Source organism: Sneathiella chungangensis (assembly GCF_009882935.1).
Lineage (GTDB): Bacteria > Pseudomonadota > Alphaproteobacteria > Sneathiellales > Sneathiellaceae > Sneathiella > Sneathiella chungangensis.
Window position 1 is genome coordinate 280404 of the sequence record NZ_WTVA01000003.1, and the last position, 114224, is coordinate 394627.

The window sequence follows — 114224 nt, forward strand, 5'->3', positions numbered from 1 at the left end:
TCGAAGTCGAGTTCCCGAATATCCAGGGCGCCGGCGGTCTCGGCGAACAGCGATTCGCGGAGGTTGCGGCCTTCCTGCAGGATCGCGGCTTTTCCGTCGCCCCGCGTCTGACCGCGGAAAGCACGACCGATTCGCTGCGGGTCTTCTTCGTCAAATATGTCGCGACGGTCGATCCCAACTGCGAGAAGGGCTGGTACAAGCCGAAGGGACTCGGATACGAAAACCTGCCGCTTCCCTATATGGGCTGCGCTAATGCCAACGCGCTGGCCAACATGGTCGCCAATCCGCGCGATCTGGTCGATCCGTCCAGCGAGGATAACGCCCTGGGCGAACGGGCGGCAAAAGCCGTTCAGAAATATCGCGGCGGATCATCTGGCGGGGCCGCTGCCGCTGCATCGAATTAAGGGAGTCACAGGAAATGGCTAAATCATCATCTCTTAGTACGCTATTCGGTAATGCGGTCTGCGAAGACTATATGGCCTTCGTCGAGGATGATAAATCCCTGGAAGTCAGCCGCGAAGTCTGCTCGGCGCTCGAGTATTCCGCCGATGCGACGCAGGACGGCGGCATCGCCGCCGCGCTCAACCGGATCGAGCCGGGGCATTCGCCGAAGGTCGTTTTGGCCGATATCACCAAGAGCATCGATCCCGATGGAGACATTACCCGGCTGATCCGCAAGATGGGCCCGGAAAACACGCTGATCGTCGTCGGCGCGAACAATGATGTCGGCGAGTTCCGCAAGATGATGGCGCTTGGCGCCCGGGATTACCTGGTCAAGCCGTTGACAGTTGAGGTGCTGAAAGATGCGGTCGAGAATATCGATCGCCAGTCCCTTGCGCTGCAGGCCGCCCAGAGTGGCCGTCTCACCGTCCTTGTCGGTGTGCGCGGCGGTGTCGGCGCAACGACGATCGCGACCAATCTCGCCTGGATCATGGCGAATGAGGAAAAGCTGCCGACGGCGCTTCTCGACATGGATCTGCATTTCGGCACGACGACCCTGTCGCTTGATATCGAAACGGGCGGGGGCTTCCGCGAAGCGCTGGAAAATCCGCATCGTCTCGACAAGCTGTTCCTTGACAGCGCCATCGTGAAAGACGGCGACCGTCTTGCGGTGCTTGGCACCGAGGAGCCGATCGACGAGCTGGTCGATGTCAGCGAGGAATCCATCGATGCCCTGATCGGCGAGATCAGCCAGGATTACAACCAGGTGATTGTCGATCTGCCGCGGCATCTTCTGCCGACGCAGGGCGCGTTGCTCGGCTCGGCGGACACGGTCATTCTGGTTTCCGACCAGTCGCTGGCCGGTATCCGCGATATCAACCGCATCACCCAGGCGATGACCTCGCTGCAGACCAAGGGGCGGATCCTCAAGGTCGTTAGCCGTGTCGGTTCTGAACGGGCGGCGCAGGTGTCCAAGGCGGATTTCGAGCGCGGGCTGAACGAGGCCGTGGATTATGTCATTCCGGAAGATGCGAAAACGCTCACCGTTTGCGCTAATGCCGGCAAGGCCATTGGCGAGGTTGCCGCGAAATCGGCTATCGCCAAGGTGTTGCAGGATCTGGCAGCGGATGTTTCCGGATATGAAAAGCCGAAGAAGAAGGGTCTGTTTACACTGGTCCCGGGCGGCAAGAAAAAGAAAGAAGAGGGACCTAAAGCGTGAGTTTATGGCGTTCATCTTCATCGGACAGTAAGGATAAGGCCAAGCCGGTAGCCCCGAGCTCGGCCGGACCGCAGGCTGCTGACCTCGTGGCGAAATTCTCGCCGGAAGTCAGGGAAAAGCTGCTGCCGGAAATCGATGTCAATGAAAACCGGTCTGCTGTCGCGCAGATGGTCAAGACATATCTGCGCGATGCGATGAAACGCGAAAAGCTCGACCTGAACGTCCTCGAACAACGCACATTGGTCAACGACCTGACCCAGTCGCTCTGGTCCGAGGTGGACAAGAAGAAACAGGCCAATGGGGCTGCCGCCGGGCCGCAGGCGCCATCCGCCGCTGAGGCGAATGGCACCGCCGTCGACGGGTCGTCCGAATCGTCCTATACCCAGATCGTCGAAGAGGGCGTGACAGTCTTCGGCGCCGATCCGGAAGCCCCGGTCGAGGTCCGTGCGGAAATCGATCGTCCGACGGAACTGGGAGGTTCGATCTCCGATTCCGATGACGATGAGGAAGAAATCGTGCCCGTCGTCCCGCTCGCCAAGACTGAACCGGAGGAAGAAGAGGAAGAGGAGGAGGACGACAGAGCCGCCTCGCTCCTGAATCTTTCCATGGCGCCCGAAACCACGGGCAAGCCGATGAACAAGCACCTTGAAAGCGTCAAGGAAACCGTTCAGCCGCTGCTGATGGAGCGAATCGATATCAGCGCCGCCGTGACGATGGACCGTCTGGATCTCGCGCGCGATATTTCCGACATTATTTCCGACATCCTGATTGAAGAGCGTATTCAGCTCAACCAGCGCGAACAGCGGGAACTCTCCGAAAGCCTGATGCATGACATGCTCGGCCTCGGGCCGCTGGAACCGCTGCTGGCCGATGAATCGATCACAGACATCATGGTCAATGGGCCGAAACAGGTCTATGTCGAACAGAAGGGCAAGCTGGTGCTGTCCGACTGCCAGTTCCGCGACAATGCGCATGTGATGCAGGTTGCGGGCCGCATCGTCAGCCATGTCGGCCGCCGCGTCGACGAATCCAATCCGCTGGTCGACGCCCGTCTCGCCGACGGCAGCCGCGTGAACATCATCATTCCGCCGCTCGCCATCGACGGCCCGTCCATCTCCATTCGTAAGTTCGCCAAGCAGAAGATCACCCTCGACGTGATGGAGCGGACGCAGAACCTGTCCCCGGCAATGGCGACCGTATTGCGCGTCGCCGGCCGCAGCCGCCTCAACATCCTGATCTCCGGCGGTACCGGTTCCGGTAAGACGACGATGCTGAACGCCATTTCGCAGCTTATCGACCCGGGCGAACGTATCGTCACCATCGAGGACGCGGCCGAGCTGCAATTGCAGCAGCCCCATGTGGTGCGCCTGGAAACGCGGTCCGCCAACCTTGAGGGCGGCGGCGAGATTTCCATGCGCGATCTTTTGAAGAACGCCCTGCGTATGCGCCCTGACCGCATCATCCTCGGTGAAATTCGTGGCAGTGAGGCGATCGACATGCTTCAGGCCATGAACACGGGCCATGACGGCTCGCTCTCGACGATCCATGCCAACCGCCCGCGGGAGGCGCTGACCCGGCTTGAAAATATGGTCGGAATGTCGAGCGTCAATCTGCCGGCGAAGGCGGTGCGCACGCAGATCGCCTCGGCCATCGACCTGATCGTGCAGATCAGTCGCATGCGCGACGGTGTGCGGCGCGTGACCTATATTTCGGAAGTTGTCGGCATGGAAGAGGACGTGATCACCATGCAGGATCTTTTCTGGTACGAATTCCAAGGCGAGGACAAGGGTGGCCGTCTGCTTGGTGATTTCAAATCGACCGGGCTGCGCCCGCATTTTGCGCCGCGCGCCTCCTATTTCGGCCTGGAGAAAATGCTATTGGGAGCCATGTGATGTTAGATGCGGGATCTGGTGATGTGATGACCATGATGCTGGTGGTCGGCGGGGCGACGCTCCTTATTTCGTTGCTTCTGGTGTTTGCTTTCGCCGGTGGCGACAGCCACTCGCGCGAAGCCCGGCGCCGCCTCACGGAAATCAGCCAGGGCCAGAAAACGGTCAACAAGGCGAAATCGCGGAGTTCCGCCCGCCGCGCCCAGGATACCAGCGGGATCAAGATTATCGACAGCCTGATCAAAACACTGGTTCCGAAGCCCGAACAGCTGAAGATCCGGCTGGAAAAGACCGGTTTCAAGATTTCCATGTTGCGCTATGCGACGGTAACCGCGATCACCATCCTGCTGATCATCGGCGTCTGTCATCTTATCTATAATCTTTCGCTGTTCCTGGCCATTCCGGTCGGGATCGCGTCCGGTCTGTTCCTGCCGCATGCCGTCGTCGGGTATCTTGGCAAGCGGCGGATTAACAAATTCATGAAGACCTTCCCCGAGGCGATCGAGCTTCTGTGCCGGGGCCTGCGCGCCGGCCTGCCGATCAGCGAGGCGATCGTCACCGTCGGTAACGACGCGCCCGATCCGGTAGGCAAGGAATTCCGCGGCGTCGCCGATGCGATGCGCGTCGGTCAAAGCCTCGAGCAGGGCCTGTGGGATGTCGCCCGGCGAATCGATCTGCCGGACTTCAAGTTCCTGATCATCGCCATCTCCATTCAGCGCGAGACGGGCGGTAACCTTGCCGAGACCCTCGGCGGTCTCGCCAATACGCTGCGCAAGCGCCGCCAGATCAAGCTCAAGATCAAGGCGATGTCCTCGGAAGCGCGGGCCAGCGCCTGGATTATCGGCTCGCTCCCGTTCATCATGTTCTTCCTCCTCTGGCTGGCGAATGACGCCTATGTGATGACCCTCGTCGAGGATCCGCGCGGCATGTACATGATCGGCGCCGGTCTCGCGATGATCGGTTCCGGTGTGGGCGTCATGGCCAAGATGGTCCGCTTCGAGATTTAGGAGAGAGATATGGTCGATATCGCCACGCTGCTACCCGACTGGCTACGCTCCGAGAACATGCTGGCGCTTATTGCCGGCGCGGCCTCCTTCATGGTCGTCCTGATGATGTGGAACGCCTTCCTCGTCAAGGACAACCTGCCGGGCCGGATCAAGAGTCTCGAAAAACGGCGGACCACGCTGAAAACCGACATCGCCAACCAGACGAAACAGCGCAGCAAGCTGGTGGTTCGCGAGAATTTCATGCATCGCGTCGTCAAGAAGCTGCAGCTGATGCGCGGCGAGCGGGCGCGGGTAATGGCGGCGAAGCTCGCCAAGGGCGGCTGGCGCTCCAAGGATGCGCTGGTGGCTTATCTGTTCGCGAAAATCTCGCTGCCGCTTCTCTTTACCGTGCTGACGGCCGTCTATCTGTTTGGTACTCATGCGGTGGAGTGGGGCGTCGCGGTCAAGCTGTTGGTTTCCGCCTTCGCCGGTTTTATCGGCTATCTGCTCCCCGATACGCTGGTCAAGAACAAGGTCTCGAAGCGCTACCAGGCGATTCGCAAATCCCTGCCCGATGCGCTCGACCTGCTCGTCATCTGTACGGAGGCGGGCCTCAATCTCGACAGCGGTCTCGACCGCGTCTGCCGGGAAATTTCCAACTCGGCGCCCGAGCTATCGGACGAACTCGGCCTCACCTCGATCGAGATCGGCTTCCTGCCCGACCGGAAGTTGGCGCTCGCCAACCTGGCGGCCCGCGTCGATTTCCAGGCCATGAACACGCTGGTCAACACCCTGATCCAGACCGAGAAATACGGCACGCCTCTGGCGGTTGCGCTCCGCGTCCTTGCCGCCGAAATGCGCGAGGAACGCCTGATGAAGGCGGAAGAAAAGGCGGCGCGCCTGCCAGCCATCATGACCGTGCCGATGATCGTCTTCATCCTGCCGGCCCTCTTTATCGTGCTGATCGGTCCCGCTGTCCTCAAGGCCATCGACGCCTTTTCGGGTGGCGGCTGACGCTGCACCCCTTACCAAAAGATCCAGGCCGTCAGGCCTGCAGAAACGGTGCCCAACGGGCGCCGTTTTTTTTATGTGGTGAGGCAGCCGCAGCAGGAACGGACGCTGGCGGGGAGGGGTTCGATAGGGACGACATCGTCGAGGGCGATGTCCTTCAGTCCTGCAGGCTAGGCAGGCTCCGCCGTCGCCGCCCGTCGCAACGCCCGCGCCACCAGGTACAGCGGAAGGCTCGTTGTCCCCCATGGACGTCCGTCCGGCAGCTTACGCCGGGCTCGAGGGTCGTTTGTCAAAAGAGAAGGAGCGTGGGCTCCATCGCGGGGGCATCGCGCCTGACGGCCGGGCGTCCGCCTTGTCGGGTACGGACATAAAAAACGGGCCGGTGGTGAACCGGCCCGCTTTGTCGCATATGGACGGACGCTTAGAGGGCGCCGAGATCTTCCTTGAAGTCGGCGATCAGGTCGCTGTCATTCTGCGTCTTGGGATCGCCGCCATCGACCATCCGCTGGTTCGGGGCGAGGGTGGGCGCATCCTTCTTGACCGGCGTCGCCGATTTCGGCGTCATCGGCATGAAGCAATCGAAGCTGCGGTCGCGCAGGCTGCCGCAGAGCTGCATGGTCCGGGTCTTGTCGGTAAAGCCGCCGATCTGCAGGCGGTAGTAAAGGCCGCCGTTGTCATCGCCAAGATCGATTTCCTGGATGACCGGCTCGATGCCGCCGAGAAGGTCGACATTCTGGCTCTGGACGATCCGCCAGCCTTTTTCAGCCGCGGCCTTTTCCTTGTAGGAGCCGATCTGCAGGAAGTAATCGCCGCCATCCGGACGGTAGGCCTCAACAAGGCTGGCCGTGACGATCGGGGTTTCTTCCTTTTTCTCGCTGACGTCGCCGTTGATTGGCATATCGCCCGGAATCAGCCCGATCTTCTTGGCCACCGGTTCATCATCCGGCGTCTCGGCGATCATGGGCGCGGGCTTCGCGGCGGGAGCTGGCTTTTCTTCCATCTTCCATTCGCGGGCGGGCGCCGGAGCTTCTTCGGTCTTGGCGACGCTCACCGGTTTTTCTTCCGGCGCGCTTTCCTTCTTCACGGCAACAGCCGGATTTTCAAGCGGCTGGCCGCTGTCTTTCTTGACAAAGGTGACCGGCTTGTCGCCGCCATCCTCATCCGCCTTGGCGACAGGTGCCGGGGCTTCAACTTCCTTCTTGGCGACCGTTACCGGCGCGTCAATTTCCGTGGGCGCGTCCTTCTTGGCAACGACCACCGGGGCGACGGATTTCACCGGCGCGGATTTCGGCTCGGCCGGTTCCGCTTTCGCCATCATCATCGGCGCGGTCGGCGTCGGGACCAGGCGTTTAGGCTCGGTCGGGGCCGGCGCGGCCTTCTTGTTCGCTTCGGCATTCGTGCTCAGATATTCCGTTTCCGTGCGGGCCATCAGCACATCCGGATTTGCCGGTTCGCGCGGCGCGTCGGCAACGACGCGGCTTTCGCTGATGACGTCATCCTTGGATGCCTTCATCAGCTTGATCTGATCATCGAGCGAGGCAACCTGCTCATCGACCTTGCTGTTCAATGCCTCGAAATAGAGGGCATTGTTGCGGGCTTCCTTCTCGGAAAGGTCCATGCGCGAATATTTCATCGCTTCGCCCGACTGTCCGGCAAGTCCGTAGGCCAGCGCCAGGGTCTGGCGGTGCTTCGCGGTCGCGCGCGGATCATTCGTGACGACTTTCAACAGCGCGATTGCCTGCTCCGTCTCGCCGCTGAGGGCGAGGGAGAGGGCAAGATTGCTCTTGTAGTTCAGATTTTCCGGGTCGGCCTTGATGGCGGCCTTGTAGTAGCCCTGGGCCTTGTCATGCTCGCCGGCCTTGTCATAGGCAACCGCGAGGCCGCCGAGCGACTTGGCGTCGTTATTGTCAAGTTCCAGCGCGCGGGCAAAGGCCTGGGAGGCCATGTAGGGCTTCTCCATCTGCAGGTAGCTGTAGCCCTTGCCGTGATGTGCCTCGAGATTTGTGGCATCGATCGAGAGAACGCGGTCATAAATGCCCACGGCATCACCCGGACGGCCGGTTTTCCGGAGAATTTCGCCAATGATGATCAGCGGCGCCGGATTTTCGGGCTGTTGCCGGGCGGCGGTCGCGTACAGACGGAGGGCCGTCGGTGCGTCATTTTTCTGCCAGGCCCGATCGGCCACCCGCATCATCGACTCAAAGGTCAGACCCTTGGTGGACTGCGTCTCGGTGGACTTGCTTGCGACGGCGACCGGCTTGCTATCCGACGGATCAGCCGTCGCGGATTGATCAGAGATGGTGTTACACCCCGCGGCGACCAGGCCGGTCGTGGCGAGAAGAACTGTCCGAAGACGGGCGGCAAATGGTGTATGTTGCGGCACAGCTTTAGGCCTCTCTATTAAAAAATAAATCGAATCTAAGCTACACCCTACGGCCATCTTCCTTAAAAACGGTTAATGGTTACGGAAAATTGTCGTAAAATTCGCGAAACAGCCGGATTTTCCGCCTTTCTCCGTCAGAACAAGGCCTTAGAGGCGCCGCCGCTTGACCGACGGGGCCGGCGCGGGCTGCGGCGCGGCGGTTTCCGGGGCCGCCCCGTAGCGATTGAGGTCGAGAGGCTGCTGCTGCGTCACGCTGACCGGCTCGCGGTAAGGCGGGGTGGCGGGGGCCGTTTGCGGGCGGTTGGGATCGACGAAACGGTCGAACATACCGGCGCGGATCTGCTGCGGCAGCACCTCGAACAGCGCCACGGTATTCTCAAGCCCGATGCCGTTCACGAAATTGGCGATGGCGATGGTGAGCAGCCCGGTGCGGACGGTGCCCGCATCGATGCCCTGCTGGTTGCAGCGGGCGAGGGCATCGGAAAATTCCTTGGCAACGATATGGTTCATGTTGGTCCTTTGCATCTTTTACTCCTTGAGGCGCGCCGGCCCGGCGCTGTTTGACATGTACAGATAACGGTCCGCGAGGAGGCTTTGTGAACGGCAAAAGCCGGATTTTTTGCGATGGGTGTCTTTGCCGGAAATTCGCCTATAATGGGGATAAGACACAAAGGGCGCGGACCCCGCGCCGATCAGGGGAGAGAGGAATGTCAGCGGATCTCGAGGGTTTTGCAAAGCTGGTTCAGGACAGCCAGTCGATCGTCATCTTCACCGGCGCCGGGATCAGCACCGAATCGGGCATCCCCGATTTTCGCAGCCCCGGCGGCCTCTGGGAGAAGAACCGGCCCATCGATTTCTCCGAATTCCTGCAATCGGAGGAAGCCCGGCGCGAGAGCTGGCGGCGCAAGTTCGCGATGGAACCGGTTTTATCGAAAGCCGTTCCGAATAAAGGACATATGGCGATTTCCTCACTCTATGATCAAGGAAAAATCAGCGCCGTCGTAACCCAGAATATCGACGGGCTGCACCAGGCGTCGGGGATCGACGATAAGGATGTGATCGAGGTGCATGGCAATACCACCTACGCCAAATGCCTCGATTGCGAGGCGCGCATGGGGCTCGACCGGGTGCGGGAGATATTCTTGCCCGATGAAATCCTCCCGACCTGCGAGAGCTGCGGCGGGATTATCAAGACGGCGACAATATCCTTCGGCCAGCCGATGCCGGTGACTGAGATGCGGCGTGCCTCGGCGGCGGCGCTCACCTGCGATCTGTTGATCGCCATCGGCTCGTCCCTCGTTGTCTATCCGGCGGCGGAGATCCCGCTGATGGCGAAGCAGGGCGGGGCAAATCTCGTCATTCTCAACCGCGAACCGACGCCGCTCGACCCCCATGCCGATCTCGTGCTGCACCGGGAAATCGGCGAAACGCTTGCATATGTCACGAAAATGTAAAACAACGCTTCCATAAGGAATGGTCGATTCCTCCTCCTTTTTCCGTGCGGCCGCCAGTGAGTTACGAGAATGTATAACGGTAACAGATACTTATGGAAAATGCTGGTGTTCGTTTTCGCGATGGCGGCGCCCGTAACCCTTGTTACGTTTTTTTTAAACTCCGATGACGGCTTCGATTTCAACGACTATCTGCTGATCGTCGCCGCGGCGGCCCTGCCGGCGATTATCCTCTATGTCCGGCTGGTGCGCGAGATGCAGGTGGTGGCGGCCCGGATCGAGCGGGCGGCGGTGTTATCGCCGCTTGACGGGGATGGGCGCGCCGGCGGGCGTCCCGGACTGCTGCCGCTCGATAATCTCCTGCTCACCATGCAGCAGTACCGCCGGGTGTTGCAGCATATGCTGCGCGAGGCGCAGTCCCGCCAGGACGAGGCGTCGCGATTGTTCGACATGCTGCCCGATCCGGTGCTGGTGCTCGGCAGCAAGCGGCGCATCCGCCGCTCCAACGAGGCGGCGAATCGGTTCTTCAATGTCACCGAGATGGACGGGGACATGACCCGCTTCATCCGCCATCCGGCGCTTTTGAAGGCGATCGATGCCGCCTATGAGGGCGCGGATCAGAGCGCCCGGATCGAATTTACCATCTCCGATGTGGTGCCGCGCAATGTCGCCGCCTATATCGTCAATCTGGACGGGGAGAGCAGCGAGGGGCTGCATTTGATCGTCACCCTGCATGACCTCACCGAATCGCGCCGGATGCAGCAGATGCGGGTCGATTTCGTCGCCAACGCGAGCCATGAGCTGCGCACGCCGCTGGCCATTCTCATCGGCGCGCTGGAAACCCTGATGGGACCGGCGCGCAACGACCCGGAGGCGCATCAGCGGTTTTTTACCATGATGCAGGCGCAGTCGCTTCGCATGTCGCAGCTGATTGACGATCTTCTGTCGCTCTCGCAGATCGAGATTAACGAACATAGCCGCCCTGCGGACCGGGTCGATATCGGCAAGGTGCTGAACGGGGTTGGCGGCCTGATCCGGGCGAAATCCGTGGAAATGGACAAGACCATCGCCATGACGCTGCCCGAAACGCCCGTCTTCGTGACCGGTGATTTCGACCAACTCACCCAGGTTTTCACGAATCTCGTCGATAACGCCCTTAAATACAGCCGCGAGAAGAGCGAGATTCGCGTCGAGATCGAGGTTGCGCGCCGTGAAGCGCGGATTTCGGTGATCGACGAGGGGGAGGGCATCCCGGAGGAGCATATCGCCCGCCTGACCGAGCGCTTTTACCGCGTCGACAGCGACCGCAGCCGCAAACTCGGCGGCACCGGCCTCGGACTCGCCATCGTCAAGCATATCGTGAGTCGCCACCGCGGCCATCTGGAGATCGAGTCGGAAGTCGGAAAGGGCTCCAGATTTACCATCCGCCTGCCGCTGGCGGCCGAATAAGCCGCAGATTTCCGGGATTTTCGGGCTGTAACATTACTGTCATGAAACTGTAGTAATTCTGACGCCAATGAAGCGCATGTTCCGCCCAACGACAGATAACGCTGTCGTATGCAATGAACGGAGAATGTATCGTGCTAAACAAAACTTTCGGTCTGGCAATCGCCGCAACGGTCGCCACTGTTGCCTTCTCAGGACAGGCTCTCGCCCGCGATCAGATCAGGATCGTCGGGTCTTCCACCGTATTCCCTTTCTCGACGGCAGTCGCCGAAGCCTTTGGCAGCAACGGAAGCTTCAAAACCCCCGTCGTTGAGAGCACCGGTTCGGGCGGCGGCCTGAAGCTGTTCTGTGCGGGCGACGATATGAATACGCCTGATATTACGAACTCATCACGCCGCATCAAGAAATCTGAAGTTGAAACCTGCGCCAAGAATGGCGTCACCGAAATCACCGAAGTGAAAATCGGCTATGATGGCATCGTGCTCGCCAATTCCAAGGACACGAAGCCGCTGGAACTCACCAAGAAGCAGATTTTCATGGCTCTGGCCAAGCAAGTGCCGATTGACGGCAAGCTGGTCGATAATCCCTACAAGACCTGGAGCGATATTGATCCGTCGCTTCCGAATGTCAAAATTGAGGTTCTCGGCCCGCCCCCGACCAGCGGCACGCGTGACGCCTTTGTCGAGCTCGCCATGGAAGGTGGCGCGAAGGAGTTCGATCTTCTGACCGAGTTGAAAAAATCCGACAAGAAGGCTTTCAAGTCGGCTGCCCATTCCATCCGGGAAGACGGCGCCTATATCGAAGCCGGTGAGAATGACAACCTGATCGTTCAGAAGCTTGAGGCCAACAAGGATGCCGTCGGTATCTTCGGTTTCAGCTTCCTTGACCAGAATTCCGACAAGCTGCAGGGCAGCCTGGTTGGTGGTGTCGAGCCGACGTTCGAAAACATCGCCGATGGCCAGTACGGTATTTCCCGCTCGCTGTTCTTTTATGTGAAAGACACGCATGTCGGCCAGGTGCCGGGTATCCAGGAATTCATCGCCGAGTTCACCAGCGAGAAAGCCTTTGGTGAATTTGGTTACCTGACGGAAAAGGGTCTGATCCCGCTGACCGATGCGGAACGCGAGAAGGTCCGCACTGATGCGCTTGCCCTTGCGCCGCTGAAACTGATGTAATTATCGCCCGAAGAGGCGGGTGGCCTTCGGGCCGTCCGCCTTTTCGCTTTTTTGTTTGTCCCTTTACCACGTGCTGCACCGGAAAAAGAAACCGATATGAGCTTTTACCCCCTTCTGATCGTGCTGCTGCTGATGTCCGCCGTCGGCTATTGGTTCGGATCGAAAAAGGCCCTCGGCGCAGTTCGCAAATCGACGAATTTCATTACGCCGCGCCCGCACCAGTTCGGGCTTTATGTGGTCATCTGGGCGCTGGTCCCGCCGATCCTTCTGGGCGCGATCTGGATCCTGATGCAAGTAACACCCCTGCAGATGGAAGTCGGTCTCTCGCAACAGGTCAACCGGGTATTGTTTCCCGTGATCGTGCTCTTGGCCGCGGGCGGCGGGCTTTATTTCTCGCTTCAAAAAATCGGTCCCGATCTCAAGGTGCGCAAGACGATCGAGGGGCTGGTCTATATTGTGCTGATCCTCGCCTCGATCATTTCCATCCTGACGACCATCGGCATCGTCCTCTCGCTGCTCTTCGAGACGATCCAGTTCTTCAAGAAAGTGCCGATGTCGGAGTTTTTCTTCGGCCTCACCTGGAGCCCGCAGACCGCGCTTCGCGCCGACCAGGTCGGATCGAGTGGCGCCTTCGGCTCGATCCCGCTGTTTACCGGAACCCTGCTGATCACCTGTATCGCCATGTGCGTCGCCGTGCCGCTCGGGCTGCTGAGCGCCATCTATATGACCGAATATGCCTCGCAGCGCTTCCGGTCGGTGGTCAAGCCGATGCTGGAAATCCTCGCCGGTATTCCGACGGTGGTCTATGGCTTCTTCGCGGCGCTGACCGTCGGTGTCTTCTTCCGCGACATCGGCGATGCCATCGGCATCGATATCGTCTCGGAAAGCGCGCTCGCCGCCGGTGTCGTCATGGGGATGATGATCATTCCCTTCGTCTCCTCGCTCAGCGATGATATCATCATGGCGGTGCCGCAGTCGCTTCGCGATGGCTCCTACGGGCTTGGCGCGACGAAATCGGAAACCGTGCGCAATGTCATCCTGCCGGCGGCGCTGCCCGGCATCGTCGGCGCCGTGCTGCTGGCCGTTAGCCGGGCGATCGGGGAGACGATGATCGTGGTGATGGCCGCCGGTTTCGCCGCCAACCTGACCGCCAATCCGCTGGAGGCCGTGACGACCGTGACCGTGCAGATCGTCGGCCTGCTCGTCGGCGACCAGGAATTCGACAGCGCCAAGACGCTGGCCGCCTTCGCGCTCGCGCTGGTGCTCTTTATCGTCACCCTCTGCCTCAATGTGATCGCGCTGCTGGTGGTTCGCAAGTATCGGGAAAAATATGACTGAACAAACCCAAGACACCGCCGGGTCGAACTGGAATTCCGAAAAGTTCACCAAAGGGCTGGCAAAACGCAAGCGGGCTGAGGTGCGGTTCCGCCGCATTGGCCTGCTGGCGATCCTGACCGCGCTGACGCTGCTGGCGATCCTCCTGTTCAGCATTTTCAGCAAGGGTTATACCGCCTTCGTGCAGACTTACGTCACCCTCGACATCACCTTTTCCGAAGAGGTGATCGACAGGAACGGCACGCGCGATCCGGAAGAGCTCCGCCTTGCCAATTATGCGAAGCTGGTGCAGAACGCGCTCCGGGCGAAGTTTCCCGAGGTGACGAGCCGGCGTGACCTGCGGGCCCTGTTCTCTCTGGTCAGCAATGATGCGGCCGATACCCTCCGCGACATGGTTGCGGACGACCCCGATCTGATCGGCAGAACCGTCCCGGTGTCGCTGCTGGCGGGGGACGATGTCGATATGGTCACTAAGGGCTATATTGATCGCGCGGCGGTGGAGGATGACCGGCGCGTCAAGGACCGCGAGCTTGCCTGGCTCGATATACTCGAGGCGGACGGCGATATCTCGCTGCGGTTCAACCGGGGCTTCTTTACCAATGGCGACAGCCGGGAGCCGGAGAAGGCGGGCATCGCCGGGGCCATGGTGGGGTCGCTCTATACGCTCGTGATCACCATGCTGATCGCCTTTCCTATCGGGGTGATGACCGCGATCTATCTGGAGGAATTCGCGCCGCGCAACAGGTTCAACGACCTGATCGAAGTGAATATCAACAATCTCGCAGCGGTGCCGTCGATCGTGTTCGGTCTTCTCGGCCTCGCGATTTTCCTCAACGTCGCGCATCTGCCGAGATCGGCGCCGCTGGTCGGCGGCCTGACACTCGCGCTGATGACCCTGCCGACGATCATCATCGCCGCCCGCGCCGCGATCCGCGCCGTGCCCGACAGCATCCGCCATGCGGCGCTCGGCCTCGGCGCCTCAAAACAGCAGGCCGCCTTCCATCATATCCTGCCGCTGTCGATGCCGGGGATCCTGACGGGAACGATCATCGGCCTGTCGCAGGCCCTTGGCGAAACGGCGCCGCTTCTGATGATCGGCATGGTTGCCTTCATCGCCGATATCCCGGGAAGTATCAACGATCCGGCGACGGTCATGCCGGTGCAGATTTTTCTCTGGGCCGACAGCCCGGAGCGGGCTTTTGTCGAGAAAACCTCGGGCGCCATCATGGTGTTGCTCGGTTTTCTCATCCTGATGAACGCGCTGGCGATCTTCCTGCGCCGGAAATTCGAGCGCCGCTGGTAAAGGTATAAGGAAATGAATGTGCAAATACAGGCAGAAAAATCGGCGAACGCCGGCATGGACGTGGCGGAGGAATTCGTCATCGAGACGCGCAATGTCGATGTCTTCTATGGCGACAACCATGCCATCAAGGGGGTCTCGCTGAACATCCCGAAACATCAGGTGACCGCCCTGATCGGCCCGTCCGGCTGCGGCAAGTCGACCTATCTGCGGTGTCTCAACCGGATGAACGACACGATCGAGGGCTGCCGGGTGGAAGGGGAAATCCTGCTCGACGGTCTTGATATCTACGCCTCGGGTGTTGACGAGGTCCTGCTGCGCGCCCGCGTCGGAATGGTGTTCCAGAAACCCAATCCCTTCCCGAAGTCGATCTATGACAATGTCGCCTATGGTCCGCGCATCCATGGCTTGGCCGCCAACAAGGACGAGCTTGACGATATTGTCCTCACCAGCCTTGAACGGGCCGGCCTTCTGAAGGAGGTGCAGGACCGCCTGCATTCCATGGGCACGGGCCTTTCAGGCGGCCAGCAGCAGCGCCTCTGCATTGCCCGCGCGCTCGCCGTCCGTCCGGAGATCATTTTGATGGACGAGCCTTGCTCGGCGCTTGATCCGATCGCCACGGCGAAGGTCGAGGAACTGATCGACGAGCTCAAGGAAAACTATACGATCATCATCGTCACCCATTCCATGCAGCAGGCGGCCCGCGTGTCGCAAAAGACGGCGTTCTTCCATCTGGGCGATGTCGTCGAGTCGGGGCCGACGGAAAAGGTCTTCACCAGCCCCGAGGACGAACGGACGCAGGGCTATATCACCGGCCGGTTCGGTTGATCAATACAGTGACAGGAGAGTCCCACCATGAGTAGCGGCCATATAGTCAAATCCTTTGATGAGGAACTTGAGGGGGTGCGCAACACCATCGTCGAGATGGGCGGGCTTGCCGAGAGCCAGCTTGAGGCGGCGGTCCGCTCGCTGAGCGAGCGCAACACCGAGCTTGCCCTCAAGACGATCGAGGCCGACAAGGCGGTCGATGAGTTGGAGCATAAGGTCGACAATATGGCGATCCGGCTGCTCGCCCTTCGCAGCCCGGTGGCGGACGATCTGCGCCTCGTCATCTCGGCGCTGAAGATCGCCTCGCTTCTCGAACGCGTTGCCGATTATGCGACGAATATCTCGAAGCGGGTGATCGCCCTCAATCTCGCGCCGAGCATCGCGCCGATTTCCTCGATCCCGCGCATGGGCGAGATGGTCCGGCGAATGATCGATGATACGCTCACCGCCTATTCGACGGGCGATGCCGATCTCGCCTTAGACGTCTGGACGCGCGACCAGGAGGTCGACCAGCTATACAACAGCATGTTCCGCGAGCTGCTTACCTTCATGATGGAGGATCCGCGCAGCATCACGAGCTGCACCCATCTCATTTTCATGGCGAAGAATATCGAGCGCATCGGCGATCATATGACGAATATCGCCGAGATTATTATCTATCAGGTATCGGGCGAAATGCCGAAGGATCCGCGCCCGAAGGGCGACAAGACCAGCATGACCATGATTGAGCCCAAAGATTCGTGAGTGTATGAGTGAAGATATGAAAATTCTTATTGTTGAAGACGAGCCGGCGATGGTCGAGCTCCTGCGCTATAATCTGGAGAGCGAGGGCTTTGACGTTGCTTCCGCCCATGACGGCGACGAGGCGCTGCTCGCCATCGAGGAGGAGGCCCCGGACATGCTGCTGCTCGACTGGATGCTGCCGAAGGTGTCGGGGATCGAGATCTGCCGCCGCCTTCGCCGCGACCAGAAACACGGCAACCTGCCGGTCATCATGATCACCGCGCGCGGGGAGGAGGCGGACCGGGTGAGGGGGCTTGATGTCGGCGCCGACGACTATGTCGCGAAACCCTTCTCGCCGGCCGAGCTCATGGCCCGCATCCGCGCGGTTCTCCGCCGTCGCAACCCGGAGGCCGGCAGCGAAAAGCTGACCGTCGCCGATGTCATTATCGATCTCGTGGCCTATAAGGTCAGTCGCGGCGGACGTGACCTGCGCCTCGGGCCGACCGAATTCAAGCTCCTTCGCTATTTCATGGAGAGAGCAGGGCGGGTGCTGACCCGCGAACAGCTTCTCGACGGGGTCTGGGGCCAGAATGTCTATGTCGAGGACCGCACGGTCGATGTGCATATCCGCCGCCTGCGCAAGGCGCTGAATGAGGCTGGGGAGCCCGATCTTATCCGCACCGTGCGGGCCGTCGGCTATTGTTTCGAGAAGGCATGAAAAATGCCGCCTGACGGATCAGGCGGCATTATGTCGGAAAATCCCTGACCGTCAGTTCGACGCGGTCTTGATCTGTTCCTTCAGCTTGTTGATCAGCCCGTCGACGCCCATGCCGGGCTGGCTGATCACGGAAGCAAACTCCGAGCGGTGGGTCTGCGCCATGCTGATCCCTTCGATGATCACATCGACGATTTTCTCGCCGTTCCCGGTGTCGCGAACGCGCCAGTCAAGCTTGATGGGCGGGCCGTTCGGGCGGGTGATTACGGAATGAACCAGCGATTCCTTGTCGTTCAGCGACGTTGCATCCTTGATTTCCAGATTCTCGCCGGAATAGGAGCCGATCTTCTCACTGTAGCTGGCGACCATGAAATCACGGAAGACCTTGAGGAATTCCGTTTGCTGTTCGGATGACGCGTCGCGCCAGTACTGGCCGAGAACGAACCGGCCGATGCGCGGCATATCGAAGCTGTTGTCGAGAAACTTCTCGAAATGTTCCTGTTTCTGTTTTTCGCTCAGGGAAGTGTCCGCGAGCGTTTTAACCGCCTCGTCGCCGATATTCTTGACCAGCGCGAGTGCCGCCTGTTCTTTGGATTCCGCGGCGATTGCCGGGGCCTGGACGAATGCCGTCATTGCCATCGCGGCAATCAGCAGTCCATGGAAAAACCTTCTATTCATTACCATTACAATACCCCCAACGGGAATGAGCCGATTAAATAAAAATAGCTATTTAAATGAAAAATGGATTAGCGACGCTAATTTTTCTTTACCGGTTTATCATCATCGTCAAAGGACATATCCGGCAATTGTGTCGAATTGCTGGCGCCATTGAGGATTAAATTGTTGCGGTTCTGCCGGTAAAGGCTGCGGACCGTCGCGTAAAAATCGATGGAATTCTTCTCGATCTCGTCAAGCGCGTCGATGGAGCGGGAACGCTCGTCGATCCCGCTTGCGCCGGCACGGATGAGGCCGACATGATCCATGTCGTTTTCTTTCGCCGCGTAATTGATCGGGTCAAGATAGTAATCGGCAACGCCGCCGACAGCGGCGCGCGTCGTCCTTGGCCCGAAGACCGGCACGACCAGATAGGGTCCTTCCGGAACGCCCCAGGTGGCAAAGGTCTGGCCCATGTCTTCCTGCTGGTTATTCAGCTTGGCGACGTCGAATAGACCGCCGAGGCCGAGGAAAGTGTTGGTCACGAACGAGCCCATATTATGCCCGGCGCGGTCAATCTCGCCCTGCAGCACATTGTTGATCAGGTAGATCGGCTGCTTCAGGTTGGTGAGGAAGTTGGTCACGCTGTCCCGGACGGGAAGCGGCACGACCCCGCGATACATCTCGGCGACCGGCTTGAGGAACAGCGCATCCAGTGCATAGTTCACATCGAAGAAATACCGGTTCATCGGTTCCAGCGGATCGTAAACCTCGTTATACATCACGGCGACGGCCTTGCCCTCTTTTTGCTCAGGCGTCGCGCAGCCGCTCACTGCGATGAGGAGGGCGGTGGCCATCAGGCCGACTTTTAAGGAAGATGATGTCGAACGCAAACCCATTTTTATCTTTTCCAACTCTGTACCCAGTTATCCGGAATTGAGGCCTAATCTATCCGGCAACCGTTACCAAAGTCTTTAACCTTAATGACCTAACCCTGTTTAACCGTTTTCAGCAATAAATCAATCGCCTAGACAGTCCATATTCAGTGTTCGTTCGTATCATAACCCCCATATCATGGCGAGTCGCCGTCTTTTAACGTTAACAGAATCCTTTCGTGGTGTGGCGAAAAAGTCGCTCTTGTACGGACATTTTCTCTGTACAAAGATATAAGGATATGTTTATATCATTTAACTTTATGGGATTATTGGGGTTGCTGTGGAGAATTTGCTTCAGGGATTACGCGCTGCGGGTGAGGAGACCCGGCTCCGGTTGCTGGTTCTCTGCGCGCATTCGGAATTGACCGTGAGCGAGCTTACACAGATTCTCGGTCAGAGCCAGCCGCGCGTCTCCCGTCATCTGAAGCTTCTCTGCGAGGCCGGCCTGCTCGATCGCTATCAGGAGGGGAGCTGGGTTTTCTATCGTCTGTCCGCGAAAAACAGCGCCTCGCTGCTGGGCCGGACCCTTGTCGACCTGGTGCCGGAGACGGATCCGGTGGTGTCCCGTGATCTCGAGCGGCTCGAGACGGTGAAAAAGGCGCGCAATGTCGCGGCGGAGGAATATTTCCGCGAGAATGCCGCCCATTGGCGCGAGATCCGCTCCCTCCATGTCCCCGAAGAGGCGGTGGAGGAAGCGCTGCTCGAGTTGACCGGCGGCGTCGAGATCATCGATTTTCTCGATATCGGAACTGGAACCGGGCGGATGCTGGAGCTGTTCGGGCCCCGGGTGACGCATGCGATCGGTGTCGATACCAGCCGCGAGATGCTCTCCTTCGCCCGCTCGGCGATCGAGGATGCGGGCCTGCGCAATTGCCAGGTCCGGCTCGCCGATATGTATAACCTGCCGTTCGGCAATCACTCCCAGGACGCCGTCGTCATCCATCAGGTGCTCCATTATGCCGAGGATCCGGCGGTTGCCATCCGCGAGGCGGCGCGGGTCCTGCGCGGCGGCGGCATTCTCGCCATCGTCGATTTCGCACCGCATGATCTTGAAAGCCTGCGCGCCGAGCATGCGCACCGCCATATGGGCTTCGATGAGGAGGCCGTTTGGGCCTATTGCGCCGAGGCCGGTCTCGAGCCTCGGGACCTCAAGGTGCTGAAAGGCGATCCATTAACCGTCAATATCTGGACGGCGGTCCCGGCGGCCGCCCGTAAATCCAAAGGAGCCGTCGCGTCATGATCATGTCAGGAATACCGCAAAGCAACGAAATATCGAGTGGGTTGCTCGTCGGCTCCGCCCGTAACCGGGTCGAGGTGTCCTTCGAATTTTTCCCTCCGACCTCCGATGCGCTGGCGGACAAGCACTGGCAGGCGCTGATGCGCCTCGCGCCCTTGGGGCCGAAGTTCGTCTCCGTCACCTATGGGGCGGGGGGATCAACGCGCGAGCGCACCCATGCGCTGGTGAGTAGGATCCGCCAGGAAACGACGCTGGAACCGGCGGCCCATCTGACCTGTGTCGGCGCGAGCAAGGGCGAGATCGAGGAGATTGCCGAACGCTACTGGCAGAGCGGCATCCGGCATCTGGTGGCGCTGCGCGGCGATCCGCCGGAGGGGTTCGACGCCTTCAAACCGCATCCGGGCGGTTTCGCGGGCTCGGTCGAGCTGATCGACTTCCTCAAGAAAAAACATGATTTCGAGATTTCCGTCGGCTGTTATCCGGAAATCCACCCGGAAGCCAAATCCAGCCTCGCCGATATCGATTACCTGAAGCGCAAGATGGACGCGGGCGCCACGCGGGCGATCACGCAGTTCTTCTTCGATCCGGAGGTGTATCTCCGCTTCGTCGACCGTGCCCGGGCCCATGGCATCACCATTCCGATCGTGCCGGGTATCCTGCCGGTCACCAGCTATTCGAAAATCCATCAGTTCAGCCGCCAGTGCGGCGCGCAGGTCCCGGCCTGGCTCACCCATCTGTTCGAGGATCTGGACGAGGATCCGGCGACGCGCAATCTGGTCGCGGCGATGGTCGCGTCCGAGCAATGCCTGCAGTTGCAGCGGGCCGGGGTCACGGATTTCCATTTCTATACGCTGAACCGGGCGGACCTGGTATATTCGGTCTGCCATACACTTGGGTTGCGACCTGAAAAAAATCAGATAACCTGTTAATTCATCTATTATTTCTTAAAAAGGTCTTTCCATGAACAAGGCACCGGCGTTCGCCGAACTTGACGCTATTCTGAAGAAACGGATCATGGTGCTCGACGGGGCCATGGGCACGATGATTCAGGGCTACGGCCTGACGGAGGAAGACTACCGCGGCAGTCTCTATGCGGATTTCGCTTCGGATTTGAAGGGCAACAACGATCTTCTCACCCTGACCAAGCCGGACGTGATCGAGAGCATTCACGATGCCTTCCTGGCGGCAGGCGCGGATATCCTTGAGACCAATACCTTCAACTCCACCTCGATCGCGCAGGCGGATTACCATCTTGAAAGCGCGGTCTATGAGCTGAACAGGCAGGGCGCAGCGCTTGCCCGCAAGGTTGCCGATCGCTGGACGGAAAAGACACCGGACAAGCCGCGGTTTGTGGCCGGGGTACTGGGGCCGACCAACCGCACGGCCTCCATCTCGCCGGATGTGAATGATCCGGGCTATCGCAATGTGTCCTTTGATGAACTGGTCGCGGCCTATGACGAGGCCCTGCGCGGTCTGATCGACGGCGGCGCGCAGATCATCCTGATCGAAACCGTGTTCGATAGCCTCAACTGCAAGGCGGCGATCTATGCGGTGCTCCGCTATTTCGACGAGACGGGCGTTCGCCACCCGGTGATGGTTTCCGGCACGATTACGGACGCCTCCGGCCGCACGCTCTCGGGTCAGACGGCGGAGGCCTTCTGGACCTCCATGGCGCATGTGGACCCGATCAGTATCGGGTTTAATTGTGCATTGGGCGCCAAGGACTTGCGACCGCATATTCAGGCAGTTTCTCATATCGCGACGACGCGCGTCAGCGTGCATCCGAATGCTGGCCTTCCCAATGAGCTGGGCGATTATGACGATACTCCTGCCTATATGGCCGAACAGCTTGGCGAGTTTGCGAAAAGCGGCCTTGTCAATATCGTCGGTGGCTGTTGCGGCACGCGCCCGGAACATATCGCGGCGATTGCCGGGGCGGTTGCGGAAATCAGCCCGCGCAAGATCCCCGATCTTGAACCCGTCTGCCGCCTGAGCGGGCTGGAGCCGCTCTATCTCGACGATGTCGCCGGTTTCATCAATGTCGGGGAGCGGACGAATGTCGCCGGCTCCGCCAAGTTCAAGAAGCTGGTGATGGAGGGGGATTATGACACCGCCCTCGATATCGCGCGCGAACAGGTAATCAACGGCGCGCAGATCGTCGATGTGAATATGGATGACGCCATGCTGGACGCGAAATCCGCCATGACGACCTTCCTCAACCTCATCGCCTCCGAGCCGGATATCAGCCGCGTGCCGATCATGATCGACAGCTCCAAATGGGAGGTGCTGGAAGCAGGACTCAAGACTGTGCAGGGCAAGGGCGTCGTCAATTCCATCAGCCTCAAGGAAGGCGAGGAGGAATTCATCGCCCATGCGCGCGAGCTGCGCCGCTATGGCGCGGCGGCCGTGGTCATGGCCTTCGATGAGGACGGGCAGGCGGACAGCAAGGAGCGGATGGTCGAAATCTGCACGCGCTGCTATAAGATTCTGACGGAAGTCGTTGATTTTCCTCCGCAAGATATCATTTTCGATCCGAATATCTTCCCCATCGCGACCGGCATTGACGAGCATCGCAACTTCTCCCGCGACTATATCGAGGCGACGCGCGAGCTGAAGGCGACACTGCCGCATATCCAGATCAGCGGCGGCGTCAGCAATATGTCTTTTTCCTTGCGCGGCAACAACGCGATGCGCGAGGCGATGCATTCGGTCTTCCTCTATCACGCGATCCAGGCGGGCATGGATATGGGCATCGTCAATGCGGGCCAGCTTGCCGTCTATTCCGATATTCCCGAAGACCTGCGCGACAGGATCGAGGATGTGGTCTTCAACAAGCGCGAGGATGCGACGGAACGCCTGCTGGAGGTGGCGGAGCAGGCCATTGGCCAGAAGAAAAGCAATGTCATCGATCTTTCCTGGCGCGAAGGGACGGTCGGCGAACGGCTGACCCATGCGCTGGTGAAAGGCATTTCCGATTATATTATCGAGGATACGGAAGAGGCGCGCCTCCAATTTCCGCGCCCCATCCAGGTGATCGAGGGGCCGCTGATGGACGGCATGAATGTGGTTGGCGACCTGTTCGGGTCGGGCAAGATGTTCCTGCCGCAGGTGGTGAAAAGCGCCCGCGTGATGAAGCAGGCGGTGGCTCATCTGCTCCCCTTTATCGAGGCGGAGAAGGACAAGAGCGGCGAATCCCAGACGAAGGGCAAGGTGCTGTTGGCGACCGTCAAGGGCGACGTTCATGACATCGGCAAGAATATCGTCGGCGTGGTCCTGCAATGCAATAATTTCGAGGTGATCGATCTTGGCGTGATGGTGCCGTACCCGAAAATTCTCGAAACGGCGATTGCCGAGAAAGTGGATATTATCGGGCTTTCCGGGCTGATCACGCCCTCGCTCGAGGAGATGGCGACGGTCGCCGCGGAGATGCAGCGTCAGGATTTCCATCTTCCGCTGCTGATCGGCGGGGCGACGACATCGAAGGTGCATACGGCGCTCAAAATCGCGCCGCAATATGACGGCACGACGATCTATGTCACCGACGCCTCCCGCGCCGTCGGCATCGCCACCAAGCTGACCAGCAAGGAAAACAACCGCGAACTCATCGACAGCATCAAGGCGGAATATGAGGTGGTGCGCGAGAATTACCTCAAGAAATCACGGAGCGATACGCTGGCGACGCTGGAGGAGGCGCGCGCCAATGCCGTCGCCATCGACTGGACCGGCTATCAGCCGCCGGAGCCGAGCTTTACCGGGCTGAAGGAGTTCAACGATATCGATCTTGCCGATCTTTGCGACTATATCGACTGGTCGCCTTTCTTCCGCACTTGGGAACTTGCCGGGCATTATCCGAAAATCCTCGACGATGCGGTCGTCGGCGAGACGGCGACGGAGCTTTATAATGACGCGCGGGCCATGCTGAACCGGATTATTTCGGAAAAATGGCTGCAGGCCAAGGCGGTTGTCGGTTTCTTCCCGGCGGCGCGCGAGGGCGACGATGTGATTATCTATACGGACGAGGGGCGGACGGCAGAGAAGCACCGGTTCCATTTCCTCCGTCAGCAGATGCGGCGAAGCAATGGCCGCGCCAATCACAGCCTCGCCGATTTCATCGCGCCCGTTGAGAGTGGCCTTAAGGATTACCTCGGCGGATTTGCCGTGACGGCGGGCCTTGGAATTGAGAAACAACTTGAGGAATTCAAGAGAACTCACGATGATTACAGCAGTATCATGCTGAAGGCGCTCGCCGATCGGCTGGCCGAGGCCTGCGCTGAATATATGCATGAGCGGGTCCGCCGGGAGCTCTGGGGGTACGAGACGGAGGCGAAACTCAGCAACGAGCAACTGATCCGCGAGGAATATCGCGGCATCCGCCCCGCGCCGGGCTATCCCGCCTGCCCGGAGCATTCGGAGAAGATCGACCTGTTCCGGCTTTTGGAGGCGGACAGCCGCGCCGGGATCGAACTGACCGAGAGTTTTGCCATGCTGCCGGCATCTTCGGTTTCCGGTTTCTACTTCTCGCATCCCGAGGCGCGCTATTTCGGCGTCGGCAATATCGGTCGTGACCAGGTCGAGGATTATGCCAAGCGCAAGGATATCTCGCCCGATGCGGCGGAACGGCTGCTCGCTTCGAACCTCGCCTATGAACGGGTGCGCCGCGCCGGTTGATGACATTTATTTGATTTTCACAGGCCCCGGATCGCGGTGATAATGGCGTCAGGTCGAGGGAAAGGAAATTCATGTACCGCCGTATTGCGCTTGTCGTTTTGATCCTGCTCTTTATCGGGGCCGCGAAGGCCTTCGCCTTTGAGGAGGTGAACCGGACCTATCTCGGCGGCCTCGCGGTCGAGGGATATGACAGCACCGCCTATTTCACGAAGGCCGCACCTGCGCAAGGGGACGGGGATTTTTCCGTCGAGTACAAGGGCGCCAAATGGCGATTTGCGGACGCGAAAAGCCGTGATTTATTCGCCGCCAACCCCGAAGGCTACGCCCCGCAGTATGGCGGCTATTGCTCCAACCAGATGAGCCTTGGCAATCTCGCCGATATCGATCCCGGCGTCTGGCTGATCTTTGACGGCAAGCTCTATCTGTTCGGCCATGACGCGGGGAAGGACCGCTGGGAGGCCACCGGCATCGCCGCGCGCATCAAGGACGCCGACAAAAACTGGCAAGCCTTTCTCAGCAATAAATAATTACTTCCCGTAGCCGCCACCGGTCGGGGTCTGGATGACGAAGATGTCGCCCGCGCCCATGTCGGTCTTGTCGCGTCCCTCGAGATAGTCGATCTCGCCGCTTGCGCGGATCACCCATTGATTGCCGACCTCGCCATTTTCCCCGCCGTTGAGGCCGAAGGGGGGCACCACGCGGTGGCTGGAAAGCAGCGCCGCCGTCATCGGCTCGTGAAAGCGGATTTTGCGAAGCGTCCCGTCGCCGCCCTTATGCTTGCCCTTGCCGCCCGAGCCCCGCCGAATCTCGAAGCTTTCCAGGGTCACCGGGAAACGCCATTCGAGGACTTCCGGATCCGTCAGGCGGGCGTTGGTCATATGGGTATGAACAGCGCTGGTGCCGTCGAAATCCGGGCCCGCGCCCGACCCGCCGCAGATCGTCTCGTAATATTGATAGGTATTGTTGCCGAAGGTGAAATTGTTCATCGTCCCTTGCGCCGCCGCCATCACGCCGAGCGCGCCGAACAGGCAGTCGGTGATGCATTGCGACGTCTCGACATTGCCCGCGACCACGGCCGCCGGATATTCCGGCGAGAGCATGGATTTTTCCGGCACGATGATCTCGAGCGGTTTGAGACATCCCGCATTCAGCGGAATATCGCTATCCACCAGGCAGCGGAAGACATAGAGCACCGCCGCCGTCGTCACCGCGCGCGGCGCGTTATAGTTGGTCGGATGCTCCCCGCTGGTGCCGGTGAAATCGATGGTGGCCGTGCGATCCTTCTTGTTGATCGAGATCTTGACCTTGATCTCATAGCCGTCATCCATGGGATATGTGAAGGAGCCGTCTTTGAGCACATCCAGCACCCGGCGGACGGATTCTTCCGCATTGTCCTGCACATGGCCCATATAGGCATGGACCACCTCGAGGGAGAAGTGATCGACCATCTTGCGGAGTTCCTGAATGCCCTTTTCGCAGGCAGCGATCTGCGCTTTCAGATCGGCCATGTTCTGGTCGGTGTTACGGGACGGGTAGGGGCCGGATTTCAGGATCTCGACAATCTCCTCCTCCAGCAGCCGGCCGCCATCGACGAGCAGGATATTGTCGAGAATGACGCCTTCATCCTCGACTATGCGGCTGTCTGGCGGCATGGAGCCCGGCGTAAGCCCGCCGATATCCGCATGATGGCCGCGGCTCGCGACATAGAAAAGGATGTCCTCGCCTTTAAGATCGAAAACCGGCGTAATAACGGTGACGTCCGGCAGATGCGTGCCGCCGTTATAGGGGGCGTTCAGCACGAAGACGTCGCCCGCCTTCATCACCGCGCCATGCTTGCGGATCACCGCTTTGATGCTTTCGGACATGGAGCCCAGATGCACCGGCATATGCGGCGCGTTGGCGATCAGATCGCCGTAGAGGTCAAACACCGCGCAGGAGAAATCGAGCCGTTCCTTGATATTCACCGAATAGGCGGTCTTTTCCAGCACCGTGCCCATCTGCTCGGCGACATTCATGAAGAGATTGTTGAAAATCTCCAGCATCACCGGATCGACTTCCGTGCCGATCGCCGTGTCGCGTTTGAGGGCCTCGACGCGGGTGAGGACAAGATGGCCGCGCGGCGTCATTTCGGCCTGCCAGCCAAGCTCGATCACCGTTGTGCCGGTCGCTTCGACGATCACCGCCGGGCCGTCGATCTTCGCGCCCGAGGGCAGCTTGTCGCGATCGAAGAAGGGGCAGTCGCGCCAGGCGTCCGCCATATAGACCTGTTCCGTCGCGACGGAGGTGATTGCCGCCTCGGTATCGGGGCGGAGCGGATCGTCGATCTTGTCGCCCGCGCCGACGACTTCCACGGCCGCCGCCTCGACGATCATCGTCTTTTCCGGCGTGTTGAAGCCGAAGCGCTGGCGGTGCGCCGCCTCGAACGCCTTGATAACCTCCGCCAGCGGGCCGTCATCGACGACCATGGAGGTATCGGAGCCCTGATATTTGATATGCAGCTTGCGCTCGATAGAGATGCGTTTCTCCTCGACCCCCTGGGCGCGCATCTCACCATGGCCTTCCGTGGCCAGCGCATCAAGGGTGGCGGCAATCTCCGGCAGGGCCGTCTCATTCAGCGGCACTTCCATCGCCTTTTCCTTGAGCACCCGCAAATCCGCGAGGCCCATGCCAAAAGCGGACAGGACGCCTGCGTAAGGGTGCAGCATGATCTTCGTCATGCCGAGGCTGTCGGCGACCATGCAGGCATGCTGCCCGCCCGCACCGCCAAAGGAGGTGAGCACATATTCGGAGACGTCATAGCCGCGCTGGACGGAGATTTTCTTGATGGCATTGGCCATATTCTCAACCGCGATGAAGAGAAAGCCGCGCGCGACTTCTTCCGGGCTGCGGTTATCGCCGGTCGCCGCGTTGATCCGGTCCGCCAGCGCCTCGAATTTTTCCCGGACTATCTCGGCATCGAGGGCTTCATCCGCGTTGGGTCCGAAGACCTTGGGGAAGAATTCCGGCGACAGCTTGCCGAGCATGACGTTGCAGTCGGTCACGGTGAGCGGACCGCCTTTACGGTAGCAGGCCGGGCCGGGGTTGGCCCCGGCGCTGTCGGGCCCGACCTTATAGCGGGCGCCATCGAAATGCAGGATCGAGCCGCCGCCCGCCGCCACCGTATGGATCAGCATCATCGGCGCGCGCATGCGCACTCCGGCAACCTCGGTCTCGAAGGTGCGCTCATATTCGCCGCCGTAATGGGAGACATCGGTCGAGGTGCCGCCCATATCGAAGCCGATCACCTTCTCGAACCCGGCCATGGCGCTCGTCTGCACCATGCCGACGACGCCGCCGGCGGGGCCAGAGAGGATGGCGTCTTTCCCTTGAAAAAATCTCGCGTCCGTGAGGCCGCCGTTCGATTGCATGAACATCAGGCGGGTATCGCCCAGCTCGGACGCCACCCGGTCGACATACCGCCGGAGAATTGGGGAGAGATAGGCATCGACGACGGTCGTATCGCCGCGGCTCACCAGCTTCATCAGCGGGCTCGTCTCATGGCTGGTGGAGACCTGGCGGAAGCCAATGTCGCGGGCGATATCCGCCACCGCTTTTTCATGATCAGAGAAGCGGTAGCCATGCATGAAGACAATGGCGCAGGCGCGCAGCCCCTCGTCATAGGCCGCCTGGAGCTTCGCGCGGGCGTCCGAGACGTCGAGCGGGCGGATCATCTCGCCATTCGCGCCGACGCGCTCCGCGATCTCGATCACTTTCTGATAGAGCATTTCCGGAAGCTCGATATTGAGCGCGAAGAGTTTCGGCCGCGTCTGGTAGCCGATGCGGAGGGCATCGCGGAACCCTTCCGTCGTCACCAGCACCAGCGGTTCGCCCTTGCGCTCCAGCAGCGCGTTGGTGGCAACGGTCGTGCCCATCTTCACGGCGCCGACTTTCTCGGCCGGAATATCGTCTGTCCGCGCGAGCCCGAGCAGGTCGCGGATGCCTTGCAGCGCCGCATCCTCATATTGCTCGGGGTTTTCGCTCAGCAACTTGTGGGTGACGATGCTGCCGTCGGGCCGCCGCGCGACGAGGTCGGTGAAGGTGCCGCCGCGGTCAACCCAGAATTGCCATTCGCCCATCGCCGCACCGTTGGTCATCTCTGTCATTCGTCTCTCGTTTCGTGCTGTGAAAGAGCGGCGATCCATCGCCTGCCATCCGCTTTGCATATCATTCCTGACGGTCGGAGGTAAAGCCGTATCGCGGATAGTTTTTTCCGCGGCCTGTTCACGAACCGCCGCCGCCATGCGTTCTGCTGGCAGAGGATTTAGACAAGGCGGTTCATGATGACAACTGATGACAGAGAAGAAAATTTCCTGCCCCTCTCGCGCTCGCCGATCTGGGAGTTGCAGCGGAGCTACTACGAGAATCTCGGGATTGACGCCTGGCAGCCCAACATGGTGCCCAATTACGTGACGACCAATCCCTTTATCGCGCGGGCCTACGGCAAGGTGATCGAGGGATTTTTAGAGGATTTCGCGGCAGGCGCGCGGGCGAAGGGCAGCGATGAGCCGCATTATATTCTTGAGCTCGGCGCCGGGTCGGGCCGCTTCGCCTACAGCTTTCTCCGGCATTTCTTCTCGCCGGAGGCAACGGAGCTGCGCAGGAAGCGGAATATCGTCTATGTGATGACGGATATCAGTCGCGCCAATATCGGATTTTGGGAGCGGCACCCGCAGCTGAGGCCATTTGTCGACGCAGGGGTCCTCGATTTCGCCCATCTCGATGTGGTGAAGGAGCATCCCATCCGCCTGCTGATTTCGGACCGGATCATCACGCCGGGATCGCTCGCAACGCCGCTCTCCGTCATCGCCAATTATGTCATCGACAGCATTCCGCACGATCTTTACAGCGTTCGCGACGGCGTCCTGATGGCGCGAAAGGTCTGCCACCGCATCGACACCGCCGGCGACAATATCGACGATATCGTCCGCAATACGGAATTCGACTATGTTGAGGAGCCTACTGGCGCGGACATTTACGAGAATGCCGACTGGAACCGCATCGTTGAGTCCTATCGCCAGGTGAAGGGCGGGATCAATTTCTCGCTGCCCGTCGGCGGGCTGACGGCGATCGACCGGCTGTCGGCGCTGACCAGTGGTCCGATGTTCTGGCTGGCCGGGGATTTCGGCGCCATGGACTTGTCCGTCCTCAAGGAGATGGGGCCGCGCAAGGTGGCACGGAACGGCACCTATTCGCTGCATGTCAATTTTCACGCGATGGCGGCCTATGTAACGCATCGGAAAGGCCGGGTCTTCACGCCCGGTCATGCCAAATCCTCGCTGGAAATGGCTGGGTTTCTCATGAACCCGGGCCGGAAGAAGGTCCTGCATCTCGCCCATCGCTTCAAGGCGCATATCCGCGACAATGGCCCGGACGAATATTTCATGCTCAAGAAAATCGCCGAGGTGAATTTTTCCGGCCATAGTCTTGGGCATATTCTGGCGCTGCTCCGTATGGGGCATGGCGATATCAAGATGTTCCGCGGCTGCCTGGACGCGCTGACAGATGCCCTCCGCGGCGCCGGCGCTTTCGAGAAAAAATCGGTGGCGGAAGAGTTGGTGAAGGTGGATGAGGCGCATTTCCGCTGCGACCGGACGACGGATCCGGCGCTGGTCATCCTGCCGATTCTGATGCATCTTGAGGCGATGAAGGAAGCCCAGTTGGTTCTTGAACGCAACCGGGCAACCTTGGAGGCGACGCCGGAGGGGACAACGATCATGTCGGAGGTGCTGATCAAGGCCGGGCGGCGCCATGAAGCGGCGGCAATTCTCAACCGCCTGATACAACGCGAGCCGGGCTATCCGCCGGCGCAGGCGCTTCTTGAGCGGCTCAAAACCGGCGAACGTGCGGCGAAGTCTGCCTGACCTTCCGCACCGTGACCGCACGCGGCGGCGGGGGTAATAAAATTTAAACTCTATGCCGCTAATGTTATGCTATATCCCTGAACAGTATGTATTAACGGTGTAGAGACAAAATTCATGGCGCATAAAGGCATTATTCTCGCGGGCGGCACGGGCAGCCGGCTTCATCCCCTGACACTCGGGGTCAGCAAGCAGCTGATGCCGATCTATGACAAGCCGATGATCTATTACCCGCTGACGACCCTGATGCTGGCGGATATCCGGGATATCCTGATCATCACGACGCCGGAGGAACAGGCGGTATTCCAGCGCGTGCTGGGCGATGGGGCGCGTTGGGGGTTGAATCTTACCTATGCGGCACAGCCGTCGCCCGATGGCCTCGCGCAGGCCTTCATCATCGGTGCGGAGCATATCGGCGACGATCACTCTGCACTGATCCTCGGCGATAATATCTTCTATGCCAACCGGTTCAGCCTGCTGCTACAAAACGCCAAGGCGCGGGAGGTCGGCGCGACAATTTTCGGCTACCATGTTTCCGACCCGGAAAATTACGGCGTTGCTGAATTTGATGAGGCAGGTAAAGTCATCGGGGTTGAGGAAAAACCCAAAAACCCGAAATCGAATTTCGCCCTTACAGGGCTGTATTTCTACGACAATCAGGTAGTGGAATTTGCAAAGCAGCTGAAGCCAAGCGCGCGCGGGGAACTGGAGATTACCGACCTCAACCGTCTCTATCTTGAACGGGGCCAGCTCAGCGTGGAGTTGCTGGGCCGCGGCAGCGCCTGGCTTGATACCGGAACCCACGACAACCTGCTGGAAGCGTCCCATTTCGTGCAGACGATCGAGAAGCGGCAGGGCCTTAAAATCGCCTGTCCCGAGGAAATCGCCTATCAGAAGAAATTCATCACGGCCGACGAACTGGCCGCCCTCGCCGAACCGCTCCGCAAGAGCGGCTATGGCGAGTATCTGCTTAATCTTCTAAAATAGACCCTAGATAAATCCGCGCTGTTCGAGAACCGCAATGATCTGATCGGCGGCGTCTTCCGGACTTGTCCTGCCGCCGTCGATGATGATCTCGGCATTCTCCGGCCGTTCGTAATCAGACGAGATGCCGGTGAAATTCTTGATTTCCCCGGCGCGCGCCTTTTTATACAAGCCCTTGATATCGCGGGCCTCGCAAATCTCGAGCGGGGTATCGACGAAGACTTCCAGAAACTCGCCATCCTCCAGCAGGCCACGGGCCATCTGGCGCTCGCTCCGGAAGGGGGAGATGAAGGAGACGAGGGTGATCAGCCCCGCATCCACCATCAGCTTCGCGGTCTCGCCGACGCGGCGGATATTCTCCACCCGGTCGGCATCGGTAAAGCCGAGATCCTTGTTCAGCCCGTGCCGCACGTTATCGCCATCGAGCAGATAGGTATGCTTGTTCAGGGCATGGAGTTTTTTCTCGACCAGGTTGGCGATCGTCGACTTGCCCGAGCCCGAAAGCCCGGTGAACCAGAGGACGGAGGCTTTCTGTCCCTTCTGCTCGGCCCGGGCCTCCTTATGGATATCGACCGACTGCCAATGGATATTTTCGGCGCGGCGGAGGGCAAAATCGATCATCCCCGCGGCCACCGTCGCATTGGTGAAGCGGTCGATCAGGATGAAGGCGCCGGTCGCCGGTATCTTCGTGTAGGGATCGAAGGAAATCGCCTTGTCGAGCGACAGGTTACAAACGCCGATCTCGTTAAGCTCCAGCGTTTTCGAGGCCATATGCTCCATGGTATTGACATTGACCTTGTATTTCAGATCGCTGATCCGCGCCGCCGTCGTCCCGGTGCCGAGTTTCAGCAGATAGGTCCGGCTCGGCAGCATCGGCTCCGCGCTCATCCAGACGACTTTCGCCTCGAACTGATCAGCGGTCGCCGGGCGGTCGTTCGCGGCGCAGAGGATATTGCCGCGGCTGATGTCGATCTCATCCTCGAGCGTGAGCGTCACGGCCTGGCCGGCAATCGCCACTTCAAGGTCGCCATCGAAGGTGACGATGCGCGCAACCCGGCTGCTGCGGCCCGAGGCGGGCTCGACGATGGCGTCGCCGACACGGAGGGTACCGCTCGCGATGGTTCCGGAAAAACCCCGGAAATCGAGGTTCGGCCGGTTCACCCACTGCACGGGCATGCGGAAGGGGCGGGAGAGATCCTCCGCGCCGATCTCGACGGTCTCGAGATAGTCGAGCACGCTCGGCCCATCGTACCAGGGCATGGCCTCGCTCGCGCCGATCATATTGTCGCCCTTGAGGGCCGAGACCGGAATGGAGGTGACGTCGTCGAAGCCGAGCTGCGCCGCAAATTTCGCGTAATCTGCCTTGATCCGCTCGAACACTGCCGCGTCATAGCCGACAAGGTCCATCTTGTTGACGGCCAGCACGACTTTCTTGATCCCGAGAAGCGAGACGAGATAGCTGTGCCGCATGGTCTGGATCAGCACTCCTTTTCGCGCATCGATCAGGATGACCGCGAGATCGGCGGTCGAGGCGCCGGTCACCATGTTGCGGGTATATTGCTCATGCCCGGGGGTGTCGGCGACGATGAATTTGCGCTTGTCGGTGGCGAAAAAACGGTAGGCGACGTCGATGGTGATGCCCTGTTCGCGCTCCGCCTGCAAGCCGTCGAGCAGCAGCGCATAGTCGATTTCCCCGTTCTGGGTGCCGACGCGCTTGCTTTCCGCGGTGAGGGTCGCGAGCTGATCCTCGAACAATAGCTTCGAATCCCACAGAAGGCGGCCGATAAAGGTGCTCTTGCCGTCATCGACGCTGCCGCAGGTGATGAAGCGGAGAAGGTTTTTCTGTTCCTGGGTCTTCAGATAGGCGTCGATTTCCGCCGCCGCCGTCACGGATAGCTCGTTCATCAGAAATAGCCCTCCTGCTTCTTCTTCTCCATCGATCCGGCCTGGTCCTTGTCGATCAGCCGGCCCTGCCGCTCCGACGTGCGGGCGACGAGCATTTCCTGGATGATCTCGGGCAGGGTGGCGGCGGTCGATTCTATCGCGCCGGTCAGCGGATAGCAGCCGAGAGTGCGAAAGCGGATGGATTTCATCATCGGCGTCTCCCCCTCCTTCAGCGGCATCCGCTCGTCATCGACCATGATTAGCATGCCGTCGCGCTCGACCACCGGGCGCTCGGCCGCGAAATAGAGCGGCACGATCGGAATATCCTCCATATAGATATATTGCCAGATATCGAGCTCGGTCCAGTTGGAGAGGGGGAAGGCGCGGATGCTCTCGCCCTTGCGGACGCGGCCGTTATAGAGGTTCCAGAGTTCCGGCCGCTGGTTCTTGGGATCCCAGCGATGGCTCTCGCTGCGGAAGGAGAAGACGCGTTCCTTGGCGCGGCTCGCTTCCTCGTCGCGGCGGGCCCCACCGAAGGCCGCATCGAATTTATACTGATTGAGCGCCTGTTTCAGCGCCTCCGTCTTCATCACGTCGGTATGCAGGGCCGAGCCATGGGTGAAGGGGCCGATCCCCTGTTGCACGCCGTCGGCATTGATATGCACAAGCAGCTCCAGCCCGTACTCCCGCACGATGGTGTCGCGGAAATGGATCATGTCGCGGAACTTCCAGGTGGTGTCGACATGAAGCAGCGGAAAGGGAACCGGGGAGGGATGGAAGGCCTTCCGCGCGAGATGCAAGAGAACCGCCGAATCCTTGCCGATCGAATAGAGCATGACCGGTTTCTCGAACTCCGCGACGACCTCCCGGAAGATATGGATGCTTTCCGCCTCAAGCTGCCTGAGATGGGTTAATCGCGTCATGCTCATTATGTCGTCTCTGTTCCACTGTCACTGCGCCGATGCGCTGCTTTCGCGCTTGGGCTTACATAATATCCGGGCATCCCACAAGAAGAAACACCCCTATTATACGATAAAAAAATGTGAAATATTGCATTTTGCATAATTTTATCGTGTAAATATGGAGATAGGAAGCCCGATGCGCCGCGGCAATAGCTTTATATGCGAAGGGGTGATAATCCGCCGAATACCGTGAATGGAAAAATCGTGATGGAAATCAATTGAATGCGGCGCGGATGCCCTTTATTCTCTGGGCCGGGATCGATTGATGAAAGTATGGCATGGCGATCGACAGTAATTTTACCTATACCGAGGCCTATCTTGCCTGCCCGGAATGCGACCTTGTCCATGCGGTTCCGTCAATCAGGGAGGGGGAGCAGGGACGGTGCATCCGATGCGGCGCGCTGCTGTTCGTCCGCCACAAGGACAGCCTCGACCGGGCGCTCGCCTTCGCGATGACGGGGCTCATGTTTTTCATCCTCGCCAATATGTTCCCGCTGCTGACCTTCGAGATGGAGGGGCGGTCGGAATCCAACCGGCTGATCGACGGTGCCATCGCCTTCTGGACCGCCGGCTATTGGGAGCTCGGCATTGTTGTCTTTATTTTCAGCGTCGTCGCGCCGCTGGCGGTTCTGCTCGTCCTGATTACGCTTCTCCTGCCGATGCGTCTCGGTAAGGCGCCGCCAAGCCCGCAGCTTCAGGTGCGCATCCTCACGCATCTCAAGCCATGGGCGATGTCGGAGATTTTCATTCTCGGCATCATCGTCGCCTTCGTGAAGCTGCAGGATTTTGCCGACGTCAGCGTCGGCCTGTCGCTTTTCGCCTTCGTCCTGATGGTGGCGGCGACGGTGATGGCCTATATGACCCTCGATGAAGGCGCGCTCTGGAGCCGCCTTAAGGAGATTCAGGCGTGAGCGCGGCGGGCGTCACAGCGAAATCGCTCGGCGCGCTGTCGTGCCATGTCTGCGGGCTGCTGGTCTCCGGATCTTATAGCGCCGCTCATTCCGCCCGCTGTCCGCGCTGCGACGCGGCCCTGCACAGCCGCAAGGTCAACAGCATGCACCGGACCTGGGCGCTGCTGATCGCGGCGGGGGTTCTCTATATTCCGGCCAATGTCTATCCGGTGCTGACGCTGGTATCCTTTGGCCGCGCAACGACCAACACGATCATGGGCGGCGTCATCGAGCTGGTCCATTCCGGACAGATCGTGATCGCCGTGATCGTCTTCGTTGCCAGTGTCTTCGTGCCGATCTTCAAAATTGCCGCTTTACTTTTCCTGGTGCTTTCGGTGCAATTGCGCATGAAGGCACGCCCGCGCGCCCGGACGTTGCTGTACCGGTTCACCGAATTTATCGGTCGCTGGTCGATGATCGATATCTTCATGATCTCGATCCTGATCGCGCTGGTGAAGCTGCAGGCGCTGGCGACGGTGACGGCGGGGCCGGGGGCGATTGCCTTTGCCGCAGTGGTGATTCTGACGATGTTTGCGGCGATGACCTTTGATCCGCGTTTGATCTGGGATGCAGAAGGGGAGGATGATGACGGACGATAATGCGCATAAACTGCCGGAGGCCAAGATCCGGCGCGGATATGCCAGTCTGATGAGTATCTGGATCGTGCCGGTCATCGCGCTCGGGGTCGCGGTATACCTCATTGTCCAAACGGTGGCGGAGCGGGGCGCGGAAATCTCCGTCGTCTTCGATGACGCGGAGGGCATGATTCCCGGCAAGACGCAGCTCAAATACAAGGATGTCACGATCGGCACCTTGAACCGGATAGACATCCTCGACGACGACAAGGGCGTATCGCTCGTCATCGACGTCAACCGGACGGCGGACAAATATCTCACCGATACGGCCAGCTTCTGGATCGTCGCCCCGGCCATCGGGTTTCAGGGGATCACGGGCTTGCAGACGCTGCTCTCCGGCTCCTTCATCGAGATTGATCCGGGCAAGGGCGGCAAGCGGCAGACGGAATTCACCGGGCTCAAGACGCCGCCCGTCATCACCTCCAACGACAAGGGGACGGAATATATCCTCTCGACGGAGAAGCTCAGCAACATCAATCGCGGCACGCCGGTCATCTACAAGGGCCTCGTTGTCGGCAGCATCCTCGGCTACCGCCTTGCCGAGGACAAGAAGGCGGTGGATGTCTACGCCTTCGTGCAGGCGCCCTATGACGATCTGGTGCTGGAAGGGACGCAATTCTGGAATGCCGGCGGCATCAATGTGTCGGTCTCGACCGCCGGCCTCGAGGTTGGCGCCAGTTCCCTGCAAAGCCTGATCGCCGGTGCCGTCGAATTTTCGACGCCGCGTCTCTACCAGAATACCTTCAAGGCGGAGGCGCGCCACGAATTCAAGCTCTATGACAACATCAAGGCGAAGGAGGATGCCCGCTTCACGGAGAAGGTCGTCTATGTCCTTTATTTTGACGGCTCCGTCAGCGGCCTCACGGTCGGCGCCAATGTCGAGTTCAAGGGCATCAAGATCGGCAGCGTTCGCGAGATCAGCCTCGAAATCGACGAGGCGAACCAGAAATTCTATATCCCGGTGCTGATCGAGGTCGAGCCGCAGCGGATCAGCCTCACCGACAACGGGCAGAAAATCCGATCGGTGCTCGAGACGCGGGAGCTGCGGCAGAAAATCATCAAGGACCTGATCGAGCGCGGCCTCAAGGCCAAGCTGAAAAACGCCAACTTCCTGACCGGGCAGCTTATCGTCGAGCTTGACCTGGTGCCGGAGAAAGAGGCGGTCTATGTCGCGACGAGCGGGCGCTACCCGGAGATTCCAACAGTCCCGGCGGATCTAGAGGCGATTACCGCGTCCGTCACCGAGATCATGGCGAAGATCAACAAACTGCCGATCGAGGAGCTCGGGCAGAACCTCAACGGCACGGTCGCCGGGCTGGACAAGTTCATCAATTCCGGCGAATTGCAGAAAACCATCGATGAATATCGCAAGCTGGCGGTGTCGGTGCGCGTGGTGGCGGAGAATATCGACACCAAGACCCTGCCCAACATCGGCCGGACGATCGAGGATATCCGCGATGCCATCAACAAGATCGATGCGACGCTCGTCTCCGCCGAAACCATGTTCAGTTCGGTCAACGGGCTGATTGCCGACGGCTCGCCGTTCAAATATGATCTGACCAACATGCTGCAGGAACTGGCGGCGGCAAGCCGGGCGGTGCGCAGCCTTGCGGATTTCCTCGAACGGAACCCGAGTTCCCTGATCAGTGGAAAGAGATGACCTATGACCTTGCCTAGCCTGCGCCCAATTGGACGAATTTTTGCGATCCTCCTGCTGATGGCCCCCTCGGCCTGCGGCGGCCTGCCGGGATCGGCGCCGACCAATTTCTATATCCTGAAAACGGCGGTCGGCCTGACGGCGGATAGCGGCCTGTCGCTTGCCGAGGGGGCCACCGTCGGCATCGGTCCGGTGCAGATTCCGGGATATGCCGACCGGCCGCAGATCGTCACATTCGGCAGCGGCGCCGAGATCAATGTGTCCGATTTCGACCATTGGGCGGAACCCTTAAGCGATGCCATCAAGCGGGTGCTGACCAGCAATATCGCGACCCTGATCGGCGCGGAAAGGGTCTTCGCCTATCCCGCCGATTTCCGACCGACGAAGCAGTCGCTTCAGGTGGCCGTCAATGTCATCGATATCACCGAGACGGGGGCGGGCGTCGCGCGCCTCACGGTGCGTTGGCATATCAAGGCGCTCTATGACAATGTCGTGCTCGCGCGCCATGCGAAAACCTATGAGTCGGCGGCGACGCCCGGCGATTACAACAGCTACGCCAATGCGCTCAGCAAGCTGCTGGGGGAGCTTTCGCAGGATATCGCCGCGTCGCTCAACGGGCTGAACATTTCCTGATGACGAAAACCAATGTTCTTTTCGTCACGCTGGACCAGTGGCGGGCCGACCATCTCGGCGCGACGGGCAATCCGATCATCAGGACGCCGAACCTGGACGCCCTCGCCGGTGAGGGGGTTGCCTTTCTCAATCATTTTACCTGCATTGCCCCTTGCGGTCCGTCGCGCACCACGTTTCTCACCGGCATTTATCCGAGCAATCACCGCTCCATCCGGAACGGCACGCCGCTCAATCACAGCCTGACCAATCTCGCGCTGGAGGCGCGCAGCTCCGGCTATGATCCGACCCTCTGGGGTTATACGGACACGACCCCGGATCCGCGCATACTGGGGGAGGATCATGAGGCATTCCTCACCTATGAGGGCGTCATGCCGGGCTTCACCGTGGGCCAGCAGCTGGCGGCGAACAGCATACCCTGGCTCGATTATCTCGCGGCGAAGGGCTACGAGATTCCAGGGCCAGGCTATGCGATCTATCATCCCGATCCCGCCTATCAATTGCCGCCGGGCCGCCACCCGCTGTTCGCGCCGAGCCGGTTCAAGGCGGAGGACAGCGAGACCCACTGGCTCGCCGACAAGCTGATCGCGGATCTGGAGGCAAAGCCGTCAACCGCCTTTTTCCATCACCTGACCTTCCTGCGGCCGCATCCGCCCTTTATCTCGCCGCCGGAATATCATGACCGTTACGATCCGGCGGACATGCCGCCGCCGGTGCAGGGCGCGACGCGCGATGAAATGCGGGCAATGCATCCGGCCCTCGGCCTCCTCTACGAGATGATCCCGCAGAGCGCCTTTTTCATGGGCGGAGAGGGCCGCGCGGTCGATCTTGATGACGCGGCGGTGGCGCAGCTTCGCGCCACCTATCAGGCGTTGATCACCGAGGCGGATAACAACCTCGGCCGCATCATCGCGACATTGAAGGCGCAGGGCCGCTATGACGAGACGCTGATCGTCGTCACCTCCGATCATGGGGAGCAGCTCGGCGATCATTACCTCTGGGGAAAAATCGGCTTTTATGACGAGAGTTTCCATATCCCGCTGATCATCAAGCCGCCGAAAAGCTGGAAGGCAAGCGGCGGGCGCCAGGTGAGCGAATTTACCGAATCCGTCGATCTGATGCCGACCATTCTTGAAGGACTGGGCCGCCCGGTCCCGCGCCAATGTGACGGCCATTCCCTGATGCCATTCCTGCGCGGGGAAACGCCCGCGAAATGGCGCCGCGCGGTGCATTGGCTCTATGATTTCCGCGATCCCGTCGACAGCCTGCCGGAGAAGCGGCTCGGTATTTCGTCCAGGGAATGCAATCTTCTTGTCCATCGCGACGCCGAGTTCAAATATGTGCATTTCGCCGCCCTGCCGCCGCTCCTGTTCGACATGAAGAACGACCCGGACGAGACGCGCAATCTCGCCGAGGAACCGGATTACCAGGGCGTCGTCCTCGACTGCCTGCAGGAGCTGCTGTCTTGGCGGATGCGTTATGAATACGGGGAACTCGCGAATTTAAGCACGTCGGACAAGGGCCTCGTCGGCAATCGGATTTATTGACATGAACGGCCTTGCAGAGCGACAGGAACTGATTGCGACCGTGCGGAAGATGAACGCGCTCGGCATCAATCAGGGAACCTCGGGCAATGCCAGCGTCCGCCTTGGGGGCGGCTATCTGATCACGCCGTCGGGCATGGCCTATGACGACCTCAAGCCCGAGGATATTGTCGAGATGTCCTTCGATGGGGAAGTGAGCGGCAAGCGCAATCCGTCGAGCGAATGGCGGTTCCATCACGACCTGTTGGCGGCGCGGTCGGAGTTCGGCGCGGTGGTGCATACCCATGGCAAGGGGGTGATGACGCTCGCCTGCCAGCGGATGGAATTGCCGCCCTTTCATTATATGATCGCGGTGGCGGGCGGCAATACGATCCGCTGCGCCGATTATGCGACCTTCGGCACGCAGGAACTTTCCGATAACGCACTGAAGGCGATTGAGGGGCGCAAAGCCTGCCTGCTCGCCAATCATGGCCTGCTGGCGGCGGAGGCGAGCCTTGCGCGGGCGCTGGCGCTCGCCGTCGAGGTGGAGACGCTCTGCGAAACCTACTGGCGCATCCTGCAGATCGGCGATCCGGTCCTCTTGACTGAGGCGGAAATGGAGGAGGTCAGGGCGCAGTTCACGAAAGGCTATGGCATGCCACAGGGAGGAAAATGAAATGACGACAAGCAGACTGGCGGTGACGGCGCGTTTCGATATTATTCCAGGAAAAGAGGCGGCCTTCATGAAGGAAATGAAGAAGCAGGCGGAAAATTCCCTCAGCCTGGAGCCTGACTGCCATTATTTCGACATCTGCGTCGATGTGGATAATCCCGGCCGGATCATCCTCTATGAGCTATACGAGGACGCGGCGGCCTTCGAGGAGCATCTCGCCTCCCGCCATTTCGCCGAGTTTGTCGAGACGATCACGCCGATGATAACGGCCAAGGAGATCGAACGCTGGAACCGCGTCTGAATTTCGCGGCCGAGGAATAGGGACTATCGCGGGCGCAAAAAATTCGCTAGAAAAACTGCTCAAATTGATTTGGAAGGAAACAATAATGACAATGACACTATCCAAAGCCGATTTTTTGAATTCTGTCGGCACCGTCTACGGACCCGGCGAGTGGTTCAAGGTCGATCAGGACCGCATCAATAAATTCGCCGAGGCGACGGACGATTTCCAGTTCATCCATGTCGACCCGGAACGCGCGGCCAAGGAAACGCCTTTCGGCTCGACCATCGCCCATGGCTTCCTGACCCTGTCGCTGCTGGCCGGGCTGGTCCCGAAAATCCAGCCGAAGGTCGAGAATGTCCAGATGGGCATCAACTATGGTATCGACAAGCTGCGGTTCCTGCAGCCGGTCAAGGTGGACAGCGAAATCCGCGTCACCGCCAAGGTGCTCAGCATCGATGAGAAACGCCCGGGACAATATCTCACCAAGACCGAGGTAACCGTGGAAATCAAGGGATCGGACAAGCCGGCCCTGATTGTCGAATGGCTCGGCATGACCTTTGTTGGCGAATAAGAAAATTACGTAAAATCAAAACGTTAAGGAGAGAAGATGAGCATTCGGTTTGATGGCAGGGTGGCGATTGTCACCGGTGCCGGCAACGGTCTTGGGCGCAGCCATGCGCTCTGCCTTGCGGCGCGTGGCGCGAAAGTGGTTGTCAATGATCTTGGTGGATCGGTCGACGGCAGCGGCGGGTCTTCCGATGCGGCGAAGGCAGTTGTCGCCGAGATCGAGGCGGCGGGCGGCGAGGCGATCGCCAACGGCGCCAATGTCACGGATATGGCGCAGGTTGAGGCGATGGTGGCCGACGCCATGGATAAATGGCGCCGCGTCGACATCCTCGTGAATAACGCAGGGGTCCTCCGCGACAAGTCCTTCTCGAATGTCGAGATGAAGGACTTCTCCTTCGTGCTCGATGTGCATCTGATGGGCTCGGTCAATTGCTCCAAGGCGGTCTGGAACATCATGCGCGAGCAGAATTACGGCCGCATCGCCATGACGACGTCATCGAGCGGGCTTTACGGCAATTTCGGCCAGACCAACTATGGCGCCGCCAAGATGGGCGTGATCGGGTTGATGAACACGCTGGTGATCGAGGGCGCGAAATACGGCATCAAGGTGAACGCCCTCTCGCCCTGCGCCGCGACCCGGATGACCGAAGGGCTGATCCCTGACAATCTGCTTGAATTGCTGACACCGGAATCGGTGACCCCGGCGCTTCTTTATATCGTCTCCGACGACAGCCCCAACCGTACGATCATCACGGCGGGCGCGGGTACCTATGCGCGCAGCATCGTCTATGAGACGGGCGGCAAATGGCTCGCCGAAGACGAGAGGACGCCGGAGAAGATCGCCGAGCATTGGGCGGAAATCGCCGATCCGGCGACGCAGGCCGAATATACCAGCGGCAATGACCAGACGACCAATATGCTGACCAAGGCGGCGAACGGCCTCGGTATCAAGCTCTAGACGTTCTTCAGGAACGGCAGATTGAGGTCATTCTCTTTCGCACAGTCTATGGCCTCCTCATATCCGGCGTCGGCGTGACGCATCACGCCCGTCGCCGGATCATTGAAGAGAACGCGGGCGATGCGCTTGTCCGCTTCCTCGGTGCCGTCGCAGACAATCACCATCCCCGCATGCTGGGAAAAGCCCATGCCGACGCCGCCGCCATGATGCAGGCTGACCCAGGTCGCCCCGCTCGCGGTATTGAGGAGTGCATTGAGAAGCGGCCAGTCGGAGACCGCGTCCGATCCATCCTTCATCCCCTCCGTCTCCCGGTTGGGGCTGGCGACCGAGCCGCTATCCAGATGATCGCGGCCAATCACGATGGGGGCTTTCAGCTCTCCCGTCCGCACCATCTCGTTAAAAGCAAGGCCGAGGCGGTGGCGCTGACCTAGGCCCACCCAGCAGATGCGCGACGGCAGCCCCTGGAACTTGATGCGCTCCTTCGCCATGTCGAGCCAGTTGTGAAGATGCGCGTCATCGGGAATGAGCTCCTTCACCTTGGCGTCGGTCTTGAAGATATCCTCGGGATCGCCTGAGAGCGCGGCCCAGCGGAAGGGGCCGATGCCCCGGCAGAAGAGGGGGCGGATATAGGCGGGCACGAAGCCCGGGAAGTTAAACGCGCTGTCGACCCCCTGTTCCAGCGCGACCTGGCGGATATTATTGCCGTAATCAACAGTCGGGATGCCGCGCGCCTGGAATTCCAGCATCGCCCGCACTTGCACCGCCATGGACGCGCGCGCCGCCATTTCCACCGCCTTCGGATCGTTTTCGCGCATCTGTTCCCACTGATCCAAAGTCCAGCCCTGCGGCAGATAGCCATTGACCGGATCATGGGCGGAGGTCTGGTCGGTCACGAGGTCGGGGAGCATGTCGCCTTCGAGAATTTCCGGGAAGATATCGGCGGCATTGCCGAGCAACCCGACGGAGACCGGCTTGCCCCGCGCAATGGCATCGCGGAGGATGGCGAGCGCCTCTGGCAGGCTATCCGCCTTCTCATCGAGATAGCCCGAGCGCAGGCGGAAATCGATGCTGCTCGGCCGGCATTCCACGGCGAGCATGGAGGCACCGGCCATGGTCGCCGCGAGAGGCTGCGCCCCTCCCATGCCGCCGAGGCCGCCGGTCAGGATCCATTTGCCCGACAAATCGCCGCCGAAATGCTGCCGTCCGGCTTCGGCGAAGGTCTCATAGGTGCCCTGCACGATGCCCTGGCTACCGATATAAATCCAGGAGCCCGCGGTCATCTGGCCATACATCATCAGGCCCTTCTTATCGAGCTCGTTGAAATGATCCCAGTTGGCCCAATGCGGCACCAGGTTGGAATTGGCGATGAGCACGCGCGGCGCATTCTCATGGGTCTTGAAGATGCCGACGGCCTTGCCCGACTGGATAAGGAGCGTTTCATCGGCGTTGAGATCGCGGAGGGACCGCTGAATCTGATCAAAGCATTCCCAGTTGCGCGCGGCGCGGCCGATCCCGCCGTAAACCACCAGCTCCGCCGGGTTCTCCGCCACATCCGGATCGAGGTTGTTCATCAGCATCCGGAGCGGAGCCTCGGTCAGCCAGCTTTTGCAGGAAAGTTCCGGGCCCATCGGGGCCTTGATCACACGGCTGTTGTCTCGTCGGTTGGTCATAGGTCAATCCTTTATTTGGGCAGGCTGTTGCGCCCGTAGTCGAGCAGGGTTTCGAGAATCTGTTTCAATGTCGGTTGCAGCGCCGCGGCCTTCTCCGGCAGATAGGCGAAGGGGGCGTCTTCCTGCATGTAATCCTCCTGCGCGAGCTCCATCTGCAGCGCCTGAATATTATTTGCCGGATCGCCATAGTGGCGGGTGATATAACCGCCCTTGAACCGGCCGTTCACCGCATGGCTATAGGGGGAGGCGTGGGCGATTTTCCCAACGGCTCCGGTAAGCGCCGCATCCGCCGCAACCCCGTCTCCGGTGCCAATATTGAGCGTTGGCAGGCGCCCTTCGAAAAAGCGCGGCAGGACGGAGCGGATGGAATGGCAGTCATAGAGCAGCACATAGCCGTGCTGCGCCTTGATCCGCTCGATCTCCTCCGCCAGCACGTCGTGATAGGGCTGCCAGAAGACGCCGCGCCGCGTCTCGATTTCCTCCTCATCGGGTTCCAGCCCGTCGAGATAAAGCTTCGAATTATCGAACAGCGTTGTCGGGCAGAGTTCCGTAACGCTTTGCCCGGTATAGAGGGAGGTGCCCTTGGGGTCCCGGTTAAGATCGATCACATAGCGGGAAAACCGCGCGGTCACGACGGTCGCGTCCAGCTCCTCCGCCAGTCCCTGATAGAGCCGGTCAATATGCCAGTCCGTATCGGGGCGGGCCTTCGCCGCCTCCGTCAGGCGCCGTTCGATGGACGCCGGAATCTCAAGCCCGACATGCGGCTGGCTGAGGAGGAGCGGGGAGGCGCGCCGCGTTAAGGTAAAAACGTCACCTTGCATGCTAACTCTCCATTGTATCGGGAAGAAAGTCGGAGAACAGCCTCTTCAGGCTGCCGCTCATCACCAGCTTTTTCGCCGCCTCGATATCCGGCGCGAAGAAGCGATCCACGTCATAGGGCCGGGCAATTTTTCGGATTTCGCGGTGCAGTTTCTCAAGCGGTTTCGAGGTTTTGAGGGGGCTGCGGAGTTCAATTCCCTGCGTCGCCGCCAGCAGCTCGATCCCGACGATGGCCGCCGTATTCTCCGCCATGCGCAGGAGCCGCCGCGCGCCATGAGTCGCCATGCTGACATGATCCTCCTGATTGGCGGAGGTGGGGATACTGTCAACAGAGGCGGGGAAGGCCTGTTGCTTGTTCTCGCTGGTGAGCGCCGCCGCCGTCACATGGGCGATCATGAAACCGGAATTGATGCCGGCGCTGGTCACCAGAAAGGCGGGCAGGCCGCTGATCGAGGTATCGACGAGCATGGCGATGCGCCGTTCCGACATGGAACCGATCTCGGCGATGGCGAGCGCGAGGTTATCGGCGGCGAAGGCGACCGGCTCGGCATGGAAATTACCGCCGGAGATGACCTCGCCGGTCTCGACGAAGACCAGCGGATTGTCGGAAACGGCGTTCGCCTCGATGACGAGGACGCGGGCCGCATGGCGCATCTGGTCGAGGCAGGCGCCCATCACCTGCGGCTGGCAGCGCAGGCAGTAGGGATCCTGCACCTTCTCGCATTCGGCATGGGATTTGCGGATTTCGCTCCCCTCGATGAGCGCGCGGTAGCTTGCCGCCATCTCCATCTGCCCGATCTGGCCGCGCGCCGCGTGGATGCGGGTGTCAAACGGCGCGTCCGTGCCCTTCGCCGCGTCCAGCGACAGGCTGCCCGCGAGCGTCGCCGCGGCGAGCAGCTTTTCCGCCTCGAACAGCCCGGCGAGGGCCAGCGCGGTGGAGACCTGCGTCCCGTTCAGCAGTGCGAGACCCTCCTTGGGGCCGAGGGTGAGGGGCGTGAGGTTCATTGCCTTAAGCGTCGCATCCGCCGGAACGATCTCGCCGTTGAAGCGGACATCGCCGATACCCATCAGGGCGGCGGTCATATGGGCAAGCGGCGCCAGATCGCCGGACGCGCCGACCGATCCCTTCGCCGGGATGCAGGGATATATCCCGTGATCGAGGAATTCCATGAGGGCGTTGATTACCTCCATGCGGACGCCGGAAAAACCGCGGGCGAGGCTCGCTGTCTTCATTGCCATGACGAGACGGACAATATTGTCCTGCAGCAGCGGCCCGACGCCCGTCGAATGGGACAGCACAAGGTTTCTCTGCAGCGCCTCCAGTTTGTCCTTCGGGATAACTGCCTGCGCCAGGCGGCCGAAGCCGGTGTTGACGCCATAAACGGTCTTGTTCTTATCGACGATATTCCGGACGGCGGCGGCGCCCGCCTCGACGGCGTCGCGGCAGGCGGGATCGAGCGAGAGTTTGCGCCCGCCCTCATAGATCATCCGGAGTTCATCGAGCGTCAGATGTCCCGGCTCGAGAATAACGGCCTTCGAATTCGCGGTCATTGCAGGCCTCCATAATAGCGTGAATAGAGCGGGTTGGAACCGATAGCTTGTGTAAGCTCTGAAGGATGTTCGATATCCCAGATGGCGAGATCGGCCTGCTTGCCGGTCTCCAGCGTGCCGAGTGTCCGCGACAGGCCGAGGGCAGCGGCGGCATTGCGCGTGAATCCGGCCAGCGTCTCCTCCGGCGTCATCCGGAACAGCACCGCGGCCATGTTCATCATCAGTTGCGGGTTGGTGGTCGGCGAGGAGCCGGGGTTGCAGTCGGTAGCGAGCGCCATCGGCACGCCATGGTCGCGGAACAGCTGGATCGGCGGTTTTTGCGTCTCGCGGAGGTAATAGAAGGCGCCGGGCAGGATGACCGCGACCGTGCCCGCCTTGGCCATTTCCTTGACGCCCCGCTCGTCGAGATATTCCAGATGATCCGCCGAGAGCGCCCGAAAATGGGCAGCGAGTTCCGCGCCGTGCTGATTGCTGAGCTGTTCGGCATGGAGCTTGATGGGGATATTCAGCTTGTCGGCGGCCTTGAAAAGCTGGCGGACCTGCTCTTCCGAGAAGGCGATCTTCTCGCAGAAGGCGTCCACCGCATCGACAAGGCCGAGCGCGTGGATGGTCGGCAGCATCTCGTGGATGACCTTGGCCATATAGCCATCACTGTCTCCCGCGAATTCCGGCGGCAGCGCATGGGCGCCGAGAAAGGTTTTAACCACCCGGACCGGGTTGATCTCCCCCAGATGCTTGGCGGCCTCCAGCATTTTGACTTCGTTTTCGAGATCAAGGCCGTAGCCCGACTTGATCTCGACCGTGGTGACGCCCGCCGCCATCATCGCCTCAAGACGGACCTGGCTTTCGGCGGCGAGGTCGCTCTCGCTCGCCTCCCGCGTCGCCTTGACCGTGGAGAGAATGCCGCCACCCTTCGCGGCGATTTCCTCATAGGTCGCGCCGTTGAGGCTCATGTCGAATTCCCGGGCGCGGTTACCCGCATAGACAAGATGGGTGTGGCAGTCGATCAGCCCCGGTGTGATCCAGCGGCCCTCGAGATCGATGATGTCCCCGGCCTCAGGTGCGCCGTTCCCGGCAAGGCCGATCCAGCTGATCTTGTCGCCGGTGACGGCAAGGGCATCGGCATCGATCGCCCCGAAGGGCTCGTCCCCCGGCGCCATGGTCGCGAGGTGAGCATTGATGAAAAGCCTGTCAGCCGTCGCTTTCGCCATTTTTCCCCGCCTCCATTTTTGAATTTGTATATACAAATTATTATGATAGGATTCGCTGTATGATCAAGCATTTTTTTGACGGAATACTCACCGTCGACGGCTGGCGGCAAAACCGGATCCTGGAAATCGCCGAAAGCGGGGAGATCCTGTCGATGGGAGACGGGCGCGCGGAGGCCGCCGATATCGTTCACAAGGGCTATGCGCTGCCCGGCATGGCGAATGTGCATTCCCATGCGTTCCAGCGGGCAATGGCCGGACTTGCGGAGATTGGCGGCCCCGGCGCCGACAGTTTCTGGAGCTGGCGGCAGGTGATGTATGACTTCGTCGGGAAAATCACGCCGGACCAGCTTGAGGCGATTGCCGGGCAGCTTTATCTCGAAATGCTGAAGGCGGGCTTCACCTCGGTCGGGGAGTTTCACTATCTTCATCATGACCGCGACGGCCGACCCTTTAAGGACCCCGCGGAGATGAGCGGGCGTATCCTCGCCGCCGCGGCGGAAATCGGGATCGGACTCACCCTCTTGCCGGTCCTCTATCGTTACAGCGGGTTCGGCGGTCAGGCGCCGCTCGATCATCAGCGCCGCTTTATCCTCGACGGGGAAGCCTATCTCCAACTGCTCGAAAAGCTGCAAGCCGCGGCGGCGGGGCAGCCCGCCGTCGTGATCGGCATGGCGCCGCATTCGCTTCGTGCCGTTGATCCCGCGCTCCTGACCGACGTGCGGGCCGGTGCGGGAGCGGAAAATCCCTGTCATATCCATATCGCGGAGCAGCAGAAGGAGGTTGCCGACTGCCTCGACTGGTCGGGGAAGCGCCCGGTGGAATGGCTGCTGGAGAATGTGGCGGTTGATGAGCGCTGGTGCCTGGTCCATGCGACCCATGTGACGGAAGCGGAGCGGCGGGCCATCGCCTCGTCTGGGGCGGTCGCGGGGCTCTGCCCGATTACCGAGGCCAATCTCGGCGACGGGATATTTCCGGCGGCGGCGTTCCTGAATGAGGGCGGACGCATCGCGCTTGGCTCCGACAGCAATATCTATGTCTCGCTTGCCGAAGAAATCCGGCTCCTTGAGTATGGCCAGCGGCTGACGTGCGGCGCCCGCAATGTCCTTGGCGATGCGGAAAATTCGACGGGAACGCGGATTTTTCTGGCCGCCCTCAACGGCGGGCATCAGGCGCTCGGGCGGCCCGGTCCGGCGGGCCTGCAGACCGGCGCAGTGGCCGATTTCGTGGTGCTCGATCCGGCGCATCCGGCGCTCGCGGGAAGGCCTGCGGAAAAAATTCCCGACAGCTGGCTTTTCGCGGGCGACAACGGCGTGGTAAAGGATGTCGCGGTCGGCGGCCGGATGGTGATCCAAAACCGCCGCCATGAACAGGAAGACCGTATTACCTGGCGGTTTCGCGCCGTCATGACGGAACTTGCGGCGACGGCTTAGGCAAGATGGCAGGATATGAATAATATAAACGAACTCGTAATCGACCGGTCGGGGCCGCTCTATCAGCAGATCAAGGACCTGATTCTCCGCAAGATCGGCAGCGGCGAATGGCGCGCGGGCGACAGGATCCCGACGGAGCATGCGCTGGTCGCCGAGCTAAAGGCCTCCCGCATGACCATCAACCGGGCGCTGCGCGAACTGACGCAGGAGGGGATTCTGGCGCGCCGTCAGGGCTCCGGCACCTTCGTGGCGCCGAGCAAGCTCGAATCAGGGCTGCTCGAGATCCGTAATATTGCGGCGCAAATTGCCGGACGCGGCGGCGTTCACAGCGCGGAGCTGCTGAGACTGGAAGAGATCGCGGTTCCGACTGCGCTCAAAGAGCTGATGGCCGGGCAGGGAAGCCGCATTTTCCACTGCCTGATGCTGCATTTCGAAAATGGCGTGCCGGTGGAGCTGGAGGACCGCTACGTCAATCCGGCGCTGGTGCCGGGCTTCATCCGGCAGGAATTTCGGGCCGAGACGCCGAGCGGCTTCCTGATCCGGACCATGCCCTACAGCCATGCCGATCACCGCATCAGCGCCGATATCCCGACCGCGGAGCAAAAGCGCCTGCTCCGCCTGAAAGAGGGGGAACCGGTCCTGACGCTGGAGCGGCATACCTGGGCCGGGGACGAGATGATCACCACCGTCCGGCTTTATCATCCGGGCAGCCGCTTCGCCTTTGGTGGGGCCTTCACGGCGGATCGCTAGGATCAGACGTTGGAATCGGGGAAGGACGCCTTGCGCTTTGCCATGAACTCCTTGAGCGCCTCATCAATGCCCTGATCGAGGGCGGGCGCCTGATAGTCATTCAGCATCTTCTTCCAGATGCCGTTGGCGCGCGTCGCCATGTCCTTGGAGCCGTCCGCCTGCCATTGCTCAACCGAGTTGTTATCGGCGGTGCGGGAGCGATAGAAGGCATCCTCGAAATTCGCCTGGGTATGGGCGCAGCCGAGGAAATGGCCGCCCGGCCCAACCTCCCGCACCGCATCCATGGCCTGGCCGTTCTCACTGACATCGATGCCGCGCGCGAGAACCTCCATCATCGCGCATTGATCGATATCCATCACAAACTTTTCGTAGGACGAACAAAGCCCGCCCTCCAGCCATCCCGCCGCATGGAGCGAGAAATTGACGCCAGAGAGAAGCGTCATCAGCAGGGTCTGCGCACTTTCATAGGCGGCTTGCGCGTCCGGCAGCTTGGAGGCCGTAAAGGACCCGCCGGAGCGGAAGGGCAGGTTCAAGCGCCGCGAAAGTTCTGCCGCGCCGTTGAGGACGAGACTGCTTTCCGGGGTGCCGAAGGTCGGCGCGCCCGACTGCATGGAAATGGAACTGACAAAGGTACCGAAGATGACCGGGGTGCCCGGCTTGATGATCTGCGTCAGCGCGCAGCCCGCCATGGCCTCGGCCAGCAGCTGCGAGAGCGTGCCCGCGCCGGAAACCGGGCTCATCGCGCCGGAGAGAATAAACGGCGAGACGACGCAGGCCTGATTATTCGCCGCGTAAGTATTGAGAGCCCCCAGCATGGTCGAGTCAAATGTCATGGGGGAGTTGGCATTGATCAGGTTCAGCATCACGCAGTTGTTCTGCACGAACTCCTCCCCGAAGACGAGGGCGGCCATATCCACGCTGTCCTGCGCCCGCTCCGGCGCGGTGACGGAGCCCATGAAAGGCTTGTCGGAATATTTGATATGGCTGTAGACCATGTCGAAATGCCGCTTGTTGACAGGCAAATCGACCGGTTCGCAGACCGTGCCGCCGGAATGATGCATGGCGGGCGCCATATAGGCGAGCTTCACGAAATTCTCGAAATCCTTGAGCGTGCCGTAGCGGCGGCCCTTGTCGAGGTCATGCACGAAGGGCGGGCCGTAGACCGGCGCGAAGACCGTGTTATTGCCGCCGATCTGCACATTATTGGCCGGATTGCGGGCATGTTGGGTAAACTCGGCGGGCGCGGTTTTGAGGAGTTGCTGGCAGAGGCCCTTCGGGAAATGCACCCGTTCGCCCTGCACATCGGCGCCGACGGACTTCCAGAGCTGAAGCGATTCCGGATCGTCGCGGAAATCAAGGCCGATTTCCTCAAGGATCGTGTCGGCATTTGCCTCGATGATCTCAAGCGCCTCATTGCTGGTGAGGTTGGTAATCGGGATATTCCGCCGGATATAGGGGATATGGCGGGCGGCGTTGCTTGCCCGGGCTTCCCGGCGCGCATCGCGCCCCCTCCGGCCGCTGCGGCCTTGTGCTGCACTCATGATTTCCTCCAGCTCTCCTAACCAGACAAAAGCGCTCGTATGGAATTATTAAATCCGATTGGCGGGGCGGGACTAGCCAATGCGCGTCTTTTTTTCCAATTTCTCTGGCGAATATAGAACAGTTTTCCGCCTGAGCTGCGGCGGGGGCGGGTCATGACGGCTAAGGAACAGCGAGCGTCGGAGCCCCGTTAGCGATTTAAAAGCGCAATCGCCACGGTGGACAGAATGAAAGTCAACGCCTCTCGATGACAGGGCAAGGGATTAAGGGGACGGATAAATGAAATCACATGCGCGGGTGGTCGTAATCGGGGGCGGCGTTGTCGGGGTCAGCACGGCCTATCATCTCACCAAGAAGGGCTGGTCCGATGTCGTCCTGCTGGAACGGACGGAATTGACTGCCGGATCGACCTGGCATGCGGCGGGTCTTCTCCCACTCTTTAACATGAGCTATGCCGTCGGGCAGATCCATAAATACAGCGTCGATCTCTATAAACGGCTCGAGGCCGAGACGGGCCAGAATGTCAGCTTCCATGTGACCGGTAATCTCCGTCTTGCGACGAACAGGGAGCGGATGGATGAATATCTCAAATATTGCGGCACCGCCAACACCATCGGGGTGCCCTATGAGATCATTACCCCTAAGGAAGTGAAGGAGCTCTGGCCACTGGCGGAGGTCGACGGGCTGGTCGGTGCGCTCTATCATCCCGACGACGGCCATATTGCGCCGGTGGACGTGACCAACGCCATGGCCATCGGGGCGCGCAACGGCGGCGCCGAGATCAACCGCCATACGGAAGTCCTCTCGATCGAGCAGCAGAAGAACGGCGAATGGCTGATCCGCACGAACAAGGGCGATATCACCGCCGAGCATGTGGTCAGTTGCACCGGCAACTACGCCCGTCAGACCCTTTCCATGGTCGGCCTTGATATCCCGGTCATCCCGGTTCAGCATCAATATATTGTCACCGACGAAGTGCCGGAACTACTCGAGCGGAAAAAGGCGGGCCTTCCCGAGATGGCGGTGCTGCGCGAGAGCGACGCCTCCTATTACCTCCGGGAGGAACGGCAAGGCTATATCCTAGGTCCCTATGAGAAGGGCGCGCCCGCCTGCTTCGTCGATGGGGTTCCGGACACTTTCGGTCAGGATCTCTTCCCGGGCGATCTCGAGCGGCTGATGCCGCATGTGGAGGCAGCGATCAAGCGTGTGCCAACCTTTGCCGAGGCCGGCATCAAGGATATCGTCAACGGCCCCATCGCCTATACGCCCGACGGCAGCCCGATGATCGGCCCCGCCTGGGGGCTCAAGAATTTCTGGATCAATGAGGGCCACAGCTTCGGCGTGACGGCGGCGGGCGGCTCCGGCTGGCAGCTCGCCGAATGGATCACCGAAGGCGAGCCCGGCATCGACATGATGGATGTCGATCCGCGCCGCTTTGGCGCCTATGCGACCAAGCCCTATACCAAGATCAAGAACGAGGAATGCTACGAGCATGTCTTCGTCATCCATTACCCCGATGAGGAGCGCCCGGCGGGCCGTCCGCTGAAAATGTCTCCCTGTCATGACCGTCTGGCGGCGCGCGGCGCGGTCTTCGGCCAGCGCTATGGCTGGGAACGGCCGAACTGGTTCGCGCCGAAGGGGGTCGAGGGCAAGGATGTCTGGAGCTTCCGCCGGTCCAACTATTTCGAGCATGTGGGGAACGAGGCGAAGAACACCCGCGAAAACGCCGGGCTCATCGATATCACCAGCTTCTCGAAATTCCAGGTCTCGGGACCGGGGGCGGAGGCCTATCTCGACCGTCTCGTCTGTCGCAAGCTGCCGAAGGGGATCGGGCGGATCAACCTCTCTCATGCGCTCAATAAGCGCGGCGGCATCCGCTCCGAATTCACCATCATGCGCGACGGGCCGGAAGCCTTCTATCTGGTGAGCTCCGGCGCGGCGGAACGCTTTGATCATGATTATCTGCTGAAGAACCTCCCCGATGACGGGTCCGTGCGGCTGGACAATGTAACGACCGCGCATGGGGTGCTGGTGCTTGCGGGACCAAAGTCGCGCGATATCCTTCAGAAAATTACCGATGCGGACCTTTCCAACAACGGCTTTAAATGGTTGACGGGGCAGCATATCACGGTCGGGCTCGCCCCCTGCCGCGCCATGCGGGTCAATTTCGTCGGCGATCTGGGCTGGGAGTTGCACCACCCGATCGAATATCAGAATCATATTTTCGATGCTATTGTCGCGGCGGGTGAGGAATATGGCCTTGGCATGTGCGGCATGCGCGCCATGGACAGCCTGCGCATGGAGAAGAATTACCGCATGTGGGGGCAGGACCTGACCCGCGAATATACGGTGTTCGAGGCGGGGCTGGAACGCTTCGTCCATCTCGATAAAGGCGATTTCATCGGCCGCGAGGCGCTGATCGCGCAAAAGGCGGCCGGCGTGCCGCAATCCTTCGTCTGCCTGGAGGTCGACGGGATCAAGGACGCGGACGCGCGCGGCAACGAACCGCTCTATGATGAGAATGGCAATATGGTCGGCCGGGCGACGGCCGGGGCCTATGGCCATTACGTCGGCAAAAGCCTGGCGCAGGGATATATCAAGGCCGGCATGGAGGCCATCGGCACCCGGCTCGAGATTGAAATCCTTGGGACGCGCTATCCCGCAACCGTCATCGAGGAATCGATTTTCGATCCCGAAAATGAACGGTTGAGGGCCTGAGAACCTGCGCCCTTGTTCCAATTTCGACAAAAGTGTCGCGGTAAAATTATTCCATGTCTGCGCGGGAATAGTTTTACCGCCCGGCTTATATGAAACTTTTCGTTAGATCGTCGTCAATTTTTGCAGTCAGTGGAGATTTCGATGGAAGATGATGATATTGACCTCTCGGCCCTGGATGACGGGGAACTCGTCGAACAGATGCATGATGACCTGTATGACGGGCTGGCGGATGAGATTTGCGAAGGGGTGAATATCCTTCTGGGGCGCGGCTGGGAACCTTACAGGGTCCTGACGGACGCGCTGGTTGAGGGAATGCGCATCGTCGGCATCGACTTCCGCGACGGTATCCTGTTCGTGCCCGAAGTGCTGCTGGCCGCCAACGCGATGAAGGCAGGCATGGCGATCCTGAAGCCGCTGCTCGCCGAAACCGGCGCGCCCAAGGCCGGCAAGATGGTCATCGGCACCGTCAAGGGCGACATCCACGATATCGGCAAGAATCTCGTGATCATGATGATGGAAGGCGCGGGCTTCGAGGTCATCGACCTTGGCATCAACAATCCGGTCGAGAAATATCTCGAGGCGCTGGAGGAACATAAGCCCGACATCATTGGCATGTCGGCGCTGCTCACCACCACCATGCCCTATATGAAGGTCGTCATCGATACCATGAAGGAGAAGGGTATCCGCGACGATTACATCGTCATGGTCGGCGGAGCGCCGCTGAATGAGGAATTTGCCGAGAGTGTCGGCGCTGATGCCTATGGACGGGACGCCGCGATGACGGTGGAGATTGCCCAGAAAATGGTCGCGGAGCGTCGCGCAGCCTGACCCCTTTGCCCGGGAGCGTGATGATGACAGTTGCGCGGAAAAAAACCCTGCTGATTGCCTGCGGCGCGCTGGCGGAGGAATGCTTCGCCGTGATCCGCAGCAATGGCTGGGAGCATATGGAGGTGACCTGCCTGCCTGCCAAGCTGCATAACCGCCCGGCGCTGATACCGGAGGCCATGCGGGCGAAGATCCATGAAAATCGCGACCGCTTCGATCAGATTCTCGCGCTCTATGGCGACTGCGGTACGGGCGGCCAGCTCGACAAGATGCTGGAGGAAGAAGGCGTCGAGCGGATCGCCGGCGCCCATTGCTACGAATTCTACACGGGCGCGAAGGCGTTCGAGGCGATTGCCGATGCGGAGCCGGCGACCTTCTATCTCACCGATTTCCTCGCCCGGCATTTCGACCGGCTGATTATCGAAGGACTCGGCATTGACCGGCATCCGGAGCTCCTGCCGCTCTATTTCGGCAATTACGAGAAACTTCTCTATCTCTCCCAGATTGAGAATGCGGAGCTGCAGGAAAAGGCCCGCCGGGCGGCGGAGCGACTCTCTCTCAAATACGAATATCGTTTCACCGGGCTTTCCGGCCTTGGCGATTTTTTGAGCCGGAAGGCGGGATAGGACCATGGCGCAACTGACTATTCTTTACTGGCGCGATATCCCCTCGCAGATCGTTGTGAAGGAGGGGCGCAAGAACGCCAAGGTCATGCTCTCCGACCGCTTTCAGGAGGCGATCGACATGGCGGCGATGCGTGACAAGGCCCATGAATCGGACGCCTATCTCGAGGGCTGGCGCAAGGGCGATGCCGAGGCGGTCGCGGGCGATCTGGAGGCTCTTGCCACCGACCGCGCGGCGGCGATTGAGGCGGAATTCGACGCGGCGGCGCTGCGCGCGTTGGTCGTTTCCGGCGGCCGGAAGGAGGGCTGATGCCGAGATCCGCCTATCAGCCCGCGAGCCGCAGCCCCGTCACCCGCAGCCGCGCCTTCTATTCGGTGCGGCTCTGGTCCGTGCGCCATTCCCGCGGCCTTGAACGCATCTACAAGCTTCTGGCGGGTATTTTCCTGAAGCTGCATCCCTTCTGGACCTTTGTTGGGTACAAGCGCGCCGAAAAGCCTGTCGTGCTGGTCGAGAAGGCGGTGAAAAGCTTCCTTTTCGATTGCCGCATGTGCGGCCAATGCGCATTGAGCGATACCGGCATGTCCTGCCCGATGAACTGCCCGAAATCGCTCCGCAACGGGCCCTGCGGCGGGGTGCGGGCAAACGGCAACTGCGAGGTTGAGCCGGACATGCCCTGTGTCTGGGTCGAGGCCTGGAAGGGCAGCCGCCATATGCGCGCGGGCGACAATATCCTGAAAGTCCAGCCGCCGGTCGATCATTCCTGGCGCGGCTCCTCCGCCTGGCTGCGGGCAACCGCCGAGGCGGCCGAAGAGAAGGCCGCTGCGAAGGAAGGGGCCCCGACGTCATGACGGCCGCCGCACATGATCATGGCGCACAGCTTCCGCCCCTTCCCGGTCATACCTCCCGTGGCCGGCTGGAGAGGGTGCTGCGGGCCGGGGAGTTCGCCGTCACCGCCGAGCTTAACCCGCCCGACAGCGCCGATCCGAACGAGGTGTTCGAGCGCGGCGCCGTCTTCGACGGCTGGGTCGACGGGATCAATGCGACGGACGGCTCCGGCGCCAATTGCCATATGTCCTCGGTCGGGATTTGCGCGCTGTTAACCCGTGTCGGCTATTCGCCGGTGATGCAGATTTCCTGTCGCGACCATAACCGCATTGCCATTCAGGGGAACGTCCTTGGCGCCGCCGCCATGGGGGTGAACAACATCCTCTGCCTGACCGGCGACGGGGTGCAGGCGGGCGATCAGCCGGGGGCGAAGCCGGTCTTCGATCTCGACAGCATGTCGCTGCTCCGGACGATCCGGCAGATGCGCGACGAGGGACGGTTTCTCTCCGGCCGCAAGATCACCTCGCCGCCGCAGGTTTTTCTGGGCGCCGCGATCAATCCCTTCGCGCCGCCCTATGACTTCCGCCCGCATCGTCTTGCGAAAAAGATCGAGGCCGGGGCGCAGTTCGTGCAAAGCCAGTATTGCTTCGATATCGTGATGCTGGAGCGGTACATGGAGATGGTCCGCGATATGGGCCTTGACGAGCAATGCTTCATCCTGATCGGTGTCGGGCCGCTCGCCTCCGCGCGGGCCGCGAAATGGATCCGCGCCAACGTCCCCGGCATCCATATTCCCGACGCCGTCATCGAACGGCTGGAAGGGGCGGCGGACCAGAAGCTGGAGGGCAAGAAAATCTGCATCGAAATGCTCCAGCAGGTGCATGAGATGAAGGGCGTCTCCGGTGCCCATGTGATGGCCTACCGGCAGGAAGAACTGGTCGCCGAAATCGTCCATGAATCCGGGGTTCTGAAGGGCCGCAGGCCCTGGAAACGCGAGAACAACCCGGATTTCGAGGCGGTGAGCGGCGCCTTCGAGAGCGTGAAGGAGCAGATCCGCCATCCCGTCGATCCGGCCGAAGCGGTCGCTGCCGTTTCCGAGGAACATTAAGTCGTTCTTGGGCAAGAGGGAACTGCCTCCTGTCCTTTAATGGAAGATGGATGACAACCGGCGAAAGCCCCGCAATTCAAGGTAACTCACTATGACGGATACGCGCATTTCATCAGCCACCAGAGAAGTCATCATCGGATTTGACCGTCCGTTCGTGATCATCGGTGAGCGCATCAACCCGACAGGGCGCAAACTTCTCGCCGAGGAGATGAAAAACGGCGATTACAGCCGTGTCGAGGCGGACGCACTGGCCCAGGTTGCGGCGGGCGCCCATATGCTCGATGTGAATGCCGGTATCCCGCTCGCCGATGAGCCGCGCATCCTCGCTGAAACCGTCAAGCTGGTGCAGAGCCTCACGGACGTGCCGCTCTCCATCGATAGTTCCATCGTCGCGGCGCTTGAGGCCGGCCTCGCCGTCTATCAGGGCAAGGCGCTGGTAAACTCCGTAACCGGGGAGGAGGAGCGGCTGGAAACCGTGCTGCCACTGGTCAAGAAGCATGGCGCGGCGGTTGTCGCGATCTCCAATGACGAGAGCGGCATATCCGAGGATCCGGATGTCCGCTTCGCCGTCGCCAAGAAGATCGTTGAACGGGCGCAGGATTACGGGATTTCCCCGGCCGATGTCGTTGTCGATCCGCTGGTCATGCCCGTTGGCGCGCTCAATGACGCCGGGCGGCAGGTCCTGACGCTCGTCCGCCGCCTGCGCGACGAGTTGAAGGTCAACACGACCTGCGGTGCCTCCAACTTCAGCTTCGGGCTGCCCAACCGCCATGGCATGAATGCGGCGTTTTTGTCCATGGCGATCGGCGCCGGCATGACCTCGGCGATTACCAATCCGCTGCATGAGCCGGAAATGGCCGCCATCAAGGGCGCCAATGTGGTGATGGGGCGCGACCCGAACTGCGTGAAGTGGATCAAGACCTTCCGCGAACCCGCTGCCGAGGGCAGCGAGGAGGCCCGCCGGGCGGGCCGGCGACGGAGACGCAATGCCTGACCGCCTGATTACCAAGGAAAAGACCCATCTGATCGCTTTCATGCCGTCGGGCAAACGGGGCCGCTTTCCGCATGGTACCCCGGTTCTGGAGGCTGCCCGCGCCCTCGGTGTCGATATCGACAGTGTCTGCGGCGGACGCGGCATTTGCGGCCGTTGCCAGGTCGATATGACCGTCGGCCGCTTTTCCAAGCACGGGGTTACCAGCCGCGCTGGCTCACTCTCCGCCTTCAACGATGTCGAGGAAAAATACCGGGAGCGCCGCAACCTCAAGGAGGGACGGCGGCTTAGCTGCCAAGCGCTGCTCAATGGTGACGCGGTCATCGATGTTCCCGCCACCAGCCAGGTCCATAAGCAGGTTGTCGTCAAGCAGGCGGATGATCGCAAGATCGAGATGGACCCGGCGATCCGGCTGCATTTCGTCCAGGTGCTGGAGCCGGACATGCATAACCCGACCGGCGATTTCGAGAGGCTTTGCCTCGCCCTCAAGCAGCAATGGGGGCTCGATGGCCTCGAATGCGACCTGCGCACCCTGCGGGCACTGCAAAAGGTGCTGCGGGCGGGCAACTGGAGCGTGACCGTCGCCGTCCACCGGGAGCGGCGCATCACGAAAGTCTGGCCGGGCTTCGCCAATCAGGCCTACGGCATCGCCGTCGATGTCGGCTCTACCACCATCGCCATGCATCTGTGCGATCTCTCCACCGGGGCGGTCATCGCCTCCGCTGGTATGATGAACCCGCAGATCCGCTATGGCGAGGACCTGATGAGCCGGGTCTCCTATGTGATGATGAACCCGGGCGGGGAGAAACTGCTGACCGAGGCGGTGCGCTCTGGCATCAACGATCTGATCGCCGAAGTGAGTGAGGCCGCCAAGGTCGATCCCGACGATATCCTGAACGCGGTCTTCGTCGGCAATCCGATCATGCATCACCTGCTGCTCGGCATCGATCCGACGGAACTCGGCGGCGCGCCTTTCGCGCTTGCCACCAATTCGGGGATGATCGTCTGGGCGAGTGAGGTCGGGATGATTTCCAACCCCGATTGCCGGGCCTATTTCCTGCCCTGCATCGCGGGCCATGTCGGCGCGGATACGGCGGCGGTGATCCTGTCCGAGGCACCGCATCTGCAGGAACAGATGACCCTGATCATCGATGTCGGCACCAATGCCGAGATTGTGCTCGGCAACAACGAACGGTTGCTCGCGGCCTCCTCGCCGACGGGACCGGCCTTCGAGGGGGCGCAGATTTCCTGTGGCCAGCGGGCGGCCGCGGGCGCGATCGAGCGGGTGCGCATTGATCCCGAAACGCTGGAACCGCGCTTCAAGGTCATCGGCTCCGATCTCTGGTCCGATGAGGAAGGGTTTGAGGCGGAGACGAAAAAGATCGGCGTTACCGGTATTTGCGGCTCCGGTATTATCGAGGTGATCGCCGAAATGTATCTTGCGGGCATTCTCAGTTCCGATGGCGTGATCGATGGCGCGATGGCGGCGAAAAGTCCACGAATTGTCGCCGATGGCCGCACCTTCTCCTATGTGATCCGTGACGGCGAGAACGAGATCAAGATCTACCAGACCGACGTGCGGGCGATTCAGCTCGCCAAGGCGGCGCTCTATGCGGGCGCGAAGCTGTTGATGGATAAGCTCGATCTGGAAAAGGTGGACCGTATCCAGCTGACCGGCGCCTTCGGCAGCCATATCGACACCAAATACGCCATGGTGCTCGGCATGATCCCCGATTGCGATCTTGAGGAAGTGAAGGCCGTCGGCAACGCGGCCGGGGTCGGCGCCCGCATCGCGCTCCTCAACAATTCGGCTAGGAACGAGATCGAGGAGTTGGTGAAGTCGGTCGAGAAAATCGAGACGGCGGTCGAGCCGAAATTCCAGCAATATTTCGTCGAGGCGATGGCCATCCCCCATAAAACCGCGCCCTATCCGGAACTCTCCAAGGCGGTCAAGCTGCCGGCGCCGAAAATGCTCTCCGATACCTCTGGTGAAGGGGGGCGTCGCCGTCGCCGCCGCGGCATGGAGACAGTGGCGGATTAGTGGCGGACGCGCCGCTCGTCGCTCGGCGTGCGGCCAAAATGCTCCCGGTGACATTTCGAGAAATGCGAGGCCGAGACGAAGCCGCAGGCAAGCGCCACCTCGATGATCGGCAGGCTCGTCTGGGTCAGGAGATAGCGCGCCCGGTCCAGCCGGAGCCCGAGATAATAGCGGGTCGGTGAATAATCGAGATATTTCTGGAACAGCCTTTCAAGCTGCCGGGTGGACAGCCCGACTTTGGTCGCGAGATCGCTGCAGCTCAAGGGCTCCTCGAGATTTTCCTCCATGCAGGCGATCGCGGCGAGCAGTTTCGGATGCGAGATGCCGAGACGCGCCCGCAGCTCCATCCGCTGGCGTTCCGTTCCCTCGCGGATGCGATGATAGATGAGCTGGTCGGCGACGGCGAGCGCGAGTTCCTGGCTGGTCTCCTTGGCGATCAGGCTCAGCATCATGTCGAGCGATGCCGTCCCGCCGGCGCAGGTATAGCGGTTGCGGTCGATCTCGAAAAGTTCCGAGGTGATGTCGAGATCGGGGAAATCCTCGATAAAGCCGGAGAGGTTCTCCCAATGGATGGTGCAGCGGTAGCCCTTCAGCAGCCCGGCCTTCGCCAGCACATGCGGGCCCGTGCAGATGGCGCCCAGACTGGACCCGTGGGAGGACAGGCGGCGCAGGGTGGAGATGATCTGCGGTTCCGTATGTTTGTGGATATTGATACCGCCGCAGGTGAAGACTGTGGGAAGCGCGGGCATGTCCGAAATGCTTCCCTGCACCGAAAATTCAATTCCGGCGGAGCTGACGGCAGGCTTGCCATCGACAGAAAAACATTCCCAGCTATAGATCGTTTCCTTGGCCAGCCGGTTGGCGATCCTGAGCGGTTCGACAGCCGAAATGAATGCAAGCGATGAAAATTCGGGAAGCAGGCAGAACCCGATCCTGTGCCTGATGCCCCCGGAATTCGATTTACCGTTCAAATTTGCGACTTCCAGCAAAAATCACCCTGTTTTCTAAACGCTACTTCAGATGCCGAAAAAGACAAACATTTTTTGTACATCTGTCGGCAAAAAAGCCCGCCTGACAGCTGTCCCTTGCCACTAGCTGCCGCAACGGGAAGGCTACCTTCTCAGTGAGAGGAATTGAACGACACCGACAATTGCCAGAATGGCCATCCAATTGACCGGTGCGATGCGGAAGAATCCCATTTCAACGTAGAGGCTGACGCCGAGAAGAACGGCGCCTAACAGCAGGACCTCCAACAGGAGAATGAGGGCGATCTTCACCCAGCGTAACCAAATTCTTCTTCCGGAATGATTTTTGTAGAATGCCAGTAAAAAAAGAAATACATGCTTTATATGGACGAATGGATTATTCGTGGTTTCGTATTCGTACTTCACCTTCTTGTATTTCTTGTCCAGGAAAATTTGCACATAGGGCGTGAGATAATGGGCGAGGAGGAAGTACAGGAGGAGGATCACGACAAGCGTCGCCACCTCCAGGACGTCCGCCGTTATGGGCAGATAGTCGTTCGCCCGGCTCCCGGTCAGGGACAGGTAATCAGACCCCCATTCAATCAGATTCTCCAAGGCCATGGCGTGAATAAAGACGCCGGGGATATCATTCGTCGTGGTTGGCGGCTTGACCGTGTCCTGAATACCTTCAAGGTTAAAACCATAGAAAACCACGCGGCCCTTCAGGGCCTCGTCGATCCGATTGTCGGGATCTTTAATGAAATAATGCGCGGGCAACCAGGGTTGCGGCGGACAGCTGGATTCCGGCTCCAGATCCAGAATGCTGTCGACAATATAATCGAGCGGGCCATCATCCAGATGAGCTCGCGTGCATTCAACGGCTTCAAACGGCTCTCCCTTATCCAGTTGGAAGACTTTTGAATTATCGGGCACGCGCGAAGACCAGAAAACCCACATTTCCCTGGCGGACTCTTCGAGATTTTTCCTGGTGTCGCAGCTGGCCGGCGCTTCGGCCGTTTCGTCACGTTTGCGGTTGTTGCAAAAGGCCTCAAACGCCTCGATCGCAATGGAGGGGGCGGCGTTCTCCTCGTCTTTCGGGTAAAGCGCATAACGGAAGGCAGAGTGACCGCCACTCTCCGACCAGCCGGCGGCCTGCGTAACATGGTCTTCCAGATCGGAAATGATACCTGTTTTCCCATAGGCGGAAAAAGATCCACGGGCCACAATGATCGGAATATTCAAGTCATTCTTGGCGTAGGAAAAGGTCGCCACCAAATCATCCAGGGATTTATCCTGACGTCTGTCCACCAATAGGAAATCAAGGACAACCGCCGCAGGCTCGGCCTTCAAAATCCGGCGGATGACGTCACTGTGAAACTCGAAGGGGGGCGGCCAGGTAAGATTGTCTTCGTTGAGGCTCTTCTGGTTAATGATCACCACGAACGTGGATTTTTTCGCGACCTCGCTATCGGGATAAAATCTGGAACCAAGTAACCGGGTAAAATAACCATAGGACAATTCATCGGTCGGTTTCTCGATGGCCTCGGGCGTGATCAGGACGAGGATCACGGACATGACGATGGCGAACAGTAATTTTAGAAATTGCGCAAGTTTCGGGCCCGGCATAACCTTGAATGCCCGTTTGGGCCGACTCATTGACAGAGATCTCGACTTTGCGGATGCTTGGCGACACAGGCGAGACGGAAGCCGGTGACTTCCTGTTTTTTACCGAGAACCTGCCCAAGCTCAATGGCCTCCCTGAAGGTCGCGAGCGGCCAGTCATAATATTCCCCGACTTCCTTCGTGCGATCGAAGGCCTCCTCATTCTGGCGCGTTTGCTTCAACCATTGAATGCGGTTCATTTCCATCGGGCCCGGAAGGAATCCGTCGGTATTCTCGGTCAGCTCGAGATTTTTCAGCGCCAGCTCATACGCGCCCTTGTATTCCCGCACCAGGGACATGGTCTGGCGGGTATAGGGATGGTTCTGCGTGCTGCCGGAAATCGTCCAGCGGGCGGTGCTCTCCAGTTCGGCGAATTGCGCCGCGGATAGTTTCGGCTCGCTCACCAGCGTTCGCCGGATTTCAAATGCCTTTTTGTACTTGTCCAGAATCTCCTGGTTGGCGGCGACGACACTTGCAAATTCAGCCTTGGTAAGATCCCGAAAAGCGGCTTCGGAATATTCCCGCTCGGTATATTCAAAGACGTCCTGCATGCGTTCCTGGGCATCCGGATGCTCTTTCGCGACTGTCGTCTGGAGATCCTTAAACGCGGTTTGTATCGATTCTACGAGATTGAATTTGTCGTTGTTCTTTGAGGAATGGTTTTCCGCGAGGATTTCCTTTTCGAGCGCATTGCGTTCGACCTCGAAACTGGCTTCGAACTGCTTTTCATACTCGTCGATGATTGTCAGGGCTTTGAGGGACTCGTTCGGATTGTAGCCCGCCGCGACCATCAGATCGACGCCCAGCCGGTCGGCTTCCGCTTCATTTTGCCGGCTCCAGAATGGCAACAAGACGTCCCGCGCCATCAGGTCCGTCCCATATAGCCGGATTCCCTTGCCGGAATGGGGGTTCTTTCCGGCCTGACCGACCGCGATGTCGGCGGCCGTCACCAGATAGGGATGCATCGTCGTAAACAGGTCCGAGGTAAAATGCTGCAGCAACAGATGGGAATATTCATGGGCAATAATGAAGGCAATCTGGTCTTCGTTTTCCAGATAGTCGAAGAGACTGTGATTGAGGAAAATCGTGCCGCTTTTCACGGTGATGGCCCCCGGGTTCATATTTGCCCCGATTTGAATTTCCGGCTGCAATGGCACTTTCGGGCCGTTTTCGACAATCTTGGTCAGTATTGTCTGGGCGTAGAGGCGCAGGCTGTCGTCCGGAATTGTCCCAAGCGAATTCAGATAGATATTGCGTGTATCCTGCGTCGTCGTCAGATCGCCGGTTTCATATGATTTGGCGGTAAAATCATATTCTTCGACGAATTTTCCCTCCTTGCTGGTCTGGTCAAACGCGCCGACATAGGGAAGATCATCGATTGATACGCAGCCCACCATGAAACTGCTGAGAAGTATTACGGAGGTGAATTTTTTCATTGGGCCAACTCAATTCTTTTTGCAGGTGGATCGATCACCCAGACCTTTACCGCTCTGGCCCGTTTTGGCGACCGCCGTTGACTCGCAGGCTATTTCAACTTTCCTGTCAATCTTCGGCAACGTCACCCTGGTGCTTTTAACCCATACGGGCTTTTCATAATTCTGGAGGCGGATTTTGTGCATGCCATTGGAAGAGGTGTCGATATACAGGACGGTTGGCGGAAATTCGGACGGCATGATCGTGTCGACAATTTCCGCGTCTCTCGATGCCTCGGAATAGAGTTTAAGGTTGAGGCCTGGTAAACTCACTACCGCCGGAGTCATATCTTCGGCCATCGCTTTCGCCGCCGCGAAGGGCAGCAACATAACCATGGCGATTATAAACCATCTTTTAAGCATCTCTCCAAATTCCCCCCAGAACGAGAGCGTCCCTTTCATCCCTACAGGAATATGGTCATGTTTTCAATGGTAAATAAGATAGAAGTTATATAGGGCTAGGCGGTTCGCCGACCTCTCTTCTAGAAGAGGCCGACAATTTCGCCCGCCTCGTTTACGTCGATTGAATTTGCGGCGGGAATGCGGGGCAGGCCCGGCATCGTCATGATATTGCCGCAGACCGCGACGACGAATTCCGCCCCGCCGGAGATGCGCACCTCGCGGATCGGCACCACATGATTGCTGGGCGCGCCCTTGAGGTTCGGATCCGTCGAGAAGCTGTATTGCGTCTTGGCGATGCAGACCGGATAGTGACCGAAGCCGCCGTCCTGCAGCTCCTTGAACTGGTCGCGCACCTTCTTGTCGGCGATAATGCCCTGCGCGCCATAGAGCGTTTGCGCGACCGTGCGCACCTTGTCCCAGAGCGGCAGCGCGTCGTTATAGAGCGGGGCGTAATTGCTGCCGTTCTGGTCAATTTTCTTAACCACCGCCTTGGCGAGATCCTTTGCGCCCGCGCCGCCATTGCCCCAGTGATCGGATTCGATCGCATCGACGCCAAGCTCGGCGCAGATCTGCCGGACCTGGTCGACCTCTTCCTTGGTATCGGCCGAGAATTTATTGATGGCGACAATGACGAGCAGGCCGAATTTCTTCAAATTCTCCACATGGCGGGAGAGATTTTCGGCGCCGTCGATGACCGCCTTGACATTCTCCTTGCCCAGATCCTCCTTGGCGACGCCGCCATGCATCTTGAGCGCCCGGATCGTCGCGACGACGACGGCGATTTCCGGCTTCAGCCCGGCCTTGCGGCATTTGATATCGAGGAATTTCTCGGCCCCGAGATCGGCGCCGAAGCCGGCCTCCGTCACCACATAATCGGCGAGCTTGAGCGCCGTCTTGGTTGCCAGCACGCTGTTGCAGCCATGGGCGATATTGGCGAACGGCCCGCCATGGATAAAGGCGGGGTTGTTTTCGAGCGTCTGCACGAGGTTCGGCTGGAACGCATCCTTCAGGAGCACCGTCATCGCCCCATGGGCGTCGAGATCCTTCGCGAACACCGGCTTCTTTTCGCGGGTATAGCCGACGATGATATTGCCAAGGCGGCGCTTCAAATCGTCGATATCGGTCGCGAGGCAGAAGATCGCCATCACCTCGGAGGCGACGGTGATATCGAAATGATCCTCGCGCGGGAAACCGTCGGCGATGCCGCCAAGGCTGTTGACGATATTGCGCAGCGCCCGGTCATTCATGTCGACGACGCGCCGCCAGATGATCCGCCGCTCATCCAGGCCGAGCTGATTGCCCCAGTAGATATGATTGTCGACCAACGCCGCCAGCAGGTTGTTGGCGACACCGATCGCATGGAAATCGCCGGTGAAATGCAGGTTGATATCGGTCATCGGCACGACTTGCGCATAGCCGCCGCCCGCGGCGCCGCCCTTCATGCCGAAGCAGGGGCCGAGGGACGGTTCGCGCAGGCAGATGATCGCCTTCTTGCCGATGCGGTTGAGCCCGTCGCCGAGCCCGACGGTCGTCGTGGTCTTGCCTTCACCTGCCGGGGTCGGGGTCATGGCGGTCACCAGGATCAGCTTGCCGTCCGGCTTTTTCTCGAGCGTTTTGATATAGTCGAGCGAGAGCTTCGCCTTGTAATGGCCATATGGTTCCAGCTTGTCGGCGTCGATCCCGAGACTGTCCTTCGCCACCTCCGCGATCCGCTTCATCTTGGCGGCCTGCGCGATTTCGATATCACTTTTGGGATTCTTATGTTGGTCCGTCATCGCTTGTCGCCCTCCCTCAAAAGCCGCTAACATCTGATATTCCAACCGTTTCAGTCACAGTGGCGGCAGGCCCGACCGGCGGCTATTCATAAAACGACATTTATTCTTCAACATGCGGAGCGGGCGCGGCGGAGAAAAGCGAATGTCGCTAATTTTCTACTAAATGACCGTTTGCGACAGATATGCAGATCGTTAAGATGGCAGTTTCCGAAGGTCCGGACCGAGCGAGGAATCTCCATGGTGAAATATTCCATTTTCACGATCGCGCGAAATGCGCTGACCAGCCACAAGAACTGGCCGAAGCAGTGGCGCAGCCCGGAGCCGAAATCCTCCTATGACGTGATCATCATCGGCGGCGGCGGCCATGGCCTCGCGACGGCCTATTATCTCGCGAAGGAACATGGCATGCGCAATATCGCCGTGCTCGAAAAGGGCTGGCTTGGGGGCGGCAATACGGCGCGGAACACGACCATTGTCCGCTCCAACTATCTCTGGGATGAAAGCGCGGCGATCTATGAGAAATCCTTGCAGCTCTGGGAAGGGCTCGCGCAGGATATCAACTATAATGTGATGCTGAGCCAGCGCGGCGTGCTCAATCTCGCCCACAGCCTCGGTGATGTCCGCGAAGGGGTGCGGCGGGTCAATGCCAACCGCCTCAATGGCGTCGATGCGGAATGGCTGGATGCGGAAGGGGTGAAGGACTTCTGCCCGATCATCAATATCTCCAAAACCGCGCGCCATCCGGTCCTTGGCGCAACGTTGCAGCGGCGCGGCGGTGTCGCCCGGCATGACAGCGTGGCCTGGGGCTATGCCCGCGCGGCGGATGCCCTCGGCGTCGACATTATCCAGAACTGCGAAGTCACCGGCATCAAGCGCGAGGGCGGCAAAGTGACGGGCGTCGAGACAACGCGCGGCGATATCGCGGCCAAGAAAATCGGCGTGGTCGCGGCGGGCCACAGCTCCGTCATTGCGGAGATGGCGGGCATCCGCCTGCCGGTCACTAGCCATCCCTTGCAGGCGCTCGTCTCCGAACCGATCAAGCCGGTGATCGACTGCGTCGTCATGTCGGGGGCGGTGCATGTCTATGTCAGCCAGTCGGACAAGGGGGAACTGGTCATGGGGGCGGGGATCGACAGCTTCAATTCCTATGCCCAGCGAGGCAGCTTCCATGTGATCGAGCATCAGCTCGGCGCTTGCCTCGAACTCTTCCCGATTTTCAGCCGGGTCCGCATGATGCGAAGCTGGGGCGGCATCGTCGATACCTGCCCCGACGCCTCGCCGATCCTCTCCGGCACCTCCGTGGAGGGGCTCTATTTCAACTGCGGCTGGGGCACGGGCGGGTTCAAGGCCACGCCGGGATCAGGCTGGTGCTTCGCCTATACGCTCGCGAACGACGCGCCGCATCCGCTCAATGCACCCTTCAGCCTCTCGCGGTTCGAGAGCGGGGCGCTCATCGATGAACATGGCGCCGCCGGCGTCGCCCATTAGGAGGGATAGAGATGCTCAATATCGACTGCCCCTGGTGCGGCAAACGGCATGAAACGGAATTCCGCTACGGCGGGGAGGCGCATATCGCCCGCCCGGAGGACCCTGCCAAACTTGATGATGCAGAATGGGCGGAGTTTCTCTTCATGCGGACCAATACGAAAGGCTACTTCGCCGAACGATGGCTTCACAGCCACGGCTGTCGACGCTGGTTCAACGTGATCCGCCATACGGTCACCCATGAGATTGTCGGTTCCTACAAGATGGGCGAGAAACCGCCGAAGCTGCCGAAATCGGCCGGGGGCGCAAAATGACACAAGCCTTTCGTACCACCTCCGGCGGGCGCATCGACCGCAAGAAGGCGATCACTTTCACCTTCAACGGCAAGCCCTACATCGGCTATGAGGGCGACACACTTGCCTCGGCATTGCTGGCGAACGGTGTGCATCTTCTGGGACGGAGTTTCAAATATCATCGCCCGCGCGGCATTGTTGCGGCGGGCGCGGAAGAGCCGAACTCCATGGTCCAGCTCGGGGAGGGCGCGACGACCGAGCCCAATATCCGAGCCACGCAGATTTCCCTCTATGACGGGCTAACGGCGAGTAGCGTCAATGTCTGGCCGAATGTGGAATTTGATATCAGCGCGATTAACGGCCTCTTTGCCAAGATCATGACGGCGGGCTTCTATAACAAGACCTTCATGTGGCCGCGGTCCATGTGGATGAAGCTCTATGAGCCGGTGATCCGACGCGCGGCGGGCTGGGGCAAGGCGCCAACGCAACAGGATCCGGATATCTATGATCATATGCATCTGCATGTGGAGGTGATGATTGTCGGCGGCGGTCCGGCGGGGCTGATGGCGGCGCTGGCGGCGGGGCGGGCAGGCGCGCGAGTCCTGCTGGTTGACGAACAGAGCGAATTCGGCGGCAGTCTCCTTTCCAGAAAGCGGCAGATTGGTGCCAAGGACGAGGCGGGCTGGATCGCCGAAATGGTGGCGGAACTGGAGGCCATGCCCGATGTCACCTTGCTCTCCCGCTCGACCGCCTTCGGCTATTACGATCATAACTATCTTTGCGTGCTGGAACAGAAAACCGATCATCTGCCTGCGGCTGAGCGTGTCGGTAAGGTGCGGCAGCGGGTCTGGCATGTCCGCGCGGGGCAGGTGGTGCTCGCCACCGGCGCCCATGAACGCCCGCTTGTCTTCGCCGATAATGACCGGCCGGGGATCATGCTGGCGGGGTCGGTGCAGACTTACGTGAACCGCTATGGCGTGCTGCCGGGCAAAAAGATGGCGCTGTTCACCAACAATGATGCGGCCTATGAGGCGGCGATCGATCTGCAGGCCGCGGGCGGCGATGTGGTTGCGATCATTGACTGTCGGAGCGAAGTGAGCGGGGAACTTGTCGATGCGGCCCGCGCCCTCGATATCGAAATTCTCGCGGGCCATGCCATTACCGGCACATGCGGCGGCAAACGGGTTGAGAGCGTTGAGGTGCGTGCCATCCAGAAAGGCGCGAAGGTCTATACTTCTGCCGCCCGGCAGATCAAATGCGATCTCGTCGCCATGTCCGGCGGCTGGAGCCCGGTCGTCCATCTTTTCAGCCAGTCGCAGGGCCAGCTTGAATATGACGAGGAAAAGGCCTGCTTCCTGCCGGGAACGCCACGTCAGGCGCAGCAGGTGGCGGGTGCGCTTGCCGGAGAGTTCACGTTAAAAGACTGCCTCGCGGGCGGGTACAAGGCCGGGGCAGATGCGGCGCGCGCGACCGGCTTTACCCCGAAACGCAAGCCCGCCGCACCGGAGATTGACGAGCCGGACCTCAGCGGGATCGAGCCTTTCTGGATCGTGCCGGGATCGCGTCCCATCGGGGAGGGGATGGCCAAACATTTCGTCGATCTGCAGAATGACACGACCGCCGCGGATATTGAGCTTGCCGTGCGTGAAGGTTTTGAATCGGTCGAGCATATCAAGCGTTACACCCTGACCGGCTTTGGCACGGATCAGGGAAAAACGTCTAATATCAATGCTTTGGCCATTCTCTCGGGTATATTAGATAAACCAATCCCGAAGGTCGGCACGACCACCTTCCGTCCGCCTTACACACCGGTCTCCTACGGCGCGCTGGCCGGGCGCAACCTTGGCGACTGGTCCGATCCGGTGCGGGTCACCAGCATTCATGACTGGCATGTGGAGAATGGCGCGCTCTTTGAGAATGTCGGGCAGTGGAAGCGGCCCTGGTACTTCCCGAAAGCGGGGGAGACGATGCAGGACGCACTCAATCGTGAATGCCTGGCTGTTCGCAGTGGTGTCGGGGTTCTCGATGCCTCAACCCTCGGCAAGATTGATATTCGCGGGCCCGACGCGGCGGAATTCCTGAACCGTATCTATACAAATGCCTGGGCAAAACTCGGGATCGGGCGGGTGCGGTACGGCCTGATGTGTCATGAGGATGGCATGGTGTTCGATGACGGCACAACGGCGCGTCTGGCGGAAGACCGGTTTCTAATGACCACCACCACGGGCGGGGCGGCGGGCGTTCTCGACTGGCTGGAGGAATATCTGCAGACCGAATGGCCGGAGTTGAAGGTCTATTGCAACTCCGTCACCGAGCAATGGGCGACCGTTTCCATCGCCGGGCCGAAGGCGGGGGCCGTGCTCAAAAAGCTCGCGCCTGATATGGACCTGTCGCAAGAGAATTTCCCGTTCCTCTCCTTCAAGGAAGGGGTGGTCGCCGGGATTGACGCGCGGGTCTTCCGTATCAGCTTTACGGGCGAACTCACCTACGAGATTAACGTACCCTGGACCTGCGGCCGGGTGCTCTGGGAGGCAGTGATGGAGGCGGGGGCGGAATTTGACATCACGCCCTACGGTACGGAAAGCATGCATATCCTCCGCGCGGAAAAAGGCTTTATCATCGTCGGGCAGGAGACGGACGGCACGACAACGCCGCAGGATCTCGGCATGGACTGGATCGTCTCCAAGAAGAAGCCGGACTTTATCGGCAAACGCTCCTTCACGCGGAGTGATACGGCCCGCGCGGACCGCAAGCAGCTGGTCGGGCTCCTCACCGATAAGCCGGATGACGTCCTGCCCGAAGGGGCGCAGCTCGTCTTCATTCCGCACTCGCCGAAGCCGATGCCGATGGCGGGTCATGTAACGTCGAGTTACTATAGCGCCACGCTTGGCCGGTCCATCGCGCTGGCGCTGGTGAAAGGCGGCCATGACCGGATGGGGCAAAAAATCTTTGCCCCGCTGGAAGGCAAAACCGTCACGGCGGAGATCGTCGATCCGGTGTTTTATGACAAGGAAGGGGAGCGATTGAATGGCTGAGACACCCTGGATCACCCCCGCCGCCATCGCGGAGACTTTTCCGGAAGGCCTGAAAGAGCTTCCACCGAGGGCACAGGTCAATCTGCGAGGGAGTGTAACCGATTCGGCCTTTACCGATGCCGTGAAAGCGGGGACGGGGATCGCCCTGCCGGACACCCCGAACAAGACGGCCGCGGGCACGGACTTCAAGGCCCTCTGGCTCTCTCCCGATGAATGGCTGCTGGTGGGAGAGGGGGAGGCCGCTTCCCTCGTTCAGAAGCTGGAGGCGGCGCTCTCCGGGCAGCATGTCGCGGTCAATGATGTGAGTGCCAACCGCACCATATTCGAGCTGTCGGGCCCGCATAGCCACCCTGCGCTGATGAAAAGCTCGGAGTTTGATTTTCATCCCCGTGTTTTTGCCCCCGGCGATTGCGTTCAGACCCTGATTGCGAAATCGCAGGCCATCGTCGAGCAGACCGGCGAAACCGCCTTCCATATCTACGTTCGCAGTTCCTTCAGCCGCTATGTCGGCGCCTGGCTCGCGGAGGCGCTGGCGGAGTATTCCGTGGCAGAATGACCATATTATTTTGGTCCTTGTTGATTTAGTTGAATATCTTGCGGAAATTTGTGGAGAAGCGACGCGTCTGCTGCTATGAAGGGCCGAATAGTTCTTAAAGCGTCGCGTGAGATTATGCCCAAACCCGATTTTATGGCGGCCCCGGTCGGGGGCGCATTGGCCGAAATGGCCGAATTCACCTGCTCGCTTGCGGGCGCCGCGGCGGCCGTCACCCGGTCCTATTTCCGCAAGCCCATCGACGTGATCCAGAAACTTGACAATTCCCCGGTCACCATTGCCGACCGGGAATGCGAGGCGCGCATCCGCGAGATGATTACGGAGCGGTATCCGGGGCACGGCATTCTCGGGGAGGAGCATGGCTTCGACGGCAAGGAGCTCTCCGATATCTGGGTGATCGATCCGATCGACGGAACCAAGAGCTTTATTTCCGGCCTGCCGCTCTATGGCACGCTTCTCGCCTTCACCAGGGATAATGATGTACGCATCGGCGCGATCTCGATGCCGGAGCTGGGCGAGTTCTGGATCGGCGTCGCCGGTGAGGGATGCTATTTCAATGGCACCCCCAGCCGGACGAGCGACTGCCGCGATCTCGGCGATGCCATCCTGATGACGACGGCGATTGAATATTTCTCGTCGGAGAACCGCGACAAATTTGCCGAGCTCCGCGAGAAAACCCGTATCCGGCGCTATGGCGGCGATTGCTACATCTATGCGATGGTCGCCTCCGGCTGGGCCGACCTCGCCGTCGAGACCGGCCTGAAAAGCTATGACTTCATGGCCCTCGTCCCGGTGATCGAGGAGGCGGGCGGCGTCATTACGGACTGGTCCGGTAATCGGCCGGACATGAATTCCGACGGCACCATCGTTGCCGCGGCAACCAAGGAACTTCATCAACAGGCGCTTGAGATTCTAGGCCGTTAAGGTAGGCTGACGACGGGCGCATCTACAAGGGGAATTATATGGACGCGCGTTTCGTCAAAACAGTAACCGATGCCCGCAGCATTATCGAAGATCGTGATCTTGATTTCGTCAAGGTGGGTGTTTTCGACATTGACGGTGTCCTGCGCGGCAAATATCTCAGCAAGGACAAGTTTTTCAGCATTCTCGAGACCGGTTTCGGCTTTTGCGACGTGGTGCTTGGCTGGGACGTCAATGATCAGCTTTACGATACCGACAGCTATACCGGCTGGTCCAACGGCTATGCGGACGCCAAGGTGGTGCCGATCATCGATAGCTGCCGCGAATTGCCGCTTGAAGACAACATGCTGTTTTTCCAGTTGGAATTCGGCGACCGCGCCGCCCATGTCTGTCCGCGCCAGACATTGAAGCGTGTCCTCAAGCGGGCGGCGGATATGGGCATCCATGCGACGGCGGCCTGTGAGTTCGAGTTTTTCATGTTCAACGAGACGCCGCATTCGGTGCGCGAGAAGAATTACCGCGGCATGACGAACTTCACGCCGGGTTTTTTCGGCTATTCCATGCTCCGCGCGTCGGTCGAGAATGATTTCTACGAACAGCTTCTCTCGCTCTGCCAGGAAATGGACATGCCGCTCGAGGGGTTGCATACGGAGACGGGTCCCGGCGTTCTCGAGGCGGCGATCGCCTATGACGAAGCGCTGAAGGCCGCCGACAAGGCGGGCCTGTTCAAGACCTTCACCAAGATACTTGCCGAGAAAAACGGCCTCATGGCGACCTTCATGGCGAAATGGTCGAAGGATTTCCCGGGCCAGAGCGGCCATATCCATCTTTCGCTCCAGGACAAGGACGGCAAGGGGTTGTTCTTTGACGAGAGCAAGGAGGATAAATTCAGCGACACCATGCGTCATTTCATTGGCGGTCAGCAGAAGCTGATGCCGGAACTGCTTGCCATGATCGCGCCGACGATCAACAGCTATACCCGGATGATTCCCGGTTTCTGGGCGCCGACGGAGGCAAGCTGGGGGATCGAGAACCGGACCACGGCGCTTCGGGCCATTCCCGGATCGGATAAATCGCAGCGGGTCGAATACCGGATTGCGGCGGCGGATATCAATCCGCATATTGCGATTGCGGCGGCGCTCGGCTCCGGCCTCTGGGGGATCGAGAACAAGATTGAACCGACGGCGGCGGTTGTCGGCAACGCCTATACGCAGGAATTCCCGGACGAGCTCATGCTGCCGAAAACCCTCTGGGAGGCGGCACAGGCGCTCAAGAAATCGGCGGCGGCGCGGGATTTGTTCGGCGACGCCTTCGTCGATCACTATGTGGTCACCCGGGAATGGGAGGAACGGGAGTTCCGCAAGGCGATCACCGACTGGGAACTGCAGCGCTACTTCGAGATTATCTGAGTGGCAGCGTGAGGAGCGGCAATTCGCGCGTCTCCTCCACCTCCGAGCGGCACCAGCCGATCTGCTTCGCGCCCATTTTCCGGTAGAAGCCGAGTGCATTGGGATCCGCCTCGATCCGGAGGGAGGGGTAGCGGAGCCGCGCCGCTTTCTCCGCCGCCTCGCGGATCAGCAGGCGGCCGTAACCCTTGCCCATGGCGAGCGGGGAGACATAGAGAAGCTGAAGTTCGGCCTCCTCCGGGTCGAAGGACAGCAGGTAAAATCCGGCGATCCCGTCGTCATCCTCAAGGACGCCGCTCTCCCATTCCGCAATCATCCGGGGCGTGACAGTCAGCACCGCCTCGCAGCCCGTCATGAAATCATCGTCATATCCCCAGAAGGCTTTTGACGTCAGCGCAAGTTCGGTCAGCGCCGGGCAGTCGCGCTCCGTTGCGGGCCTGATTTTCGGCGGCGAAGTCATCGGTGTATTTCCCTCCATCGGCCGGATACCGATGTGAAAGCGGGCTTAGCGCCGGAGGTTCAGGCAATCATGATCCGTTCCCGGCCAAGCTTGTCGATGATGCTTTGCGGCGGCGGCTGATCGGTGAGGAGGAGATCGACGGCGTCGAAATCGCAGACCTTGACGACGCCCGGCCGGTTGAATTTCGTGTGATCGGCGACGATGATGATGCTGGCGGCCTGCGGCAGGATCGCCCGCTTGAACTCCGCCTCACCAAGGTCGCAGTCGAGAAAGCCCTGATCGGCGCTGATGGCGGCAATCGACAGAATGGCGCGCTCGGTCGCGAATTGCCTGGCGAAATTCACCGCTGTCGGGCCGTAGGTCGCGCTGTCGTCGGCGCGGATTTCACCGCCTGCCATGAAAACCTTGTTGTTGTTGCGTCCGCATAGATCGCGGGCGACTTCCGTTGAATTGGTGACGATGGTCAGGTCGCGATGCTGGCTCAACGCCTTGGCGACATAGCAGGACGTGCTGCCGTTATCGATAAGCAACGTCTCACCATCGACGATCAACGAGGCGGCAAGCTTGGCGATGCGCTGCTTCTCCCGCCGCTGCGCTTCCAGCCGGCGCAGGAACGGGGCCTCAAGCGCGGTATTGGGAAGCATGACGCCGCCGTGGATTTTCTCGACGGCGCCGAATTTCGCCATCTCCTTGATGTCGCGGCGAATCGTCTCGTCCGAAACACCGAGTTTTTTCGCAAGTTCGATTATGCCGCAGGATTTTTCTACCTGCAGCATGTTCATGATGGCCAGTTGTCGTTTTGTTTGTTTCATTTTTCCCGCCGGGCCTCCGAATTTATACGGACAATCCATCTTTTAACTAGCATGTCTTTGGCGAAAATTAAATCAAAATGTGGAAATCAACATTCTGCGCCGCGAAAAATACCCAAACAGACACTTTTATACTCAAGGACCTGAAAAATTGATGTTGGAGTCTTGTGGAAAAATGTTAGAACTTGGGAAATCTCAAATTGGATGGATTGAATGTCGGAAAGCTTGAAAACGATCAGCCCGGTGGATGGCAGCCTCTATGTCGAGCGCGCCTATACGCCGCCTTCGGAAATCGACGCCATGCTGACGCGGGCCCGCGCCGCGCAGCGGGATTGGCGCAGGAAATCCGTGGCGGAACGGGCCGCGCTACTCGCGAAATGCGTCGATGGTTTCGTCGCCCGGAAGGACCGGATCGTCGAGGAGCTGGCCTGGCAGATGGGCCGACCGGTGAAATTCGGCGCCGGCGAGGTCGGCGGCTTCGAGGAGCGGGCGCGGCATATGATTTCCATCGCCGAAGACGCCCTGAAAGAGATTGAAATTCCAAAAAAAGACGGCTTTACCCGCTATATCAAGCGGGAGCCTGTCGGGGTCGTTTTCACCATCGCCCCCTGGAATTTTCCTTACATGACGGCGGTGAATTCCATCGTTCCGGCGCTGATGGCGGGAAATGCGGTGATCCTGAAACATGCGACGCAGACCCATCTCTGCGGCGAGCGAATGGTCGAGAGTTTTGTCGAGGCGGGGCTGCCGAAGGACCTGTTCCAGATTGTCGTCGCCAGCCACTCGGCGGCGGCGAAAATCATCCAGTCCGATCAGGTGGATTATGTCTGCTTTACCGGCTCGGTTCCGGCGGGCCGCGCCATCGAGGAGGCGGCGGTCGGTCATTTCCTCGGCGTCGGGTTGGAGCTCGGCGGCAAGGATCCGGCCTATGTGCGGGCCGATGCCGATGTCGCCTATGCCGCGGAAAATCTTGTCGATGGCGCCATGTTCAATTCCGGTCAGTCCTGCTGCGGGATCGAGCGGATCTATGTCCATGCCGATGTCTATGACGATTTCGTTGAAAAATTCGTCGAGGTGGTGAAGGCATACAAACTCGGCTCGCCCCTCGATCCGGAAACCACCCTGGGCCCGCTCGTCAATGCGGCGGCGGCGGATTTCGTCCGCGGCCAGGTCGCCGATGCGGTCAAGGTGGGCGCGAAATCCCTGATCGATCCCAAACTCTTCCCGGCCGACAAGCCCGGCACGCCCTATCTTGCCCCCGATGTCGTCGTCGATGTCGATCACGGCATGCGGATCATGACCGAAGAAAGCTTCGGTCCCGTCGTCGGCATCATGAAAGTGGCCTCCGATGAGGAAGCGATCAAATTGATGAACGACAGCGAATTCGGCCTGACCGCCTCCGTCTGGACGACGGACGAGGCGGCGGCCATCCGCATCGGCGATCAGGTCGAGACGGGCACCTGGTTCATGAACCGCTGCGACTATCTTGATCCGGCTCTGGCCTGGACTGGCGTCAAGAATTCGGGGCGTGGCTGCACCCTGTCATCGGTCGGCTATGAAAGCCTGACGCGGCCGAAATCCTATCATCTCAGAACAGCAATTTAAGGACATATTCATGGCAACAGACGCGAGCGCCCTCATCGGCAACTGGAACTACCCGACAGCGATGCGGTTTGGCGTCGGTCGCCTCAAAGAGCTTGGGGAAGCCTGCAAGACGCTCGGGATGACGAACCCGTTGTTGATCACCGATCCGGGCCTCGCGGCGCTTCCGATGATCGCCGAGGCGAGGGAAGCCTGCAAGAAAGCCGGTATCGGCTGCGGCCTTTTCAGCGATATCAAGGCGAACCCGGTCGGCAAGAATGTCGATGACGGCGTCGCCGTTTACCGCGCCGGCGGTCATGACGGGGTGATCGCCTTTGGCGGCGGGTCGGGGATCGATGCGGCGAAGGCCGTCGCCGTCATGGCCAACCAGAAGGAAACCGTCTTCGGCTATATTGCCGGTGGCCGCGACTGGGAGGAGATTCCGGCCGCCGACGTTCCGCCGATCATTGCCATTCCGACAACCTCGGGCACGGGGTCGGAGGTCGGCCGCGCCTCGATCATCACCGATGAAGCCAATCATGTGAAGCGGATCGTCTTCAATCCGAAGATGATGCCCGCCATGGTCATTGCCGATCCGGCACTCACCGTCGGCCTTCCCAAAGTGATTACGGCGGCCACTGGCATGGATGCGCTGTCGCATAATCTGGAAGCGTTCTGTTCGCCGCATTTCCATCCGATGGCGGAAGGGATCGCCATCGAGGGCATCCGCCTGGTGAAGGAATATCTGCCGACGGCAACCTTCGAGGGCGGTGATCTCGTCGCCCGCAGCCAGATGATGATTTCCTCCTCCATGGGGGCGACGGCGTTTCAGCGGGGCCTTGGCGGCATGCATGCGCTCGCCCATCCGCTGGGGGCGCTCTATGACGCGCATCACGGCATGCTGAATGCCATCCTTATGCCCTATGTACTGATCCGCAACCGCGATGTCATCGCCGACCGGCTCGCGCGGCTGTCCGCCTACCTGGGTCTGGCCAAGCCGTCCTTCGATTCGTTCCTTGGCTGGGTTCTCGATCTGCGCAAGCAGCTCGGGATCCCCAACGATCTGGCGGCGCTCAACATTGATGCGGCGCAAGCGGCGCTTGTCGGGAAAATGGCCGTCGAGGATCCGTCCTCCGGCGGCAATCCGATTTCCCTCACAGCGGAGGAATACAGCCGTCTCTTTGAAAAGGCGGTGGCGGGCGATCTGGCGGCATGATCCTTCCGTCAGCGGTTTTTGTGGAACTCTGCGCGAAAATTGTTGAAATTTTTGGATTTAAGCATCAATTCGTTTCCAGCCAGATATAATGGAAGCGGCAGGCGGCGAATTCAGTTGAAGGTACAGGCGTTTTGGACGGAACCATAGTTCTCATAAATCTGCTGGGAGGGGTCGCCCTCCTGTTATGGGGCCTGCGCATGGTCAGCACGGGCGTCATGCGCGCCTTCGGCCGCGAACTTGGTTTGTTCCTGAAATTCTGTCTGAAAAACCGCGTGCAGTCCTTTTTCGGTGGCCTGACCGTAACCATGCTCCTGCAAAGCAGCACGGCGACGGCGCTGCTGACCGCGACATTCGCGGGGCGGGGCCTGCTTCCGGCAACGGCGGGGATCGCGATCATTCTCGGCGCCGATGTCGGCACCACCCTTGTCGCCCAGATCCTGAGCTTCGATCTCTCCTTCCTCGCGCCGGTGCTGCTGTTCGTCGGATTTGTCCGTCATGCAACCGCGGGCGCGACACGGGCCAAGAATCTTGGGCGTATCCTGCTCGGGCTCGGGATGATGCTGACGGCGCTGAAGATGCTGGCGCTCGCCTCCGAGCCGATCCGCGATTCCTCCGTCTCGCAATTCGTTCTCTCTTCTCTCTCCGGGGAGCCGGTCCTTGTCGTCCTGATCGCGGCGATCATCACGCTCGTCGCCCATTCCTCGCTGGCGACGGTGCTGTTCGCGCTGTCGCTATCGCTGACCGGTCATTTTCCGATCGATGTCGCCTATGCGATGGTACTCGGCGCCAATCTTGGCGGCGCCGCCCCGCCGATCATGGCGACCTTGAAGGCGGAGAAGGCGGCCCGCCGCGCGCCGCTTGCGAACCTGATCTGCCGTCTTGTGATTGTCGTCGCGGTCCTTCCCTTCATCGGACTGATCGAACCGCAGCTCGCGGCGTTTGAGGCCGAGCCCGCGCGCCAGATCGTCAATTTCCATACGCTGGTCAATCTCGCCTGCGCGCTTGTCTTCCTGCCCTTTGTCGGGCCGCTTGGCCGCCTCACCGAACGGTTGCTACCCGAGGACGCGGAGGAGGACCCCAACGCGCCGCAACCGCTGTATCTTGACAAGGCCGCGCTTGAAAGCCCGCAACTCGCCATGGCCAATGCGGTGCGGGAAACGCTCCGGATGGGGGATGTACTGGAGAAGATGTGCCGCTCCCTCCGTCAGACCTTCGGCGGCAATGATATCCAGATGTTCCGGCAGATCCGCGACGGCAACGACGCGATCAAGGATTTCGACGGGGCGATCAAGGGCTACCTGACGAAGCTGGGCCGGGAATCGCTCGACGAGAAGGACGAGATGCGCTGCACGGAAATTCTGAATTTCACGACGGCCATCGACCATATCAGCAACATTGTCGTCATGAACATGCTGGAAGTGGTGGAGACCTGCCATAAAAACCAGGTGGCGATTGCCGACGAGGATATCGAGGATGAAGTCCGGCTGCTCGATATGGTGCTGGTGAATTTGCGCATGTCGTTCAGTGTCCTGATGACGGAAAACGCCAATACGGCGCGCAACCTGATCAAGCGCAAGCAGGTCTTTCGCGAAGCCGAGCGCAAGGCGGTGAACGAGCATTTGAAAAGACTGCGCAGCGATCGGATGCTGGATCAGGAGGCAAGCGCCATCCATCTGAGCCTGCTGAGCGATATGCGGCGGATCAATTCGCTGCTGTCGTCAAATGCCTATCTCGTCGCCGGCCAGATCGAACAATAGGCGGCGGCGTCAGAGATTCAGGGTCTCGAACATCCGGTCGGGAAAATCCGTGATAATCGCATCGGCGCCCCAGTCGAGAAGCCTTCGCGCCTCCTCCGGGTCATTCACCGTATAGACAAGCAGGTAATAGCCGGCATCCTTGATGGCCCGGGCATCGGCCGCCGTCAGGTAATGGCGTTCGCAATGCAGCGACGCGCAGCCATAGTCCGCCATCCGCGTCTGCCAGTCCGGCGGGACGGCGGAGGTAAGGTAGCCGAGCGGCAGCGCCGGGATATGGCGATGAACCTCGATCAGGCATTCCACGGCGAAGGAGGAGATCAGCAGCGGCAGCTTCGCCGGCCAATCGGCGAGAAGTTCCTTCGCCACTTGCTGCGCCGTCGGAATTTGCCAACCGACCGTCGGCTTGATTTCGAGATTGAGCCCGAGGTCGAGGCTGCGCAGCGTATCCGTCGCCTCTTTCAGGGTGGGGATCCGCTCGCCGGCGAATTCCGGCGCGAACCAGCGTCCGGCGTCGAGTTTCCTGACCTCCTCCAGTGTTTTCAGGAGGATCGGCCCGCTGCCGTCGGTGCAGCGCCGGACATCGCTGTCATGCTGGATGACCGCGACATCATCCTTCGTGACCGTCACATCGATTTCAACGAAACTTGCGCCGGTTTCGGCGGCCTTGCGGATGGAGGCGAGGGTGTTTTCCGGCGCGAGGCCGCAGGCGCCCCGATGGCCGACAATTTTCGGCAGTTTGCGAAAAACCGCGTCGGCGGACATCATACCAATTCTCCCACTGTCCAGTCGATCGGCGTCTGGCCGGTCTGCTTGAGATAATCATTCGCCTTCGAAAAATGCCCGTTGCCGATAAAGCCGCGATGGGCAGAGAGGGGGGAGGGATGCGGGCTTTGCAGGACCAGGTGCTTCCCGCGGTCGATGAAGCTGCCCTTCTTCTGCGCATAGCTGCCCCAGAGCAGGAAAACGATATGCTCGCGTGTCTCGTTGAGGGCGGCGATAGCGGCATCGGTAAACTGTTCCCACCCGCGGCCCTGATGCGAACCGGCCTTTGCCTGCTCGACGGTGAGGACGGCGTTCAGGAGCAGCACGCCCTGTTCCGCCCAGCTCATCAGATTGCCATGGCGCGGGTAGGGCAGGCCGAGATCGCGGTGCAGTTCCTCATATATATTGCGAAGCGACGGCGGGATCCGCACGCCCGGCGGCACCGAGAAGCTGAGCCCGTGCGCCTGGCCGGGGCCGTGATAGGGGTCCTGCCCGATGATGACCAGCTTGACCTTGTTGAAGGGCGTGCTGTTGAGCGCCGCGAAGATGTTTCCGCCCGCCGGGAATATCACCTTTCCCGCCGCCTTCTCGTTTAGCAGAAATTGCCTGAGTTCGCGCATATAGGGTTTGTCGAACTCCGGCCGGAGCTGTTCAAGCCAGCTTTTCTCAAGCTTAGGGTCCGGCCCCATCAGTCTGTTCCCTTTTGCGCGTTGCCAAGGACGGCGCGTCCTTCCGATTTTCGAATCTGTTTTATTATGAATTTGTTTCTTTGCAAAATAATTATGGTCCCGCCGCGGGAATTCGCGGCCATCGGTCGCGGCTCAGCGGCGTTTTCCCTCGGTCAGCTTCTCAAGCGGCGTCGCCAGCAGGCCCTTGGGCAGCAGGACGACGCTGATCATGAAGGCGATGCCGAGGATCAGGATCCAGTAATCGCCGAAAATCTCCGAGAGCCAGCTTTCCGCCGTGCGCGTGAGAATGGCGCCGAGAAAGGCCGCGAGCAGCATCTCCTTGCCGCCGATGGCGACCCAGATGAGCGCCTCCGTCGACAGGGTGAAACCGATCAGCGTCGGCGAGGCGAAGCCGTCGAGGGTGACGAACAGCGCGCCCGCGAGCCCGGCGATGGCAGCGCTTAAAGAGAAGACCGAAAGGCGGATATTGAGCACGCTGTAACCGAGCGAGGCGAGACGGTCGGGATGGGTCCGGCAGGCAGTGAGGCGAAGGCCATAGGCGGAATTGAGCAGCGCCGTCGTGCCGAAAAAGATAACAGCGACAACGATGAGGATGGCGTAAAAGGTCGGCACCCGGTCCCAGAGCTCAAAACTCGCGCCGAAGAAGGTGAGTTTGATCGGCGGCACGTTGAGAAGGCCGTTATAACCGCCGAGCCCGTACCAGTTATTCATCAGCCGTTCCAGCACCAGCGCGATGGCGAGGGTAATGATGGCGAGATAGGCGCCGCTGATCCCGCGCCCCGCGAAGAGGAAATAGCCGAGCGCTAGCGCGAACAGCGCGGCCCCGGCCATCGCGGCGATGAGGCCGAGATAGCTGCTGGTGATATCGGGCAGGACCATTCCCTTGGTGATCACCGCCATGATATAGCCGCCGATCCCGAAAAACATCGCCTGGCCAAAACAGAGGATGCCGCCATAACCCCAGACGAGGGAGAGGGAAATCGCCAGCAGGCCGTAGACGAGATATCCGGTCAGCTGCCCGGTCCAGTATCCGCCGATCACCGGCGGCGCGGCGGCCAGCGCGGCGAAGATGAGGAGGGCAATCAGGCTATTTCGCACGGCGTCCTCCCAATATGCCTTCGGGCTTGAGGCGGATGATCAGGATGGCGAGGATATAGACGGTGATCAGCGCCGCCACCGGCGAAATCCAGACGGCCAGCAAATTCCCGACGCCGCCGACAACCGCGCCGCCGACCAGTACGCCTGCCAGCGCCCCGGCGCCGCCGACGAGGATCGAGAGGAAGCCCGGCACCAGATAGCCGAGGCCCATCTGCGGATCGACGCTGATGATCGGCGCGACCAACGCCCCGGCAAGTCCCGCGAGCGCCGTGCCGATGACGAAGCTCCAGCGGTACATCCGCCGGGTATCGATGCCGAGGGTTGCCGCCGTCGTCGGCCGCGCAATCACGGCGCGCGCCATCAGCCCGAAATCGGTGCGGATAAACAGCCAGAAGGTTCCGCCGATGAGAACGGCCGAGACCGCCATCAAAACAAGGCGATAGAGCGGATAGCTGAAGGCGCCGAGGGTCAGTGTGCCGTCAAGGGGCAGGGTGACACTCTGGGATTCCGGCCCGAAACTCAGCACGATGAGCTGCTTGAGGGCGATCGACAGGCCCCAGGTCGCAAGAATCGTATCGAGGGGACGGTGATAGATATGGCGGATCAGCGCCGTCTCGATCAGCAGGCCGAGAAATCCGACGACGAGAGGCGCGAGGACAAGGCCGGCGAGAAAGGGGAGGCCCGCGCCCTGAGCCGCGACCATCACAAAGGCGCCGATCATGAACAGCTCCCCATGCGCCATGTTGATCACGCCCATCATGCCGAACACGATCATCAGCCCGAGCGCGACCAGCACGAGGATCAACACGTAGGAAGTCACATCGAGAAATACGGGAAGAAGTTCGCTCAATCCAGCCTCCCTATACCGACAGATACCGATGCAACAGCGCATCGTCGCGGCGGAGCGTCGCGATATCGCAGCTTTCGCGGATCGCGCCGTTTTCCATGAACATCACCTGATCGGCGAGAATGCGGACCATCTCGACATTCTGTTCGACGACCAGGATGCTGAGCCCGGTTTCGCGGGCGATTTTCGCAAGCTGCAGGCCAATCTCCTGGACGATGCTCGGCTGGATGCCCTCCGTCGGTTCGTCGAGGAGGAGCAGCTTCGGTCCGGCGATCAGGGCGCGGGCAATCGCCAGAATCTGCTGCTGCCCGCCCGAGAAGGTCCCGGCGCGCTGTGTCTCCCGCTCCTTCAGGATCGGGAACCAGCCGTAGATTTTATCGAAGGGAAGGGCGGTCGCCGCGTCATGGCCCATCAGGCTGAGGCGAAGATTGTCGCGCACCGTGAAATCGTCGAAGATCTCACGCCCCTGCGGCACATAGCCGATCCCGGCGCGGGAAATCAGATGCGTCGGCCGTGTCTCGATCGACGCGCCGTCGAAGTTGATCCGGCCCGACTGCGCCCGGATCAGCCCCATGATGGTTTTGAGCAGCGTCGTCTTGCCCATGCCGTTCCGCCCCATGAGGGCGGTGACCTGCCCTTTCGCGATCCGGCAGGAGACATCGCGCAGCACCAGCGCCTCACCATAGCCCGCCGAAAGCCCCGTGATCTCAAGCATCGACGGTTTCCTCCGCGGTGCCGAAATAGAGTGCTTTGACGTCCGCATCGTTCCGGATTTCACTGAAATTACCGGATTTTAGTATCTTTCCCTTCGACATCACATGAACCGGACAGGCAAGATGTTCGATAAATCCCATGTCATGCTCAATGACCAGCACGGTCAGGCCGCGATCCCGGTTGATGCGATGGATCAGTTCCGCGGTTGCGCGGGTCTCCGGCGCGGTCATCCCGGCGGTTGGTTCGTCAAGGAGGATCAGCGCGGGTGCCTGCGCCAGCAGAAGACCGATCTCCAGCCACTGCTTCTGGCCATGGGCGAGCTCTCCGGCCAGGGTATCGGCCTGATCTTCGAGATGGATTTGCGCAAGAATGTCAGCCTGCGCCGTCCGGTCGTTCTGTTTGCGGCTGGCGACGATCAGATTTTCGCGCACCGTCAACTCGTCGAAGATGGCCGGAACCTGGAACTTGCGTCCGATGCCGAGGCGGGCAATCTCATGGGGCGGGCGGCCGGTGATATTCACCCCTGCAAACAGGACCTCACCCGAATCGGGGCGGATCGTACCGGTAATGAGGTTGAACAGCGTTGATTTCCCGCAGCCGTTCGGCCCGACCAATGCATTGACGCTGCCCTTCGCGATATCGAGGGAGAAGCCGTCAACGGCGCAGAGGCCACCGAAATTCTTTGTCAGGGATTTCAACTCGAGAAATGACATGCGACAATCCGGGTGATTCAGGTAATATTATAGGTATGCATACAAATGATGAACGTGCACATACAAAGTTTTAATATGTATACGTTCGAATTTCCCGATGAATTCGCCAAAATCCGGTTATTTTCTGAAAGCATAGCGGTAATTATTTGATTCTTCTACTGTAACTGGCATAACCATGCACAATTCATTTTACCGGACAACTGTTTTGTCACGCCGCGATACCGGCCTATATATGAAAATGAGGACGACGAGATGATTGATATTTCCAGACGACACTTCATGGGCGCCATGGGGGCCACAGTTGCCGCCTCGGCCATCGGCATGCCGGCCATTGCGGCGGGGAAAACCATCAAGGTCGGCGCGGTACAGCCCTTCTCCGGCGGGCTGGAGCTGTTCGGCAACCAGGCAAAGATGGGCCTCGATCTGGCGGTCGCCGAGATCAATGCCGCCGGCGGCATTCTAGGCCATGATGTCGAAATCCTCTATGAAGACAACAAGACCGATCCGAAAACCTCGGTCGAGAAGGCGAAGAAACTGATCGAACGCGATGAAGTCATTGCGATTTCCGGTCCCATCACCTCGGCCGGGCGCGATGCCATGGCGGCGACGATGGAGCGGGGCAAGACGCCGCTTCTCTATGCGACGAACTATGAGGGCGGCATCTGCAACCGCTACCTCTTCTCCTTCAATACGGTGCCGAATCAGGACACGGCGCCGCTGATCCCCTATCTCAAGGAGGAAGGCATCGGCGACAGCTATTACATGTTCGGCGCGGATTATGTCTGGCCACGCAACATGTTCAAGACGGCGAAAGGGATTATCGCCGATATCGGGGGCAGCACGCTGGGTGAGGAATATACGCCCTTCGGCGTCAAGGATTTCGCCCCGATCATCCGCAAGATCGCCGATTCCGGCGCGAAGATCCTGCTGTTTGCGCTGCCGGGCGCGGACGGCATCACCTTCATCAAGCAGGCGGAGGAATTCGGCCTCACCAAGACGATGAAGATCGCTTTTCTCGGTTTCGCCGAAACCTATCTCGGCGCCTTCGGCCCGGGCAAGGGCGAGGGGATGTATGCCGGGGTTCCCATGGTCGCCAGCTCGCCGGAGCCGGGCGTCCAGGATTTCGTCGCCAAGATCCGCAAAGCCGCGGGCGATGACGCGGTGGTTTCCTTCTATGTGATGACGCATTATAATTCGCTGATTGCGCTCAAGGGCGGAATTGAAAAGGCGGGCAAGGTGGACCGGGAAGCGGCCATCGACGGCATGGCCGGGCTCTCCTTCACCATTCCGACAGGCCCGGCGATGATCACCGAGGACGATCATCACACGGCCATGAATATGTATATTGCCAAGACCGAGGATGGCACGCTGAAGGTGGCCAAGGAACTCGGCCTGATCAAGCCCGCGCCGCAGTGCGGCTAGGCAAGGAGAGAAAATGACGACCCGCGACCTGACCAACGATCTGGCAGCGGCGATGCCGCTCAGCTTCGCCGATTTCGACCCGAGAGCCGAGGGCCGGAAAGCGGGGCTGGTGATCGTCGATGAGGTCAACGGCTTCGCCACCGTCGGGGCCGGGGCACTTGCGCCGCCGGCACCGAATGAGCAGGTCTCAACAATGGTATCGGAAACGGTCAGCCTCGCCCGGCATTTCACGGCGCAGGGCTGGCCGATCCTCGCCTTCCTCGACACCCATATCCCCGGCAAGCCCGAGCCGCCCTATCCGCCGCATTGCGAGGCGGGCACCGGGGAGGAGGAACTGGTGCCGGAGCTTAAATGGCTGGAGCAGGACGCCAATACCACGCTCGTCAGAAAGGACTGCATCAACGGCTTTATTGGCGCGACGCGCGCCGATGGCACGAACGCGGTAGCCGACTGGGTCAAGGCGAACGGGATCACCGACCTTCTGGTCGTCGGGATCTGCACGGATATCTGCGTGATGGATTTCGTCCTGACGAGCTTGAGCGCCCGCAATCACGACATGATGCCGGGATTGAAGGATATCCATGTCTATGACAGGGGCTGCTCGACCTACGATCTGCCGCGGAGCGTCGCCGAGGAGATCGGCTATGGCGCCACCGCCGCCCATCCGCAGGACGTGACCCACTATATGGGGCTTTATTTCATGGCGAGCCGCGGCGCGCAGCTTGTCAACAAGGTGCTGCTTCCCGCATAATGATCCCGCCCGTCCAAAAATAACAAGGGAGAGATCATGACAATCACGGCAAATGGAATAGAGTTTGAAACCAGCTTCGAAGGGCCGGAGGATGCACCTGTCGTCACGATGAGCCATTCGCTTTGCTGCGATCTCACCGCCTGGGACGAACTCGCCGAAGACCTCAAGAAAGACTATCGCGTGCTTCGCTATTCCTTGCGTGGCCATGGCAAGAGCGCGCCCATTCCCGGACCCTATGATTTCGGCATGCTGGCGGCCGATGTGGCATCGATCCAGAATGTCTATGGCGTGACGAAAAGCCATTTCGTCGGCCTCTCCATTGGCGGCATGATCGCGCAGGAATTCGCGCTCCGCTATCCGGACCGGGTCGACAGGCTGGTGATTTCGAGCTCCCTCTGCGCATTGCCTGACGGCGCGGCGGCGCTCTGGCCGGAACGCATCCGCCTCGCGGCGGAGCAGGGACTGGCGGCGACGGTCGAGCCGACCATGTCCCGCTGGTTCGTCGAAGGATCGCTTGAGGGACGGCCCGAGCTTGACGCGCGGGTCCGCAAGATGATCCTTGACACCTCTGTTGAGGGATATATCGGCTGCTGCCACGCGATTGCCGGTATTGACCTCAAGGACCGCATTCCGGCGATCAAGAGAAAGACCCTCGTCATTGTCGGGCGGGAGGATATGGGCACGCCGCTCAGTTCATCGGAACTGATCCACCGGCAGATTGAAGGATCGAAACTGGTGGTCGTCGACAACGCGGCGCATCAGCTCGCCATCGACAAGCCGGAGATCTTTAACAAGGAAGTCCGCAAGCATCTGGCCGACGCCTAGGTCCCCGTCAAATGCGCCGCATGATGGCGGATATGATCTTCCATGAAAGTCTGGATGAAATAATAGCTGTGATCATAGCCGTCCTGCCGCCGGAGGGTGAGGGGCTGTCCCGCTTCCTTGCAGGCCGCCTCGAATATCTCCGGTTTTAGCTGCTCGCACAGGAACTGGTCGGCCGTTCCCTGATCGATCAGGATATGCGGGGCGCGCTTGCCGTTCTTGACAAGCGCCGTCGCGTCATACTCTGCCCAACTGGCTTGGTCGGTCCCGAGATAGCCGGTGAAGGCCTTTTGCCCCCACGGGCATTGCATGGGGGAGGAAATCGGCGCGAAGGCGGAGACGGATTTATAGAGTTCCGGATTTTTAAGCGCGATCGTCAATGCGCCATGCCCGCCCATGGAATGACCGAAAATGCCTGTCCGGTCGGGATCGGCTGGAAATTTCTCGTTGATCAGCAGGCGAAGCTCGTCCCGGATATAGCTGTACATCCGGTAGCAGTCGGCCCAGGGCTCCATGACCGCATCGAGATAGAACCCGGCTCCGGTGCCGAAGTCCCAGTCATCTTCTTCCCCCGGCAGGCCGACACCGCGCGGGCTGGTGTCCGGCATGACCAGCATCAGACCATGCTCCGCCGCAACGCGCTGCGCGCCCGCCTTGATGGTGGCGGTTTCCTCCGTGCAGGTAAGGCCCGCAAGGTAATAAAGAACGGGCACGGAGGCCGATGTCGCCGCGGGCGGCAGATAGACGGCGAACCGCATCTCGGAGCCCGTCTCGGCGGAGTCATGGGCATAGAAGCCCTGAATGCAGCCGAAGCAGGCCTGCTCGGAAAGGGTTTTCATCGCCGCGCTCAAAAAGTGACGACGCTGCGGATGGATTTACCCTCATGCATCAGGTCGAACCCCTCGTTGATTTTTTCAAGAGGCATGACATGGGTGATCAGGTCATCGATATTGATCTTGCCATCCATATACCAGTCGACGATTTTCGGAACGTCCGTGCGGCCCTTGGCGCCACCGAAGGCCGTGCCTTTCCAGACGCGTCCCGTCACCAGCTGGAACGGTCGGGTGGAGATTTCCTGACCCGCGCCCGCAACGCCGATGATAATGCTCTCTCCCCAGCCCTTGTGACAGCATTCCAGCGCCTGGCGCATGACATTGACATTGCCGATGCATTCAAACGAGTAATCCGCGCCGCCCTTGGTGAGATCGACGAGATAGGGAACGATATCGCCTTCGACCTCTTTCGGGTTGACGAAATGGGTCATGCCGAACTTCTCGCCAAGCGCTTTTCGCGCGGGGTTAAGATCGACACCGACGATCATGTCGGCGCCAGTGAGGCGCGCGCCCTGAATGACATTGAGGCCGATGCCGCCAAGACCGAATACGACCACGTTATCGCCGGGCTTGACCTTCGCCGTATTGATGACCGCGCCGATGCCGGTGGTGACGCCGCAGCCAATATAGCAGACCTTGTCGAACGGCGCGTCCTCGCGGATCTTGGCGAGCGCGATTTCCGGCACGACCGTATAGTTCGCGAAGGTCGAGCAGCCCATGTAATGGAAGACCTTCTCGCCATTGATCTTGAAGCGGCTGGTCCCGTCGGGCATCAGGCCCTGACCCTGCGTGACGCGGATCGCCTGACAGAGGTTGGTCTTGCCACTGGTGCAGTAATCACACTGGCGGCATTCCGGGGTATAAAGCGGGATGACATGATCGCCTTTTTTCAGGCTCGTGACGCCCGGTCCCACATCGACGACGATGCCTGCGCCCTCATGACCGAGGATGGCGGGGAAGATGCCTTCCGGGTCTTCGCCCGACAGGGTGAAGGCGTCCGTATGGCACAGGCCGCTCGCCTTGATCTCGACCAGCACTTCGCCCTCGCGCGGGCCATCAAGCGTGACGGTTTCGATTGTAAGGGGTGCGCCGGCTTTATGGGCGACTGCCGCTTTTACATCCATTTCTCATTCCCTCGCGATTAGACTGATGTTTCCCCCGAGTTTGCAGATTTAGGGCTGTCGAAGCAAGGCCTTTCCCGTTAAACTTCATGGGCTTTTCAAAGGGCAGGAGCGACGGATGAAAATCGACGGAATACCCTATCGGAGTATTTGGCTTAAGGATGACGGCTGGTCCGTCGGCATTATCGATCAGACACGGCTGCCCCATGAATTTCGCATTGAACGGCTGACGACGCTGGGGGACGCGGCCCATGCAATCAAGGCGATGCTGGTGCGGGGCGCGCCGCTGATCGGGGCGACGGCGGCCTATGGCATTTGCCTCGGTCTTAGAGCGGATACAGGGGATGCCGCCCTTGAGAACATGTCCGAGACATTGATCGCGACGCGACCAACGGCGGTCAACCTTCGATGGGCGATCCGCGCGATGCGGGAGTTGCTCCTGCCGCTGTCCGAAGCCGAGCGGGTCTCGGCGGCCTATGAGAAGGCGGCGCAAATCTGCGATGAGGATGTCGCGATCAACAGCGCCATCGGCGATCACGGGCTGGAGGTTTTTCGGCAAATTTGGGAGGCGAAGGGCAAGACGGGCAAGCTCAATATCCTGACCCATTGCAACGCGGGCTGGCTGGCGACGGTGGATTGGGGAACGGCACTCTCGCCGATCTACAAGGCCCATGATGCGGGCATTCCAGTGCATGTCTGGGTCGATGAGACGCGGCCGCGTAACCAGGGGGCCCATCTCACCTGCTGGGAACTCGGCAAGCATGGGGTCGATCATACGCTCATCGTCGATAATGTCGGCGGCCATCTGATGCAGCATGGCCTCGTCGATCTCTGCATCACCGGCACGGACCGGACGACGGCGGCGGGAGATGTCTGCAACAAGGTCGGCACCTATCTGAAGGCGCTCGCGGCGAAAGATAACAATGTGCCCTTTTATGTGGCGTTGCCGGGCCCGACCATCGACTGGGAGTTTGAGGACGGAGTAAAGGATATCCCGATTGAGATCCGCGACGGCCACGAGGTCGACTATATTCAGGGATTGGACCGAACCGGCGCTGTCAGCGAAGTGCGGATATTGCCCGAGGAGAGTGGGTCCGCCAACTATGCCTTTGATGTCACCCCGGCGCGGCTGGTGACCGGTCTGATTACCGAGCGCGGTGTCGCCGAGGCCTCGAAAGAGGGGCTCGCGCGTCTTTATGGTCAGTCGGTATATAAGGCGAGTTGATCCTCGAGGTCGTCTTCGATAAAGGCACGAACCATCTCATCGAGACTGTCGTCCTTCTCGAAGCCGAGCTTTTCCGCACGCGCCGATTGCGTCGCTTTCGGCCAGCCATCGACGATTTTCTGGATGGCGGGATCGGGCTGCCAGAGGATCTTTCCAAGCTGCCGGTTGCCCTTATGCCGCTCCACTGCTACCGCCATCTCGCCCGCCGTGATGGATATGCCGGGAAGCAGGAGGGAGCGGGTGGGCCCGAACGCCTCTGCCGGGAGCTCTTGGGCATGGATCAGGGCCGCAATAATCTTGGCGGGGGACATGCAGGCCATCGGCGTTGCCTCGCTCACCGGGCAGATGGCATCGCGGCCGCAAAGTGGCTCCCGGATCATCGAACTGGCCCAGGTTGAGGCCGCTTTGTTGGGAAGGCCGGTGCGCACGGAAATCGTCGGCAGGCGCAGCGACCGCCCGTCAATATATCCCTTGCGGCTGTAGTCCTGCACCAGCAACTCTCCCATCACCTTCGCCGTGCCGTAGGAGGTTTGCGGTACCTGCGCCGTCGCATCCGTCACCACATCGGGAAGGCCGCCGCCATAGGTCGCGACGGAACTCGTAAACAGGAGTTTCGGCGCATGGGGGAGGGCGCGCGCCGCCTCCAGCACATGGCGGGTGCCATCGAGATTGATGCGGTAGCCGAGATCGAAATCATCCTCCGCTTGGGCGCTCACCACGGCGGCGAGATGAAAGATGCTTGCTGTCTCCTCGTCGATCAGCCTCGTCACTGTCTCCGCATCAGAAATATCCCCGGAGATATAGCGGAGGCGGTCATCCACGATATCGATGTCCGGCGCGATATCGAAAAGGACCAGCTCCGTAATTTTTTCCTGGGTGCCTTCGGGACCAGTCAGGCGGCCGCGCGTCAGCAGGGATTTCGCGAGCCTTTTTCCGAGAAATCCCGCGCCGCCGGTGATCACGATCTTCATGCGGATTTCCTTTCCCGGATGCGCCATTCAAAACAGTCGTCGCCATAATCCTGCCGCTGCAGGACTTCCAGCACCAGATAGCGGTTATGCACGGCAAGGGCCCCCTGCCAAAGCTGGTTCCAGCTATCGAAAACACTGGCCGGATGCGGGCCGGTGCCGCGCATCAGGCGCCAGCCTTTCTGCCGGACAATGAACGCATCGCCGTCCCTTGCCATCTCCACCTCGTCATCATGGCCGTCGATCATCCCGGCGAGATAGCGGGCAAAACCCTCGATGCTGTCGCCGGTGATGCCAAGGGTATCGGCGGTCTGGCGATAAAACTGCTTGCCGATCAGCTGCGCAGTGATGCCGCCAAAGGCGGTTGTTTCCATCGGGCCATACAGATCGCCCAGAACAATCAGGCTGTTCTTAACGTATTCCATGGAATAATTCCGATTGGCCTTTTGCAGCCGTTCCTCCGGCCAGGTGGAGGTGTCCAGCGTCGGCGCGGCGGAGGGGTCGAAGGGCGGCGCTATCTCGCCGGGCGCGAACTGCAATCTTTCCTCCGGCGTGAGGTCGTGATCGAAGACCTTGAAATAGCCGGCCATGCCATATTGCCCGTCCATATCCTGCGAGGTGCAGGCGAAGCCGAGACGCGAGTTTTTGAGGCTGACGCCATTCTGGGCGTACCAGCCTTTCAGGTATCCGTGATTGACCTCCAGCGGGACGCCGCAAATGGCCGCCCCGTCGTAGATCCAGCGGGGATGACAGAAATGCACCCAGGCTTTCTCATCGCTCTCATACATATATTCCACGGGCACGCCGCCGACCCCGTTGGAGAGATAATGATACTGCGCGCAGGCGACCGCGTCGGGCAGGTTCGAAAGCCCCAGCTTTTCGAAACTGGAGAGGAATTTTTCATGATGCTGGCGGCGGAAGACGTGGAAGGAGAGGTCCCCGGCGGCCGTATGGCTCTTACGGCTCGCAAGGGTGAGCAGCAACCCGGTGAAATAGGCGTGATACAGGGTGGCGACGGCTTCATACCTGTCTTTCTTGGTGGAGGTGTCCAGCATGGCTTCATCCCGATCCGGTTATCGTTTTTATTCTTCAAGATGCGCAAATTATACATCGGCCACGGCTTTTCGCCAGTGGGGGGTGGGGATATAATTTACGATACAAAATGAATTGAAAAAATATCAAAAATGTATCATATAGAGGGTAATCTGATTGGGAGAGATGATGTATGGATGCAATCAACAAGGAGCCCGAGGCGCTTGAAGCCGCCTTTCAGGCCAAGGTCGACGCCGAGCAGCGGATCGAGCCCAAGGACTGGATGCCGGAGAAATACCGCCAGACGCTGATCCGGCAGATGTCGCAGCATGCGCATTCGGAAGTGGTCGGCATGCTGCCCGAGGGCAACTGGCTGACCCGTGCGCCAAGCCTGAAGCGCAAGGCCATCCTGATGGCGAAAATTCAGGACGAGGGCGGGCACGGCCTCTATCTCTACAGCGCGGCGGAAACCCTCGGTATTTCCCGCGACGAGATGTTCGAGCAACTGCATAGCGGCAAGGCGAAATATTCCACCATCTTCAATTATCCGACGCTGAGCTGGGCGGATATCGGCGCCATTGGCTGGCTGGTCGACGGCGCGGCGATCGTCAACCAAATCGCGCTCTGCCGTTGCTCATACGGGCCGTATGCGCGGGCGATGATCCGCATCTGCAAGGAGGAAAGTTTCCATCAGCGTCAGGGATACGAGATCATGATGACAATGGCGCAAGGCACAAAAGAACAACGGGAGATGGCGCAGGATGCGTTGAACCGCTGGTGGTGGCCGACCCTGATGATGTTCGGCCCACATGATCGGGAATCCGCCCATTCCGGCCAGTCCATGAAATGGAAGATCAAGCGCCAGTCCAACGACGATCTCCGCCAGAAATTCATCGATGCGACGGTGCCGCAGGCGGAATTCCTGGGCCTGAGGATTCCCGACGACAAGCTTAAATGGAATGAGGAGCGGGGCCATTATGATTTCGGCGAGATCGACTGGGAGGAATTCCGCAGCGTCGTGAACGGCAACGGCCTCTGTAACCGCGAACGGCTTCAGGCCCGCGTTGATGCCCATGACGGCGGCCGCTGGGTGCGCGAGGCGGCGCTTGCCCATGCGGCGAAGAAGGAAGCCCGCAAAGTCGAAGCCGCGTAAGGAGATTTTTGATATGAGTAGCGAGACGAAAAGCGAGCTTCCGCTCTATGAGGTTTTCATCCGCAGCAAGAACGGCCTCGATCACAAGCATGTCGGCAGCCTGCATGCGGCGGATGCGGAAATGGCGCTCACCAACGCGCGGGATGTCTATACCCGGCGCGGGGAAGGGGTCAGCATCTGGGTGGTGAAATCGACCGATATCGTCGCCTCCTCGCCGGAGGATAGGGGCAGCTTTTATGAGCCGAGCGACGACAAGCTGTACCGCCATCCCACCTTCTTCAAGCTGCCCGACGAAGTCGGCCATATGTGAGGTGCGGCATGACGGACCAGAAAATGCATTTCGATTATCTGCTGCGCCTTGGCGATAACAGCCTGATCCTCGGTCAGCGGCTCGCCGAATGGTGCGGCCATGCGCCGATGCTGGAGGAGGATCTGGCGCTGACCAATATCGGGCTCGACCTGCTGGGGCAGGCCCGGATGCTGCTCGCTTACGCGGGCGAAGTTGAGGGGAAGGGCCGCGATGAGGACAGGCTCGCCTTTCACCGCGATACCATGGCCTGGCGCAACCTTCTCCTGCTCGAACAGCCGAACGGCGATTTCGCCCACACCATGGCGCGGCAGCTCTTTTTTGATGCCTTCCAGTATCAGCAATTCGCAGGCCTCTGTTCGTCCTCCGATGAGCGGCTCGCCGGGATCGCGGCGAAATCCCTCAAGGAAATCACCTATCACCGCCGCCATAGCACCGACTGGGTCATCCGCCTTGGCGATGGCACGGAGGAAAGCCATGAGCGGATGCAGCGGGCGGTCGATTCGCTCTGGGGCTATGTCCCGGAAATGTTTGACATGGATGCGGTCGATGACGCGATGGTCGCGGCCGGTATCGGCGTTGACGTTGCCGCCCTGCGCGGTGAGTGGGACCGCTATATCGACGAGGTCTTCGCCGAGGCAACCCTGTCCCGGCCGGAGGACAGCTGGTCCGTCCGCGGCAGCCGGGAGGGTAAACATTCCGAGCATCTTGGCTATCTCCTTGCCGAAATGCAGTTCCTGCCGCGCGCCTATCCGGATGCGAAATGGTAAGCCTTGCCGCAAAGGACGATATCGCGAGTATTCTGGCGCTTGTGAAGGATCCGGAAATTCCGGTGCTGAGCGTCGCCGATCTCGGCATCATCCGCCGGATTGAGACCGGAGAAGACGGCCATCTTACGGTGGTCATCACGCCGACCTATTCCGGCTGCCCGGCAACCGAGGTGATCGAGGCCGACATCGCCAACATGCTGAAACTTCATGGGATTACGGATTTCACCATCAGGACGGAGATTTCCCCCGCCTGGACGACCGACTGGATCACGACGGAGGGCCGCAGGAAACTTGAGGAATATGGCATCGCGCCGCCCGCCAGTAAAGGCAAGGCGGCGTTGCTCGGGCATGAGGAGGTTATCTGCCCGCAATGCAAATCCCGCAATACGGAGCTGGTGAGCGAGTTCGGATCGACCGCCTGCAAGGCACAGTATAAATGCCGGGACTGCCTGGAACCCTTCGATTATTTCAAATGCGTGTAGGTTAGACGAATGACGAAATTCCATCCCCTCAAAATCAAGGATGTGGTGCGCGAGACGAAAGATGCGGTGTCGATCTCCTTCGACGTGCCGGAGAACTTGAAGACGGCCTACCGCTTCACGCAGGGGCAGCATCTGACGGTGAAAGAAATCCTCGACGGGGAGGAGGTGCGCCGCTCCTATTCCATCTGCAGCGCGGTCGGCGACCCTGATCTGCGCATTGCCGTGAAAAAAATCGCCGGCGGGAAGTTCTCGAGCCATGCGAACGAGAATATCCGGCCCGGCGCCGTCATCGAGGTGATGGAGCCGCAGGGGCGCTTTTTTACCCCGCTTGCGGCGGAGAACGCCAAGCATTATCTCGCCATTGCGGCGGGAAGCGGCATCACGCCGATCATGTCGATCATCAAGACGGTCCTGAAAACGGAACCGGGGTCGCGGGTGACGCTGGTCTATGGCAATCGGACCGTTTCGGGGATCATTTTTCTCGAGGCGCTTGAGGATCTGAAGAATAGCTATCCCGAGCGGCTGAACATCATGCATATCCTGAGCCGGGAGCATCAGGATGTCGAGCTGTTCAACGGCCGCATCGATGCGGAAAAATGCGCGGCGCTATTCGACACTGTAATTGACGTCGCCACCCTCGACGAGGCGTTTCTCTGCGGTCCCGAGCAGATGATTCATGACGCGTCGGCGGCGCTTGAGGCGCGCGGGCTGGACAAGGCCCATATCCATTTCGAGCTGTTCATCACCGATGCCGCGAAAAAGGCCGGCGTCGCACCGCCCATGCCCGAGGAAACCGGGCCGAAGCGCAAGGTCGGGATTATCCTTCATGGCCGCCGAAGTGAGGTTGAGGTGGCGGAGGACGGCAGTTCCATTCTTGATGTGGCACTGAAGCAGGGGATGGACCTGCCTTACGCCTGCAAGGGCGGGGTCTGCTCCACCTGCCGCGCGAAGGTCGTGAGCGGAGAGGTGCGCATGGACCTTAACTACGCGCTTGAGGAGGCCGAGGTCGCGGAGGGGTTCGTCCTGACCTGCCAGTCACATCCGATGAGTGACGACGTCGTTGTCGACTATGATGCGTGAGGCTCAGTAATTCCGGACGCCCGGTACGCGGCATTCATAGGTCGTGTAGTTATCCATCGGGCGGCAGATATGATCCGTCTTGATGACGAGATTGCCCTTGCAGTCGTTGAACGAGACCCAGCGTTCGACCCGCTCGAGCCCTGAGCCCTGACGCGTATAGACATTGACGGAAAAGGCATCCTTGATCCGCTCCTTCGGGATGGCCAGCTGCGCCATGACCGCGTCGAACTGCGCCTCGCATCGGTCGGCAAATGCCGCCGTCGGGAGAAGGGCGGTGGCTGTCATGACGGCCATGAGGAGGGCGGGGGTAATAAGGGATTTCGAAAGACGACGCATAAGATTCTCCGGTCAATTCGGCAGCGGAAAAACCGATGCCATGGACGCCAACCTAGGGCGTTCATCGGCAAGAGGCCATGATCAGGATCAAAATTCTTGAATAGGCAGGCAGCGGAGGTCAGTAATTCTGGACGCCCGGCACCCGGCATTCATAGGTCGTGTAGATTTCCTGGAGCAGGCAGGCGTTGCTGATGCTGACGATCAGGTTGCCCTTGCAATCGGTAAAGGAGACCCAGCCTTCGATATGATCGACGCGGCCGCCGCCCTCGCCATTGCCGTCATAGATATTGAGGATTTCGACATTTTTGATCCGGTCATTCGGGATCGCGAGGCCGGCAATCTCGTTCTCGATTTCCTTCTGGCATCGCCCATTGACCAAATCGGCAAGGGCCACCGTCGCGAAGAAGAGGGAGGAAAGACAGGCAATTGTCAGCAGGGTGAGGGAACGTCGCATGGCAAAACTCCGGTTAAGCTCTTTTCCTAGAGCTATGCCGGAATTCGGGTGAGACAATAAGGCGCCGGTAATATTTTCGTGTGCGGCTCAAAAATCCGTCTTGACCCCGCCTTCGGCAATGCGCTTGTCGATAAACTCGTTCAACTCCTCCATCCGGGCCGGGTCATGCGCGGGCTCCTCATATTCCGCGAGAATGGCTTTGTAGATGGTGTTGGCCCGCGTCATCGCATCGGGCGAGCCAGCCTCCACCCAGCTTTCAAAATTCCGCCAGTCCGAGAGAATGGGCGTGTAGAAGGCGGTCTCATAACGTTCCTGCGTATGCTGGGTGCCGAAGAAATGACCACCATGCCCGGCCTCCCGCATGGCATCCAGACCGAGGGATTCCGGTGAGGTATCAATGGGTTTCATCATTTCGATCATCATCTGGATCATCTCGACATCCATGATCACCTTCTCGAAGCAGGCGCTGAGCCCACCCTCGAGCCAGCCCGCCGCATGCTTGACGAAATTGGCGCCGCCAAGCGCGACAGACCAGAGCGACATCTCCGATTCATAGGCTGCCTGCGCATCCGGCGCGTTCGAGGCATTCACGTTCGAGGAGCGGAACGGGATGTTATAGCGCCGGATCAGCTGGCCGCTGGCGATCGTCGCCTTGGCATATTCGGGGGTGCCGAAGGCGGGGGCGCCGGATTTCATATCGACATTGGAGGTGAAGCCGCCATAGACGACCGGCGCGCCGGGCCGCACGGTCTGGGCAAGGCTCATCCCGGCGAGGGCTTCCGCATTCTGCTGGGCGAGCGCGCCCGCAAGCGTCACCGGGGCCATCGCGCCCGCAAGGGTGAAGGGGGTCAGCATCACCACCTGGCCATGGGCCGCCATCTCGATAATCCCTTCCAGCATCGGCTGATCCAGCATCAGGGGGGAGTTGGAATTGACGATGGTAAAAAGGCTCGGCTGGGTCAGCATCTCGTCCATCGTGATGCCGCGCATGATCCGCGCCATCTCGATCCCGTCAAGGTTCCGCTGCCGCCCGAGGGAGTAGATATAGGGGACCTTCTCCGTCAGCGTCGCAAAATCCCGCCCGCATTCCAGATGCCGGATCGAGGCATGGATATCGACCGGTTCCACCGGATAGCCGCCGCTGGTGCCGAGGATATTGAGGCTCTGGGTCAGTTTCAGGAAGTTGCGGAAATCTATGCGGTTTCCCGTCCGCCGTCCGCCGTCCATATCCATGGCATTGGGCGTGCTGGCGACCATGGAAAACACGAGGTTGCGTCCGCCAACGGCCAGGTCGCACTCCGGGTTCGGGGCGTGCAACGTGAATTCGGAGGGCGCATGGGACATCGCCTCCATGACGAAATGCCGGTCGAAATAGACGATCTGCTTGTCCTCGTCGACCTTCTGCCCCGCTTTTTTCAGGATCTCGCGGGCGCGCGGCAGGCGCACCATGATGCCGATATTCTCCAGAATATCCATCGACGCGTTATGGATCGCCTCGACCTGGTCGTCGGAGATGATCTTCATCGGTTCGAAGCTGTTGACGACCTTCTGCCGTGGCAGCTGCGTAAAGCTTGCCTTGACCCTGTGTCCACGTCGTGACCGGCGACCGGATGACCGTTCATTTGCTTCTGACATGGAAATCTCCTTTCAGGGGTTGATTCAGTCCCGCATGCGCTTCGCTTGCGGATCGAGCAGGGGGTCGAGTACCATTTTCGCGGGGCGCATCTCGCCGAGGATCTCGATCTCGAAATCACCGCCGTCCTCGATCATCTCGGGCGGCGTGAAGCCGAGCGCCACGGATTTCTGTACGTAATGCGCATAGCCGCCGGAGGTGACGAAGCCGACGACCTTGCCGTCCTTCCAGATCGGCTCGTCGCCATGGACATCGGCATCCAGCGCCTCGACGACAAAGGTGGAAAGCTTGCGTTTTGCCCCCTCCGCCTTTTCCTTGAGGACAGCCGCCTTTCCGATGAAGTCGGCGGGCTTGTTATAGGCGACGAAACGGTCGAGGCCGGTTTCTTCGGGCGTGTAGTCGGGCTTGAACTCGCGGAGCCAGGAGCCGAAGGATTTTTCAAGCCGCAAACTCATCATCGCGCGCATGCCGAACGGGGTGAGGCCGAATTCCTCCCCTGCCTCGGCCAGCACTTCATAAAGGCCGATCTGCTCATCGGCGGGCACATAGATTTCATAGCCGAGATCGCCCGTATAGGTGACCCGCTGGACAATCGCATCGGAAAGTCCGACCCCCATGCGCTTCACCGCCATGAAAGGGAAAGCCTCTGTCGAGACATCCTCATAAGTGACCTTGGCGAGCAGGTCCCGGGCGCGTGGTCCGGCAATCTGGAACCCGATGCGTTTCAGGCTCACATTCTCGATCTCGACGCCCGTCTCGGGCAGGTGATCCCAGAACCAGCGAAGATGATACCCTTGCGCCCCGAAAGACGCGGTGAGCTGGAATTCCTCGTCCGCCAGCCTTGCGATGGTGAAATCGCCGATCAGCTTGCCTTTGGGGCTCAGCATCGGGCTCAGGCTCATGCGGCCGACCTTGGGCACGCGCCCGGCCATGATCATATCGATCCAGTCTGCCGCGCCGGGGCCCGTCACCTTATACTTGCCGAAGTTATGGATTTCGGTGATTCCGACTTTCTCGCGCACCGCCCGGCATTCGGCGCCGACCGCCTCGAACGCGTTGGAGCGGCGGAAGGACGGTGTCTCGTGGAGCGGTTCGCCCTCCGGCGCGAAGTAATTGACCGCCTCCATGCCATAAGCCTGCCCGAAAACGGCGCGCTGCGCTTTCCAGATGGGATAGGCGGGCGTTGTCTGGAAGGGGCGCGCGGCGGGTAATTCCTCATTGGGGTAGGAAATGCTGAAGCGACGCTGGTAATTCTCGGTCACTTTCTTACGCGCGTAAGGGCGGGAGCAATAATCGCCATAGCGCGCCACGTCCATGGCGAAGACATCGCGGGTGGGTTCGCCCTCGATCATCCATTCGGCAAGCGTCAGGCCGACGCCGCCGCCCTGGCTGAAGCCCGCCATCACTGCGCAGGCGGCCCAGTAATTTTTCAGCCCCGGCACCGGCCCGACCAGCGGATTGCCGTCGGGCGCGAAGGTGAAGGGGCCGTTGATCACATTTTTGATGCCGGCCTTGCCCAGCACCGGGAAGCGATTGAAGGCAAATTCCATGCTGTCCTCAATCCGATCAAGCTTGTTGGGCAGCAGTTCATGCCCGAAGTCGAGCGGCGTGCCGTTCACGCCCCAGGGATCGCACTCCTGTTCATAAAAGCCGATGACGAGGCCGCGCCCCTCCTGCCGAAGATAGCTTTCCCCCTCCGGGTCCATGACATGGGGATGCTCCCGCCCGAGTTCATAGATTTCCGGAATATCCTCTGTCACCAGATACTGATGCTCCATCGGATGGAGGGGGAGGAAGATGCCGACCATTTCGCCAAGCTCCCGCGCCCAGAGACCGCCGGCATTCACCACATATTCGGCATGGATCGTGCCGTCTTTTGTGACGACCTGCCAGCTGCCGTCGGTTTGCGGATTGAGTTCCAGAACCGGATTGCGGAGATAAATCTCGGCGCCGAGCTTGCGCGCGCACATGGCATAGGCATGGGTGGTGCCGGACGGATCGAGATGCCCGTCGAGTGGATCATAAAGCCCGCCGATGACCCCGTCGATATTGGTGATCGGCGCGAGCTTCTTGATCTCCTCCGGTCCGACCAGATGGGTATCAAGACCCATGTAGCGATGCTTGGCGCGCTCGGTTTTCAGGTAATCCATGCGATCCGGCGTGCCCGCAAGCGTCATCCCGCCAACGTGATGCAGGCCGCAGGATTGCCCGGAGAGTTCCTCCAGCTCCTTGTAAAGCTTGATGGTATAGCCCTGCAGCGCGGCGATATTGGTATCGGAGTTGATGGTATGGAACCCGCCGGCGGCGTGCCAGGTGGAGCCGGAGGTCAGTTCCGACCGCTCGATCAGCGCGATATCGGTCCAGCCCAGCTTGGCCAGATGATAGAGGACAGAACAGCCGACGACCCCCCCTCCGATAACGGCGACTTTGACATGGGATTTCATCTGCTTGCCCTCCCGCTTTGCAATTTTCCCTTATCCAAGGACGGTGAAGCTGCTGTCCTTGCTGACCTCCCGGTTGCGTGAAAACGTGCCCATGGAAAGATCGTAATCAATATTCTCCAGATGGAAATGCACCGGATCCTTGTCGTGATCGCGGCCCGCCTCGCATTCGCGGATCAGTTTTTCCATCATCCGCCCGGCAACCGGCGCATTCTTGAACTGGTTGCCGCTGGTGCCGATGGCGAGGTAATATCCCCCCAGGCTCGACTTGTCGTAGATCGGCACCCAGTCCTTGGTCACGTCATAGAGCGCGACGACGCCTTTTGTCTTCCGTGGTATCCCCAGCGCCGGAAAACGCTGCGCAAGACGCAGGACCTGCGCGTTCCACTGCTCGGTGAAATCCTCGTTGAAATTGTCCGGATCGACCCATTCCTGCGTGTCGCATTTCGGATCTTCCGAGCCGATCAGGATATGGTTGCCAAGCTCCGGCCGACAGTAAATCCCGGCATCGCTGTCCGACAGCACCACGCCGTCATTCTCGTAATTGAAATCTGCAGGCGAGGGGACATGGGCAACCTCGTGACGGAGCGCCCGCGTCGTCATTTTCATCTCGCCAAGGATGCCTGCCATCTCGTTGACCTTGGAGGAATGCGGGCCCGCCACATTGACGACGACGGGGGCGTCGATCTCGGTGCCGTCCTTCAGGGTGACGCCGATAACGCGGCCATTGCTTTTACGGATATCGACAACCTCGGCATTGAACTTGAAGGTTGCGCCATGGGCTTCCGCCGCGCGCTGCGCATTATGGGCGGCGAGCTGCGGATCGCTGACATAGCCGCCGCGCGGGAAAAAGACGCCGCCGGGGACGCTGTCGCCGGTCGGCTCGCCGAAGCCCGGATCCTCCGGCCGTTTGACCGGCGCGAACTGATGGGTATCGATGATCGGCAGACGCGCGCGCATCTGTTCCGGCGTCAGATGCTCATAGGGGCAGCCAATCTGGTCCATGAGGGTGCAGATCTTGCGCATATAGTCGTTATGCGGCGTCTTGACGATCAGCGCGCCGGTGTCGTGATACTTGATCAGGCCCTTTTCATCGGCGACGCCGACATAATCCTGCCAGTTTTTCCAGTAGAACCAGCCCTCATAGGCGAGCGCGCAGGTATCCAGCGCGGAATAATAGGTGCGGATAATGGCGCAGGACGCCGCTGTCGATCCGTAGCCGGAGGCGGGCAGGCGATCCAGCGACAGGGTCTTGCGTCCGGCTTTCGCGAGTTCATAGGCAATGCAGGCCCCGATCACACCCGCGCCGATTATGATGGCGTCATATCGATCGCTCATCGGCTTGTCTCCCTCCCTTGCGGACAACAGTTATTTTCATAACTATTTCACCCGCATCGGAGCCAGCGCAAGTAGAAACTGACCGTTCGGAGGGGATGCGCCAAAAAAAGCGGAAGCGATGTCGTTTTCATAAAAAAGCGGGTCGGGCCGATATAAATTGCAAGTCTCGCGAAATCGGAGAAAATAGCCGCGACGACGGTTTCTTGGCGTGGCTGTAGAGAGAGTCGCAAAAGGAACAGGCGGAAAATACTCCCGCCGGCGGAAAAATCATGGCATAGTTGACATCTGATTGTATGGGTAAAGGGGGGCGGTCCCGAATGAAGGGATTTCGTGGAATAACCCGGGCGGGAAGCTGGGTTTTGGTAGCCGGGTTGCTGATGTTGAGCGCTGCATCGCTCCGGGCGGAGACCGTCACTATCCGGGATTTCGATGAATTCGCCGACTTTTTCGACCGCAATGGCTATTCCATTCAGAAATGGAAGGCGCGCGAGCAGGACGTGCCGCCCTATGTCATTCTCGACATCCCGGAGGAATGGCGGAAGAAGGTCGCGCCGGAATTGCCGGTTGCCGAGAAGAAACGGACATTCCTGCGCCTGACGATCCCGCTTGCCTTCGTTGCCAATCACGCGCTTCGCCATGACCGCGAGAAGCTTGAGCAGATCCGGAAGGAGTTGCAGGCGGGCCAGACACTATCGCCACATGACGAAGCCTGGCTGAAACAGCAGGCGGCGGACTACGCACTCGCCAGCCATTCCCTCAACGATGAATTCTGGGCCGAGATGGCGCGGCGGATGGATGTGGTGCCGCCCTCGCTTATCGTCGCGCAGATGGTTGAGGAGAGCGGCTGGGGCACGTCGCGCTTTGCGGCGGAGGGAAACGCCCTGTTCGGGCAATGGAGCTACAAGGGCGGCATCAAGCCAGAGGAGCAGCGCAAGGCCAAGGGCGACTACCGTATCGAGGCGTTCAAGACGCCGCTCGATTCCGTCCGGGCCTATATGCTCAATCTCAATTCGCATGATGCCTATAAGGGCTTCAGGGAGCGTCGCGCGGCGATCCGGGCTGACGGCAAGCCGGTTACCGGCCCCGATCTCGTCGATACCCTGATCGCCTATTCGGAACGGCGGGAGGCCTATGTGCGGATTATCTCGGAAATCATGGAGCGTAACGGCCTTCCGCCGCTCGATCATGCGCAGATCGCCGCAAAGAAGGTCACCTATCTGGAGCTGGAATAAAGTCCGTCAGTCCGATGCGGCAATGCGGGAACTTGACAGCGCGGCGCGCCGCCGGTCGACCGCGCGGAAGCGCAGCCGGACCAGCCGGTTGAGGTTCGTCAGGCCGTCGAGCAGGCCGGGAATGACAATCTCCGACGGTTTTTTCTGCTGCGACAGATGACGGAGCGCCGTCAGCATGGTGTCGCTCCCGCGCTCTCCGTCATCGACGAGGACACCGATGAGCCCGGCCTCGGCGGCGCGGGTCGCGCGGATATATTGTTCGAGCCGCGGCACTGTGCGCGGGATGATCAAGGCCCGCTTGTTCATCGAGAGAACCTCGCAGAAAGTATTGTAGCCGCCCATGGCGACCACGGCGGAGGCCTCCTGCATCAGGCTTTCCATATGGCTGTCGAAGGTGACGGCGCGCACGCGCGGCAGTTTCTGGATGCGCTCGCGGAAGCTGGCGCGGGTCTCCGGCGGCATGAAGGGCCCGAGAACGAAGAGGGCGTTGAGCGGCGGCTGCCTGTTCCCCTCATAGGCGCGCAGGACCCAGTCGGTCAGGACGTCGCCGTCGCCGCCGCCGCCGACGGTCACCAGCACATAAGGCTCCGTCATCTCGCTCAGGATCGCCGGGTCCGACACTGACGGCGCCGTGCGCGGCAGATATCCTGTATAAGTGATCTTGCGCTTCACATTGGCTGGAATTTCGAGGCCGGTGAGCGGATTATAGATCTGCTTGACGCCGAAGATCCAGATATCGTCATAGATATCCTCAAGCGCCGGCAGTACGTTCTTGCGCCGCCATTCCGGGGCGAGCAGGGCGGGATCATCGAGGACGTCGCGCAGCCCGAGCACGAGATGCGTGCCGCGCTCCTTCAGCATCGCGAGCGTTTCCGTGACTTCGCCCTTCAGGCCGTAGGGTTCCTTGTCGACGATGAAGATGTCCGGATCGAAGGTTTCCGCCGTATGCTGGATGATGGAGGCGCGCATCGCCAGCGTCTGTTCGGTATTGATATGCAGGCTGAGCGACGTGTATTCGCCGTTGCGCAGCTTGATGATACCGGGGATGCGGACGAAATCGACCCGCGCCTTGAAATCGAAGCTGCCGATGATGGGCGAGCCCGACAGGATCAGCACGGACAGGTTCTGGTTCTGCTCGACCAGGGAATTGGCCATGACCATACAGCGTCTCAAATGACCGAGGCCAAAAGAGTCGTGACTATAAATCAGGATGCGTCTCGCGCTCTCGCCCTCGTTCATCGTCCACCCTCGCATACTCACCCCGCATATACGGGGTTCAACAAATCAATTCAACTTTATATCCGCGATGGGTCGTTTTTGCACGAAGATTAGCGTGATGCTTTGATGTCGATCAAAAGCAGCCGGTTGTAAATGGCTCCCTTTGTAATTCGTCGCTCGGATGAAATGATTCTTCAAATCTATCTATACGAGGAAATTTCAATGGAATATATACACTTAATAATAGCTAAAAAATAAATATATACAGTTTAAAGGGTATTTTGGTCGTCGTTAACCATAAAAAATAACACCATTAACTATATTTACTATAAATTTTAGATGACTCTCGAATAAATTTTATTTATATCCGAAAAAAACGAAGTTCTAAAATAACAGGAAAAATAAGATGTTATAAATATATTAGAAAATCATCTTTTAAAAAAGATGTTTTCAGTTGCGTGAATAGCAAAAAAAACAGGTTGAGGCACTCGAAACTATTGCACGCGCTATTGAATTAGTTGCATGGTAACGGGCGGTATTTGCCAAAATCTGGATTAATAACAAGTAATAGTAGTGTATCGGCGGATGTTCATCCGCGCAAACACGTCAATTCCTGAATGGAGGGGTCATCAAATGAAATCAATATTACAGAGGCTAATTTCCGATGAAAGCGGCGTTACGGCCGTTGAATATGCCTTGATGGCGGCGGCTGCGGCGGCAGTCGTCGGCGTTGCCGGGACGGCCTTTTACACGAAACTGCAAACCGCCTTCAACGCCATCGATCTGTCCGGATCGGGTGGCGGCGGCAGCACCAACTAACCGATAAATTTAACAGTGACTTCCGGTTCGGGTGCGTACCGCCCGCCGGAAGGAACGGGCACCATGACAGCAATTTATCCCCTGCTTGCCATATTTCTCCTATGGCTTGGCGCATATACCGACGTCACACGGCGGATCATCCGCAACTGGGTGTCGCTGGCGATATTGCTGTTGTTCGTCCTTTATGCGGTTTTCTCGAAAAATCCGATCGAACCGGCCGCTCACGTTCTGTGGGCGGCTGGTTTGTTTGCGCTCATGCTGGCGGGATTTGCCGCGGGCAAGGTCGGCGGCGGCGATGTCAAGCTGGCGACGGTCACGATGCTGTGGGCGGGACCGGAGGCAGGACCTGCCTTCCTGATTATTACGGCGCTCGCCGGCGGGGTACTCGCGCTCATTACCGTCATACCGGCGATGCGGATGATCCAGGACTGGGCCCTGGCGCCCTTTTCCCGATATATGGATCCCGCGGCCGCCCTGTCGGTGAAATCCGTTCCCTATGGCGTTGCCATCGCGGCGGGCGGCACGGTCGCCCTCTATGGCCGTTACCTGGCGGGGGCGTAAGCGATGAAAAGCTTCATCTTCATTCTTCTCTCAGCCCTGTTTCTTGGCTCCGCCGCCTATCTTGGGAACATGTTCCTGCTTCGCGGAGAAGATGGCGGCTCCGCCGTTTCCGCAGCGGCGCCCGCGCCGAAAATCCTCGCCCTTCGCCTGACAACGGACGCGGGCGCCGGCGATATGCTGTCAAAAGGGATGGTCGAATGGCGACCGCTTGCGGAGGCGGGCGATCCGCGCCATTTTCTCACCGATGCGATGACCGCGCTTGATAAGCTGGAAGGGGCTGTCCTGACCCGCGCGGTCGGCAAGGGACAGTATCTCGAGGCAACCCATATCCTCCGGCCCGGCGAGCCGGGATATTTCAAGGCGCTGCTGGGCGAAGGGATGCGCGCCCGGCCCGTCGAGATCGGCAATCTCGACAAATTCGCGGCGCTTCGTCCGGGCGACCGGGTCGATCTCACGCTCACCTACAGGGTGCCGAGTCAGGCGCCAAAGGCAGGGGAGACCGCCGTGCGGACCCTGCTTGAGAATGCCCGCGTCATCGAGGTGCAGGGCACCGGTGGGCCGGGAGACACCGGGGTGAAACCGGCGCGCCGGTCGCTGGTTCTCGCGCTGTTGCCAGCGGATGTCGAGCGGGTCTCGCTTGCCGAGGCGATTGGCGATCTGAGCATTGCCCTTGCCGGCAGCGGACCGGAGGCGAAAAGCGGAAGTTCAATCCAACCCGTTGCCTTTTCCGCAAGCGATCTGTTCCCCGATCTCAAGCCGCTCCCCGTTCCGGTCGTCGATGATGGCGCGCGCGCCGTCCGAATCATGCGCGGCGGCGAGATCACCGTGCAGACGCTCAACGACGGGAGGGATTGAGATCATGCGGCTTCTCGTCCGGCGTTTGGGATATCTGGTCATGCTGCTGGCGGTACTCCTTCTCTTGTCGCCGCCTAAAGTCAACGCCCGCGAGACGGAGGCATCGGCACGCCTCTCGCTGGAGGTCAATCAGGGCCGTCTCTTTCCGCTGACCGTTCCGGTCACCGAGGTCCTGGTCACCAATCCCGAGATTGCCGATATCCAGCTGACCGCTTCGAACGGGCTGTTCGTCTATGGCAAGGCGCCGGGGCGGACCCATGTCATGGCCCTTGGCGCGGGCGGCGAAATTGCCTTCGACCAGTCCGTGACGGTCACCCGCGATCTTGAGGTGATTTCAGAACTCCTCACCGAACAGTTCCCCGAAAGCAACCTGACGGTCCAGTCAACCCCGGGCCGGCTTATCCTGTCGGGCTATGCCACATCGCCGGTGCAGGCAGAGCAAATCATCTCCGTCGCCCGCGGTTTTCTTGGCGAGAAAGAGGAAATCGTCAACCGCATGGAGATGCTCGCGCCCTCGCAGGTGAATATCCGCGTCCGCATCGTCGAGATGAACCGGGAGGCATCGAAAAACCTCGGCATCAACTGGGATGTGCTGCTTAATCCGGGATCGCTCGCCATCGGGCTGATCACTAACCGCTGGCCGGCGGTCATCGGCAACCAGCTATTCCCAAGCTCGGCGAACAGCGGCACGGGAAGCAGCGGGCTTCTCGGCTACCGCGGGAGTGACGGATCCGCCTCCCTTATCATCGATGCGCTGGCCGAGGAAAATCTGCTCACCATCCTGGCCGAGCCCAATCTGACCTCGCGCTCTGGTGAGACGGCAAGCTTCTTTGCCGGCGGCGAGTTCCCGATCCCGGTATCCGCGACCGACGAGCAGGTCACCATCGAGTTCAAGAAATTCGGCGTCATTCTCGATATCACGCCAACGGTGCTCTCGGATCAGCGGATCAGCATCCATATCCGCCCCGAGGTGAGCGAGATTTCCGAGATCGGCGCGGTCGTCGTCAATAATTTCCAGATCCCAGGCATCGCCGTCCGCCGGACGGAGGCGACCATCGAGCTTGCCAGTGGGCAGAGCTTCGCCGTTGCCGGATTGCTGCAGAACCAGACCCGCAATCTGGTGAACGAGGTGCCCTGGCTCGCCGATCTTGCGGTGCTCGGCCCGTTGTTCCGCTCGACCCGCTATCAGAACCGCGAGACGGAACTCGTCATCATCGCGACGGCGAATATCGTCGCGCCGCGCGACAATGTTGCCTTTACTAATCCTCTGAAAAACTACCGGCCGACGGATATGGCGGCGAAACTGACGACGGGCCGGCTGGCCGAGCCCATGCTCGCCCCGGAAATCCCGTCAAGCCTCGGTCAGGAGGGGCTGACGCTCAAGGGCCCGGTGGGGTATATTTACTGATGTGGCGGCCCGCCCGATATATAAGAACCGCCGCGCTGTTGCTGCTTGCCTCAATGCTCGGCGGATGCCTTGGCGGCGAGACGCCGGAGACGTTGCCGGGAGATCTTGGGCGAAACCATATCGAGAGCAAAAGCTATCTTGTCTCCTTTCATGAAAGCGGGACCGGAGAGGCGGTCACGCGGGACGGGCGCCCGCTTGTCGATTTCCTGACTGACCTCACGCGCGATCCGCCGGGATATGTCAGCCTGCAACCGGTCGGCGACGCCCTTCCGTCGGACAGGCTTCTCGATATCCTCTCGCGATCCGGCCTCATGGGGGTCAGTTCGGTCGGGCTTCTGGCCCCGGCTGCCGGATCGGATCGCCTTCTGGATATCGAGGTGACCTATTATTTCTACCGCCTTGCCGATTGCGGCGTCGACCTCTCCTATCGCAAGCTCGATCATATGGCGATGACGTCGCCCGGTTTCGGCTGCGCTGTTGAACGTAACCGGATGCTGAGCCTCGCGCGCCCCACCGACTGGTACGGGGGGCGCCGCCTCGCGCCGCCACTGGCGCAGATGGACGCCAAGGCCGTGACGACGCTTCATGACCGCGCGCCGGTCGCCTTTCCTCCGGCGGACCGATAGACGAAAGAGGTGAAGATGGCCGAGAAACCGCAGCCCGAGATTGTCACTTTCCCGACTACGGACAATAAAACCCTCGGCGCGGCGGCCTATGTCGCGGACCGGAAAACCGAGGCGCTGCTGCGCGACCTGCTGCCGAAATGGGGGTATGGCAACGCGCAGATCGGGCGCGGCGGCATTCGCGACGCGATCCGGGACTATGCGAAACAAGCCATGCCGGACGTGCTGATCGTCGATATATCCGGCGTGTCGCTGCCGCTGTCCGATCTTCAGGAGCTGGCGAATATCTGTCCGCCACGGGTCCATGTCGTGGTGCTCGGTGATCGGGATAATGTCGGCCTGTACCGCGATCTGATCGATATCGGCGTCACCGATTATCTTGTCAAGCCGGTGCCGTCCGATCTTCTCTACCGGGCGGTGGCGAGGGCAAGCGGGCGGCTGGCGGCGCGTAGCGCGGAACCGAGGACCGGCAAGACGGTGGCGGTCTATGGTGTGCGCGGCGGGGCCGGCGCGACGACGGCGGTTTTCAATACCGGCTGGCTGCTCGCCAATACCTTCAACCGCCATGTCATGCTCGCCGATCTGAACCTGGCGAACGGGTCCCTCGCGCTTGAAATGGGGCTGGAGCCCGCCTCCGGGCTTGCCGAACTGCTCACCACGCCGGAGCGGATCGACAATGTCGTCGTTGACCGCGCCACCCTGGAGGCCGAGGAGAAACTGAAAGTTCTTGCCTCCGAAGTCGAGCTTGGCCGCGATGAAAGCTATGATGAGGCCGCCGTCGCCCGCCTGATGACCCATCTGCGCAGCCGCTACCACTTCATCCTGCAGGATATCGACCGCTCCCGGCCGGCGGTTGCGATGTCGATCCTTAAAAAGGCCGATGTGCGCATTCTGGTCATGGATGCGACCCTTGCCGCCGTGCGCGACTGCGCCCGCCTTCTCAGGTTCCTTGGTGAGGCGGACGAAAGCCGGGAGGTCATCATCGTTCTCAACCGTGCCCGGTCGCGCGGGGCGGGGGAGGTGCCGATGGACAGGATGACCCGCTTTATCGGCCGCCCCATCGATATCGTCATCCCGTTCGAGAAGAAAAAGCTCGCGGTTGCCAGCCTGAACGGCGCGCCGGTCGTGCGGGAAAAGGCGGCGATCACCGACGCCTATATTCGTCTTGCCGGCATGCTGGTCGGGCAGAAGGAGGGGGCGAAACGGTACCGGTCGGGCTGGTTTTCCTTCTTGAGGGGACGCTGAGATGTTCGGCCGGAAATCCGAAGACGGGAGTTTTACGGGCCTTGCCGAGGAGGCGGATCAATATGTGCCGCCGGCCGCGAAACCCCGAAAGGCGCCGGTGGCGCCCCCGGACCTGGTCGAGCGCGTGCGCAAGCAGTTTTTCAACCGGATCGATCCCACGGCCGCCTCGACCATGCCGCCCGAGCAGCTCTCGCTTCGGATCACTGAGGCGGTTTCGAAAATCGTCGATGAGGAAAGGCTCCAGGTCAACTGGGTGGAACAGAGCGCCATCGCCCGCGAGCTGTTCGACGATATCGTCGGCATCGGACCGATTGAGGCGCTTCTTTCCGACCCGAAGGTGACGGATATTCTCGTGAACGGTGCCGACACGGTCTATGTGGAGCGGGGTGGCCGGCTCGAGCTGACGGACTACAAGTTCCGCGATGACGATCATGTGCTGGAGGTCGCGCGCCGGATTGCCGCCTCGGTCGGCCGCCGGGTCGATGAGGCCAACCCCATGGTCGATGCGCGCCTGAAGGATGGCAGCCGTGTCAATGTGATCGCGCCGCCGCTCTCCGTTTACGGCACCATCATCTCGATCCGTAAATTCGCCAAGGACAAGATGGGCCTGGACGAGCTCTGCGCGGGCGGGTCTTTTTCCTCGCAGATGCGCGGGTTTCTCACCATCGCCGCCCGCTGCCGCCTCAATATCCTCATTTCCGGGGGCACCGGTTCAGGCAAGACGACGCTGCTCAACGCGCTGTCGGGCCTGATCGACGAGAACGAGCGCATCGTCACGATCGAGGATGCCGCCGAGATCGCCCTGCAACGGCCGCATGTGGTGAGCCTTGAGACGCGGCAGCGCAATACGGAGGGAACGGGGGAGGTGTCGCAGCGCGATCTCCTGCGCAACAGCCTGCGCATGCGGCCCGATCGCATCATCATCGGCGAGGTGCGCGGCGCCGAGGTTTATGACATGCTGCAGGCGATGAACACCGGGCATGACGGATCGATGTCGACGATCCATGCCAACAGCGCGCGCGATGCGCTTCTGCGGCTCGAAAACCTGATGCTCTCCTCGCTTGCCAATTACCAGAGCCGCGGCGCGCGTCAGCAGATCGCCAGCGCCCTTGATCTCGTCATCCATGTCGAACGCGGGGCGAGCGGCCGGCGGTTTATCCGCACGATCTCCGAGATCGTCGCGATGGAGGCGGATGTCATCACCAGCCAGACGCTGTTCGATTTTGCCGGGGAGATGGAGGCCGGGGAGGGCCCGGATTCCGCCTTCCGCTATTCCGGCGCCCGCCCGCATTTCGAGGAAAAGGTGGCCCGTTTCGGGTTGCTCGCGGAGCTGCGGGAGGTGTTGCGGTCATGACCGGACTTTCCGCAATTACCGGTATCGACCCGGTCGCGCTGTCTCTTTTCATATTTATCGCGAACGGTCTCGCGCTGCTCTTCCTGCTCTACCGCAAGGCCGGGGAGCGGGACCGCCGGCTCCGCACCCGCCTTGCCGGGTTGCTTGCGCAAGGGGAGGAAAGCGCGGGCGGTGCGCTGCCGGCGGTGATAACAACGCCGCTTTATCTGGAGCGGGAGGAGGGGAAAGACCGGCGGAAAGGGATGAGACGGAAAGCGGTGCTGTTGATCCTGATCCTTCTGATCGCTCTCGGGGGCGCGATCCCGGCGTTCCAGACGGCGCCGACCCTTACCTCCAGCTTTCTTCTGGCGCTGGCCGGACTCGCGGGCGGCGTCTTCCTTGTCCAGCGGTACCGGAAGAAACGGCGCCAGCAGCGCTTTACCGAACAGCTGCCGGAGGCAATCGACATCATCATTCGCGGCGCCCGCGTCGGCATGTCGTTGCAGGAGAATTTCCAGGTGATTGGCGCCGAAATGCCCGATCCGGTCGGCGGGCTGTTCCGCATTCTGTCGGAAAAACTCAGCATCGGGATTGATCTCGAAACGGCGCTTGACGCGGCCGTCAAGGAGATCGGCGTCAAGGAACTGCAGTTCATGGCGACCACCCTGATCCTGCAGCGGCGCACCGGCGGGCAATATGCCGAGGTGCTGGAGAATCTCGCGCGGGTTCTCCGCGACCGCCGGGCGCAATATCTGAAGGCGCGGGCCCTGACGTCGGAGGCGCGGACGTCGGCGCGCATTGTCACGGGGGTGACGGGCGTGATCCTCCTCATCCTTGCGGCGACCAACCGGGCGCAGTTCGATTTCTTGTTCGACGATCCGCTCGGGCAGAACCTGCTGATCTATTCCGCCGCGAGCATTCTGATCGGCTTCTTCATCATGTCCCGCCTGCTCCGGAGGTTGAGATGATAGCGCAGATGGATATTTGGCTTCTCGGCGGTCTGGCGCTCTGCGTCCTTGCGGCCTCTGTCCTGTTCGTGGCGGCAGTCGGCGCGCGGCGGCAGGAACTGATCGACCGGCGCCTTCGGCCCTTCGCGCCGGAGACGGAGCCGGAGAAACGCCCGGCGCTTCCGCCCGCGCGGATAGATCTTGAACGGCGCGATGCGGAGGAAAAACCGGCCGCTCCCGCGCTGCGGTTCCTCCGGCCGTTTCCGGGGGTGATGGGACGGCAGCCGCTTGCCCGCCGCTTGATCAAGGCCGGGCTCGATCCCGATCGCTGGCTGCGGCCCTTTCTCATCGCCCGGTTGCTGTGTTTCGCGGCCTATGTGATCCTGTCGACGCTCCTGCTCGATATGCTGATGCCGGGCATGGCCACAACGGCGGGCGGGGTTGTATCGATTGGCTTTTCTGCGGCCGTTGGAAGTTTCCTGCCGCATATCCTGCTGAACTACCGGATCAAACAGCGCCAGCGGCGGATCGAACAGGCGATGCCGGACATGGTCGATCTGCTGATCCTCTGTGTCGAGGCCGGCCTGACGCTCGAGGTTGCGCTCGCCCGCGCGATCGAGGGATTGCAGCCCTTTGCCCCGGACGTGGCGGAGGAAATGCGCATCACCTTGAGCGAGCTGCGCATCCTTCCCGATAAATCCATGGCGCTCACCAATCTCGAGAAGCGAACCGCGTCGCGCAGCCTTAAATTTCTGGTGCTGTCGCTGCGCCAGTCGGAACGCTACGGCACGTCGATCACCGGTGCGCTCAAGGCCGTCGCCGCGGAAAACCGCAAGCTGACCATGCTCGAGCTTGAAAACAACGCCGCCCGCATGCCGGCGCTGCTCAGCATTCCGCTGATCCTGTTCATTCTGCCGCCGGTTGTCGCGCTGTCCGCCGGGCCCGGCTTTGCGCTGATGATGCGCGCGATCGGAGGGTAAAAGATGACGATCCGTCTTGCCATGGCGTTCCTGATATCCCTGTTCCTGTCGGGTTGCGCCCTCCCGTCGATGGACGGCGGGACGGGGACGCTGTTTACAGATACCGCCGAGCGGGAGAGGGC

The 114224-nt window shown here is 60.2% G+C and carries 102 protein-coding genes (2 of these 102 cut by a window edge); 67 read left to right on the forward strand and 35 right to left on the reverse strand.

All coding sequences use genetic code 11. The features are described 5' to 3' along the window. The 5 genes from GQF03_RS08435 to GQF03_RS08455 form a co-directional block, all read left to right on the forward strand. On the forward strand, nt 1–404 hold the 3' portion of the coding sequence (locus GQF03_RS08435) for a CpaD family pilus assembly lipoprotein (RefSeq protein ID WP_161338800.1). 277 nt of this gene lie to the left of the window's left edge; 404 of the gene's 681 nt are visible here — the last part of the coding sequence; its start codon lies beyond the left edge, outside the window; it ends in the stop codon at nt 402–404. A gap of 14 nt (nt 405–418) precedes the next feature. Beyond that, nucleotides 419–1660: a CpaE/TadZ family protein gene (locus GQF03_RS08440; RefSeq protein ID WP_161338801.1), complete on the forward strand. Its 1242-nt coding sequence runs from the start codon at nt 419–421 to the stop codon at nt 1658–1660. Between the two features lie 401 nt (nt 1661–2061). Next, nucleotides 2062–3552: a TadA family conjugal transfer-associated ATPase gene (locus GQF03_RS19105; RefSeq protein WP_380744558.1), complete on the forward strand. Its 1491-nt coding sequence runs from the start codon at nt 2062–2064 to the stop codon at nt 3550–3552. Beyond that, nucleotides 3552–4556, forward strand: coding sequence for a type II secretion system F family protein (locus GQF03_RS08450; protein WP_161338802.1), 1005 nt, complete (start codon nt 3552–3554; stop codon nt 4554–4556). Before GQF03_RS19105 ends, GQF03_RS08450 begins: the two co-directional genes overlap by 1 nt. Nucleotides 4557–4565: 9 nt before the next feature. After that, the gene (locus tag GQF03_RS08455) at nt 4566–5549 is read left to right on the forward strand and encodes a type II secretion system F family protein (protein ID WP_206376292.1); all 984 of its coding nucleotides are present in this window, start codon (nt 4566–4568) and stop codon (nt 5547–5549) included. Nucleotides 5550–5967: 418 nt separating this feature from the next. On the opposite strand, the gene GQF03_RS08460 is transcribed toward GQF03_RS08455, so the two are convergent. Continuing rightward, complete coding sequence (locus GQF03_RS08460) at nt 5968–7929, reverse strand: tetratricopeptide repeat protein (RefSeq protein ID WP_161338803.1); 1962 nt, start codon at nt 7927–7929, stop codon at nt 5968–5970. 147 nt (nt 7930–8076) lie between these two features. Next, nucleotides 8077–8454, reverse strand: a complete 378-nt coding sequence (locus GQF03_RS08465) for a hypothetical protein (RefSeq protein ID WP_161338804.1) — start codon at nt 8452–8454, stop codon at nt 8077–8079. Between the two features lie 182 nt (nt 8455–8636). On the opposite strand from GQF03_RS08465, the gene GQF03_RS08470 reads away from it, so the two are divergent. The 8 genes from GQF03_RS08470 to phoB all read left to right on the forward strand — a co-directional run bounded on the left by GQF03_RS08470 (nt 8637) and on the right by phoB (nt 16905). Then, on the forward strand, nt 8637–9383 hold the full coding sequence (locus GQF03_RS08470) for an SIR2 family NAD-dependent protein deacylase (RefSeq protein WP_161338805.1): 747 nt from the start codon (nt 8637–8639) through the stop codon (nt 9381–9383). A 99-nt stretch (nt 9384–9482) separates the two neighbouring features. Continuing rightward, nucleotides 9483–10829 carry an ATP-binding protein gene (locus tag GQF03_RS08475; protein WP_161338806.1) on the forward strand — a complete coding sequence of 449 codons (1347 nt, stop codon included), beginning with the start codon at nt 9483–9485 and terminating at the stop codon, nt 10827–10829. Nucleotides 10830–10960: 131 nt separating this feature from the next. Further along, on the forward strand, nt 10961–12001 hold the full coding sequence (locus tag GQF03_RS08480) for a substrate-binding domain-containing protein (RefSeq protein ID WP_206376291.1): 1041 nt from the start codon (nt 10961–10963) through the stop codon (nt 11999–12001). A gap of 96 nt (nt 12002–12097) precedes the next feature. Continuing rightward, complete coding sequence (pstC, locus tag GQF03_RS08485; protein ID WP_161338808.1) at nt 12098–13339, forward strand: phosphate ABC transporter permease subunit PstC; 1242 nt, start codon at nt 12098–12100, stop codon at nt 13337–13339. Continuing rightward, nucleotides 13332–14639: a phosphate ABC transporter permease PstA gene (gene pstA, locus GQF03_RS08490; protein ID WP_161338809.1), complete on the forward strand. Its 1308-nt coding sequence runs from the start codon at nt 13332–13334 to the stop codon at nt 14637–14639. Before pstC ends, pstA begins: the two co-directional genes overlap by 8 nt. A 54-nt stretch (nt 14640–14693) precedes the next feature. Continuing rightward, nucleotides 14694–15464: a phosphate ABC transporter ATP-binding protein PstB gene (gene pstB / locus GQF03_RS08495; RefSeq protein WP_240958722.1), complete on the forward strand. Its 771-nt coding sequence runs from the start codon at nt 14694–14696 to the stop codon at nt 15462–15464. Between the two features lie 27 nt (nt 15465–15491). After that, on the forward strand, nt 15492–16208 hold the full coding sequence (phoU, locus tag GQF03_RS08500; RefSeq protein WP_161338811.1) for a phosphate signaling complex protein PhoU: 717 nt from the start codon (nt 15492–15494) through the stop codon (nt 16206–16208). Between the two features lie 16 nt (nt 16209–16224). Next, nucleotides 16225–16905: a phosphate regulon transcriptional regulator PhoB gene (gene phoB, locus GQF03_RS08505; RefSeq protein WP_206376290.1), complete on the forward strand. Its 681-nt coding sequence runs from the start codon at nt 16225–16227 to the stop codon at nt 16903–16905. Nucleotides 16906–16956: 51 nt separating this feature from the next. Here the strand turns inward: phoB and GQF03_RS08510 are convergent, their stop codons facing one another. Together GQF03_RS08510 and GQF03_RS08515 are read right to left on the reverse strand one after the other, a co-directional pair. Beyond that, nucleotides 16957–17586: an MlaC/ttg2D family ABC transporter substrate-binding protein gene (locus tag GQF03_RS08510; protein ID WP_161338813.1), complete on the reverse strand. Its 630-nt coding sequence runs from the start codon at nt 17584–17586 to the stop codon at nt 16957–16959. Nucleotides 17587–17657: 71 nt separating this feature from the next. Next, nucleotides 17658–18455 (reverse strand): MlaA family lipoprotein, encoded by a 798-nt coding sequence (locus GQF03_RS08515; RefSeq protein ID WP_161338814.1) that lies wholly within the window; start codon nt 18453–18455, stop codon nt 17658–17660. Between the two features lie 316 nt (nt 18456–18771). Between GQF03_RS08515 and GQF03_RS08520 the strand changes: the two genes are divergently transcribed. The 4 genes from GQF03_RS08520 (at nt 18772) to GQF03_RS08535 (ending at nt 24923) form a co-directional block, all read left to right on the forward strand. Further along, nucleotides 18772–19731: a metalloregulator ArsR/SmtB family transcription factor gene (locus tag GQF03_RS08520; RefSeq protein WP_161338815.1), complete on the forward strand. Its 960-nt coding sequence runs from the start codon at nt 18772–18774 to the stop codon at nt 19729–19731. Nucleotides 19732–19733: 2 nt separating this feature from the next. Continuing rightward, entirely contained in the window at nt 19734–20657 is a 924-nt protein-coding gene (gene metF, locus GQF03_RS08525) for a methylenetetrahydrofolate reductase [NAD(P)H] (RefSeq protein ID WP_161338984.1), read from the forward strand. Nucleotides 20658–20688: 31 nt separating this feature from the next. Continuing rightward, a complete protein-coding gene (metH, locus tag GQF03_RS08530) occupies nt 20689–24396 on the forward strand; it encodes a methionine synthase (RefSeq protein ID WP_161338816.1) in 3708 nt (1235 codons plus the stop codon). A gap of 71 nt (nt 24397–24467) precedes the next feature. Then, nucleotides 24468–24923: a YHS domain-containing (seleno)protein gene (locus GQF03_RS08535; RefSeq protein ID WP_161338817.1), complete on the forward strand. Its 456-nt coding sequence runs from the start codon at nt 24468–24470 to the stop codon at nt 24921–24923. Here the strand turns inward: GQF03_RS08535 and GQF03_RS08540 are convergent, their stop codons facing one another. Beyond that, nucleotides 24924–28529, reverse strand: a complete 3606-nt coding sequence (locus tag GQF03_RS08540) for a hydantoinase B/oxoprolinase family protein (protein WP_161338985.1) — start codon at nt 28527–28529, stop codon at nt 24924–24926. Between the two features lie 183 nt (nt 28530–28712). Here GQF03_RS08540 and GQF03_RS08545 point away from each other — a divergent pair, with 183 nt between their 5' ends. Together GQF03_RS08545 and rfbA are read left to right on the forward strand one after the other, a co-directional pair. Next, nucleotides 28713–30296: a tetratricopeptide repeat protein gene (locus GQF03_RS08545; RefSeq protein ID WP_161338818.1), complete on the forward strand. Its 1584-nt coding sequence runs from the start codon at nt 28713–28715 to the stop codon at nt 30294–30296. 114 nt (nt 30297–30410) lie between these two features. Then, entirely contained in the window at nt 30411–31280 is an 870-nt protein-coding gene (gene rfbA / locus GQF03_RS08550) for a glucose-1-phosphate thymidylyltransferase RfbA (RefSeq protein WP_161338819.1), read from the forward strand. Nucleotides 31281–31283: 3 nt separating this feature from the next. Here the strand turns inward: rfbA and cysN are convergent, their stop codons facing one another. After that, nucleotides 31284–33182 carry a sulfate adenylyltransferase subunit CysN gene (gene cysN / locus GQF03_RS08555; RefSeq protein WP_161338820.1) on the reverse strand — a complete coding sequence of 633 codons (1899 nt, stop codon included), beginning with the start codon at nt 33180–33182 and terminating at the stop codon, nt 31284–31286. Further along, a complete protein-coding gene (gene cysD / locus GQF03_RS08560; RefSeq protein ID WP_161338821.1) occupies nt 33182–34090 on the reverse strand; it encodes a sulfate adenylyltransferase subunit CysD in 909 nt (302 codons plus the stop codon). Before cysD ends, cysN begins: the two co-directional genes overlap by 1 nt. Before the next feature lie 311 nt (nt 34091–34401). On the opposite strand from cysD, the gene GQF03_RS08565 reads away from it, so the two are divergent. The 9 genes from GQF03_RS08565 (at nt 34402) to GQF03_RS08605 (ending at nt 41999) form a co-directional block, all read left to right on the forward strand. Next, nucleotides 34402–35034: a paraquat-inducible protein A gene (locus GQF03_RS08565; RefSeq protein ID WP_161338822.1), complete on the forward strand. Its 633-nt coding sequence runs from the start codon at nt 34402–34404 to the stop codon at nt 35032–35034. Continuing rightward, nucleotides 35031–35672 carry a paraquat-inducible protein A gene (locus GQF03_RS08570; RefSeq protein WP_161338823.1) on the forward strand — a complete coding sequence of 214 codons (642 nt, stop codon included), beginning with the start codon at nt 35031–35033 and terminating at the stop codon, nt 35670–35672. Before GQF03_RS08565 ends, GQF03_RS08570 begins: the two co-directional genes overlap by 4 nt. Continuing rightward, nucleotides 35656–37368, forward strand: a complete 1713-nt coding sequence (locus tag GQF03_RS08575; protein ID WP_161338824.1) for a PqiB family protein — start codon at nt 35656–35658, stop codon at nt 37366–37368. The genes GQF03_RS08570 and GQF03_RS08575 overlap by 17 nt, the downstream gene beginning before the upstream one ends. A 3-nt stretch (nt 37369–37371) precedes the next feature. Next, the gene (locus tag GQF03_RS08580; RefSeq protein ID WP_161338825.1) at nt 37372–37998 is read left to right on the forward strand and encodes a PqiC family protein; all 627 of its coding nucleotides are present in this window, start codon (nt 37372–37374) and stop codon (nt 37996–37998) included. Next, nucleotides 37998–39542: an alkaline phosphatase family protein gene (locus GQF03_RS08585; RefSeq protein ID WP_161338826.1), complete on the forward strand. Its 1545-nt coding sequence runs from the start codon at nt 37998–38000 to the stop codon at nt 39540–39542. Before GQF03_RS08580 ends, GQF03_RS08585 begins: the two co-directional genes overlap by 1 nt. A gap of 1 nt (nt 39543) precedes the next feature. After that, the gene (locus GQF03_RS08590) at nt 39544–40194 is read left to right on the forward strand and encodes a class II aldolase/adducin family protein (protein WP_161338827.1); all 651 of its coding nucleotides are present in this window, start codon (nt 39544–39546) and stop codon (nt 40192–40194) included. 1 nt (nt 40195) lies between these two features. Continuing rightward, nucleotides 40196–40492 (forward strand): putative quinol monooxygenase, encoded by a 297-nt coding sequence (locus GQF03_RS08595; RefSeq protein WP_161338828.1) that lies wholly within the window; start codon nt 40196–40198, stop codon nt 40490–40492. 85 nt (nt 40493–40577) lie between these two features. Beyond that, entirely contained in the window at nt 40578–41045 is a 468-nt protein-coding gene (locus GQF03_RS08600; protein WP_161338829.1) for a MaoC family dehydratase, read from the forward strand. A gap of 36 nt (nt 41046–41081) precedes the next feature. Further along, the gene (locus GQF03_RS08605; RefSeq protein WP_161338830.1) at nt 41082–41999 is read left to right on the forward strand and encodes an SDR family NAD(P)-dependent oxidoreductase; all 918 of its coding nucleotides are present in this window, start codon (nt 41082–41084) and stop codon (nt 41997–41999) included. On the opposite strand, the gene hutU is transcribed toward GQF03_RS08605, so the two are convergent. From hutU to hutI, 4 genes are read right to left on the reverse strand one after another with little or no spacing between them, the layout of a single operon-like run. Next, a complete protein-coding gene (gene hutU, locus GQF03_RS08610) occupies nt 41996–43669 on the reverse strand; it encodes a urocanate hydratase (RefSeq protein ID WP_161338831.1) in 1674 nt (557 codons plus the stop codon). The two genes, GQF03_RS08605 and hutU, sit on opposite strands and share 4 nt — an antisense overlap. Before the next feature lie 11 nt (nt 43670–43680). Beyond that, a complete protein-coding gene (gene hutG, locus GQF03_RS08615; protein WP_161338832.1) occupies nt 43681–44490 on the reverse strand; it encodes an N-formylglutamate deformylase in 810 nt (269 codons plus the stop codon). A 1-nt stretch (nt 44491) separates the two neighbouring features. Next, a complete protein-coding gene (hutH, locus tag GQF03_RS08620) occupies nt 44492–46039 on the reverse strand; it encodes a histidine ammonia-lyase (RefSeq protein WP_161338833.1) in 1548 nt (515 codons plus the stop codon). Continuing rightward, the gene (hutI, locus tag GQF03_RS08625) at nt 46036–47250 is read right to left on the reverse strand and encodes an imidazolonepropionase (protein ID WP_161338834.1); all 1215 of its coding nucleotides are present in this window, start codon (nt 47248–47250) and stop codon (nt 46036–46038) included. Before hutI ends, hutH begins: the two co-directional genes overlap by 4 nt. A 59-nt stretch (nt 47251–47309) precedes the next feature. Here hutI and GQF03_RS08630 point away from each other — a divergent pair, with 59 nt between their 5' ends. Both GQF03_RS08630 and hutC read left to right on the forward strand, forming a co-directional pair. Then, nucleotides 47310–48680 (forward strand): formimidoylglutamate deiminase, encoded by a 1371-nt coding sequence (locus GQF03_RS08630; RefSeq protein WP_161338835.1) that lies wholly within the window; start codon nt 47310–47312, stop codon nt 48678–48680. Nucleotides 48681–48695: 15 nt separating this feature from the next. After that, nucleotides 48696–49430, forward strand: coding sequence for a histidine utilization repressor (gene hutC / locus GQF03_RS08635; protein ID WP_161338836.1), 735 nt, complete (start codon nt 48696–48698; stop codon nt 49428–49430). A gap of 2 nt (nt 49431–49432) precedes the next feature. Here hutC and GQF03_RS08640 read toward each other — a convergent pair whose 3' ends face one another. After that, nucleotides 49433–50971 carry a trimethylamine methyltransferase family protein gene (locus GQF03_RS08640; RefSeq protein WP_161338837.1) on the reverse strand — a complete coding sequence of 513 codons (1539 nt, stop codon included), beginning with the start codon at nt 50969–50971 and terminating at the stop codon, nt 49433–49435. A 277-nt stretch (nt 50972–51248) separates the two neighbouring features. Here GQF03_RS08640 and GQF03_RS08645 point away from each other — a divergent pair, with 277 nt between their 5' ends. From GQF03_RS08645 to GQF03_RS08680, 8 genes are all read left to right on the forward strand, one after another. Further along, nucleotides 51249–53687 (forward strand): GcvT family protein, encoded by a 2439-nt coding sequence (locus GQF03_RS08645; protein WP_161338838.1) that lies wholly within the window; start codon nt 51249–51251, stop codon nt 53685–53687. A gap of 141 nt (nt 53688–53828) precedes the next feature. Further along, a complete protein-coding gene (locus tag GQF03_RS08650) occupies nt 53829–54515 on the forward strand; it encodes a corrinoid protein (protein ID WP_161338839.1) in 687 nt (228 codons plus the stop codon). Between the two features lie 20 nt (nt 54516–54535). Beyond that, nucleotides 54536–55138 (forward strand): DUF1638 domain-containing protein, encoded by a 603-nt coding sequence (locus GQF03_RS08655; RefSeq protein ID WP_206376278.1) that lies wholly within the window; start codon nt 54536–54538, stop codon nt 55136–55138. A 4-nt stretch (nt 55139–55142) separates the two neighbouring features. Then, on the forward strand, nt 55143–55445 hold the full coding sequence (locus GQF03_RS08660) for a virulence factor (RefSeq protein WP_161338840.1): 303 nt from the start codon (nt 55143–55145) through the stop codon (nt 55443–55445). Further along, nucleotides 55445–55984, forward strand: coding sequence for a methylenetetrahydrofolate reductase C-terminal domain-containing protein (locus GQF03_RS08665; RefSeq protein ID WP_161338841.1), 540 nt, complete (start codon nt 55445–55447; stop codon nt 55982–55984). The genes GQF03_RS08660 and GQF03_RS08665 overlap by 1 nt, the downstream gene beginning before the upstream one ends. Beyond that, the gene (locus GQF03_RS08670; protein WP_161338842.1) at nt 55981–57069 is read left to right on the forward strand and encodes a methylenetetrahydrofolate reductase; all 1089 of its coding nucleotides are present in this window, start codon (nt 55981–55983) and stop codon (nt 57067–57069) included. The genes GQF03_RS08665 and GQF03_RS08670 overlap by 4 nt, the downstream gene beginning before the upstream one ends. A 91-nt stretch (nt 57070–57160) precedes the next feature. Then, complete coding sequence (locus GQF03_RS08675) at nt 57161–58063, forward strand: methyltetrahydrofolate cobalamin methyltransferase (RefSeq protein WP_161338843.1); 903 nt, start codon at nt 57161–57163, stop codon at nt 58061–58063. After that, nucleotides 58056–60101 carry an ASKHA domain-containing protein gene (locus GQF03_RS08680; protein ID WP_161338844.1) on the forward strand — a complete coding sequence of 682 codons (2046 nt, stop codon included), beginning with the start codon at nt 58056–58058 and terminating at the stop codon, nt 60099–60101. Before GQF03_RS08675 ends, GQF03_RS08680 begins: the two co-directional genes overlap by 8 nt. On the opposite strand, the gene GQF03_RS08685 is transcribed toward GQF03_RS08680, so the two are convergent. The 5 genes from GQF03_RS08685 to GQF03_RS08705 form a co-directional block, all read right to left on the reverse strand. Then, on the reverse strand, nt 60098–61069 hold the full coding sequence (locus GQF03_RS08685) for a GlxA family transcriptional regulator (protein WP_161338845.1): 972 nt from the start codon (nt 61067–61069) through the stop codon (nt 60098–60100). The two genes, GQF03_RS08680 and GQF03_RS08685, sit on opposite strands and share 4 nt — an antisense overlap. 141 nt (nt 61070–61210) lie before the next feature. Continuing rightward, nucleotides 61211–62719: a CHASE2 domain-containing protein gene (locus GQF03_RS08690; protein ID WP_161338846.1), complete on the reverse strand. Its 1509-nt coding sequence runs from the start codon at nt 62717–62719 to the stop codon at nt 61211–61213. After that, nucleotides 62716–64161 (reverse strand): M48 family metallopeptidase, encoded by a 1446-nt coding sequence (locus tag GQF03_RS08695; protein ID WP_161338847.1) that lies wholly within the window; start codon nt 64159–64161, stop codon nt 62716–62718. The genes GQF03_RS08690 and GQF03_RS08695 overlap by 4 nt, the downstream gene beginning before the upstream one ends. A gap of 9 nt (nt 64162–64170) precedes the next feature. Continuing rightward, the gene (locus GQF03_RS08700) at nt 64171–64560 is read right to left on the reverse strand and encodes a hypothetical protein (protein ID WP_161338848.1); all 390 of its coding nucleotides are present in this window, start codon (nt 64558–64560) and stop codon (nt 64171–64173) included. Between the two features lie 119 nt (nt 64561–64679). After that, nucleotides 64680–66374, reverse strand: coding sequence for a formate--tetrahydrofolate ligase (locus GQF03_RS08705; RefSeq protein ID WP_174238726.1), 1695 nt, complete (start codon nt 66372–66374; stop codon nt 64680–64682). A gap of 237 nt (nt 66375–66611) precedes the next feature. Between GQF03_RS08705 and GQF03_RS08710 the strand changes: the two genes are divergently transcribed. From GQF03_RS08710 to GQF03_RS08735, 6 genes are all read left to right on the forward strand, one after another. Beyond that, the gene (locus GQF03_RS08710) at nt 66612–67862 is read left to right on the forward strand and encodes a sarcosine oxidase subunit beta family protein (protein WP_161338850.1); all 1251 of its coding nucleotides are present in this window, start codon (nt 66612–66614) and stop codon (nt 67860–67862) included. A gap of 11 nt (nt 67863–67873) precedes the next feature. Further along, the gene (locus GQF03_RS08715; protein ID WP_161338851.1) at nt 67874–68173 is read left to right on the forward strand and encodes a sarcosine oxidase subunit delta; all 300 of its coding nucleotides are present in this window, start codon (nt 67874–67876) and stop codon (nt 68171–68173) included. Then, nucleotides 68170–71187: a sarcosine oxidase subunit alpha gene (locus GQF03_RS08720; protein WP_161338852.1), complete on the forward strand. Its 3018-nt coding sequence runs from the start codon at nt 68170–68172 to the stop codon at nt 71185–71187. The genes GQF03_RS08715 and GQF03_RS08720 overlap by 4 nt, the downstream gene beginning before the upstream one ends. Next, a complete protein-coding gene (locus tag GQF03_RS08725) occupies nt 71180–71743 on the forward strand; it encodes a sarcosine oxidase subunit gamma (RefSeq protein ID WP_161338853.1) in 564 nt (187 codons plus the stop codon). Before GQF03_RS08720 ends, GQF03_RS08725 begins: the two co-directional genes overlap by 8 nt. Before the next feature lie 114 nt (nt 71744–71857). Beyond that, nucleotides 71858–72664: a histidinol-phosphatase gene (gene hisN / locus GQF03_RS08730; RefSeq protein ID WP_206376275.1), complete on the forward strand. Its 807-nt coding sequence runs from the start codon at nt 71858–71860 to the stop codon at nt 72662–72664. A gap of 38 nt (nt 72665–72702) precedes the next feature. Continuing rightward, nucleotides 72703–74070: a glutamine synthetase family protein gene (locus GQF03_RS08735; protein WP_161338854.1), complete on the forward strand. Its 1368-nt coding sequence runs from the start codon at nt 72703–72705 to the stop codon at nt 74068–74070. Here GQF03_RS08735 and GQF03_RS08740 read toward each other — a convergent pair. Then, nucleotides 74063–74527 carry a GNAT family N-acetyltransferase gene (locus GQF03_RS08740; protein WP_161338855.1) on the reverse strand — a complete coding sequence of 155 codons (465 nt, stop codon included), beginning with the start codon at nt 74525–74527 and terminating at the stop codon, nt 74063–74065. The genes GQF03_RS08735 and GQF03_RS08740 overlap by 8 nt on opposite strands. A gap of 59 nt (nt 74528–74586) precedes the next feature. Beyond that, nucleotides 74587–75339: a DeoR/GlpR family DNA-binding transcription regulator gene (locus GQF03_RS08745; protein ID WP_161338856.1), complete on the reverse strand. Its 753-nt coding sequence runs from the start codon at nt 75337–75339 to the stop codon at nt 74587–74589. A 210-nt stretch (nt 75340–75549) separates the two neighbouring features. Here GQF03_RS08745 and GQF03_RS08750 point away from each other — a divergent pair, with 210 nt between their 5' ends. The 3 genes from GQF03_RS08750 (at nt 75550) to GQF03_RS08760 (ending at nt 79890) form a co-directional block, all read left to right on the forward strand. Continuing rightward, nucleotides 75550–76941, forward strand: a complete 1392-nt coding sequence (locus GQF03_RS08750) for an aldehyde dehydrogenase family protein (protein WP_161338857.1) — start codon at nt 75550–75552, stop codon at nt 76939–76941. A gap of 10 nt (nt 76942–76951) precedes the next feature. After that, complete coding sequence (locus GQF03_RS08755; protein ID WP_161338858.1) at nt 76952–78133, forward strand: iron-containing alcohol dehydrogenase; 1182 nt, start codon at nt 76952–76954, stop codon at nt 78131–78133. Between the two features lie 131 nt (nt 78134–78264). Beyond that, on the forward strand, nt 78265–79890 hold the full coding sequence (locus GQF03_RS08760; RefSeq protein WP_161338859.1) for a Na/Pi cotransporter family protein: 1626 nt from the start codon (nt 78265–78267) through the stop codon (nt 79888–79890). A 9-nt stretch (nt 79891–79899) separates the two neighbouring features. Here the strand turns inward: GQF03_RS08760 and GQF03_RS08765 are convergent, their stop codons facing one another. The 6 genes from GQF03_RS08765 to GQF03_RS08790 all read right to left on the reverse strand — a co-directional run bounded on the left by GQF03_RS08765 (nt 79900) and on the right by GQF03_RS08790 (nt 84713). Further along, on the reverse strand, nt 79900–80655 hold the full coding sequence (locus tag GQF03_RS08765; protein ID WP_161338860.1) for a glycerophosphoryl diester phosphodiesterase: 756 nt from the start codon (nt 80653–80655) through the stop codon (nt 79900–79902). Then, nucleotides 80652–81341, reverse strand: a complete 690-nt coding sequence (gene ung, locus GQF03_RS08770) for a uracil-DNA glycosylase (RefSeq protein WP_161338861.1) — start codon at nt 81339–81341, stop codon at nt 80652–80654. The genes GQF03_RS08765 and ung overlap by 4 nt, the downstream gene beginning before the upstream one ends. Before the next feature lie 132 nt (nt 81342–81473). Then, entirely contained in the window at nt 81474–82439 is a 966-nt protein-coding gene (locus GQF03_RS08775) for an ABC transporter permease subunit (protein WP_161338862.1), read from the reverse strand. After that, entirely contained in the window at nt 82429–83289 is an 861-nt protein-coding gene (locus GQF03_RS08780) for a branched-chain amino acid ABC transporter permease (RefSeq protein WP_161338863.1), read from the reverse strand. Before GQF03_RS08780 ends, GQF03_RS08775 begins: the two co-directional genes overlap by 11 nt. Before the next feature lie 10 nt (nt 83290–83299). Further along, on the reverse strand, nt 83300–84001 hold the full coding sequence (locus GQF03_RS08785) for an ABC transporter ATP-binding protein (RefSeq protein ID WP_161338864.1): 702 nt from the start codon (nt 83999–84001) through the stop codon (nt 83300–83302). Continuing rightward, the gene (locus tag GQF03_RS08790) at nt 83994–84713 is read right to left on the reverse strand and encodes an ABC transporter ATP-binding protein (protein WP_161338865.1); all 720 of its coding nucleotides are present in this window, start codon (nt 84711–84713) and stop codon (nt 83994–83996) included. Before GQF03_RS08790 ends, GQF03_RS08785 begins: the two co-directional genes overlap by 8 nt. Before the next feature lie 252 nt (nt 84714–84965). Between GQF03_RS08790 and GQF03_RS08795 the strand changes: the two genes are divergently transcribed. The 3 genes from GQF03_RS08795 to GQF03_RS08805 are packed head-to-tail and all read left to right on the forward strand — an operon-like array spanning nt 84966 to nt 87711. Continuing rightward, nucleotides 84966–86135, forward strand: a complete 1170-nt coding sequence (locus tag GQF03_RS08795) for a substrate-binding protein (protein ID WP_161338866.1) — start codon at nt 84966–84968, stop codon at nt 86133–86135. A gap of 13 nt (nt 86136–86148) precedes the next feature. After that, the gene (locus GQF03_RS08800) at nt 86149–86886 is read left to right on the forward strand and encodes an isochorismatase family protein (protein ID WP_161338867.1); all 738 of its coding nucleotides are present in this window, start codon (nt 86149–86151) and stop codon (nt 86884–86886) included. A gap of 36 nt (nt 86887–86922) precedes the next feature. Continuing rightward, nucleotides 86923–87711: an alpha/beta fold hydrolase gene (locus GQF03_RS08805; protein WP_161338868.1), complete on the forward strand. Its 789-nt coding sequence runs from the start codon at nt 86923–86925 to the stop codon at nt 87709–87711. Here GQF03_RS08805 and fghA read toward each other — a convergent pair. Beyond that, entirely contained in the window at nt 87708–88547 is an 840-nt protein-coding gene (fghA, locus tag GQF03_RS08810) for an S-formylglutathione hydrolase (protein WP_161338869.1), read from the reverse strand. The two genes, GQF03_RS08805 and fghA, sit on opposite strands and share 4 nt — an antisense overlap. Nucleotides 88548–88555: 8 nt before the next feature. Further along, the gene (locus GQF03_RS08815) at nt 88556–89665 is read right to left on the reverse strand and encodes an S-(hydroxymethyl)glutathione dehydrogenase/class III alcohol dehydrogenase (RefSeq protein WP_161338870.1); all 1110 of its coding nucleotides are present in this window, start codon (nt 89663–89665) and stop codon (nt 88556–88558) included. Between the two features lie 115 nt (nt 89666–89780). Between GQF03_RS08815 and mtnA the strand changes: the two genes are divergently transcribed. Further along, the gene (gene mtnA, locus GQF03_RS08820) at nt 89781–90887 is read left to right on the forward strand and encodes an S-methyl-5-thioribose-1-phosphate isomerase (RefSeq protein WP_161338871.1); all 1107 of its coding nucleotides are present in this window, start codon (nt 89781–89783) and stop codon (nt 90885–90887) included. Here mtnA and denD read toward each other — a convergent pair. Both denD and GQF03_RS08830 read right to left on the reverse strand, forming a co-directional pair. Next, the gene (gene denD / locus GQF03_RS08825; RefSeq protein ID WP_161338872.1) at nt 90863–91858 is read right to left on the reverse strand and encodes a D-erythronate dehydrogenase; all 996 of its coding nucleotides are present in this window, start codon (nt 91856–91858) and stop codon (nt 90863–90865) included. The two genes, mtnA and denD, sit on opposite strands and share 25 nt — an antisense overlap. After that, entirely contained in the window at nt 91855–92910 is a 1056-nt protein-coding gene (locus GQF03_RS08830; protein ID WP_161338873.1) for a hypothetical protein, read from the reverse strand. Before GQF03_RS08830 ends, denD begins: the two co-directional genes overlap by 4 nt. 170 nt (nt 92911–93080) lie before the next feature. Between GQF03_RS08830 and paaA the strand changes: the two genes are divergently transcribed. Genes paaA through paaE form a run of 5 tightly spaced genes read left to right on the forward strand, consistent with a single transcriptional unit; the run spans nt 93081 to nt 96679 of the window. Next, nucleotides 93081–94040, forward strand: a complete 960-nt coding sequence (gene paaA / locus GQF03_RS08835) for a 1,2-phenylacetyl-CoA epoxidase subunit PaaA (RefSeq protein WP_161338874.1) — start codon at nt 93081–93083, stop codon at nt 94038–94040. Nucleotides 94041–94053: 13 nt separating this feature from the next. Beyond that, nucleotides 94054–94350 carry a 1,2-phenylacetyl-CoA epoxidase subunit PaaB gene (gene paaB / locus GQF03_RS08840; RefSeq protein ID WP_161338875.1) on the forward strand — a complete coding sequence of 99 codons (297 nt, stop codon included), beginning with the start codon at nt 94054–94056 and terminating at the stop codon, nt 94348–94350. Nucleotides 94351–94358: 8 nt separating this feature from the next. Then, nucleotides 94359–95117 (forward strand): 1,2-phenylacetyl-CoA epoxidase subunit PaaC, encoded by a 759-nt coding sequence (paaC, locus tag GQF03_RS08845; RefSeq protein WP_161338876.1) that lies wholly within the window; start codon nt 94359–94361, stop codon nt 95115–95117. Further along, nucleotides 95111–95599: a 1,2-phenylacetyl-CoA epoxidase subunit PaaD gene (paaD, locus tag GQF03_RS08850; protein ID WP_161338877.1), complete on the forward strand. Its 489-nt coding sequence runs from the start codon at nt 95111–95113 to the stop codon at nt 95597–95599. Before paaC ends, paaD begins: the two co-directional genes overlap by 7 nt. 9 nt (nt 95600–95608) lie before the next feature. After that, nucleotides 95609–96679, forward strand: coding sequence for a 1,2-phenylacetyl-CoA epoxidase subunit PaaE (paaE, locus tag GQF03_RS08855; protein WP_161338878.1), 1071 nt, complete (start codon nt 95609–95611; stop codon nt 96677–96679). A gap of 3 nt (nt 96680–96682) precedes the next feature. Here paaE and GQF03_RS08860 read toward each other — a convergent pair whose 3' ends face one another. The 5 genes from GQF03_RS08860 to GQF03_RS08880 form a co-directional block, all read right to left on the reverse strand. Further along, on the reverse strand, nt 96683–97015 hold the full coding sequence (locus tag GQF03_RS08860) for a hypothetical protein (protein WP_161338879.1): 333 nt from the start codon (nt 97013–97015) through the stop codon (nt 96683–96685). Between the two features lie 118 nt (nt 97016–97133). Continuing rightward, the gene (locus GQF03_RS08865; RefSeq protein WP_161338880.1) at nt 97134–97469 is read right to left on the reverse strand and encodes a hypothetical protein; all 336 of its coding nucleotides are present in this window, start codon (nt 97467–97469) and stop codon (nt 97134–97136) included. An 87-nt stretch (nt 97470–97556) separates the two neighbouring features. Then, nucleotides 97557–99104 (reverse strand): trimethylamine methyltransferase family protein, encoded by a 1548-nt coding sequence (locus GQF03_RS08870; RefSeq protein ID WP_161338881.1) that lies wholly within the window; start codon nt 99102–99104, stop codon nt 97557–97559. Between the two features lie 24 nt (nt 99105–99128). Further along, the gene (locus tag GQF03_RS08875; RefSeq protein ID WP_161338882.1) at nt 99129–101546 is read right to left on the reverse strand and encodes a GcvT family protein; all 2418 of its coding nucleotides are present in this window, start codon (nt 101544–101546) and stop codon (nt 99129–99131) included. Between the two features lie 30 nt (nt 101547–101576). Further along, nucleotides 101577–102881, reverse strand: a complete 1305-nt coding sequence (locus GQF03_RS08880; RefSeq protein ID WP_161338883.1) for an NAD(P)/FAD-dependent oxidoreductase — start codon at nt 102879–102881, stop codon at nt 101577–101579. A 317-nt stretch (nt 102882–103198) separates the two neighbouring features. On the opposite strand from GQF03_RS08880, the gene GQF03_RS08885 reads away from it, so the two are divergent. Beyond that, entirely contained in the window at nt 103199–104113 is a 915-nt protein-coding gene (locus GQF03_RS08885; RefSeq protein WP_161338884.1) for a glucosaminidase domain-containing protein, read from the forward strand. Between the two features lie 6 nt (nt 104114–104119). Here GQF03_RS08885 and GQF03_RS08890 read toward each other — a convergent pair whose 3' ends face one another. Then, entirely contained in the window at nt 104120–105352 is a 1233-nt protein-coding gene (locus GQF03_RS08890) for a glycosyltransferase family protein (RefSeq protein ID WP_161338885.1), read from the reverse strand. 612 nt (nt 105353–105964) lie between these two features. Here GQF03_RS08890 and GQF03_RS08895 point away from each other — a divergent pair. The 10 genes from GQF03_RS08895 to GQF03_RS08940 all read left to right on the forward strand — a co-directional run. Further along, nucleotides 105965–106150, forward strand: coding sequence for a Flp family type IVb pilin (locus tag GQF03_RS08895; protein WP_161338886.1), 186 nt, complete (start codon nt 105965–105967; stop codon nt 106148–106150). Between the two features lie 63 nt (nt 106151–106213). Then, nucleotides 106214–106711 (forward strand): A24 family peptidase, encoded by a 498-nt coding sequence (locus tag GQF03_RS08900; RefSeq protein WP_161338887.1) that lies wholly within the window; start codon nt 106214–106216, stop codon nt 106709–106711. A 3-nt stretch (nt 106712–106714) separates the two neighbouring features. Next, on the forward strand, nt 106715–107566 hold the full coding sequence (gene cpaB, locus GQF03_RS08905) for a Flp pilus assembly protein CpaB (protein ID WP_161338888.1): 852 nt from the start codon (nt 106715–106717) through the stop codon (nt 107564–107566). Nucleotides 107567–107570: 4 nt separating this feature from the next. Continuing rightward, a complete protein-coding gene (locus GQF03_RS08910) occupies nt 107571–108974 on the forward strand; it encodes a type II and III secretion system protein family protein (protein ID WP_161338889.1) in 1404 nt (467 codons plus the stop codon). Then, nucleotides 108974–109600, forward strand: coding sequence for a hypothetical protein (locus tag GQF03_RS08915; protein WP_161338890.1), 627 nt, complete (start codon nt 108974–108976; stop codon nt 109598–109600). The genes GQF03_RS08910 and GQF03_RS08915 overlap by 1 nt, the downstream gene beginning before the upstream one ends. A 15-nt stretch (nt 109601–109615) precedes the next feature. Further along, nucleotides 109616–110842 (forward strand): CpaE/TadZ family protein, encoded by a 1227-nt coding sequence (locus GQF03_RS08920; protein ID WP_161338891.1) that lies wholly within the window; start codon nt 109616–109618, stop codon nt 110840–110842. 1 nt (nt 110843) lies between these two features. Continuing rightward, entirely contained in the window at nt 110844–112196 is a 1353-nt protein-coding gene (locus tag GQF03_RS08925; RefSeq protein WP_161338892.1) for a TadA family conjugal transfer-associated ATPase, read from the forward strand. Further along, nucleotides 112193–113143 (forward strand): type II secretion system F family protein, encoded by a 951-nt coding sequence (locus tag GQF03_RS08930; protein ID WP_161338893.1) that lies wholly within the window; start codon nt 112193–112195, stop codon nt 113141–113143. The genes GQF03_RS08925 and GQF03_RS08930 overlap by 4 nt, the downstream gene beginning before the upstream one ends. After that, nucleotides 113140–114102: a type II secretion system F family protein gene (locus GQF03_RS08935; protein WP_161338894.1), complete on the forward strand. Its 963-nt coding sequence runs from the start codon at nt 113140–113142 to the stop codon at nt 114100–114102. Before GQF03_RS08930 ends, GQF03_RS08935 begins: the two co-directional genes overlap by 4 nt. A 3-nt stretch (nt 114103–114105) precedes the next feature. Continuing rightward, nucleotides 114106–114224, forward strand: the start of a protein-coding gene (locus GQF03_RS08940; protein WP_161338895.1) for a tetratricopeptide repeat protein. 703 nt of this gene lie beyond the right edge of the window; only the first 119 of its 822 coding nucleotides appear in the window; the start codon lies at nt 114106–114108; the stop codon falls past the right edge of the window.

What these genes read in the sequence shown, in the direction of transcription:
- GQF03_RS08590 (WP_161338827.1), top strand. Translation starts at nt 39,544, where the DNA reads ATGAACGGCCTTGCAGAGCGACAGGAACTGATTGCGACCGTGCGGAAG.
- GQF03_RS08725 (WP_161338853.1), top strand. Translation starts at nt 71,180, where the DNA reads ATGGCTGAGACACCCTGGATCACCCCCGCCGCCATCGCGGAGACTTTT.
- GQF03_RS08765 (WP_161338860.1), bottom strand. Translation starts at nt 80,655, where the DNA reads ATGATGTCCGCCGACGCGGTTTTTCGCAAACTGCCGAAAATTGTCGGC.
- GQF03_RS08705 (WP_174238726.1), bottom strand. Translation starts at nt 66,374, where the DNA reads ATGACGGACCAACATAAGAATCCCAAAAGTGATATCGAAATCGCGCAG.
- GQF03_RS08660 (WP_161338840.1), top strand. Translation starts at nt 55,143, where the DNA reads ATGGCGCAACTGACTATTCTTTACTGGCGCGATATCCCCTCGCAGATC.
- cpaB (WP_161338888.1), top strand. Translation starts at nt 106,715, where the DNA reads ATGAAAAGCTTCATCTTCATTCTTCTCTCAGCCCTGTTTCTTGGCTCC.
- GQF03_RS08655 (WP_206376278.1), top strand. Translation starts at nt 54,536, where the DNA reads ATGATGACAGTTGCGCGGAAAAAAACCCTGCTGATTGCCTGCGGCGCG.
- GQF03_RS08605 (WP_161338830.1), top strand. Translation starts at nt 41,082, where the DNA reads ATGAGCATTCGGTTTGATGGCAGGGTGGCGATTGTCACCGGTGCCGGC.
- GQF03_RS08755 (WP_161338858.1), top strand. Translation starts at nt 76,952, where the DNA reads ATGGCAACAGACGCGAGCGCCCTCATCGGCAACTGGAACTACCCGACA.
- GQF03_RS08925 (WP_161338892.1), top strand. Translation starts at nt 110,844, where the DNA reads ATGTTCGGCCGGAAATCCGAAGACGGGAGTTTTACGGGCCTTGCCGAG.
- GQF03_RS08710 (WP_161338850.1), top strand. Translation starts at nt 66,612, where the DNA reads ATGGTGAAATATTCCATTTTCACGATCGCGCGAAATGCGCTGACCAGC.
- GQF03_RS08870 (WP_161338881.1), bottom strand. Translation starts at nt 99,104, where the DNA reads ATGTCAGAAGCAAATGAACGGTCATCCGGTCGCCGGTCACGACGTGGA.
- phoU (WP_161338811.1), top strand. Translation starts at nt 15,492, where the DNA reads ATGAGTAGCGGCCATATAGTCAAATCCTTTGATGAGGAACTTGAGGGG.
- cysD (WP_161338821.1), bottom strand. Translation starts at nt 34,090, where the DNA reads ATGAGCATGACGCGATTAACCCATCTCAGGCAGCTTGAGGCGGAAAGC.
- GQF03_RS08630 (WP_161338835.1), top strand. Translation starts at nt 47,310, where the DNA reads ATGATCAAGCATTTTTTTGACGGAATACTCACCGTCGACGGCTGGCGG.
- GQF03_RS08535 (WP_161338817.1), top strand. Translation starts at nt 24,468, where the DNA reads ATGTACCGCCGTATTGCGCTTGTCGTTTTGATCCTGCTCTTTATCGGG.
- pstA (WP_161338809.1), top strand. Translation starts at nt 13,332, where the DNA reads ATGACTGAACAAACCCAAGACACCGCCGGGTCGAACTGGAATTCCGAA.
- GQF03_RS08640 (WP_161338837.1), bottom strand. Translation starts at nt 50,971, where the DNA reads ATGAGTGCAGCACAAGGCCGCAGCGGCCGGAGGGGGCGCGATGCGCGC.
- GQF03_RS08675 (WP_161338843.1), top strand. Translation starts at nt 57,161, where the DNA reads ATGACGGATACGCGCATTTCATCAGCCACCAGAGAAGTCATCATCGGA.
- GQF03_RS08545 (WP_161338818.1), top strand. Translation starts at nt 28,713, where the DNA reads ATGATGACAACTGATGACAGAGAAGAAAATTTCCTGCCCCTCTCGCGC.
- pstB (WP_240958722.1), top strand. Translation starts at nt 14,694, where the DNA reads ATGGACGTGGCGGAGGAATTCGTCATCGAGACGCGCAATGTCGATGTC.
- GQF03_RS08790 (WP_161338865.1), bottom strand. Translation starts at nt 84,713, where the DNA reads ATGTCATTTCTCGAGTTGAAATCCCTGACAAAGAATTTCGGTGGCCTC.
- GQF03_RS08830 (WP_161338873.1), bottom strand. Translation starts at nt 92,910, where the DNA reads ATGCTGGACACCTCCACCAAGAAAGACAGGTATGAAGCCGTCGCCACC.
- cysN (WP_161338820.1), bottom strand. Translation starts at nt 33,182, where the DNA reads ATGAACGAGCTATCCGTGACGGCGGCGGCGGAAATCGACGCCTATCTG.
- GQF03_RS08720 (WP_161338852.1), top strand. Translation starts at nt 68,170, where the DNA reads ATGACACAAGCCTTTCGTACCACCTCCGGCGGGCGCATCGACCGCAAG.
- GQF03_RS08745 (WP_161338856.1), bottom strand. Translation starts at nt 75,339, where the DNA reads ATGAAACAAACAAAACGACAACTGGCCATCATGAACATGCTGCAGGTA.
- GQF03_RS08735 (WP_161338854.1), top strand. Translation starts at nt 72,703, where the DNA reads ATGGACGCGCGTTTCGTCAAAACAGTAACCGATGCCCGCAGCATTATC.
- GQF03_RS08800 (WP_161338867.1), top strand. Translation starts at nt 86,149, where the DNA reads ATGACGACCCGCGACCTGACCAACGATCTGGCAGCGGCGATGCCGCTC.
- GQF03_RS08740 (WP_161338855.1), bottom strand. Translation starts at nt 74,527, where the DNA reads ATGACTTCGCCGCCGAAAATCAGGCCCGCAACGGAGCGCGACTGCCCG.
- GQF03_RS08575 (WP_161338824.1), top strand. Translation starts at nt 35,656, where the DNA reads ATGATGACGGACGATAATGCGCATAAACTGCCGGAGGCCAAGATCCGG.
- GQF03_RS08670 (WP_161338842.1), top strand. Translation starts at nt 55,981, where the DNA reads ATGACGGCCGCCGCACATGATCATGGCGCACAGCTTCCGCCCCTTCCC.
- hutC (WP_161338836.1), top strand. Translation starts at nt 48,696, where the DNA reads ATGAATAATATAAACGAACTCGTAATCGACCGGTCGGGGCCGCTCTAT.
- GQF03_RS08895 (WP_161338886.1), top strand. Translation starts at nt 105,965, where the DNA reads ATGAAATCAATATTACAGAGGCTAATTTCCGATGAAAGCGGCGTTACG.
- hutU (WP_161338831.1), bottom strand. Translation starts at nt 43,669, where the DNA reads ATGACCAACCGACGAGACAACAGCCGTGTGATCAAGGCCCCGATGGGC.
- GQF03_RS08515 (WP_161338814.1), bottom strand. Translation starts at nt 18,455, where the DNA reads ATGGGTTTGCGTTCGACATCATCTTCCTTAAAAGTCGGCCTGATGGCC.
- hisN (WP_206376275.1), top strand. Translation starts at nt 71,858, where the DNA reads ATGCCCAAACCCGATTTTATGGCGGCCCCGGTCGGGGGCGCATTGGCC.
- GQF03_RS08680 (WP_161338844.1), top strand. Translation starts at nt 58,056, where the DNA reads ATGCCTGACCGCCTGATTACCAAGGAAAAGACCCATCTGATCGCTTTC.
- GQF03_RS08645 (WP_161338838.1), top strand. Translation starts at nt 51,249, where the DNA reads ATGAAATCACATGCGCGGGTGGTCGTAATCGGGGGCGGCGTTGTCGGG.
- paaA (WP_161338874.1), top strand. Translation starts at nt 93,081, where the DNA reads ATGGATGCAATCAACAAGGAGCCCGAGGCGCTTGAAGCCGCCTTTCAG.
- GQF03_RS08585 (WP_161338826.1), top strand. Translation starts at nt 37,998, where the DNA reads ATGACGAAAACCAATGTTCTTTTCGTCACGCTGGACCAGTGGCGGGCC.
- paaB (WP_161338875.1), top strand. Translation starts at nt 94,054, where the DNA reads ATGAGTAGCGAGACGAAAAGCGAGCTTCCGCTCTATGAGGTTTTCATC.
- GQF03_RS08455 (WP_206376292.1), top strand. Translation starts at nt 4,566, where the DNA reads ATGGTCGATATCGCCACGCTGCTACCCGACTGGCTACGCTCCGAGAAC.
- GQF03_RS08650 (WP_161338839.1), top strand. Translation starts at nt 53,829, where the DNA reads ATGGAAGATGATGATATTGACCTCTCGGCCCTGGATGACGGGGAACTC.
- GQF03_RS08465 (WP_161338804.1), bottom strand. Translation starts at nt 8,454, where the DNA reads ATGCAAAGGACCAACATGAACCATATCGTTGCCAAGGAATTTTCCGAT.
- GQF03_RS08750 (WP_161338857.1), top strand. Translation starts at nt 75,550, where the DNA reads ATGTCGGAAAGCTTGAAAACGATCAGCCCGGTGGATGGCAGCCTCTAT.
- rfbA (WP_161338819.1), top strand. Translation starts at nt 30,411, where the DNA reads ATGGCGCATAAAGGCATTATTCTCGCGGGCGGCACGGGCAGCCGGCTT.
- GQF03_RS08450 (WP_161338802.1), top strand. Translation starts at nt 3,552, where the DNA reads ATGTTAGATGCGGGATCTGGTGATGTGATGACCATGATGCTGGTGGTC.
- GQF03_RS08865 (WP_161338880.1), bottom strand. Translation starts at nt 97,469, where the DNA reads ATGCGACGTTCCCTCACCCTGCTGACAATTGCCTGTCTTTCCTCCCTC.
- GQF03_RS08900 (WP_161338887.1), top strand. Translation starts at nt 106,214, where the DNA reads ATGACAGCAATTTATCCCCTGCTTGCCATATTTCTCCTATGGCTTGGC.
- GQF03_RS08565 (WP_161338822.1), top strand. Translation starts at nt 34,402, where the DNA reads ATGGCGATCGACAGTAATTTTACCTATACCGAGGCCTATCTTGCCTGC.
- hutI (WP_161338834.1), bottom strand. Translation starts at nt 47,250, where the DNA reads ATGGCGAAAGCGACGGCTGACAGGCTTTTCATCAATGCTCACCTCGCG.
- GQF03_RS08920 (WP_161338891.1), top strand. Translation starts at nt 109,616, where the DNA reads ATGGCCGAGAAACCGCAGCCCGAGATTGTCACTTTCCCGACTACGGAC.
- pstC (WP_161338808.1), top strand. Translation starts at nt 12,098, where the DNA reads ATGAGCTTTTACCCCCTTCTGATCGTGCTGCTGCTGATGTCCGCCGTC.
- hutG (WP_161338832.1), bottom strand. Translation starts at nt 44,490, where the DNA reads ATGCAAGGTGACGTTTTTACCTTAACGCGGCGCGCCTCCCCGCTCCTC.
- hutH (WP_161338833.1), bottom strand. Translation starts at nt 46,039, where the DNA reads ATGACCGCGAATTCGAAGGCCGTTATTCTCGAGCCGGGACATCTGACG.
- GQF03_RS08600 (WP_161338829.1), top strand. Translation starts at nt 40,578, where the DNA reads ATGACAATGACACTATCCAAAGCCGATTTTTTGAATTCTGTCGGCACC.
- GQF03_RS08875 (WP_161338882.1), bottom strand. Translation starts at nt 101,546, where the DNA reads ATGAAATCCCATGTCAAAGTCGCCGTTATCGGAGGGGGGGTCGTCGGC.
- GQF03_RS08915 (WP_161338890.1), top strand. Translation starts at nt 108,974, where the DNA reads ATGTGGCGGCCCGCCCGATATATAAGAACCGCCGCGCTGTTGCTGCTT.
- GQF03_RS08860 (WP_161338879.1), bottom strand. Translation starts at nt 97,015, where the DNA reads ATGCGTCGTCTTTCGAAATCCCTTATTACCCCCGCCCTCCTCATGGCC.
- GQF03_RS08440 (WP_161338801.1), top strand. Translation starts at nt 419, where the DNA reads ATGGCTAAATCATCATCTCTTAGTACGCTATTCGGTAATGCGGTCTGC.
- GQF03_RS08885 (WP_161338884.1), top strand. Translation starts at nt 103,199, where the DNA reads ATGAAGGGATTTCGTGGAATAACCCGGGCGGGAAGCTGGGTTTTGGTA.
- paaC (WP_161338876.1), top strand. Translation starts at nt 94,359, where the DNA reads ATGACGGACCAGAAAATGCATTTCGATTATCTGCTGCGCCTTGGCGAT.
- fghA (WP_161338869.1), bottom strand. Translation starts at nt 88,547, where the DNA reads ATGAAAACCCTTTCCGAGCAGGCCTGCTTCGGCTGCATTCAGGGCTTC.
- ung (WP_161338861.1), bottom strand. Translation starts at nt 81,341, where the DNA reads ATGGGGCCGGACCCTAAGCTTGAGAAAAGCTGGCTTGAACAGCTCCGG.
- GQF03_RS08475 (WP_161338806.1), top strand. Translation starts at nt 9,483, where the DNA reads ATGCTGGTGTTCGTTTTCGCGATGGCGGCGCCCGTAACCCTTGTTACG.
- GQF03_RS08910 (WP_161338889.1), top strand. Translation starts at nt 107,571, where the DNA reads ATGCGGCTTCTCGTCCGGCGTTTGGGATATCTGGTCATGCTGCTGGCG.
- GQF03_RS08665 (WP_161338841.1), top strand. Translation starts at nt 55,445, where the DNA reads ATGCCGAGATCCGCCTATCAGCCCGCGAGCCGCAGCCCCGTCACCCGC.
- GQF03_RS08700 (WP_161338848.1), bottom strand. Translation starts at nt 64,560, where the DNA reads ATGCTTAAAAGATGGTTTATAATCGCCATGGTTATGTTGCTGCCCTTC.
- GQF03_RS08690 (WP_161338846.1), bottom strand. Translation starts at nt 62,719, where the DNA reads ATGAGTCGGCCCAAACGGGCATTCAAGGTTATGCCGGGCCCGAAACTT.
- GQF03_RS08715 (WP_161338851.1), top strand. Translation starts at nt 67,874, where the DNA reads ATGCTCAATATCGACTGCCCCTGGTGCGGCAAACGGCATGAAACGGAA.
- mtnA (WP_161338871.1), top strand. Translation starts at nt 89,781, where the DNA reads ATGAAAATCGACGGAATACCCTATCGGAGTATTTGGCTTAAGGATGAC.
- GQF03_RS08805 (WP_161338868.1), top strand. Translation starts at nt 86,923, where the DNA reads ATGACAATCACGGCAAATGGAATAGAGTTTGAAACCAGCTTCGAAGGG.
- GQF03_RS08540 (WP_161338985.1), bottom strand. Translation starts at nt 28,529, where the DNA reads ATGACCAACGGTGCGGCGATGGGCGAATGGCAATTCTGGGTTGACCGC.
- metF (WP_161338984.1), top strand. Translation starts at nt 19,734, where the DNA reads ATGTCAGGAATACCGCAAAGCAACGAAATATCGAGTGGGTTGCTCGTC.
- GQF03_RS08470 (WP_161338805.1), top strand. Translation starts at nt 8,637, where the DNA reads ATGTCAGCGGATCTCGAGGGTTTTGCAAAGCTGGTTCAGGACAGCCAG.
- GQF03_RS08935 (WP_161338894.1), top strand. Translation starts at nt 113,140, where the DNA reads ATGATAGCGCAGATGGATATTTGGCTTCTCGGCGGTCTGGCGCTCTGC.
- GQF03_RS08595 (WP_161338828.1), top strand. Translation starts at nt 40,196, where the DNA reads ATGACGACAAGCAGACTGGCGGTGACGGCGCGTTTCGATATTATTCCA.
- denD (WP_161338872.1), bottom strand. Translation starts at nt 91,858, where the DNA reads ATGAAGATCGTGATCACCGGCGGCGCGGGATTTCTCGGAAAAAGGCTC.
- GQF03_RS08785 (WP_161338864.1), bottom strand. Translation starts at nt 84,001, where the DNA reads ATGCTTGAGATCACGGGGCTTTCGGCGGGCTATGGTGAGGCGCTGGTG.
- paaD (WP_161338877.1), top strand. Translation starts at nt 95,111, where the DNA reads ATGGTAAGCCTTGCCGCAAAGGACGATATCGCGAGTATTCTGGCGCTT.
- GQF03_RS08930 (WP_161338893.1), top strand. Translation starts at nt 112,193, where the DNA reads ATGACCGGACTTTCCGCAATTACCGGTATCGACCCGGTCGCGCTGTCT.
- paaE (WP_161338878.1), top strand. Translation starts at nt 95,609, where the DNA reads ATGACGAAATTCCATCCCCTCAAAATCAAGGATGTGGTGCGCGAGACG.
- GQF03_RS08510 (WP_161338813.1), bottom strand. Translation starts at nt 17,586, where the DNA reads ATGGTAATGAATAGAAGGTTTTTCCATGGACTGCTGATTGCCGCGATG.
- GQF03_RS08880 (WP_161338883.1), bottom strand. Translation starts at nt 102,881, where the DNA reads ATGAGCGATCGATATGACGCCATCATAATCGGCGCGGGTGTGATCGGG.
- phoB (WP_206376290.1), top strand. Translation starts at nt 16,225, where the DNA reads ATGAAAATTCTTATTGTTGAAGACGAGCCGGCGATGGTCGAGCTCCTG.
- GQF03_RS08695 (WP_161338847.1), bottom strand. Translation starts at nt 64,161, where the DNA reads ATGAAAAAATTCACCTCCGTAATACTTCTCAGCAGTTTCATGGTGGGC.
- GQF03_RS08815 (WP_161338870.1), bottom strand. Translation starts at nt 89,665, where the DNA reads ATGGATGTAAAAGCGGCAGTCGCCCATAAAGCCGGCGCACCCCTTACA.
- metH (WP_161338816.1), top strand. Translation starts at nt 20,689, where the DNA reads ATGAACAAGGCACCGGCGTTCGCCGAACTTGACGCTATTCTGAAGAAA.
- GQF03_RS08890 (WP_161338885.1), bottom strand. Translation starts at nt 105,352, where the DNA reads ATGAACGAGGGCGAGAGCGCGAGACGCATCCTGATTTATAGTCACGAC.
- GQF03_RS08795 (WP_161338866.1), top strand. Translation starts at nt 84,966, where the DNA reads ATGATTGATATTTCCAGACGACACTTCATGGGCGCCATGGGGGCCACA.
- GQF03_RS08580 (WP_161338825.1), top strand. Translation starts at nt 37,372, where the DNA reads ATGACCTTGCCTAGCCTGCGCCCAATTGGACGAATTTTTGCGATCCTC.